The sequence below is a fragment of the Pseudooceanicola pacificus genome (assembly GCF_009789075.1).
Lineage (GTDB): Bacteria > Pseudomonadota > Alphaproteobacteria > Rhodobacterales > Rhodobacteraceae > Pseudooceanicola > Pseudooceanicola pacificus.
The window spans coordinates 1-81,760 of sequence record NZ_WNXQ01000014.1 but is presented as its reverse complement, the minus strand read 5'-3'; the positions used below and the strand labels follow the sequence as shown (position 1 = coordinate 81,760).

Sequence of the window (81,760 nt, the reverse complement as noted above, 5' to 3'; positions counted from 1 at the left end):
GCAAAGCCGGCCAGGGCTGCGATATCTGAGGTCTCCGCCCTGTCAGGCTTTGCTCCCCTCTGTGCCCAGGTGGGACATTTCTACTTTGCAGACCGGGTGACATTTCTACTTGGTTGCAACAATGAAATTCCCCTATTTTCAATAGGTTTCGCCCTCTACCACCTCCCTGTGGGCGAACCTCTGGCGGCACCGACGCGGTCGGTGTCGCCCCTTTTTAACGAGCCAGGAATAAGTTCAACCGAGATCAGATCACGGGAACGTCCCAGCCGAATAGGACTGAAGAACCGAAGCAGAAAAGGCGGACACGAACCGGTGAGCATCGAAAAGGAAGAAGCGGTTCCGGTCGCGCGGCTTGTTGACGGTCGCAGTGATCGAACCGTTGGTTGGGTCTATCGCTGGAATACGTCAGAACTGTCCATCCTCTGGCTCGATCCCAAACGTACGGCACACCATATCGATCCCCCGTTAAGCCGGAACACGATTGCGAATGCAAAGACTGTCACCACCGATGAGGTTACTGACCTTTTGGAGGAGCTGTCGCTCAGGGGCTCAGCCGATCTGCTTTAGCATCAAGGCGCTCCAAGACAGTTACAAAAATTCGAATTTGACCGCTCGACGATAGTATATTATCGTAATCCTCAGATTCTGCATCACAGTCAATCGAGCTCTTGGATATGCGCAATTTCCTTCGTTATTTTTTTCTCGCTGTCGTCGCGGGAACGGCCTCGCTGAGCGGAGGTGGAAACAGCGCGTCGGCGCAGACCTACCCGATCGATTGCGCCATCCTGCTCTGCCTCTCCGGCGGCTGGCCGGCATCAGAGCCCTGTTCGCGGGCACGTGCAGAGTTCATACGACGGATCACGCCATGGCCTGTCGAGCCTCCCCTCCAGATCTGGCGTTGCCCCATGGGGGCCTCCTTCGAACCTGTAGACGACCCCGGTCGCACTCGGCGTGTCATTGACATCCTCTTCTCCAACGCTTCTACCCTGCCCCAGAACCTCGCGGAATCTGACCCCGAAAAAGCTGGCGCCCTCTTGCCTGCCGTCGTGCGGTCGAAAGGCGTCGAGCCACTACCTCACCCTGACGGGTTTGCGTTACATCTGATCCAGGACCGAGCCGACATCGACATCAGTGGACCGGAGTTCAACTTCATCCGCTCGATCCGTGTCTTCGATGTTCGGTATGCGCGCCAACACGAATCCCGCGACAGCGATTGCAGCCGTTTCGAAACAGTCCTTCTCGGTTCCTATGGAATCCAGGGCGATTTTTACTGGTCTCGTTCGTCCGTCGCCGCGTTGCCCGAGGCGCATGTCGGCTTGGAACGTTGGGGCGATCATTGCCCCTCCATCTATCACCGCTCGGTGTTCGTCGACTGGCGAGACTATGAGGGCAATTACGGGTTCGAGCAGGTGAACTACTAAGACGTTGTCCTCTGCACCAAACCTGCATTAGAGACCGTGGATCGCAGCGTCCCATAACAATCCGCTGTTATCATTGCCCTTCGGTCCCACCGAGGCTTGATTTCGTCATACCATCCGAGGCGACAGCCCTTCGCCTCGTCTTAAATCCGGTGATCGAGTTCCGTCGCCGCCTCGGCCGCTGCCAGTAGCGTAACCGCATCGATCTGCAGAGCACGCGCGAGTACGATCAACTCAACTACGTCGACCCTACGCTCTCCGCTCTCCAGACGAGCGACGAAGGACTGGTGGCATCTGAGACGTAAAGCGAGCTCGGCCTGCGTTAAGCCAGCCGCCTTCCGCGCCGCAATCAAAGCGTCGCGAAGTGCCTCATGTCCCGAACTCCTGATCGTTTTCGCCACGTGTCACAAACCTCTTGTGACAGGGCTAATCTACTTTATAGATTATCTAAAAAGTGGATAGTGGGCGTTTACATGATGATAGAGACTCCGAACTGCACGCCGCCGATACGGCCAGATTTCACAAGACGGCGGCCCTTCGAAAAGGTCGCGGCCAATTCACTCGTCCATCAATTCCAGGAAGCGTCCGTAGTCCTGGCTCACCTCGCGCGCCTCTTCGAACGCCCGCGCGCGCTCAACCTCAAGGCACCGAAAGTAGCTCTGGATGTCCCGCATGTAGATCTCAAAGTCGCTGCGGATGAGATCGACATAGTCCCGCGCGGCTTGAGAATCGCTTGGCACGAACGGCCTGGGCGGCGGCAAACAGGACGCGGCGGAGACTTCGCCTGCCAGGCACGCGACCAGAAGTATAGCTTGTGCCATGATCGACACGCACAACCTGAAGGCGTCCAAGCCCCTTATTTTCTTGATCAAATGCATGGGAACCGTCTATTCGTCAATTGAGCAACAATCCGCTTGTCGCATCAAAAGTTTATCTTGTGCGCCAATACTATATCATCGTATGCCTGGACTTCAACACCTGAAGCCTGGTCATTCGCCCTATTGGAGAACGTGATCCGGGTGATGGACCTAGAAAAAGAAGCCCCGAATGTGGTCACCGAACCCAGATTCCGCGATCTGGTCGCCAGCGGCTATCGCGTCGAAGTTGTCTGCAAGGAAGACGCCTTCAAGAAAGGCCCCAACTGGCATGGGGTCTGGATCATGCGCGCTGTCAGCGACGATGGGATCGAGAAACTTCTGGTCACGGCCCGGACCCGAACCTCGCGCAACGACATCAAGATCCGCGAGATCAAGACCGTCACCGGGGTCATCTCCTTCCTGCAAGGGATCGGTTTCTCGCACGCCGACGTGCCTCTGGAAGAGGGCAAGCGGACGGTTCACAAACTCTCCAGCGAAGAGATGGCTGCCAGCCGGGCTTAGCGCCCTTTTCCTTTCCTACCTGGGCCTCCCGGCATCGGCAGACATGGTCCTGGTGATGGCGGGGGACGGTTCTCTTTCGCCGTCGCGCGCCCAGGAGCGGTTCGCGCGCAACTACAATGACGGGGTTGGCGTTGGCTCGGCTTCGGACGGTTTGCGCATCTTGGGCGAGGAGCGCCGCACTGAGCGACGTGAAGGGGTGCGCGTCGCGGCGATGATCCCTCGCGCGCTCACACCACGCCCGGATATCCTCGCCGCGATCGAGGAGACCGGACTGCGCTATGCGAGCCACCCTGGGCTCCGTGCAGCCGATATCACCGTCACGGACTGGCTCCACCTCTATCGCGCCAATATCGAGATCGAGAGTGCGTACAATCCGCACGCCGTCTCCCATGTCGGGGCGGTCGGGCTCGGGCAGTTGATGCCCGATACAGCCCGCGCTCTTGCCGTCGACCCCCATGATTGGAAACAGAACCTCGACGGCTCCGCGCGTTACCTCGCCCTGATGTTGGCCGAGTTTGGCGACGCGCGACTCGCGCTCGCCGCCTACAATGCCGGACCCGACGCCGTGCGCGAGCATTCCGGCATTCCACCGTTTCGAGAAACCCAAAACCACGTCCAGCGGGTGCTGGCCGTCTTCAACCGGCTGGAAGGAGCGTCCCCATGAAGCCATTGACGAAATCCCTGATCACCCTTGCCGCTCTCCTCATCGTTGCGGCAGAACCGGCCCTGGCCCAGAGCATCGACCTCTCACCGATTCAGAGCTTGCTTCAGGGCATCGTGGACGCGCTGACCGGACCGCTTGGAGTCGTCATCGCCACCCTCGCGGTCCTCGGCGTGTTCCTCAGCTGGTTCTTCAACATCATCGATCTGCGCCAAGCCCTCTGGGTGCTGGTGGGCATCGCGGGTGTTGCGGCCGCGCCGACCATCGTTGCCGCCGTCTTCGGGTCGTGAGAGGAGGCGAACGTGGCCGAACGATCGCCGCTCTTTCTGGGCCTCGTACGCCCGCCCAAGCTCCTCGGCCTGCCGATCATGTATGCCATGGTCTGGCTCTTCGGCTCTGTGCTGCTCTTCGTCTGGGTGCAGCACCTGGTTGTCCTGGGCATCACGGCGGTGCTCTATCCGGTTCTCTGGAAAGCGGCTGACTGGGATCCGCGTTTCATCGACGTGATGATGACGGCGGTGCAGGAGACGCCGCCGACGCGGAACCGGTCCATCCACGGGGGCGATAGCTATGCGCCATAGTGAAGCCCTGGACGAGACCGTCGATGAACGCACCCTCATGCCGGCCTGGTATGCCCGCGAGAAACGCCTCGCGCACATGCTGCCCTATGTCAGCCTCGTCGATGATCAGACAGTCCGCACCCGGGTCAACGAACTCTTCCAATGCATCCGCCTGAGCGGGGTGAACAGCTACACCACGGACGACGCCTATCTCGACAAGGTGACGGCGCTCTTTGCCCGGATCATCGCGCAGCTGGGCCCCGAGTTCAGCTACTACGTGCACAAGGTCTCGAAGTCGATCACGCCGGACCTGCTCCCGGTCAAGGGGGACGGCTTCGCTCACGCCGTGGATGATGCCTGGCGCGCAAAGCTGGCCTCGGCAGGTCTCCGGGACAAGACCCTCACACTCACAATCATCCACCGCCCGACGCCCAGTAGTTTTCTTGGTTTCGTGAACCGTTCCGCACCGGAACGCTTTAAGGCGGAGACCGCGAAACGGATCAGGCGCCTCAACGAGGCGGTCGGGGTCTTCACCTCCGGCCTGGCGGAACTCAAGCCCCGCATCCTTTCAGCAGCTTCTGGCGAGTTGGTTGGATTCCTCGGCGCGCTCAACACGGGCCGCGAGTTGCCGCTTTACCCCGCCAACCGCTACGGGTTTCTGGCTTACAACATTGCCAACACTCGCGTGACGTTTCTCGAAGATCACTTCGAGCTTTCCAATGGCGTTGTCGGCCATCGCTTCGGCAAGAGCTTCACCATCGGCGAATATGCCGAAGGAACGACCTGCACGATGTTCGACATGCTGAACCTGCCGGTCGACATGATCGTCACGCATTCCTTCACGCCGATCAATTCAAACCTGATGGCGGGCCGGATCAAACGCCAGAAGCGTCAAATGCAGGCCTCTCAGGATGCCGCTCTTTCGCTCCTCGAGGCGCTCGACATCGCGCACGACGATCTTGAGGCCAAACGCCAAAGCTTCGGTGAGCACCACATGGTCGTGACGGTCTTCAGTGACAGTCTTGACGAGTTGCAGTCCCTCGGAGCCGAGATCGTGAACGCCGCGGCCGCCGAGGGCGTGAAGATGATCGGCGAGCGGATGGCCGCGAAATCTCACTACTTCAGCCAGCATCCGGGCAACCAGCCAAAACGGGTCCGCGCCAGTGCCGTCACCAACCGCAACTTTGCGGACTTCGCAGCACTTCACCGGACGCAACTCGGCAAGGAAAAACACCAGCTTCCCTGGGGCCAGGAGATTACACTCTTCCCGACCCCGGAGCAGAGCGCCTACCGGTTCTCCTACCACGAGCAGGGCAGCCCCGAGACGGAGCCCACCAGCGGCCACACCCTCATTCTAGGCCGCCCCGGTTCCGGCAAGTCCGTCCTCTCGGCCTTCCTCATGACGCAAGCCCGGCGGGTCGGCGCGCGCATCTTCGTTTTCGACTACCGGCTCGGGATGGAAATGGCCGTCCGCGCCAATGGCGGGCGCTACGCCTCGATCAAGGCGGGACAGGCGACCGGCCTCAACCCGCTCTGGACCGAGATCGATGAGCGCGGCACGGCCTGGCTTTCGGATTGGCTCGCCTCCTTGCTCTACCGCTCCGACAAGCCCCTGACCCCGGCGCAAACGAACCGCATCAAGGAGGTGGTCCGCCAGAACTCCACAGCCACCAACCCGGCCTTGCGGAACTGGAAGGACTTCGCCTCGCTCTTTGTCTCGACCGACGACAATGGCGATCTTCACCAGCGGCTTCTCGAATGGACCGAGGATGGGCGATACGGCTGGATTTTCGGCCAAAGCCTGGAGGACACTTTCTCGCTTGATGGCGACGTCGTGGGGTTCGACCTGACCGGCATTCTCGACAGCGAAAGCGAGAAGGAGCGCATGGCGGTGCTCTCCTATCTTTTCCGCCGGATTGAGCGAGAGATCGAGGACCGGCGTCCCACCATCATCGTGATCGACGAGGCATGGAAGGCGCTCGACAACCCATACTTTGCCGAACGGCTCTCGAACTGGCTGGTGACCGCCCGGAAACAGAACACGGTCGCGGTGATGATGACGCAATATGCGAGCCAGCTCGAACGCACGCGGACCGGCAAGACCATCGTCGAGGCGGTGCCAACCCAGATCCTGCTCCCCAACATCCGGGCGCACGCCTCGGATTACGCGATGCTGAACCTCTTCGAGAAGGAACTCGACGTGCTCCTGAACACCGGCAGCGACAGCCGCCTCGCGCTCATCCGTGACGACGGTGGCTCGGTGGTGGTCGATGCCGACCTCTCCGCCCTCGGCCCCCTCCTCACCATCCTCGGCGGCATGGAAAAGGGCGAGGCCCTCGTCGGCCCCGACTACCGCGACCGTCCTGATTTCTGGAGGCTCTCATGATCCGACCCCTTATCCTCCTCGCCGCGCTCGGCGTTCTCTCTTCCTGCGCCGAATATCGCGAACCCAAGGCCAACTGTTTCGCTTTCCGCGCCTCGCTCGACCGCGCCGAGCCGGATTGCATTTTCACACCCATCGGAAACCCGGACGACAGCGTTGAGGCCTAGGGTCGCACATATCCTCCTTGCGGCTCTCCTGCCGGCAGCCGCGCTCGGCCAGGGCGTTCCCACCAACGATTCCGGGCTGACGGCCCGCGATATCGTCGAGACGGGCGACCGGGACGCTGACCTCGCCGTCCAGCGTGAGAAACTCACCGTCGAAGAGTTGCTGACCGAGATCGAACGGGAACAGCTCGCCACGCTGCGCGCCATCCTCGACGCGCAGACGAGCTTCGGCGGCCAGGGGCTGCCGGGTATGGTCGCAGACCTCGAGGGCGGCGGCGGCGATCCGGACCGATCCGCAGCGGCGGTCTACGGCTCCGGCGATGTCGATCCCAACCCCGGCGGCGCGGGTATGTTCGGGGATGCGGCAGAAAACATCGAGCAGCTGATCATCCGGGTCGCCCAGGAGACCCACGGGCGGCCCGGGGTCGGGCGGGCCGGTCTTTCCGTCGTGCAATGGCGCGCCCTCCTGCAGGCGCTCATCTGGCAGGAGAGCCGCTTCTCCATCGGCGCACGCTCGCCCGTGGGCGCTTTCGGCCTCACCCAAATCATGCCGGGCACCGCAAGCGATCTCGGGATCAACCCGGAATATTATGACAGCCCCTACCTGCAGGTCGAGGGCGGCGCGCGCTACCTCGCGGCCCAGCTCACCACCTTCGACGGCAACGTCGTCAACGCGCTCGCGGCCTATAACGCCGGGCCTGGCCGTGTGTTCGAATATGGCGGTGTACCGCCCTTCAAGGAGACCCAGCACTACATCAGGGTCATCCCCGAACGCTACAATCTCTACCTCGCGCGGATCGGCGGCATCGAAGCGCTCGGCACGATCGACCCCGCGCTTCTCACCAACGCCAATCTCTCGTTCAGCGGGTTCGGCGCCGCCTTCTACGGCAGCAATTCCCCCGCCGCCATCCGGCAGGCCGCCCTGCGCGTCCAGGACATCGTCACCATGATCGGCGCGACCCAGGACATCCAGGAGAGCATGGCGCTCAACACCTATGCCCGCGCCGAACTGGTCCGGCTGATGGCCGCGCGCATTCGCCTGAAAGCCGCACGGACCCAACCGCTCAGTGCGGCCCAATTGGCCCAGGCCGCGGCCCGCATGGTCGAGAACGAATTCATGGAGTTCACATTGGAGGATCTGGATTGATGGCCCGCAGAATGTTCATTTCAGCACCATTTCGCGCGTTGACCCTGGCCAGCGTCTTGGCGCTTTGCTCGCCTTTCGTGACCAGTGCCCCCGCCCTGGCCCAGGGCGTGCCGGTCGTGGACACCCAGAACATCGCCCAAAACATCCAGCAGCTCCGGCAGATGATCGAGGACGAGATCCTGCAAAACGAGCAACTCGTGCAGCTCCGCGAACAGCTTGCCACGCTCACGGAGCAGCTCGCCGAGCTACAACGAACGTATGAGGCGTTAACGCGTCTCGCAGAGTTGCCCGAGATCATCCGGACACAGATGGAAGACGAACTAAACGGTCTCCTGGACCAGGAGTTCGGCGACATCATCGCCACGATTCAAGCCATCAAGACGGGGGATTTTTCCGGGCTCACCGGATCCGGCGCCGTCGGGATCGAAACCCAGATGGACCGGGTGCTGGCCGATCTCGGCTTCGACGAGGACACGCTCTCGGAAATGGCCCGCAGCGGCAATCCCGGGGCCGTGCGCGTGGCGACACAGGCCACGACCGGCGCGCTGGTCTCGGCCGCGGCCCAGAACAGCTATGAGGATGCCGGGCAGTCGCTCGAACGTGTCGACCGGCTCGTCGGGCTCATCGACGACATGGATGAGCTCAAGGAGAGCGTCGATCTCAACACGCGGGTGACGGCAGAGCTCGCCATCGCGCTCGTCGCCATGTGGCAGCTCGAAGCGATCCAGACCGTAGGAGATGGCACCGGCGGCGTGATCGATGCCGCCACCATCGCCGAAGAACAACGCTTCATGGAGTTCACGCTTCCGGAACTGAGCGCGGATTGAGGACTGATTGTTGGACGAAGAAACCGCCATCATCGAGGAGGAACTGGTCTACGGCGCACTGAGACGGGAACGGCTCTGGCAGCGCCTGGGGCTCATCGGCCTCGGCTTTGGCATCCTGGGCTGCCTCAGCGCGGCCGCCGTGGCCATCCTCGATGTCGATCCGCCCCCAGTTGTTGTGCCTTACGATCCCGCCACCGGCTTCGCCCTCCCCGAAGCCACCGTCGGGGCCACCACCGTCACCGAGAACCGCGCCATTATCGAGGCGGAGGTCTTCCGCTACGTGACGGACCGCGAGGTCTACAACCAGCTCGACAATGACGTGCGCATCCGCAGCGTGTTGCGCCGTTCGGACCGTGCAGCAGGGGCCTCACTGCGCCAGATCTGGAACTCGGCCAATGCAGAGTATCCGCCGTCAGTCTACGGGCCAAATGCACGGCTCGATGTCGAGATTCTCAGCATCAACCTGATCGGCAACAACCGGGCCACGGTGCGGCTTCGCAAGCGCCTGACCTCGATCCAGGGGGTCCAAGCGGGCCTCTTCACCGCGACGCTCCTCTTCGAGTTCCGCCCCGAAGAGAGCCGCTCCATCGACCAGGTCTGGACCAACCCGTTTGGCTTCACGGTCGTCGAATACGCGATCCGCTCGGACAGATTGGAGAACCAGTAAGTGCGCTTCCGGAACAAGAAATCAGGGAACGCCTTGCCAGCGTCCCAAAAGCGCGAGAGGCGCCAGGCTTTTTGCAATGCGAAACACGCCGGACACGCCAAGGCGTTCCTCGCGACCTTTTTGATGGTCTCACTGTTTGCGTCCTACGCGTCAGCCGAGGCGATCCCGCGCGGGGGACCCAACGACCACCGCGTCCGGGTCGCATCCTACCAGGAAGGCCAGGTCTACAGGCTGAACGTTTCCCTGACCCATGTCACGACCATCGAGTTCGGGACAGGCGAGAGCATCCGCTCAATCATCGCCGGCGACACGGAAGGCTTCGAGATCGACGGTGTGCCCGGCGGGCGGGCCTTTGCTATTAAACCCGTTGCCCGCGGCGTCCATACCAACGTGACCGTCTACACCAACAGACGGAGCTATTATTTTAATGTGAACGAGGTCTCGAGCCCGACCTTCTATGTCGTGCAGTTTCGCTACCCCGAGGACAATCGCCGCCCTTCCAACGCCATCGCGCGCGCCGCACCGAACACCAATTACGCGGCCAGCGCACGGACGGAGTTCACGCCGACCCGGGTCTGGGACGACGGCACCTTCACCTATTTCGCCTTCCCGCGGAACGCACCCGTCCCGGCGATCTTCCGGTACACGAACGGGCGCGAGCGCACGGTGAACACAGGCCCGGTCGAAGACGGTGTGATCCGTGTCTCGGGCGTGGGGCGCCAATGGGTGCTGCGTCTGGGCGAGGACGTGGTCTGTATCGAGGCGACGCCGCCCGCGGAGGCCGCCTCATGAGTGACAACAACCCGGATCTCGAACAGCGCCTCGCTGCGCTTGAACAGGGCAACCCGCGCCTCGGACCCGCTCCGAAACGCCGCTCGCCGCTCCTCGCCCTCCTCCTCGCAGGGCTCATCCTTGCGGGCGGCTTGGTCCTCTTGCTATTCTCGGGCCCTGGGGAAGAGGTCGCCCTGCCGACGGCCACCCCGGACGAGTTCCAAACCGAGGGTGACGGGTTCGGAGAGATCGAACTCTTCGTGCCACCGCCCGCCCCGGAACCCGAGATCGTTCTCGTCGAACCAGAACCCAACGCCGAACTTCTGGCGCAGATCGCCGCGCTCCAGGCCCAGATCGAAGAACTGCGCGATGCGCCGGACTCCGACGCCGGGGCGGACAGCGCGGCCGCCGAGGCGATCGATGCGCTGACCGCACGGATCGCCGACCTACAGGACGCCTCCGAGAATGCTCAGGAACAATTCCAGGCCGAACTCGCCGCACGAGATCGAGAGCTGCAACAGCTGCGTATGGACCTGGACCTCGCGCGGTTGGAGGCCAACAAGCCGACGCCCGCCCCGCTCGGACCCACCGACGAAGAGTTGCGCGCCCGCGAAGAAGAGCGGCTGCGGCGCGAGGAAGAGGCGCGACGGCTGGCCGAACTGCAACGCCGGGCCGAGGAGGAGCGTGCCTTCCAGGAACGGCGGATTTCCTCCCCCGTCATCGCCTTCGGCGGAACGGGCGGCGCCAATGCGGGCGAGACAGAACTTACCGAGCGCACCTTCGGCGAGGTGACAGACTTCGTGCTGAACGGCGCGTTGCCGAGCGCCATCACACAAGCCGAAGTCATCGCAAATCCCTCGAACACCGTCATCCAGGGCACGATGATCCAGGCCGTGATGGAGACCGCACTCGACAGCTCGCTCCCTGGGCAGACCCGTGCCATCATCTCAGAAGACGTCTTCAGCTATGACGGCTCACGGCTCCTGATCCCGCGCGGCTCGCGCCTCATCGGACGCTTTCGTTCCGGCATCGAGATCGCGCAGCGCCGGGTCACCATCGCCTGGGACCGGATCATCCTGCCCAACAACCAGACCGTTCAGATCAGTTCCTTCGGCGGCGACGAACTCGGGCGCTCGGGCGTCACCGGTTTCGTGGACACGCGCTTCGACGAGCGTTTCGGCTCTGCCGCACTGATTTCGATTATCTCCGCCGCCCCGAGTGTGGCCGCCGCCCAGGTCGAGGATGAGACCACCGCGGACGTACTTGAAGATGTGGGCGACGACCTGGCCAACGCCACCGACAGTGTGATCGGTGAATATCTCTCCATCGGTCCCGTCATCTACGTCGACCAGGGCGCACGCGTCACCGTCATGGTCGACCGGGATCTGGAGATTTTCTGAGATGACGCTCTCCTACCTCCAGACCTCGCTCGATAAGCTGAAGGACGCCGCCCGCGATGACGTGATCGAGATATGCATCAACCCGGATGGCTCTTGCTGGGGTGAGTTCCAGGGGGATCACTTCATGCGGGCACTGGATCAGCGTCTGACGGTCACGGAGGTGCGCGATCTCGGCAACCAGATCGCCTCCTCAGCCAACACGACTATGAGCAAGGACAAGCCCATCGTCTCGGTCTCGATCACCTATCGGGGCCGCCCCATCCGTGCCCAAGTCGTAACCCCGCCCGCGGTGCTCTCGGGCATGTCGATCTCGCTCCGGTTCTTCTCGAGCCTACCGCTGGACCATATCGAGCTTCGTTTCCTCTATGGCGAAGAGCGCAAGCTCGAGGAACTGCGCCAGGAGAAAAACCGCGCGCTGCGCGAGGTCGTTGCCGCCGGTGACATCTACGCGGCCATCCGCTTCTGCGTCGAGAACAAGCTCAACATGATCGTCTCCGGCGGCACCTCGACCGGTAAGACAGTCGCGGCTCGAAAAATCCTCTCCTACGTTCCCGATGAGGAACGGATCGTCACCATCGAGGAAGCCGCAGAGCTTCTCCCCGCTCAGCCGAACGCGGTGACCCTGATCGCCAACCGCGATGCGGAGTTCCAATCCGCCGACGTGCTTCTAACCGCGACGCTGCGCATGAGGCCCGACCGGATCATCCTCGGAGAGGTGCGCGGCAAGGAGGCCATGACCTTCCTCGAGGCGATCAATACCGGCCATGGCGGTTCGATGACAACCCTCCATGCCGAAACCCCGCAGCTCGCCGTCCAGCGTCTCGCCATCGCCGCGCTCAAGACCGAGATCCCGATGACCTACCAGGACATGGTCCAATACATCGAAAGCTCGATCGACGTGATCATCCAGGCGGGCCGCGAGGACGGCCAACGCGGCATCACCGAATTCTATCTCCCCGGAACCGATCTCAGCGGAGGCATGACCCATGAAGCGGTTTGAATACCAGATCATCACCTATCCGATGGACAAGAAAACCAGCCTGATCGCGATGCAGGACGATCTGAACGCACGTGGGAAAGAAGGCTGGGAAGTCGTATCGGTCAGCTCGTCAGAGTTCGCGCATCTTGGCCACACCGCGTTTCTGAAGCGCGAGATTGCCGAAGGAGCTGGCGCGAAATGAGAAACGCCTTGCTTTGCATCTCGATCACCGTTGTGGGGTTTCCGGCTGCCGCCGAACGCGACTTCGTCCCCTCTCTCGACAGCACGTCGGATGTCTGCATCGATCGGCCCGCTGAGCCTGAGTGGATGCAGAACATCACCGTGCGAGAGGCTTACAGACGTGTCCTGGTGCAAGACATTTACCGTGCTCAGAACCTTGAACGTATCGTCGAAACCGGATCCTGCACCTGCGACACACGCTTCCCGTCCTGGGAAGCGGCGGAAACGGAGTTTCGGGAGCGTTTCAACACAGCCGAACGATGGGAAATGCTGGAGGCCTCGGACACTTACAACCGGCGCGCCAACGCGTTGAGACCTGACGCGATGGCAATCTGCGAAGCCGAGGGCAACTGGTAGCAGATTATGAGCGTCGTCACCTACTTCGTCGAGACCTCCCAGGGCTACCTGGATTCTGCCGCAGAGACGCAGTTCGGCGCGGTGGCGGCGACTGTCGGCACGATGCTGGTTCTCGGAACGACGCTTGTGGTCATTCTGGTCTGCGTCAACATGATCTACCAGTACCGCTCCATGGATGGACGCACTGCGTTCTGGCTCGCGGTGAAAGTCGGCCTCATAGGGGTCTTCGCGACAAATTGGGTGCAATTTAACGCCTTCTCCTCCGCTGTCCTAAACGGCATCGACAGCATCGCCGGATCGCTTGTCGCCTCGGTCGGCGGCGGCACGCCCGGACCGTCGGGGACCTTCGCCGAGGAATTCGACCGGCTGATCGCCGAACTGGGTGAATACCTGAATGCGGCCGGTTCTGAACTGAACTGGATGGCCGGGGCGTTGCTTGACGTTCTTGGCGTACTCCTGCTCTCGATCCTGGGCGGGCTCGCCGCATTCATTCTCGTGGCATCCCGGCTGATGATCGCACTCCTGATAGGCATCGCGCCGGTGATGATCTTCCTCACCCTCTTCGAGGTGACCAAGGACTATTTCGCGCGCTGGCTCTCGGCGCTGATCTCCTTCGCGCTCTATCCGATCGTCGTTGCAGGCGTTTTCGCGACAATCACCGGCGTCAGTTCGGCATTGATCGGCGAGCTCGGCGACCCTGAGGGCGCGTCCAACATCGGGGCCCTCATCCCATTTTTCATGATGGTGCTCATGGCCAAGGGGTTCATCATCGCGACGCCGTTCATTGTCCGCGCGATCTCGGGGAACATCATGATGCCAGCACTATCAGCAGGCCTTGGCGGTACATACGGGTTCGGTCGGGCGCTTGGCGGCAGTCAGCAGGCTTATAATCGGTATCTCATTGGAGGAGCGACTGGCGCTGAATATGCTGCGCTGCGTGCGCGGCAGTTCTTCGGGGTGCAGACAATGCCGCAGAGGCCGGGTGTTAGCCAAACCGTTCCGACGAACCCTGACACTGGTTCGGGCAGTTCAGGCGCGCGAATGCTGGCACAGTTGGCCCGCCTAAGCAGGCTGGGCCGAAGGTAGCATTGACCGTCAAAGGCTTCACCAGCGGGAACATGTTCTTTGCGAGCCTATACCTTTGCCTTCAGCAGAGCTCGCGGCAAACTGCCTGAACGGATTTACCTTGGCACCATCATGCCATGTCCGGGTGAAGTGGAACGGCATCGGCGCCGGTGTTGCTGTCTGGGACGTCTATCCTGTATCCCCTTCTTACATCAAAGCATTCGACGGCAAGCTTCCTTTGGGAAATTGCCGGTAGCGGGCAGTAAATTGCCGCGATGTTCTCGTTGAATTTTTAACTTGTCACTTGACAATTTAAGAGAGTGGAGTATCTAAGGTGCCAAGGAAGAAGCACACATCAAAGGAAATCGAGGCCGTCATCCAGGAGCTCGAAGAGCTGGGATGGGACCTTATTGAGGGCAAGGGGCACGCGTGGAGGATCCTCCGATGCCCGGCCAACGATAAGGATTGCCGCTGTGGCGAGTTTTGTCAGATGTCTGTCTGGTCGACCCCGAAGAATCCACAGCAGTTCGCGAAAAGGATCCGACAGAAGGCTCTGGCCTGCGTGAAGCTTCAGAAGAACGACGAAGGTAATGCCGATGGCTGAAGAATTCGAATTCGAACTGGTCTTTGCGCTCCCCGACGGAGAGCACGATGCGTTTGCGCTCTCTGACGCGGTCTTCGAGGCGGGTTTTGAAGATGCGCTCGTGGGCACCGGTCACGCCGGTCTCCTGGGTGTAGAACTGGAACTTGAAGGGGATGAGGCCGAGAGCGCGATCCTTGAAGCGGCGCGGGCGCTGATCAAGGCGTTGCCGCAGGGCACTGTCCTGCGCGAGGTCCGTCCCGACCTGGTGTCTCTCGCGGATGTCGCCGAGAAGCTCGAGGTGAAGCGACAGGCGCTCCAGCAGCGCAAGATGCCCCTCCCCGTTGCCGGTGGCCTCTACCGCATCGATGAAATGATCGAGGTTCTGATGGAGGCCTCAAAGCCGGCGAAGGGGCAGCGTCGTCCGCGCTTTAACCTGGCTTCCGCCGCGAAGTGGTTTCGTGCGGGCCCCGCGGCCCGCAGGGTGAACGCCCAGTTGACGATGCGTGAGATCGACCCTGCGACGATTGAGCGAGCCCCTCGACCAGAGCGCGACGATCCTGGTTTTCTTCACCCGTGACAATGGTCGATTCCGGGGCGCGGGCACAAGGCGCCATCGCGGCATGCTTTCGTGTCGCCCGCATGGCGGCTTAGCCAAGCCCGAATTTCTCGCCCGCCTCGCTGACTTTTGCTTCCGAACCGGACATCTCCGCCTCCAACCGCTCGAGATCACTTACGGCGTCCTGTACCCGGACGACATCGTCTTCTGTCGCAGCCTCCACCTCCAGATCTGCCTGCCTCCCGAACTCCATCTCCAACTGCCGCTGATCGTCCGCAAGGACTGCGGCACGACCGCGCCGAGGCGCTTGAGCCGGACCGGGCTCAATGGGTGCATTCCCTCCGGTTTCCGTAAGCCCCATCCTGGCCTCGAAATCGCGTTCCGAGAGACCTGACCCACGCGGAGCCGAAGGCATCGCCCGGACACTCAGGGGCAATTCTCCCATCGGAGGGACCGGCCCCTTCGGAAACGGCAGATCCCCCTCCTGCGCCACGTGGATGCCTTTGAAAAACGGATCCTCGTAGTAAACGACCCGCTTCGCCCGGACCGGCATCTGCGCGTCCACGACCACCACGATCTCATCAAGCGGCAGACGTCGCGCCTCATCTTCCGGCAGGAGCGCGACCTCCTCCGTCCGCTCGGACTGGCTGCGGCCCTCGAACGGGTTCTTGCCGACCGCGCGGGAACGTGTGACCACGGTTTTGGTGGTCTTGCCCACGGCCTTGCTCAGCTCCTCGACGGTCTTTTCGTCCGAGGGCGTGAGGTAGAGCTTGATGCCTGCATTGCCCTGCAGCGCCCGCCGCGTGTTCTCGCCGTAGATCTCGTCGATGGCCGGGATGGTCTGGGTGACCACCGCGAGATGCCCGCGATAGGCGCGCAGCACTTCGATGCTCTCGGCCACGATCGGCATCTTTCCGAGCCGGTTGAACTCGTCGAGCATGATCATGACCGGCCAGGGCTCGTCGGCGCCCGGTTCCTTGTCCTGCAGGGCGGAGAGAAGATCAGAGAAGAACAGTCGGATCAACGGCGCCAGCGGTTTCACCATGAGGGGCTGCACGACGAGATAGACGCTGAAGGGTGTCTTGCGGATCGTCCGGAAGTCAAAATCCGATACCGCCGTCGCATCGTCGATCGCCGGGTTCTGCCACTGATCGAGGCCCGAGGTCATCAGGAGCGAGACATAGGAGGTCAGCGTGTCGTTGTTGGTCGAGGCCAGCCGCGTGAATATCAGCCGCGCCGCGGCGTTCTGGACCTCATGGGCGCGCGCGAGATACTCCTTCTGCTTCTGCCCGCCCGAGGCGGCGATGCGGTAGATCTCCCCGAGCGTCGGCCTGCGGCGTTGGAACGCGAGTAGCCCGGCCGCGACGAAGAGATCGATCCCGCCCTTCAGGAGGCCCTGCACGCGGTCGTTGTCGTTCTGAAGGAAGAGCGTGGCCAGGAGCTGCAGCTCCATCTGCTGGCGGGCCGGGTCTTTGAACTCGTAGATGCGCAGGAGCGGATTGTAGCGATGGGTGCGCCGGTCCTCCCAATCCGTGGGCGCGAACCGGAACACCTCGTCGCCCTGTGCCGCCCGGTGGCGGGCCGAGGCCTCGAAGCATTCGCCCTTCACGTCCAGCACGACCGCCGATCCCTGCCAGGTCAGCAGGTTCGGGATGACGAAGCCGGTGGTCTTGCCGCGCCCGGTCGGTGCCACGATGAGCGCGTGTGGGAAGGTCCGGGAGCAGAGAAAGGGCGCGCGGGAACCGGGCTTGCCCAACTTGCCGATCACGAAACCTGTGCCGGGCGCGCCGAAGAAGCCGTTCCGCTTCATCTCGCGGCGGGTCTGCCAATGGGTGTAGCCGAAGCGGGTGAGGGCCGAGCCCGACATCGCCAGGCTCATCATGAGGCCCGCCAGCCCGGCCCCGCCCATGATCAGGTTGATCAGGCGAAAATCATCGGGGCGGGCGGCACCGATCGCCCGGTAGTTCTGCGCGATGTAGAAGAAATCGATCTCGGCCTGGAAACCCAGGTCCCGGAACGTCACGACAGCCGAGGCGATGACGTAGCCGATCGCGATGGCGACGAGTGTGACCAGCACCACGCCGAGGGCGAGGCGGCCTTTCCCCATCCCTCCCATCAGTGGGTCTCCCCGCGCTCGGTCTCACCATCGACAAGATCGGCGCGGTGGATTTCGAACTCGCGGTCGGCGATCTCCTCGACCACGGCGCGGGTCGCCTCGCTGTTGGCGGTGGCCGGATCCGTCTGCAGGTAGGTCTTGGCGGCGTAGAGCCGGTCGAGACGGTCTTCGATCTGGGTCTTCAGCACGTCGACATCACCGTCCCGCAGCCGGTCGATCTGCGCCGCGTCCAGCTCGCGCTCGACCGCGGCGCGATAGGCCAGTCGCTGACCGTCATCCTGGAACGGCCCATGCAGATTGCCGGCCCGTTCATGGTCGACGACCCGCCGGATGTCCGGATCGGCAATCGGCGCGCCCTCGACAGCGTCCCCCTCGCGCACGTCCGAAAGCCGCCCGTCGCGCAGGTCGAGCGCCACCTCCTGCAATTCGTTTTCGCGGCGAACCTGGGCGATGGCCTCGGTGTCACGCAGTTCGGTGACGGCCGCATAGGTCGCGCCAAGCCCGCGGGCAAGATGCGACGGCATGTCGGGATAGCGCGCGCGGAACGCGTCCGTGACGGCCTCCGCAACGGGGGTCCGCGCGTCGCGACCCTCCATGATCCGGTCGACTTCGCGGGTGATCTCGCGGGCCCGATCCTCGTCGGTGATGTGCTCCCGGTAGGGTACGGACCGGTCGATCACGTCACCGGGGCGCGCGAGGAGTTCCGGATGCGCATCGAGGTAGCTGCGTTGCTCTTCTTCGATACGCCGCTCCGCGCGGGAGACGATCTCCGACTCCCGCGCCTCGATCTGGTCTTCGGTCAGACCTTCCGAACGCATGTCCTGGCGGATGGCGCGCTCCATGTCCTCAGTGGCGTCCCGATGATAATGGACCCTCTCCGTCACGGTGCGATCTTCCACGACACCGTCCTCACGCAAGACCCCTGCCCGCTCCAGCGCGACGCCGAGCTGGACATGGGCCCGGTTGAGGGTCTCGCGCGCCGTCTCCAGATCCGCGCGGCGCTCGAGGTTGAGACCGTCCCTCTCGGCCACCCGCGCCAGATCGTCAGCGATCCATTGCCGCTCGAGCGCCGCGTTCTGCGCGCCCGTCTCCATCCGCGCGACCACCACGGACGAACTGATCCCGGTTCCGCGCAGCGCGGTGTCGACATGCGCCCGCACCTCGGGGTCGCGCAACCGGTCGAGCCGGGCCGCATCGATATTGGTCTCGGAATAGATCCCGCCGTCGGACGGCTTCTCGGTCAGTGTCACGGAGCGCAGCCCCAAGGGCTGCATATGCGCGAGCCGCGACTGGATCTCGTTGAGGCTGCGCTCGAGCCTCGGCCGTTCGGCCTCCGGCTTCGCATCAATCATGCCCTGCACGCGCGCGACCTGATCGGCATAGCGGGTCCTCAGGTCGTCGAACGATTGCTCCTCAGCCATGTAGACCCCTCCTTCCGATGTGAGTTTGCCGCCCTTCGCCAGCAGTTCTCCGGACCGGAACAGGGCATCGGCGATATCTTCGCGGTTGTCCGCGGAGGCCTCGGCTGCGAGCGAGTGATAGATGATCCGTGTATTGGCGATCTCTTCGAGAGCGCGATCCAAGTCTGCCCCGACCCGTGGCCGTGGTTCCGCGGCCCGCCCCTCAACCTTGGCCGCATAGACCTCGCGGGTGCGCGGCGGGTAGTGCACGACACCTCGGTCGAGCCGCCGCGTGGCCTCCAGACGCACGCCGAATTTCTCGGCCTCCTCGACCATGGCGAGGCGGAAGTCGTCATAGTTGAACCTGTGATCGCGACCCAGGAAGAAGAACTCGCCCTCCTGGGACCGGCGGTTCAATACTATATGCGCGTGGGGATGATCGCGATCCTCATGCACTGCGATGATGTAGTCGAAATGCCCCTCGTCGGACTGAAAGAACCGCTCCGCGACATTGGCGGTGATGTCGCGCACGTCCTCGCCCCGGGTGCCGATCGGGTAGGACATGAGCATATGCGTCGTCTGCCCGAGCTTGGGCTTGAACCCCGCGCTCCAGCGCTTGGCGAACCGCTCCGTCAGGTCCTTGATCTCGGATGCCTCGAGCTTCGTCTTCCCGTCCAGGAAGCCGCTGCTGTCCACGAGATGCGAGGACTTCGTCGTCAGGTAATCGAGCTGGTTCATCAGCTGCGATTTGGTATGCGTGCCCCCGCCCCGGATCGCCTTGAAGACCGCTGCACGGTGACCGGCGGCGGCCCGCACGAGCTGCCTCTGCCGGGACGCCTGCAGCCCCTGCATCGAGCCCCGAATGCGGCTCCAACCGTCCCGGAAGATTTCACCGGTGACGTCATGGACGGCATCATTCAGCCGCATGGGCAAACTCCCTCAGAGCGGCAGTGGCGGCGAGCTGCATGGCATCCCGACGACGGCGCAGCAGCAGATCGATCTCGTCAGCGGAATCAAGGATGAACCGCGCCAGACCACGCATCTGCGCGAGGCGCAATTCGGACAACTCTGCGTTCGGTGCGGAGCCTTCCCCCTGCCCCGCCCGGCTGGCTTTCATCATCTGCTTGGCGACCTGTACGACGCCGTTACCGACCTCGTGCAGGGAGGCCCGGTAACGTGCCATCTCAGCCGCCAGCTGCGCGTCCGGAACGAAGGTTCCCCCCGCCGCCTGGATCAGCCGCCGGACCCCCTCCGTGCGGGTCTCGATCCCCGCCGCGGCCAGGACCTCATCCAGCGCACTAAGCTCTTCGGGGGTCAGTTTCACGGTCACGGCGGCCGTGGCCACGGCCGCATCCTTCTGGCGATCTTCGTCCGCCTTCAACGTGTACTGGATGGCCCGCGGCGTGACCCCGAACCGCTCCGCGAGCTCAGACGTCCCCACACCTTCTCCGGCCTCACGGATAATCTCCGCCCGCTCCGTCTGTGTCAGTCTCCTGGTCCGGCTCATACGAAGAAAGCCCCCCTATTTCCTGCCACCTTCATTCAAGGTCGCCCTCATCATACGAAACTACATGTTGCGGTCAATACAATATTATTGTAGATTGCCCCCAGGCGACCTTGAATTCCGCTTCAAGCCGAGCACCGCAGGTGCGAGGCCCGGCCCGAAGGGCCCAGCAACACCGACCATCTCCAACCGCACCTCGGCCACCTGTTGTCATGCCCGCGCCCGAGGGTCTGGCCGAACACGGACCCGTGTTCGGACGGAAGCGAGGGGCGGCGCATCTCTTCACCGACGGGGCTGACGGACAGGGTCAAGGGCGGCCAGATTTGGCTTGGCCCAAATCTCTGCCGGAAAAACCGGCGGGCTTCAGCCCGACTGTTATTCCGGATGGCCCCCTTGAGGCTGGCCGGCAGACCTGTTCCAGGCGATCTCTGAAATCCCCCGTCAGGACCGTGCACGGTCCTGACACCTTATCGGGGACACCGGCCGAAAGCAGGGGTCCCCGGTCTTGGCGCAGCCTTCCCTGAGACAGGGAAAGGGCCGCCTCTAGGGCGGCCCATCCTCCTGGGAGGATTACTCCTGCGGTTCCTTGGAGCTCGGCGGGAACATCACCAGCTCCTGGACCGCGACGGGGAAGTCGAGCTTGAGGCTGAAGAACTCCGAGCCGTCCCCGTTGCGGGTGTTGCGGAACATCGCGCCGACGCGCTGGAAGCGGGTGCGCTCCTGACCTTCGTTGTCGGTGAACTTGACGGGAACGGTGGCGACGTAGTGGTTGGTCATTTGGGTCTCTCCTTTTTGCGATGGGGATCACCCGGCACGGGGGGCAAGGGAGGTCCGCAAACACAAATGCGGAGGGTCCGCGCGCCCCGCGCGTGGAAACCGTATTTGTGTTTGCCGGAGCGTGAGCGGAGGGCACGGACCGCCCGACCCCGTGCGATCCACATCTATGAGCAAAGAGGGGAGACCCGGATGTGCACCCCGCCCCTCAGCCGTTTTCGGTCCTGTCGAGTTATGTCAGACATGACCATGTCCGCGCCGCTCTCATCCAACGCGGCGGCGGGATGGTTCGCCCAAGCCCGATCGGCACGACCGCGATCGTCTGCCTCAAACTCGACTTCCCCGTCGCAGTCTCGCGATCCGGGGAGGTGATGCATCCGCGGGCCTGGCAGCAGCGTTGCCCGCCCGGACGGGTCGCCGCCATCGGGCGGCGCAGTCGATGCGCTGCGCCCGCCCCAGCGATCTGCACCCGCACGGCCGGATCGCGGGGTTTCAGGCGCGCATGAGGGCAACCCCGCCGGCAGGGGCCCGTCTTGACCGAACCAGTCACGGATCATCGTGTGATCAGACCGCAGTATTTTGTCCAGTTGGAAGGGCGAGCTGTCCAGCCGGGCCTCGGTTTGGCGGGGCTGACGAGATCATCTTATCGACTTGTTGCTCGACACTCATTTTGCGTCCAACTCGCCGAACTTTTCCAAATCGATGATCCGTTCGGGCGGAGTGGCGACCCGTTGCATCATGCAACAGTCAGTTCGCAGCTTGGCAATATCGAAGCTGGGGTTCGCTACCTTGAATGCCCAGCTGTTCAGGAAGACGCGTGCAATCCCAGGAATTTCGCCCATGCCGGTGATGTCAGAATAGCTGAAGTGCGGATGAGCACCTCGCACGAGTTCTTCGCCACCAATGCGGACATGTACGATGATGGGAACGGTTTCCGAGTGGAGCAGGTGAAGGCCCGATTGATCGCCGAACAACCGCTGCACGACATGCTGATCAAACTCAGAGCCGTGACTCAAATAGTGGTCGAAACCATTCGCGAGACCCGATCGAGATAGACTGAAATGAACTTGTCCTTCCCGTCGGCCTTGCTTGTTTTTCGGGCCGACATCTTCAAGTACCTCGGCAAGTTGGTGTTCTAGATGATGCCACTGAGGATGGGTCTTGAGAATTTCTGTGAGTCTTTGCCTGCGGTCTGCGGCCACCAATGGACGCAGACCAAGTTGCTGCACAGATAGGATTTCGTCCGGCAGCAAACGTGTACCATGGAAGACGCAGAATTCATGTGCTTGCAGCCAATCGTAAATCGCGTCTGACGCCGTTTCGATGTCCGTATGCCGAACCACGGCGTCGCCCGCATCCTCGATGAATTCAAAATTCGATGAAGCGAGGGTTTCGATCGCTTCCTTGCCTACCAGATCAACTGCCAGTTCGCGGAAAGACCCCTCCCAGGTCTCAAACTGATCGTAGTAAATAGTCATTTCTCTGGGGACCTGTGACAGTTGCCAACTGGCTTACCCGTCTAGCGTCTCAGGGGAATCTTGCAAACGGTGTCATCGGCGAAAAGCTGCATCTAGTGAGTTCGATACGTCCGCTTGGTCGCATTTAGAGGCCGACGTGAAAACGACAAAAGGGCCGCCCAAAGGCGACCCTCTCTCATTCACGCGTCTGCCGACTTCTTCGCCGGATCGGCGACCCGCATGACGGTGAGCCCCTTCGCCTCGGCCTTCTGCCCGAGGTTCAGCGCGACCCCGTTGCCACCGAAGAGCACAACTCCCGTCGCAGCAAACTTGTCGTCCAGCATCTCATCGTTGCATTTGAAGGGTGCCGCCCGCCCATGCGCGGACCAGCGCGGATCGAAGCGCGCCTGCGCGACGCCGCGCGCCCGAGCCCACCGGGCGGCGATCATCTCGGCCCCGTGCTTGCCACCCTTATGGCAGAGGAAGATCTCCTGGTTGCGGTTCTGCCGGATGCGTTCGCGAACCTTGTCGAGTGTCGAGAAGATGACGTCGATATCGGTCCAGTCGGTCGCCCCCGACACGATCAGGGGAACCCCCTCGACCTTCGACTTCGCGGCCGTTTCGCGATCATGCTGTTCCAGCAACTGCCGGGCCTCGAAGACCGCTCCGGTCTCCTGAGCGCGAGCGCTGGCGCGCGATCCCGCGGCCGGGATGAAGGCATGGCCGGTCTCGACCTCGTAGCATTCCGCCGCCGCCTCGCTCATCACCTCGATGGCCGCGACAATCTCGCGGACCTGCAGGAAGCGGGCCTGCGCCTCTTCGAGCGCGGTCTCGGCGATCTCCGATCCGTCGTGGGATTTTGCCAGGGCGCCGATCTTGTCGGCGGTGCGGTCGAGCTCCTTGCCGAGAGCGATCTTGCGGCGCTGCAGGATTGTGGCGAGCCCGTGCGCGAGCGGTTCGATCTCGGTCTCGAGACCGGTGCCGCGCAGCTGGCCGAGCAGGGCCTCGAAAGTCTCGCGGACGACGCTGTCGGTCAGGATGTGATCCTCGGGGATGGGCAGCTCCGCGTCTTTCTCCGTCAGGCCGAAAAGTTCGATGGTCTCGTAGGCGTTCGCGTTCTCGTAAGTCATGTTGGTGTCTCCAGATGTTCGGGGAACCACCACGGGAGTGTGGTGGCATGGCCGTACGTCTGGTTCACCGAATCTGTCCGGGTCAGGGACGGCGAAGCCGCCGGCGTGCCGGGCGCAAAAGTTTTCCGGGCGCATCGCCCACCACGGGCGCGTCATCGAAAACTGGACCGCCCTTTCGACCCGCGCCGCCTTCGCCGAAAAGTTTTGCGATCCTTGACGCGGGCTGATTTGGGGGCCATCCGGAGGATATGCTTCCGCACTCATGTGTGTGTTGTTGACGGTAGGTTTGCCCGACGCGAGCAGGCAAAGGGCGCGACCGGACGCGGGAGACGGATGGAGCGGCGGGATCGTTTTGCCCCGCAAAACAGACCGGAGCGCAATCCGGCGGAGCGGCCGGGGCGCGGCCTGCTCGCGAGACGGGCAAACCGGGATGCCAAGTGCTGCGCCGCGGTGAGGCCGCATGGCCGAATGCGCGACGGACCGCAGGGCCGTTCTCGCCTGCGACACGCGAAGCCGAGCGGGGGAGGCCGTCAGGCAGTGGGCGCTTCGGGCCAATTAATGCGATAAGGGTCTGAGAGTGTTACGCCCGGAAGAATGTGAACCCACCTGCAGAGGAGGCGGAAGTTGAAATATCTGATCCCGATCGTCGTGATCCTGCTGACATCACCAGCCATCGCGCAGGTGCAGATCCGGGACGCCGACACCATCGTCGTCTCCGGCACACCTGTGCGTCTGAATGGCGTCGATGCTCCCGAGCTCCGAACGCGGGCGGGCCGGGATGCCCGGCGCTGGATGGTGAACTACCTCGATGGCCGTTCGATAGAATGCGAGCTCAACGGCGAGCGGACCCATGACCGATGGGTGGGCATTTGTTACGCCGATGGTGAGGACATAGGCGCCGCGCTGATCGCGGCCGGTCACGCGCTCGATTGTCGGAGATATTCCGGAGGTCGGTATGCCCATCTGGAGACGCCGGCGGCGCGGTCGCGGATCAGGCGGGCGAGATACTGCTAGCGATACGACTGCCAGGGAGCTGCGCGACGTTCAGTGCGCGAATTTAATCCGACAACATCCCTGCCGCCCGCATGCTGAAGGCGTTCTTCTCCCGCCCGAAGCCGACGATGATGTGATCGTGGACCACGATCTCCATCACCTTGCAGGCCTCCACGATCTTGCGGGTGAGCTCGATGTCGGTCTGGCTCGGATGCGGATCGCCGGAGGGGTGGTTGTGGCAGAGGATGAGGGCAGAGGCATCGAGAACGAGGGCGGCGCGGAGCACCTCGCTGACATAGACCGGGACGTGATCGATGCTGCCGCGAGTCATGACCCTGTCGCGGATCAGCCTGTTCTTCCGGTCCAGAAGCAGCACCCGAAACACCTCGACCCGTTCATGAACGGCGTTCAGAGCCAGGTAGTCGGTCAGCATGGTCCAGGACTGCAGTGCGGAGGTCGAGCGGGCATGCCTGCGCAGGATGATGCGGGCGGCGTCGATGGTCGCGATCTCGGCTTCGGAGAAACCGGATGCGCCTCGTTCGGCGATCTTTTTGGGATCGTGCTGTATCATGTCGTTTCCAATCTTTTGAGAGGATCGCGGCCAGCGCCGCTCAGTTCATGCCTGCGATGACGAGGCCGGATTTCATGGTGGGGCGGCCACAGGCCTCGCAGAAGCCGGCGCGCTGGTCGGGTTCGAGATCGGCGGTGTGGTCGCAATCGGGTGCCATGCAGATCGCGGGCACGATGCTGCCCTGCGCATAGTCCTCCAGGAAGTCCACGACCTCTGCGTAGCCTTCGGCCTCGGCGAGCGTGACCAGCTTGGGATGGGTGAGATTGAACATGCGTCTAGTCCTACTGATGAGGTGATACGAAAAGAGGGGAGCCGCGTCACTGCGGCTCCCCTCGCGGGACCTGCCTCTTGGGGACAGGAGGCGCGGGCCGGTCGGAGACAGGACCGGCACCACCCCGTCAGGCCGTTTTGGGAGGAGGATCAGGCCTGCACGGGCGAAAGCGCCCCGGTTGCCCGGGGCGCCAGTTCTGTAGCAGTCGCTGCCTGTCAGCCGACCAGGGCGAGCCCGGCGTTGTCCGACCGGTCCTGGCCTGCACTCTCGACGAAGGGAATGATCGAGAAGGTCTGGCCGCCGCGCTGCTCCTCGTTCTGCACGGCGTTCACCCGCAGATCGCCATCGGGCGTGTTGATGAGGAGCGAGACATAGTCGTTGCCGGTCCGGTTGCTCTTCGCCATCCAGGCCGAGCCGACGCGGATCGGGTGGCCCTTGGGCGAGCTGACCTCGATCCGGTAGTCGGGATGGGTCTCCTCGGTCTTGAACTCGTTCTCGATGAGCATGAAGTCGAGGTCAAACATCATGTTGGCGATGTAACCGGCAAAGGCGTTGTCTGCATCCATCGCCGTCAACTCGCCCGAGATCGAACCGGACTTCATCGCACCGTTCGAGACCAGCGGGATGATCTCGAATTCACCGGTCATCGCTTCGCGTGCTTCCTTGGTCTGCACGGCGTTGACCCGGAAGGGCCCGAGGCCGACATCGATCTGCATCGAGATGTAATGGTTACCGGTGGTGTTGCCGGTCTCGTTCCAGGCCGTGCCGATGCGCACCTTGCGGCCCGACTTGTTCACCGCCGTCACATCATAGTCCGGGCTTCGCTCGGACATCTTCGTCCGAGTCTCGAGCTGGATGGCGATGTCAAACCGGGTCGAATGGATCATGCCGGAATAGGCGGTGGCTGCGGTTTCGGCATTCTTGGTCAGGGTTCCTGCGAACATAGGTCTTCTCCTTGGGTTTGCCGCTGCCCGGCACTTGGCCAGAGCACGCGGGATTGCTTTTCGACCCCTCATGGGATCGCAAAACCACAAAGCCCTCTTTCCTTTCTCTCCTGCCCGTCAGCCCGGCCCGGCGGTAGACGAGGTGTCCGACGTCGCCCCGCGCACCACCCTCCCCTGCGCTGTCGCGCCATCATGGCCCGGCTCCGATATGAAGAAGTCGGCCTCGGCTCCGTTCAGCCTACGGCCGCTCCGGTCGGTCAACCCGATCGTGCTGCCGTTCGGCACAAAGGTTATGAGGTATTGGCCAAGGCCGTCCCGATGCACCCGATACCCCTCATTCGCCCAGTGGACGGATTTGCCGGCATCCACGGCGAGCTTTATCTCCGCGACGTTCATCCGGATCTCCATTTCAGTATTGGTGTTGGAAACAAGAGAGGCCCGATCCGTGGATCGGGCCTCTGTGCAACCGCGATTGACCTACCAGTCGAAGACCTCGAGATAGGGGGCTGGCGGGACGTCTCGATCGAAGAGGACGTAGTCACACCCGGCATCCATCGCCAACGCCATGACCGCCTTGAAGGCGTCGCAGTCGACGCCTTCCGGCATGTCGGCGAGGGTTACAGGGACGGAGAACAGCCAGCCATACTCATTCTGCATGCTCGGCGATTTGGCAAAGAGCCCGTTCTCGATAGCCTGGACGGTTTATTCAGGCAGATGTGCGGTGCTGCAATCGTAGAACCTGCGAACGTTGCGCATCATGATCCCCTCGCCTCCATCCAGTCCTTGAGGCCGAGGATCGTCTTGCCCCCAGCCACCTCGGCCAGCCATTTCGTGCGCGGATCGCCGACGGGCTCATGCGCTTGCCGGTCGATCTGCCCGTTGGCCATCCAGGGCTCGGGCTGGATCCGTCCGAGCCAGTCGGCGAGGCTCGGAATGCGGCCCTGACAGTCTTCGCGGACATGCTGCTCGCCGATCCAGCGGATGGGAATCTCGCGCCCCGCCCCGTTGGTGAGGGAGAGCCCGAAGACACGTTCGGCCTCGAAGATGCCTTGCGTGTGTTATCTGGACAGTCAATTTGTCTCTTTTTGAAAACTTCCTGCCGTCATTGGGGTTTTCCCGAGTGGCATCGGTGAGACAGTTCAGAGAAACGCGCGAAAGTTGGTGATGCCCTGAGGGGCGGCATATCATGGCGGTGTTCAGACGCCGTCAATTCTCTGCAGAGAAAGGGATATGCCACATGTCGAAGACTACCATTGCCACGCTTCCTGATCCATCCGGATTTTCCCTGGACCCTTTGACCGGTGTCATCCGGGAAGGGGCGCGCAAGCTGATCGAACAAGCGATCGAGGCGGAACTGGCCGCGCTGATGGCGGGGTTCGCCGAGGACAAGCTCGAGGATGGTCGCGCCAGGTTGGTCCGGCATGGACACCTGCCGGAGCGCGAAGTGCTGACCGGTGTTGGTCCGGTGCCGGTGAAGGTGCCTCGGGTTCGAGATCGCAGCACCGGCACGGACAAGATCACGTTCACGCCCAGCATCCTGCCGCGCTACTTGCGCAAGGCGAGATCGATCGAGGAACTGCTGCCGTGGCTTTACCTCAAGGGCGTCTCGACAGGCGATTTCAGCGAAGCCCTTGCCGCTCTGCTCGGTCCGAACGCCAAGGGCTTGTCGGCCAAGACGATCACCCGCCTCAAGGCGGATTGGTGGGCCGAGTATCAGGCCTGGGAAAAACGCGATCTCAGCGCCCGGCGCTTTCTCTACATCTGGGCCGACGGGGTCTACTTCAAACCCAGGATGTCTGAGTAAAAGCAATGCGTTCTGGTGATTGTCGGGGCTGACGAATATGGCCGCAAGGAGTTGCTGGCGATGACCGATGGCTTCCGCGAAAGCACCGAGAGCTGGCGCGAAGTGCTGCTCGATCTCAAGCGCCGCGGCCTGAAGCAAGACCCCAAGCTGGCTGTTGGCGATGGCGCCCTGGGCTTCTGGACGGCGCTGCGGGAGGTGTTCGCCACGACCCGCGAACAGCGCTGCTGGGTCCACAAGACCATGAATGTGCTGAACGCGATGCCGAAATCCCTGCAGTCAAAGGCCAAGGCGCATCTGCACGACATCTGGCAGGCCGAAACCCGCACCGAGGCGAACGCCGCTTTCGATTTCTTCGTCGAGACCTACGGCGTGAAGTGGGACAAGGCGGTCGCCAAGCTGGTCAAGGACCGCGATGTACTGCTGTCCTTCTACGACTACCCGGCTGAACACTGGAAACACATCCGGACGTCGAACCCGATCGAAAGCACCTTCGCCACGGTCCGGCACCGCACCAAGAGGACCAAGGGGTGTCTGAGCCGGAAGACCGGGCTGGCAATGGCTTTCAAGCTGATGATGTCGGCGCAGAGCAAATGGCGCAAACTCGACGGCCGAAACCGCCTCCCCCAGATCATCGAAGGGGTTGAGTTCCGCGACGGCCTCCGCCAACTTCAAACCGCCGCCTGATCACGCGTCACCAACTTCTGCGCATATCTCGACAGTTCATGGGGGCTCCCTCTCTTCTCATCCCTGTTTCACCCCCACCCAGCTCACCTCTTCCTCTCCCTAATCGCGAGCTCAGGTGCCGCCCTAGGACGGCGGCCTGAACGGCAGGACTTTCGGGTCAGCCCGCGCGATCTGCTCTTCAAGAACCGCGATCAGGCGGCGTTGTTCTTCACCCTCGAGCGCGAGGATCTGGATTTGTTGCGCCAGTGTTTTGACGGTCGCGCGCAGCTCTGCCAGCTCGCCGCCGCGTGCAGCCCGCAGTTCGGCTTCGAGTTCGCGGATACGGGCCTTCAGTCCCGCGACCGATCCCGACCGGAACCGCGCCTCCGCCGCACGGAATTCGCCGAGAACGGCAGTGGCACGGTTGGCCGTTGCGCGGCTGACACCAGCCTCGCGCGCGAGATTGGCGATGGTGAGGCGCCCGTCGGTATGGACGGAAGTCCCCTCGAGCAGCCGCTTCATGGCGGCGCGCAAGGCACCTTCGGTCGCCTGACTGACAGGCGGTGTCATGCCTTCGGGTCCACCAGATGCGCGATCAGTCGGCGCTTTCGATCATTGTCCTGCGTGATTGCGACCTTCTGAAACGCCGACAGGGTGTTGCCTTGAAGGAGACGCTCCCCCTCCTTGATCGAAGCCCGCCAAGGCGCAACATGGCGCGTGGTCAGACAGGAATTGGGGCAACGGTCCGGGCTGCAGCGCGAAATCACCGGGGCCACCGGCTTGTCGTCGGGTCGCAGGCAGAGGGCGTTGGTGGGATCGAAGAAGCAATCGTTCAGAAATCCGACATGCAACTTCTTTCCAAGATGCGCCAGCATCGTTCGCAGGCGTTTCTGATCGAGGATGCGCCCAGGCAGATCACCGAGGGTATCCCGGATGTGGGAGAACTCCTGCTTGAGACGGGACGATGCCGGGCCGCCGGGCTCGTCACCGTGCAGGTAGGCCTCATAATAGGCGACCACATCGTCCAATTGGCCAAGCGCCCGTTCCTGCTCGACCGCCCGGCGAAAATCTCCGTGCGGCGCGCCGGCATAGCCCTCGAACATCGCCACGGAGGCATGTTTGTACTGGATCTTTCCGGCAATCACGCCGAAAGGGCGGTTCGCGATGTACCATGCGATGGTGCGCCGGAACTGCCGGGTGGAAAAATGCCAGGGGCGCCCATCGACATGTGGAATTGCGGGCGGGGTGGCGACCTTCGCATCCAGACCGTCGCGGAACATCTTGATGATGGGCGACGCCTGCGCGGCCAGGTAATCCGCCGTCCAGTCCCAAGGCTTCAAGGACACCCAGAGGGATCGAAGATCACGGTCGCCGCGCGCACGACACGACAAGGCTTCCATGGCCTCGACTGCACGGGCGACCGGAGCGATGGTGATCCAGTCGGCGGAAACGCCCGCCGCCTCGCGATGCTTGTAGACGGTGCTGCGCACGCGATAGCGCTCGATCAGGTTGTCGGCACTGCGCTCAATCGAAACGCAGCCCGGCTCCATGTCCTGCAACTCGCTGTCGCGCATTCCCGTCAGGTAGGCACAAACGATGTAACAGGCCGCCTGCAGCATCTGCTCTTCATGCGGTAAGCTGTCCGTGTCGAAACGCTCCCGCCAGGGCAGGCCGGTATCGGGGTCGAGGCTGATCGGGGTATCCATGCCGCCGACCTCGGTTCCCATCTCACCCGCCATCTGGTCCAGCATCCTCACGGTCGCGGTGGAACTACTGAGGTTCCCCGTTTGAGGACAGCCAATCTGAAGGCACATCAGCCTGAAATTATACGCTTTGCCTTCCTTGGTATCGGGGACACCGCGGGTGGTGTTTGGACGGCGCTCCCAGAGTGGCACGCCCCGCCCTTCCGCCCGGCGGGCCTCGAGCCAGGTACGAAGACGGTAGCGAAACCGTTCGTGGCGGGTCTGGCGCGCATCCTCGGCAATAACTTGGGCAGCATGGGCTTCAAGGCGATCCAGTTCTTCGCGCGCCGCAAGGATATCCGGGGCGAAGACATCGACGTATCGCATCGACCAGTGGAGCAACGCGCCGATGACCGGTTCAGGGATCCGCGGCGTGGCGTTCTCTGCGCTCGTCCGGCTCCGGCCGCTGACATTGCTTGCCGTGCGCCCACCCCAAGGCAGGAAGGGAATGCCGCCCCCGGTCACCCATGGCCCGAAATGATGGAGGTCGATGGGGACATCGACATAGAGGCGGATCTGTTGCGATGAACGCGCGCCGTCTGCCCCCAGATGCGCCAGATACGCGTCCAGCATTCGCTGATCGACGCGATCCAGTGCAACGGAGCCTGTGCGATCAAGCAGGAACTCTCCGAAATGGCGCACGAAAAGCAATGTGCCTTTGGCGGTCGAGGGGCCGCAAGAGCCCCGGTAGCTGCGCAGCGGCGCCTGAAGTCGGGCGAGCATGTATTCCTTCGCGAGCCGCCGAAACGCGGGGTCCGCAATGGCACCGAAATCCACACGAAACGTGGCGGGCCGCGCGTTGGCGCGAAACATAGCTGGACTGAGATCCCACACATCGTCGCCGAAGCGGGACAACGTCGAGTGCTCCAATCCCGGTCTGAGCGGTCTGCCTGCGAGGATGTCGGTGTCGTCGGCATGGATTGCCGATGGCAGCGATCGCCTTGCGGTCGTGATGGCCGGATTTGTTCTCATGCCAGGCCCGCCTCCGGGGGAAGGTAGATCTGTGTCGGCTGACGGGCGGCGAGGGAACGCGCGGCGTCGAGATCGGTCTCGGAGAATTGTGGCAATATCTGCGCGGAGATCCTGTAGTGGACACGCCCGAACTTCGCCTGCCAGTCGGCCTCGCTCAGCACCTTACGCTGGTCCATCACGAAGTCCAGAAACGCCATCAGCGCGGGCAACTTGCGAGTGGTGATGACGCCGTTCCGGCATTCGAGGCAGCCCCAGAACGGCACCGGGCAGGCCTCGCCCGAGGAGACGAACGGGCTGTTGTAGAAGCCGGAACAGCTTGCCAGCCACACATCCTGTTCGCCTGCCAGAAATGCCGGAACATCGGTCGCCATGCCTTCCGGTAAACCTGGCTGCGCCGAAGACGGAGCGGCCAGAATCTCCGCCTCGGCCTCCGGGGTCAACACGGTGGGCGGCAACGCATCCTCGACGGCGTCCATCAGCGCCTGGGCGACGGTGGCTTCATGGATCGGCCGCATTGCCGGAATGTCCCCATAGTGGTTTGCAGCAATCTCAACGGTATGCCCAACCGCGAACCGGCGCAGCTGACCGCCCGTTTTGCGATACCACGCAGCCTTGTGCGTCTTGCGCAAGCGCGAGAGGCAGAGCTTCAACGGCTTCCCGTTATCATCCTGCAACCGGTGATGTTTGACCCAGACCTTTCTGGCCGATTGCATCGGCAGAACGACATCGGTCAGGCGGCCGCGGCAGTAATAGGTGAAAAGCTGTTCGCTCCCGAGATGACCGCGCGCCGTCGCGGTCCACTGAATTGCGAGGCGCAGCAGGCCGCCCGGGGTGCCGGACCCTCCGTCCCGAACCCGCAGCCGCTTCCACTCGGCATGACGGGCGCGGCGCTTGCAATACTCGATCTCGACATAACCGCTGGAAGGGTTCTTGAGACAATCTGCGCGCAAGGTTTTGATCGCCTCGATCTCGAGACCGGTCTCCAGCGACAGCAGAACGAACAGAGCAATCAGATCGCCGAGGAGCAGATGCCGCGTGCCATGCATCCTGTCGCTCAGCCCCTCATTCGAAATCCCCGCATAGTTCCGTGCCCCGTAGAGTTGACGAAAAAGGTCGTTCTTGACGGTAATGAAACCGACACGGTCGATCTCGGCGAAGGCGTCCATCTCCAACCGGTCGATGCGTGTCTCGCACTCTTGAGCAAGCGCCGGACGGAATCGCTGCACGATCGCTGCAACATCGGCACGCGCGGCCGCCTTTAAGGCCACCCGGACACTGTCGCTGTAGGCATCGCGCGGGCGCGGTGGAACACCCGGGCGCGTGCTGACATAGAACAATCGGCGGGAAGCCTCTTCGGAAAGGCGCCCTTGTTCTCCCGCATCCGCCAACCGCAGCAGCATCACCACATCTCCCATCTGGTGGCGGCGATGGTTGGGATGCTGTCCGCGCTCATCCATCCATGCGTCGAAGCCTTCGATGGTAGCAACATCAATCTCGGCAAGCGCCTGTACGGATGAGCCTGTCGCATCGAGATAGCGCCAGAACCGATGGATGGCTTCGGCCAATGACATGGCGGTGCGGACGGTGCCGGCGGGGCCACCGACCTGACACGCCTGCCAGAGTGCCTGCGTGAAGGAACGCGCAAGCGAAGCTCGACCGGGCAAACGCGTCAGGTCCATCATCGCAGTCCGTCCGGCCAAGGTAATCTCGAAACGGCGGGCGGCGATGGCAATGGCGGCGGCGGGGCCGGGATCGGGAAGATTGTCAGGAAAGCTCGCGCGTCGTCCTGGGCGGGGCTGTGAGACGCGGGCTCTGCCGGTCATTGATCGTCCGCCATGAGTTCGTCGGTCCAGCGATCCGCTGCCGCATCGACGAGTTCCTGCGCCTCGGCAAGGCTGTCGAGATAGATGTAGGTGCTGGTGATGTTCGCGTGGCCGAGGAGGTGCTGGAGATGGCGGAGCGGATCGCCGAGCATCTGGCGATAGGCCGCGCCGTGCGCGTCGGTCGGGTTAAAGATTGCGCCCACCTGTTCGCGGATCAGCATCGACAACATGTTGACCGCAAAGGTGTGCCTCAGCTTGTGCGGCGTGACAGTAATATCGAGACCGAAAGCCTGGCACCGCTGGCTTGCCCTGCGAAATGCCACCTCCCAGGTTCCGGACGACACGGGCTGACCGCCTTCCGTGAGCCAGAGCGATGCGTGTTCAGCCATCTCATCCGTCGATCGCAGCATCCGTTGGCGGTCTTGCGGACGGAGCCTGGTCAGCGCGATGCGTCGGCCACTGCCATCGACGGCGTTGCGGCCATCGGATGACAATACGAGCGGGACGGCCGGACGAGGCGGCGCCTTTGCCATGGCAATCCGGCGCTCGATATCGCAATAATCCCCGATGAGCATAAGCACCCGGCGCGGCAAACGAACACGACGAGGGCGCTCGCCCTTGGTAATCGCACTCGGCAGATCGAAAGGAAGTATCCTTGGGCTGTCGGCGGTCAACCGAGGTAGTTCGTCGAAAAGCAGGCAGCCGGCCTCGCCAAGGCGCATCCCCGTGGTAACGAGCAGTTCCGCGAAGACGGCATTCCGCTCGCCATTGCGGCCGCGCCAGGCTGGGTCCTCGGACCCGTCCGGCAGTCTTCCCCTCAGGCCGATATCCCGGAAGGCGAGGTAGCGGCCCATATCGACGAATTGCATGTCATGCGCGCGGACGGCACGCTCCCGGGCTCTGTTGCCCTCGACCACCTTGGGCGCACCCCGCCCATGACCATGCCGAAAAGACAGGTCATATCGAAACGGCGACGAAGCGATCAGCCCTTCTTCGAGTGCCCACCGATACAGTTTGTCGAGCGCCGCGATCGCCCTGTTCCAACTGGATGCCGAAATCTGGAACGGTGCATCCGACAAACGCCGTGCATGGTGAAACGCGACGACATCGTTGTAATCGGCACGCCAAAGCTGCTTGCCACCACGCCGTTCTTCCAGAAACCGCATCCAGACGAAGATGTCATGGGCGTAGGCGCGCAAACTGTGCCGCGAACGCAACCCCATGGTCGGACAGGCGCGAAAGAACTGGTTCACGTCATGCAAGTAGCTTCCGTCCCGATCCAGAAAGAACGGCATACCATCCATCAGGCCGATCCTGCCAGCGGCCTCGGTCAGGGACACGGAAAGATCGACCCGAACGCCTTCGACCGAAACTGGCGCGCGCAGCGCCGACCCGTCGGTGAAATAAAGCTGCACCATCCGTCCTCCAAAGGCGTTCGCGTCCAGCAAACGACGCCCGCGACTCCAATCGCGCTAAAACTGAAACGCCGCCAGCCCCGTCCCTACGGCCCTTTTGATGGAGAGCGGGCCGGGGCTGGCTCATCTCTCAATCCCAAGGCTCCGCATAACCCGCACGATGCACAGGAATAAGACGCTTCCATAGAGTCAGGATAACGTGTGATGGCGCAGAGCACGGTGGGTGAAGATGGCGAGATGCTCCTTTGAGGCATCGAACCAGTCGTGAACGGCCTGATAGTCGGATGGCGTTCCGCCATACTTCCGGGCGGAACTTTCGGCATGATGGAGGGGATGGGCCATGTCACAGGCCCTCATCGAAACTGTGGGAGCATTCAACGTAGCGGTCGGCATGATCGAGGGTGATGCTGTCGGCGATGACATCCCAGGTCAGCGTGCCGTAGCCGCCCTCGTTGTTCTCGAAGCCGGGATGCTGGTGATAGGCGACGGACCAGGCGAAGTCGCCAACCTTCGTGCAGAGTTCGTCAGGGAGCGCAATGCCTGCGGGCTGCACCGTTACGTCTTCGATATTGCCGGAATCGCCGTAGCCTTCGTATTCGGCGGTGACCTCGGTGATGCCGAGGCCTCGCAATTGCGGGAGCAGCTCGTTTCGGGTGGCCTTGTTGGCGGCTTCGCGCTCGGCCTGCCACTTTGCCATCGTCTCGGCAAAGGTGGTCTCGGAGTTGGTCATGGGTCTCGTCCTCTTGTCTGGGATTGGGGAAGGCGCCGAGGGGTCTGGAGACACGCCACGGCGGCGGAACGCGAGGGGGCAAAGCACCCTTCCGCGTTCCCCCGACCCAAGGCCCGCTTTTCCTTTCAGGCGGCGCGATCAGCCCTGGAGGCTGATCCGTCCGCCACGATCCGGCCGAGGATCGCAGCGGTATCGACGCCCTCCCCGTGGGGCACGAAGACCCGAAGCTGGAAGGCGATGATCTCGGTGAAACACCCCAGGGCCTTCAACCCGTCGATCGTGCCCCGGTCGGCCCCGTCGATCTCGAGACGGGCCGCGCCCGCGACCCGGCGGCGGGTGAGCGTGAGGCCGCGTCCCAGATCGACCGGCGCGGTGGATCCGAGCGCGGCCGTCAGCATGTCCCGCGGGGTTTTCGGGGTGCCGACCATGAACCGCGCACGCAGGGCCGCGGCGCCGTCCTCGCTGACGGTCCGGCCGATCATCGCTGTCTGTGCCTCAGGTGTGACGCGGTAGATGCGTTCGTTGCCCGAGGGGATATCCTTCCAGATCGGCAACAGCAGCCCGGTCAGCAGGTATAGCTTCGTCGTGGTCACCTTCGGCAGGCTGTTGGCCTCCTCGTCCCAGAGGCGGCGGAACTCGGGCTTTTCGATCTCTTCCCAGGCGGAGGCCTGGAACTTCCCTTCCTCGACATAGGTGGACCCGCTTGGCCGGGTCACCTTGCGCATGAGCGTGACGATCTCTTCGTCATACATCTGCATCGGACGCGAGGAGATCAGCGCCGCACGTCCCGAGGCACTGTTGATCATTGGCAGCTTGTCGGGGTTCCGGTCCAAAGCTTCTTCTGCGGAGAGGATATGGACGGGGTCCGTCACCTCCAGTCCGATGATCCGTGTCACCGCTCCGGAGCGCGGACAGGTCCAGAGATCCTCGGTCGAGACCTGCTCGATCCTCTCGCCGCGCAATGTCTCGACGCCGAGATCGAGTGTGCCTGCAGCCCGCGCCCGCTCGGTCTGATCGGCAATCCGGCTCATGAACTCGACAAAAAGTGCATTCTGCATGTGGATCGGCAGCGCCAGGACACGGTTGAGGAAGCGCTGGATCGGCGGCAACTCTTCCAGGAGCACGCCGTCCTGGTCGATCAGTCGAAGAGCTGTCCAATCGCTGAACTGTTCGTAGCTCATGGCCGCCGCGCGCCCGGCGGCGAGATCGGCGTAATAGCCTCGCAGCGCACCCCTTGCGATCGGGCTTTCGAGATTGTCCTCCTCGCGGAACATGCCCTGGGAGCCGGTCTCGCGCTGGCCCTTGGTGAGGGCGCCCAGCTGATCAAGCCGTCGGGCGATCGTGGAGGTGAAGCGTTTCTCGCCGTGCACATCCGAGGTGCAGACCCGGAAGAAAGGCGCGCTGACCTGAGCCGAACGATGCGTGCGGCCGAGCCCCTGGATCGCGGCATCGGCCCGCCAACCGGGCTCCAGCAGGTAGTGCCGTCGCCGTTTCTGGTTCTTGGCCGTTTGAGCGGCATGATAGGACCGGCCCGTCCCGCCGGCATCGGAGAAGATCAGGATGTCCTTCTCGCCATCCATGAAGGCCCGGGTTTCAGAAGAATTACTGCTGGCGGACCGCTTCTCGATGAAGAGGGCACCTTCGCTGGCTTTCAGGGGGCGGATGGAGCGCCCTGTCACCTCGGCCACGACCTCATCCCCGAAGGCCCAGAGGATCTGGTCCAGCGCCGAAGGGATCGGCGCCAGGGACATCAGCTCTATCATTGCCTCATCGCGCAAGGCCTCGGCCTCGCGGGAGACAACCAGGGCGCCATTCGCATCCCGCAGCGGCTCCGCGACCATGTTCCCGTCGATCTCCACGATCTTCTGGGCATGGATCGGGAAGGCCTGTTCGAGGTAGGAGAGCACATAATCCCGAGGCGTCAACGCCCCCTCGACCAGCTCGTCTTCGGGGTCCATCGCCTCGAGCCGTCGCTTCAACAGGCTCTCGCCCGTCGAGACCACCTGGATGACGCAGGCAAATCCCTCGGCCAAATCATCTTCAATGGCACGGATGACGGTCGGGGCTTTCATGCCCATCAGAAGGTGGTTGAAGAAGCGCTGCTTGGTGCTCTCGAAGCGGGATTTGGCCGAGGCCTTCGCGGCAGAGGCGTTCGTCTGACCGGAGGCATCATTGACCCCGGTCGCGGTCAGCGCCGCCTCGAGATTATGGTGGATCGTCCGGAATGCCCCGGCATAGGCGTCATAGATCTCGATCTGCGCCGGTGTCAGCGCATGTTCGAGCACGTCATATTCCACACCATCGAAGCTGAGCGCCCGCGCGGTGTAGAATCCGAGCGTTTTGAGGTCGCGCGCCACGACTTCCATCGCGGCAACGCCTCCGGCCTCCATTGCCGAGACAAAGCTCTCCCGGCTCGGGAAGGGATAGTCCGGACCCTGACCCCAGAGTCCGAGGCGGGAGGCATAGGCCAGGTTCTGCACGCTGGTGGCCCCGGTCGCCGAGACATAAAAGACCCGCGCCCGGGGCGTGGCGAGCTGCAGACGCAGCCCGGCGAGACCCTGCTGGGAGGGTTTGACCCCCCTGCCCGCGTCGGACCCCGCGGCGTTCTGCATGGCGTGGGCCTCATCAAAAGCCAGCACGCCGTCGAAACCCTCGCCCATCCAGCCCAGAACCTGGCTCAACCGGGTCGTCCCGCATTTGCCTGCGGACCGGAGTGTCGCGTAGGTCACAAAAAGGATGCCATCGCCCATGGAGATAGGCTGGTCAGGCTTCCATTTGGAGAGCGGCTGGATGTCGGCGGGCGAGCCGCCGAGGTCGGTCCAGTCGCGGACTGCGTCCTCGATGAGCGTGGCGGATTTGGAGATCCAGACCGCCTTGCGCCGACCCGCGAGCCAGTTCGCCAGGATGAGCCCGGCGCATTCGCGGCCCTTGCCGCAGCCGGTGCCGTCGCCGAGGAAGTAACCGAGCCGATAGGCGTACGCCTCTGGATTATCATCGGCGCGGGTCATCCGGGACTGGTCTTCGTCGATCGTGAACCTGCCCGGCAGGTCGCGCCCGTGGGCGTCGTTTGCCATCAGGATGGTCTCGAGCTGGGCCTCGGAAAGATGACCCCCCTCGATCAGATGGCCAGGCAGCCGCAGGTCCGAGGCGGCTTCATTCGACGGAACCGGGGGCGCGACCGAGGCCATGGCAATACTCTCGACGAGCGGCGTGGGATGTTCCTGAGCCCCCGTGATCTCAATCCGCTGCGGGCGGTAGCGAGCGTAGATGTCCGAGACCGGGGTGTTTTCGCGGGGTGTGTCGAGGCAGGTGAAGGCCAGCGGGATGGCGGCATGCGATTTGGGTTTGGCAGACGCCGCTTGGGCGATTGGGCGCTGACGTGCAACAGGGACACCGACCCGGCGCGACCCAGTCCGAAACTGCGCACCGGTTTGGATCGAGGGAGTGGCAGTGCGGGTTGCGGCGATGTCATCGATGATTTGGCGCGCCGCGTCCAGATCGTCGACCATGGCACGGACGATCTCGATCTCCTCCTGCACCTTGTCGAAGACCATGAGCTGGGTTTCCACCGTGGTGCCGAGTTTGCGGTAAACGTGGCCAGGGATCGTGAGCGCTAGGCGCGGCTTTGCGATGGCCGAGGCCCGTGACCAATGGGCCGCGTCCCGTTCCGGCGAAAATCCCATCGGCATGATTGCCACGAGACGCCCGCCCGGCGCGAGGCGCTTAGCCGCGGAGATCAGATGTTTCGCCGCGATGTGCCTGTCCCGCGAGCGATCGACCGAAGAGGCGAAGGGTGGGTTCATCACGATGACACCGGGAAGGTCGGGCACCGTCAGGAGATCATCAATATGTTCCGCGTCGAAGCCGGTCACCTGCGTGTCAATGGTCGCCTCGAGAAGCGCCCTGCGGAAGGGATCGATCTCGTTCAGCATCGGTTTGCCACCCGCGCGCACGGCAAAACCAGCCAGCGCGCCGGTCCCGGCGGAAGGTTCGAGGACGGTTTCGCCGGGGCGAATGGCGGCTGCGCGTATTACCAGTGCCGCAAAGGGCAGCGGCGTCGAGAACTGTTGCAGACGGATTTGCTGCTCGGAGCGCCGGGTCTCCGTCAGGAGCCGTGAGGCGAGCAATCTGGCCGTCGCGAGCACGTCCGAACCGCTGTCCTGCATGATCGTCGTCACCGTGGCGGCCTGCATCAGGTCATAGGCCATGCGCCAGGACCACGCGCCGCCGGCATCGCTGCCACCGAAAGTCTCGCGCATGATCCGAGCGAGCGATGAGCTCTTGAGCGGTTGCTTCTCAATCTCGCTGCCGATCAGGCGAATGGCCTGCAGAAGGTGAGGTTTCGATGGGAAATCGCGTGCGAGTGCCAGGCTTCGGTTGTCCATATCGTCTGTCCTTTGAGTCAGGTTGTGGGTCCGACAGGACAGAAAGCCGCCTCTGCGCTTTCAAACGCGCGGAGGCGGCTCAAGGCCGGACAGATGACGTCGCTGCCGGCGGTCAGGACCCCTTCCCGGCGAAAAATTCGGCCAGAACCGGACTCGCCGCACTCTTCGCCGAGCTGAGGAGTTCGGACCCGGCGAGCGAGGCTTTCGACAGACGCACGAGGTCGCCTGTCTCCTCGATGCGGTAGCAGCGACGCTTTTGCCCTCCGCGCCGGTAATGGGTGGCGGTCACGATCTGGCAGGTGCTGCCATCGGTCAGCGTTACCGGTGAGGCCAGTTTGATCTTGTCACCCTCGTCGTAGTCCGGGATTGCCGCCCAATCGCGGCAGCGCTGACGCCAAGCATGGGCATAGCTGTCGGGATCCTTCAACTCGGAGAGCAACACCAGAAGGCTGAGCGGCGCGCGGGACTCGACCGGGCCGACGCTCTCCTCCATGTCCTTGTAGCCCCAGCAGCCCTCGTCATAGCGGGTGAGGAAGACGGCGCCGAAGGTGATCGACCCGTCGGCATCGGTCACGTAGGTTCTGTCTTCAACCGGCCCGCCATCGATGTTGGTGAGCCTCAAAGCTGCATACCAGGTCGAGCCGACCTTGCAGGCCTTGAGCAACAATGTCTTGCGGGTATCCGTCTCGAAGGTGCAGAGCCGGGCGATTTCTGCCTTCTCCTCCGCGTAGGTTTTGACGCGGCGGTCGGTGTAGAAGAGCCAACCCACTATGCCGCCCTCCGGTCATCGATTTCGATGAGCGCATCGAGCGGCACGCGGTAAGGCAGCATATCGTCGAAATCCTCGCAATTGCCGCTATTCTGCACGAGGGCGTGGGTGTCGGTGGCGTCCTTCAGGATCACCCGGAACGTCCCGCCGAGACCGGAGGGCACGTCGTAGGTGCCGCCGATCAGGTAGTCAGCGGCGCGGCGCAGGAAAACGCAGATCGTGTGGCCATCGGTTGCCAGCCGGATAGTGTCGTGACCGCGGTCGATCAGCATCTGCACGTCATCGAGAATGTCGGTGTAGAACTGGCCCGTCAAATCGCGAAACGCCGCCTGCCGCGCCGCCATCCAATCCGGATCGCGGAACGGGTTGATGCCCTTGGCGAAGGCATATGTGGGATCGGCGCGTTCGGTGGTGACGATCCGCGTGGTCGAACCGTCGATGCCATTGGAGCGCAGATGCACACCAGTGCCGACGATCAGGATCAGGGCGGGTTTGCCCACCGGCCCGTTCCAGTTGGGAAGGAAGGTGGAGCAGCCGCGCGCATGCGCGATCTGCGCCGCGACGCTCGCGGCAGTGAAGCTAAGAAGGGACATGGGATTTACCTGTAAGATGGAGGGAAGGGTGCGACCCGCGCCGGACATGCCGAGCGGGCCGCCTGCTCGATCAGGCCGCTTTGGCGACCCCGGTTGCGTCTACGGGTGTCTCGGACTCGCCAGCATCAACCGGCTCGACACCTGCCGTCTGCATCATCGGAGGACACCAGGCCGCGACCGCCGCGCGCTGCGCCTCCGTCAGCGTGGCGAAAGGCTCCGCAAAGAGCTTTTCGCAGAATTCGACGACTTGCTTCTTGGTCGAAGAGGCCAATGTCACCGCCTCTTGTGCGAGCCCCAGCTCCTCGCCGAGAATCTTCAGAAGCCAGGCCTTCTTGAAGCGGTTGAAAAGCGCCGCATTCGGCGTCCAATGCGCCCGTATGTCCGGCATGATCTCGACTTCGAAGTCATGCATCAAGCTGTCGCGCTGCCTGTCCCGTGCGAAACAGGATTGCGTGGTCGCGGCCGTAGCGTAGGCGACGAGTTTCGCCTTCTCGCCCGCGTCAAGGGCCCGGAAGAGCGCAAACTGGTCGGCAGGGGACTTCGCGTCATCGGCCCAGGAGAGGTTGAGCGCGTCATGCGCTGCCGCCACCTGTTCGAGCGATGTGCCGTCGATCTCGTCCATCTTCGCGTGGGTGCGATACTCCTGTCGCGCGTCGACCTTGATCGCCTGGGTGACGCCCAAACCGCTGGTAAGCACATCCGTAACCAGCTTGAAGAGCGTGAGATCAAGCGTCGCCTCCGGGTGCTTGGCCATGGCCGCGCCGAGCGCCATTGCCCGTTCGGTCTTGAGATCCTCGGTGAGCGAGGCGGGATAGGTGATCTCATCGCCGTCTGCGGCGCCCTTGTCACTCGGTGCGCCGGTGCCTTTGCCAGACCGCTCTGTCTTGTCTTCAGGGCGCACCATCCCGACATGCAGGGAGATCTTGCCATGCGACCAGGACGCGATCACGCCGGAGCTGGCAAGATCCTCGGTGCTATAGGCCTCCCGGAGGTCCCGCGCCTCGGCTTCCAGCGCGTCCACGCGTTCGTAGAGTTCATTGTACGCCTCGTCCTCGAGTTCTTCGTTCTCCATCTCGTGTTCGAGTTTCTCAAGCTCGGCGGTGATCTCGTCGACGCGCCTCGAACCCTTCTCGTCGGGCTCGACCGGACCCGGATAGACCCGACCATAATCCGCCATGGCGGCATAGTCGTACTGAATGACCGCGTCGGCCCAGGCAAAGCCGATCTCTGCCCGAGCCTCTTCGGCGGCGGCGGCGAGTTTTTCCAGCAGGATCGTTTCGACCAGCGCGGAATCCTCGAGCACGGAATGCTCGTCCAGCAGATCGGCCGCGATGGCACCGCCGCGCGCCTCGTAGTCTTTACGCACGAAGGCCCCGATATCGTCGCTGACCTGGACACCGCGGGACTTCAGCGCGTTCCGCACGGTGTAGGCCTGGACATGGTTGTCCTCCTTGGTGAGCGCCTCGAAGACCTCGCGTTGCACCTCCTGGCTGGGATGATCGGCGAAAGCCTTCATCGTATCGAGCGTGATCGATTTGGCGCGGGCCGCGGCGCGGATGTCGGGATGGATGAGCCCATAGCGCAGACGGCCTTTGACAGCGGCGACCGTGGTACCGAAGGTCTTGGCGATGGTTTCCGGCGTCTGACCATCGACCTCCATCATCCGGGCGAAGGCCTCGAACTCGTCGATCGCGTTCATCGGGGCCTGGGTGATGTTTTCGGCGAGCGAGAGCGCGGTGGTCACATCACAATCTTCGGAGACCAGTCGGCAATCGATCTTCGTGCTGTTGGTGAAGCCCTTGGCGGCCTTGTCCGCAGCAAGTTCCAGCAGGGCCGCGTGTCGACGGCCACCGGCGAGCACCCCGAACTTGCCGTCGATCTTCTGGACGAGCAGCGGTTGCAGGAGGCCCAATACGGCGATGCTGGCCTTGAGATGCGCGATATTCTCGGAGGCGTAGGTCTCGGGGGAATTGGTCCGTACGTTTGCGGGATGGGCGACAAGATCGCCGATGGCGACGGTGGTGGGTTTGAACGACTGAGTCATGGCATGTCCTTCTCGACGTGATTGAGAGGGCCGCGAGTTTCCGTGCGACCGATCCCCGGATCCGGGAACCAACAGGACAAGAGGCCCACTTTCCCTTTCGGAGGGTCAGCGGGCCTGTCGGTGATGTAAGGTTGGGGTGCGGCCTGCCCTACCAGTCGCGCGCCATCATGATGGTAAGAACGCGCATGGTGGTTTCTGGATTGTCGGGAGCCTCGGCGCCGTAGCGGAAGTCGGAACCGGCCTCGTAGAGGTCAATTTTCCAGAACACAGTCTCGCCGCGGATCGTCACCGCCCCGAAATCGTGCCAGCCGTCAGGGTCATTGTCGGGCTCGAATGTATCGAACGCACCGGTGGCCTTCACGGCTTCCGTCACGAAACCATCGCCGGCCTCGATCAGGGACTGGGTCACGACGAGGCGGCCCTGGATCGCCTGATCCGGGGCGATGCCCAGACAGGCAAACCTGCGGAAGGCATCGTTATGGGCGGCGATGACGGTGGCGTTCGGTCGGGGATACTCTGCGGGTTCGGCATGGCTCATGGGGCTGTCCTTTCGGGATGTGTTGAAACCACCAGACCCAAAGCCAGCTTTTCCTTTCACACGCCCTACCAGCCCGGACAGCCTCGGACGTCATGCGGCCTGTTCCCCCTGCCCCGCCTCCGACACGGCGACGAGATAGTCGCAGGCGCGCTGCGCGTCCGCCGCATGTTTGAAGATCGCCCGCTTGTCTGAGCGGAGCACCCGGACCCAGTTGCTGAGATAGGCCGCATTCAGCTCCAGCGTATGCGCCGAAAACCCCAGCTTCTGACCCAAAAACACCGTACAGAGCTCGGCCACAATCTCTTCGCGGGCATATGCCGTGTTCCCGAACCGAGCGTCGCCATAGCTTCGGTTCAACCGATGCCGGGGTTTCGTCCAGTGACCCAGCTCATGACCCCAGACGGCGTAGAAATTCCGCGGGTTCTCGAAGAGCTCGATCGGGGGCATGTAAATCTTGTCGAGGTTCGGGACGTAACATGTTTCGCGACCAGAGAAGCTCACATTGGCACCGATTGCCTCGAAGAAGCTCTGCATATGCGGGATCGGTGCGCGTTCGGGGTGAACTTCCGGTTCGGCCGCAGCGGGATGGAAGCGAGGGTCCAACCCCTCGATCTGATCGGCGTTAAAGACGCGATAGGATTTCATGAAGGGGATGGTTTTTGGGTCTTCGGTTTCCGCCTCCCCGCCGTGGGCGCCTTCGGCCTGTTCGCGCTCGGCCGTTCCGTAATAGACGACCACCGACGATTTCGAGCCCTTTATGACTTTCGCATCGAGCTCATTCGCCTGCCTCAACGTCATCCAGTAGGGCGAGGAGAATCCGGCCATCAAGGTGCGCATGGTCAGCAAGAAGTTGTTGACGCCCTGATAGGGTTCGCCGTTCTGGCGGAGCGGCACAGAACTGCCGCCGACCGTCCAGGGCTTGCGCCAGGGCAACACGCCCCGGTCGATGATCTTAATGAGTTCGTTGGTGATCGACGCCGCGGCGTCGAACTTTGGCTTGCTGGATTTGGCCATGATGATCTCCGATGTCTGGTAAGTGTGCAGACCCGGAGGTACCGTCAGGAAAACACCCTTGGAGGGGACGGCAGGGTCCGTCCAGAACCCTGCCAGACCCCCATTCCGTGACTCTGGATCCGGCAAAACCCAAAGCTTGCTTTTACTTTTTTCATATCACTGACACGAAGTGCCTTTCGGCATCAGTCCAGCGGAAGCCCAGAAATCGCGCCAAGCTGACCCTAAGATCCTTGAGCAAGACACCGAATTCGCTCATTTAGTGATCCCCACGTGCCTCGGTAGCTCAGCGGTTAGAGTTGACCGCTCATAACGGTTAGGTCGCAGGTTCGAATCCTGCCCGAGGCACCACGCGGACATGGTGGAATGGTAGACACCGGAGACTTAAAATCTCCTGCTCAATCGAGCGTGTGGTCTTGCCCCCGTTTCGCCGGACACTCAGGCAGTTGCGGTTTGAGCTGCGATGAACTCGCGGGGCGAGCGCATCTTCAGCCCTGAGTGCGGGTGGTTATCGTTGTAGTCCTCGAACCACCCGGCGATCAATCCGAGCACTGTAGCGGCATCCGGGAGCGGCGTCACATGGACGTAGTCCCGCTTCAGCGTCTTCACGAAGGCTTCCGAGATGCCATTGCTCTGCGGGCTCTTCACCGGCGTGAAGCAAGGCTTCAGGCCGAGCTGACGAGCGAAGATGCGTGTCTCCTTCGCGATGTATGGCGAGCCATTGTCGCTCAGCATTTCGACCGGATGATGTGCCCTGTAGGTTCCAAACCGCCGCTCGACCGCCTCCAGCATCATGTCGCGGATGTCCGAGCCACTGATGCCAGCGTTCACCACGGCTCGCCAGGAGATGATCTCCCGGTCGTGCGCGTCGATGATGAAGGCGCCACGAACCACGTCGCCGTTCCAGCAGGTGAACTCGAAGCCGTCCGAGCACCAGCGGATGTTCGAGCGCATCGTGACCACCTTGCCCTCGTGGGTCAGGTCCGGCCGCTCTGTGTATCTGCGAGCCAGCAGGAGATTGTGCGCCTGCATGATGCGGTAGACTCGCTTATGGTTGATGGGCGGGGCGCCGTTCGCCCGGAGCTGCCGGTTCAGGAGCGCCGTGATGCGGCGGTAGCCGTAGGTTGGGCGCGCCGCGACCAGCGCGGTGACCAGCGGCAGAACCGCCGCGTCTTGCGCTTTATGGTAGCGCCGACGCGGCTTCGTGCTCCCGGTCATCCGGGCATGGAGGTTGGAACGGGAGACGCCCAAAGTCTCTGCCACCACCTTCACCGGAAACCGTCCTTCGGCTGCGACTTCGCAAGCCACATCCGTTTTTTTGAGCGCGTTTTGTCCAGAGCCTCCTTGAGGATCTCGACCTCGAGCGTCTTGCGCCCGAGCTGCCGCTCCAGCTCGCGGATGCGATCCTCCATCTGGCGAACGGCCCGATTGCTGGTCACGTCATCATCTTCGGACACGGCAACGGCTCCCCCATCCAGCATCAGGCGACGCCAACGATACAGCAGGTTCGGAGCAACGCCATTGCGGCGCGCCACGACCGAGATGCTGGCGCCGTCCTCCAGGGTCTCCTCGACGATCCGCATCTTCTCGGCAGCGGACCAGCGGCGCCGACGGCCGCCATCGGTGATGATCTCGTAGTCAGACATAAGCACGTGCTTAGGCATATGCCTAAGCCTCCATGGTTATGCCCAAGTGTCCGGGCGAAACGGGGGCCAGTTCAGCGTGCGAGTTCGAGTCCCGCTGTCCGCACCATTTCATAGGCCTAACGCCTTCAGCGACTGGAAGCCGGTTTGGTTCCTTGCAAGTCGAGTGGTGGACACATGCACCCATAGACAAGTGAATAACCGCGCTAGAAGACAAAGGAGAACCCATATCCAAAGTCGAGGACGAATGAAGATTGGTATATTGGCATGGGGTTCTCTCCAGTGGGACCCACGAACTCTTCAGATCAGTGGCGATTTCTTGTCTGGCGGACCGAACTTGCCGATAGAATTTTCCCGCATCTAGGGCAGACCCGGACCGATCCGACGACAAAACCTAAACAGAACGAGCTGAAGTACGCGGACACCAAGGGGAGCAGGCCAGCGCCTTTGGGACCACAAATTGTGGCCTGCAGGGACGGATCGTCCTCATATGCATCCTTGCCGAGGTCGACGTTGAAGCCGTGGTCGCGTTTGGGTGCCGTATCGTAGTCGGCAACAGTCTTCTTGAATGGCGCGACGCCGGTCAGAGAAGGACCAGAAGGCAGGCTAGGGTCAGGTGACACACACCTTTATGACCCAGCACTATCCGGTTGAACGACGCGAGGCAGACCCTACAACTCGGTCTGCGGACGACTCCGGGCCACGCGTCGGGAGCATCCGCATGTTCTCAGAAACCAACCGGGATTGCCATGATCCGCCACATCGTCTTCTTCACCGCCATCAACAACGACAATATCGAATCCATCAGAAAAGGGCTCCAGATGCTCACCGGCATCCCTTATGCCCAGCACCTCGAAATCTCGCTCAATCGGAAGTCAGATCCGAACAGCAAGGAAATCGACGTCGTCGTCTATGGCGAATTCGCCAATGATGCGGCTCTGGCTGCCTACAAGGCGCACGAAACCTACGCGGAATCGATCCGCCGGGTGAAACCCCTGCGCGAACTGCGCTTCGCGGTGGACTACGATCAGGCCCAGGCCTTCACGGCTCCCGATGGACAGGCCTGAAGCAGCCTATCGCGCGGACGGGCCAAGCATTCTGCTGCGCGATGACCTCGCCGGTACCGAGATGCGGTTCGCCACACCACGCGAGGTGATCCGCGCCGACCATCTGGACGAAGTCCAGGCCGCGCTCGACCGAATGGAACGCACACGTGCGGCAGGGAAATGGTGTGCCGGTTACGTGAGCTACGAGGCCGGTTACGCTCTCGAGCCGAAATTGCGTGACATCATGCCCGGAGGCCGCCGCCTGCCGCTCGTGCTCATTGGGGTCTTCAACGCGCCCGAGACTGGATCGGTCGGGACACGGGCAACAGGCAAGGCGACTTTGACGGATGTCCGGCCAGAATGGGCCTTCGAGAATTACAGGTCGCGCTTCGAAAGGGTTCACCGACACCTTCGCACAGGCGATTGCTACCAGGCGAACCTGACTTTCCCGTTCTCCGCGCGATGGTCGGGAGATCCGATAGCGCTGTTCGAAGAAATGACCGCCAGGCAGCCGGTCCGCTATGCTGCCCTGGTCGACTTGGGTGGGCCCATCATCCTCTCACGGTCGCCTGAACTGTTCTTCCAGGTAGACGCGGAAGACTGGATCGAGACACATCCGATGAAAGGCACTATCCGGCGCGGATCGACGCCCGAGGCAGACGCCGCCCTGGCCGAGACCTTGCGACAGGACGGGAAAAACCAAGCCGAGAACCTGATGATCGTCGACCTGTTGCGCAACGATATCTCGCGCATCTGCCAATTGGGCACGCTGCATGTACCCGAGCTGTTCCGGATCGAAAGTTATCCCACAGTGCATCAGATGGTCAGCCGCGTTCGGGCGCGGCTGGCACTGGGGACGACCGTCTCCGATACTTTCACTGCGCTCTTTCCCTGCGGCTCGATCACCGGAGCTCCGAAGATCCGTGCGATGCAGATCCTGCGTGCGCTGGAAAGTCGTCCGCGTGACATCTATTGTGGGGCCATTGGGTTCATCGCTCCGTCCGGCGAGATGCGCTTCAATGTTGCCATTCGCACCCTCACACTGCACGCAGGCGGAGAGGCCGTCTTCAACGTAGGCGGCGGCATCGTGTTCGATTCCGAGGTTCGCTCGGAATACGACGAATGCCTGCTGAAAGCCCGCTTCGCCTCTGGACCGGATTCAAAGACTTGCCCGCGCACCGACATCTGAGCCCATAATCGTATGACGGTGGCTTTCGGTACATGTTAGCGTGCGTCATTGAAATATGACGACCCGCACACTTGCCCTTAGGTAAGCCGGCCCGTAAACACCTCCCAGCCGACACCACCCGCGTGCGGTCGCGCCCTCCGCGTCGACCCGAAATAACCTCAGGAACTCCGCTCTTGCTCGACCAGATCGCGCTGCGCGCCGAACTCGCCGATCACTACGATCTCTCTCCGTCCACCGACATCGCCACGGCACATGCTGACATCTACGCCCGGATGGACCGTGTCGTGACGCCCCCCGACTGGGCGATCTATGCGCCCTATGTCGCGGCGATCAATCAGCTCAAGAAGGATCGCAACGCGGTCATCCTGGCGCATAACTACATGACGCCCGAAATCTATCACGGCATCGCGGACGTGGTCGGCGACAGCCTTCAGCTGGCGATCGAGGCGACGAAGGTGAAGGCCGACGTGATCGTGCAATGCGGTGTGCATTTCATGGCCGAGACGTCCAAGATCCTAAACCCCGCGAAGACGGTGCTGATCCCCGACATGGAGGCCGGCTGTTCGCTGGCCGAAAGCATCACCGCGGAGGGCATCGCGGAAATGCGCGCTAAATATCCGGGCGCGCCGGTCGTCACCTATGTGAACACCACCGCCGAGGTGAAGGCCGCATCCGACATCTGCTGCACCTCCTCCAACGCGGTGCAGATCGTGCGCGGGATGGACAGCGACACGGTCATCATGACGCCGGACAAATATCTGGCGCAGAACATCGCCAATCTCGTGCCCGAGAAAAACATCGTGTGGTGGGACGGTGCCTGCATCGTGCACGAACAGTACACCGCGCAGGATCTGCGGGATTTCCGCGAATGGAACCCCGGCACAAGGATCATCGCGCATCCCGAATGCCCGCCCGATGTGGTGGTCGAGGCCGATTTTTCCGGTTCGACCAGCGGCATCATCGACTACGTGACGCAGCAGCGGCCGGAAAAGGCGATGCTCGTGACCGAATGTTCGATGGCCTCGAACATCTCGGACGCGCTGCCGGATGTGGATTTCGTGGGCCCCTGCAACATGTGCCCCTACATGAAGAAGATCACGCTGGAAAAGGTGCTGTGGTCGCTGCACACGATGGAAGGCGCGGTCGAGGTCGACCCGGAGATCGCCGACAAGGCCCGCGTTGCCGTTCAGCGCATGATCGATCTGTCCGCAAAAATGGCCGGCTAGGGCGATGACCCCGATCGAAACGCCGATCGAAACGGGCCGCGTGATCATCGTCGGCGCGGGACTGGCGGCGCAATATGCGGCGCTGAAACTGGCCCCGCGTCCGGTGTTGATGATCTCTCCCGAGGCTTTGGGAACGGGCGCGTCCTCGGCCTGGGCGCAGGGCGGCGTGGCGGCGGCGATGGACCCGGCGGACAGCGCCGAGGCTCATGCCCGCGATACCGTCACCGCCGGGGCCGGTACCGTCGATCCGACTGTCGCCACGTCCATCACCGCCGAGGCGCGCGCTCACATCCTTGACCTGACCCGGCTGGGCACGCCCTTCGACCGCACAGCCGACGGATCATATGTTCTGTCGCGCGAGGCGGCGCATAGTTTCGCCCGCGTGGTGCGGGTTCAGGGCGATCAGGCAGGGGCCGAGATCATGCGCGCCCTGACCGTACAGGTGCGCGAGGCCGACCACATCCAGGTGCTCGAAGGCGTGATGGCCACGGGGCTTGAAGTTGCTCAGGGCCGTGTCACCGGCGTGGCCGTCGCCCGCTGCGATACCGGCCAAAGCGCCTGCGTCACCCTGCGCGGCACCGCCGTGTTGCTGGCCGGGGGCGGATCTGGCGGGCTTTATGCCCTCACGACCAATCCGCCGCGCATCCGGGGGCAGGTGATCGGCATGGCCGCCCGCGCCGGTGCCCAGATCGCCGACGCCGAATTCGTCCAGTTCCACCCGACCGCCATGGCCTGCGGGCTGGACCCTGCCCCGCTGGCGACCGAGGCATTGCGCGGCGAAGGGGCCACGCTGATCAACCGACAGGGCGAGCGCTTCATGCTGGACGCCCACCCCGACGCGGAACTGGCCCCGCGCGACATCGTCGCCCGCGCCGTCTATGCCCAGACGCAGGCAGGGCTGGCCCCCGCGCTAGACACCCGCACCGCCCTTGGCGCAAAGATCCTGACAGATTTCCCCGCCGTCGCCGCCGCCTGCCAGCAGGCAGGTCTGGACCCGGTGACACAGGTCATCCCCGTGGCCGCCGCCGCGCATTACCACATGGGCGGCGTGGCGACGGATGCGGAAGGGGCCAGCACCCTGCCCGGCCTCTGGGCCTGTGGAGAGGTCGCCTCGACCGGGTTGCACGGGGCGAACCGTCTGGCCTCGAACGGGCTGCTTGAAGCGCTGGTCTATGGCCGCCGCTGCGCGCTGGCGATTGATGCCACGCTCCCTTCGCCCACGGATGTCGCGCCCGTCACCCTGCCCGACCTTCTGCCGGCGGAAACGCCTGACCCTGCGCTGGTCGCACGGCTGCGGCAGGCGATGACCGATGGCGCGGGCGTGATCCGTACCGCAGATGGCCTGAACCGGACGCTGGCACAGATCGCCGCGATCGAAGCCGCGCAACCCGGCTGCGAGACGCTAAAGAACATGACCGCCACCGCCACCCTGATCGCCGCCGCCGCGCTGATGCGCCGCGAAAGCCGGGGCGCGCATTTCCGGTCGGACTTTCCCCAGCCCGACGGCGCATCCGGCACCCGGTCACTGATGACTCTGAACGACGCGCTGGCGATCCGCGACACCACGACCCGAAAGGAACCGGCATGAGCCCCCGTGCAAAATCGACCCCACTGCCCGACCTGATCCTTGAACCGCTCGTCCGCGCCGCGCTGATGGAGGATCTGGGCACCTATGGCGACATCACCACCCGCACGGTCATCCCTGCCGGCACCACCTATTCCGCACAGCTGAACGCCCGTGAACCCGGGATCGTCTCGGGCCTGCAAATCGCCGCGCTGGCGTTTCGGCTGGTCGATCCGGCGCTGAAAATCACCGCGCACAAGGCCGATGGCGACGTGATCGCGCCGGGCGACCTGCTGATGGAGATCAAAGGCGATGCGGCCTCGATCCTGTCGGGCGAGAGGGTCGCGCTGAACTTTGCCGGACGCATGTCGGGGATCGCAACGCTGACCGCGGCCTTCGTGGCGGAAACGCGCGGCACCGACACCCGCGTGACCTGCACCCGCAAGACCACGCCGGGGTTGCGCATCGTGGAAAAGCAGGCCGTGCTGCATGGCGGCGGGTTGAACCACCGCTTCAGCCTGTCCGACGCGATCCTGATCAAGGACAACCACATCGCCGCCGCCGGCGGCGTCCGCCCGGTGCTGCAGTCGGTCAAGGCACAGGCGTCCCACATGATCCGCTGCGAGATCGAGGTCGACCGGCTGGACCAACTGGCCGAGGTGCTGGACGAGGGCGGCGCAGACGTTGTTCTGCTGGACAACATGGACACGGAAAAGCTTTCGAAGGCGGTGGAAATGACCGCCCGCCAGGTGGTGCTGGAGGCCTCGGGCAACATGAAGCTGGACCGCATCGCCGAGGTCGCGGCGACAGGCGTGGACTATATTTCGTCCGGGGCGCTGACCCATTCGGCGCGGGTGCTGGACTTGGGACTGGACTTCTGAGCCCACAACCCACCACGCACATGTATGACGTTTTCTCATATTCAAACGCAATAATATTACGCTGCGCTTGCGAAATAACGTCGAACCGGGTAACCCCACGGAAGCCTGTCTGAGGAGGACCTACATGAGCCAATCCGCCCCACAACGCAGCCTCACCGCCTCCGACATCCGTGCGCGCAAGGGGGCCGATCCGCTGGTCTGCCTGACCGCCTATACGACCCCCGTGGCACGGCTGGCGGACGCGGACTGCGATCTGGTTCTGGTCGGTGACAGTGTCGGCATGGTGCTGCACGGGCTGCCCTCGACCCTCGGCGTGACGATGGAGATGATGGAGCTGCACGGCCGCGCCGTCGCCCGTGGCCTCAGCCGCGCGCTGATGGTCGTCGACATGCCCTTCGGCAGCTATGAGGAAAGCCCGGCCCAGGCCTTTCGCAATGCCGCCAAACTGATGGCGGAAACCGGGGCCGGCGCTGTCAAGCTGGAAGGCGGCGCGAATATGGAAGAGACGGTCCGCTTTATCGTGGGTCGCGGCATCCCCGTCATGGCCCATATCGGCTTGACGCCACAGGCGGTAAACGCGCTAGGCGGCTATAAGGTGCAGGGACGCGGCGCGGATGCGGACCGGATCCTGGAAGACGCCCATGCGGTGACCCGCGCCGGGGCGTTCTCGGTCGTGCTGGAAAAGGTGCCCGCCGCTCTGGCGGATCAGATCACCGCGGGTATCGACATTCCCACGGTCGGCATCGGGGCCTCTTCAGGCTGTGACGGACAGATCCTGGTGATCGACGACATGCTGGGCCTTTTCGATGCCTTCAAGCCGAAGTTCGTCAAGCGCTATGGCGATCTTGCCAGCGACGCCCGCACCGCCATCCGCACCTACGCCCAGGAGGTCCGCGCCCGCAGCTTCCCGGCCCCCGAACATGTCTTTTCGCAGGAGGAACCAGGCACATGTTGATCATCCGCACCAAGGCCGAGCTGCGCGCCATGACCCAAGACTGGCGCCGCGCCGGAGAGAGCATCGGCGTCGTGCCGACCATGGGCGCGCTGCACGCCGGTCACCTCAGCCTTGTCGACCGCGCCTGCGCCGAAAACGACCGGGTGATCGTGACGCTGTTCGTGAACCCCAAGCAGTTCAACAACCCCGAGGATCTGGCGAAATACCCCAGGACCGAGGACAGCGATGCAGAAAAGCTGACGCCCTATGGCGCGGATATCCTCTATGTGCCCGATGGCGCGCAGATGTACCCCGAAGGCTTCGCCACGACCGTGTCGGTGACCGGCGTCAGCGAAGGCCTGTGTGGCGGGGCGCGGCCGGGGCATTTCGACGGGGTGGCCACGGTGGTGACCAAGCTGTTCCTGCAAACCGACGCCGACCGGGCATATTTCGGGGAAAAGGATTACCAGCAGCTGCAGGTGGTGACCCGCCTGGCCGAGGATCTGGACCTGAAGACCGAGATTGTCGGCTGTCCGACCATTCGCGAGGAAGACGGCCTCGCCATGTCCTCGCGCAACCTCCGGCTCGCCAAAGGGCCACGCGAAATTGCGCCGGTGATCGCCCAGGTCCTGGACGACGCCGCGCGTGTCATCTCCCGCGGCGGACAAGTTGCGCAGGCCCTCGATAATGCCAGGGCGGCGCTGCTCTCTGCAGGGTTCGACACGATCGACTACCTGGAGTTGCGCAGCGATCCCGACCTCAAGCTGATGACCAGGGCAGACCGCCCCGGTCGCCTTTTCCTCGCCGCCTGGCTCGATGGCGTGCGCCTGATCGACAATGTCCCTGTCGCGGGTCTCGCAAGCGTCCCGACTCGCAAAGATCACCCGCTCGAACCGGCCTGACCGGGCCGCCGCCTCTCAGCCCTGTGCCCGCAGCCCGGACCGCGCGAGGGCGGCGATCAGATCCGTCCTGGTGACGATGCCGACGATCCGGCCCTTTTCAAGGATCGGCACCGCATCGACATCACCATCGGCCATCATCGGCAGGAGCACCCCGACCGGAGTCGCCGGTACCGCCCGAGGCCCGGCGACGCTCATGATGTCCTTGGCTCGAACCGGCTGCGTACGATCCTGGTCGATCAGGCGCCGAAACGCCGCGAGATAGCCACGGTCGAGCCGAAGCGCATCCTCGCGCGCTCGGTCGATCAGGTGCATCTGGAAGATCACGCCAAGATAACGCCCCTCGACCCCGGTCACCGGAAGCGATGTGAAGCGATGATGTCTGAACAGGTCCGCAATCTTTGACAGCGGAGTGTCCGGGCCAATGGTCACCAGATCACGCGACATGACGTCGGTCGCCAGAAGCGGACCTGTCCGGTGCGCGGCGGCCTGCAACTCGGCCGCGCCGATCAACCGCGCTAGGTCTTCGACACCCAGATTGAACGACTGGCGATACTGGTCCAGCAGCTCTGTCAGTTCTTCTCGGGACAGCCCGATGCGCTTGGCGGGATCGGGATCTTCGGTGCGGTGGCGATTTGGCTCATCGAACTGGCGGAATGGGTACCTGCGCCCCGTGAGCCGGGCGTAGATCGCAGCACAGACGACCAGCGCGAGGGTGCCCGTGGCGACGGGCGCGATCGCGAACCAGAACCCAAGTCGCTCGACCGCCTCCGGGCTCATCGCCGCTGTCATGGCGACCGCACCCGCCGGGGGATGGATCGCGCGACACAGGATGCCGACCGTAATCGTCAGCCCGACCGCAAGGGCGATCCGCAGGACAGGGTCCGCGATCACGGAACAGACCGCCACACCGACCAGTGCCGCGAGGGTGTTGCCCACCACCGCCGACCACGGCTGCGCCAACGGGCTGTTGGGCACTGCGAACAGCAGGACCGACGTCGCACCGAACGGAGCAATCAGGTAAAGCCCAAGTGTCAGGTCGACCACGGGCGACAACAGGAATACACCCGTCACCCCAAGGCCGATCAGAGCGCCGAGCCCCGCACGAAGGGCCTCGACTGGCGAGGGACGGCCGATGACCGGGCCAAGCGAACGGAACAGGGATTCCATGACTGCTTCCTCGTCTGTTTTGCCCAAAGTTTCAGCAACCGACAGCAGGCGCAAGCACATCCGCCCGGCATTGAACCGGGCGCTCAGCCTGATAAGCTGCCTCTCACCTAGGGGTGTCCCGACAAGGGGCTGAGATATCGCTGGCGATTGCAGCGCGGTGACCCTTTGAACCTGATCCGGATCATGCCGGCGAAGGGACAGGATCGCGCAGACCTCTTGCCCTTGCCGGCCTCAGCATGACGAGGCCGCTTTGCCATATCAATCGACAGACCCACGCCCGATCCCGGCGACCATCGCCGTAGTCGTGCGCGACACCCAGGTGCTTCTCGTGCGTCGCGCCAATCCGCCCGATGCGGGCCTTTGGGGATTTCCCGGCGGCAAGATTGACCAGGGCGAACCCCTGTTCGACGCAGCCATCCGCGAACTGGCCGAGGAGACCGGCGTTTCCGCAGACCCGCTACGGGTGATCACGGCGCTCGACGCCTTTGATCACGACGGCACCGGCACCTTGCGCCGCCATTTCATCCTGATCGCCGTTCTGTTCCGCTGGATCGCCGGGGTTCCGGTTGCCGCAGATGACGCGCTCGAGGCGCGCTGGATCGACCTTGCCGCGCTGACGGATGGCAGCCTCGCGCTCAGCCGCGATGTCGGCGCAGTTGCGGACCAGGCCGTAGCCCTGATGGCGGGGGCACCGACATGATCGCCAACGTCCTGACCATTGCGGGCACGGACCCGTCCGGCGGCGCCGGCATCCAGGCCGACATCAAGACCATGTCGGCGCTCGGCGCTTATTCCTGTTCGGTCGTCACGGCCGTGGTGGCGCAAAACACCTGCGGCGTTCGGTCTTTTCAGGCGCTGTCGCCCGATTTCGTCGCCGCACAGATCGACGCGGTGCTCGAGGACGTGCGCATCGACGCGGTCAAGATCGGGATGATCGCCAACGCGGGCATCGCCGGGGCCGTGGCCGACCGGCTGACGCATCACCGGGCGCGCAACATCGTGCTCGACCCGGTGATGGTGGCGAAAAGCGGCCATGCGCTGCTGGACCCCGAGGCCGTCTCGGCGGTGCGCGAACGGCTTGTCCCGCTGGCTTCGGTCATCACGCCCAACCTGCCCGAGGCCGCCGTCCTGCTGGACCGCCCCGACGACTGGAGCGTCCCCGCCATGCGCGCCGCCCTGCCCGCGCTGATGGCGCTCGGGTCGGACCACGTGCTGCTCAAGGGCGGGCACCTGGAGGGCGAGGACAGCACCGATCTTCTGGCCGGGCCCGAGGGCACCCAGGCCTTCCGCGCGCCGCGCATCACCACGACCAGCGATCACGGCACGGGCTGCACCCTGTCCTCGGCCATTGCGGCGCTGCTGCCGCATCACCCGATGCCCGAGGCCGTGGCCCGCGCCAAGGCCTATCTGCACGCCGCGCTGGCCCAAAGCGATGCGCTGGACGTAGGGCAAGGGCACGGGCCGGTGCATCATTTCCACGCGCTCTGGGCGTCAGACGGTTAGCGCGTCGATCCTGTCCCTGAGGGCGCGGGCGGCGGCCTTGGGGTCGGGCTGGCCGCAGATGGCGGAAACCACGGCGACGCCCTGCGCCCCGGCCTTCAGGACCTGCGCCACGTGCTCGGTCTTCAGCCCGCCGATCGCCACGGCGGGCACCGGGCTGGCCGCAACCTGCGCCGCCAGCCCCTCGAAACCCACAGGCGCCTTGTGATCCAGCTTGGAGGGCGTGGCAAAGACCGGCCCCGCACCGATGTATTCGACCAGCGCCTTATCGACGGCGGCGGCCAGCGCGGGCGTCTCGACCGACAGGCCCAGCACCATCGCCGCACCGATCCGGGCGCGGGCCTCGGTCACGGCCATGTCGCCCTGCCCGATGTGCAGACCGTCCGCACCAATCGCAACGGCGGCCTCCACGTCGTCGTTCACGATCAGCACCGCGCCGGTTCCGGCCAGCGCCGCCTTCAGTGCCCGGCCCGTCTCGATCATCCGCGCGGTGCCTGCCGCCTTGTCGCGCAGTTGCACAACCGTCGCCCCGCCCGCGACGGCAGCGCGGGCGGTTTCGACCATGCCGACCCCGGCGCACAGGCCGGGATCGAGCACGAGGTAAATCGAGAGGTCAGGGCAGCGCCTCACGCGGGCACCGCCGCGTCGTGGATCGCCGCCCGCGACAGCGCCTCGGGCGCAACCGCCGCCAGCGCATCGAGGAACCGTGGCGCAAAACTTCCCGGCCCCGAGGCGCCCTCATCCGCCTTCGCCCCCGCAACGGCGAAATGCGCCAGCGCAGCGACGGCGGCGTCGAAGGCGTCTTCCGCAACCGCAGCATAGGCCCCGCAGAGACAGGTGAGCGAACAGCCAAGCGCGGTGTTCATCGGCATGAAGGGCGAGCCTCCCTCGATCCGCACGACCCGCTCTCCGTCGATCACGTAATCCACCTCGCCCGTCACCGCGACGACCGCGCCGCTGGAGCGCGCCAGCCGACGCGCCCCCTCTTCCGCCGCCGCGACCGGATCACGCCCGTCGACTCCCTGCCCCCGGCTGGCTTCCCCGGCGAGCGACAGGATTTCCGAGGCATTGCCCCGGATGATCGTCGGCCGTTCGGCAACCAGCGCCTGCACAACCTCGCGCCGATAGGACGTCGCCTGACAGGCCACCGGGTCCAGCACTCAGGGCCGCCCCGCGACCTGCGCCCCCCGGATTGCAGCGCGCATTCCGGCGACGAAGGGCGGCGACAGGGTGCCGATATTCACCGTCACTGCCCCCGCGATCCCGGCAAATTCCTCGGCTTCCTCGACGTCGGAAACCATGGCGGGGCTGGCGCCAGCCGCGAGCAGCACGTTTGCGGCGATGTTCATGGCGACGTAGTTGGTGATGCACTGCACCAGCGGCGGCGTGGCCCGCAGCGCGGTCAGAAGGGTTTCGGGGCTCTGGCTCATGCCTTGTCCTCCAGCGGGATATACAGGTCTCCGCCTTCGCGGAACTTCTCGGCCATGCGGGCCATGCCGTCCTTCTGCGCTTCGGCGCGGATGTCGTGGCTGATGCGCATCGAACAGAACTTGGGCCCGCACATCGAACAGAAATGCGCGACCTTGTGGGCTTCCTTGGGCAAGGTCTCGTCATGCATAGAGCGAGCGGTTTCGGGATCGAGCGAGAGGTTGAACTGGTCTTCCCACCTGAACTCGAACCGCGCGCGGCTGAGCGCATCGTCGCGGATCTGCGCCGCCGGATGGCCCTTAGCGAGGTCCGCCGCATGGGCCGCGATCTTGTATGTGATGACACCGACCTTCACGTCGTCGCGGTCGGGCAGCCCGAGGTGTTCCTTGGGCGTCACGTAACACAGCATCGCGGTGCCGAACCAGCCGATCATCGCCGCGCCAATGCCGCTGGTGATATGATCGTATCCCGGCGCAATGTCCGTTGTGAGCGGCCCGAGCGTGTAGAACGGCGCCTCGCCGCAGACCTGCAACTGCTTGTCCATGTTGGCCTTGATCTTGTGCATGGGCACATGGCCCGGCCCCTCGATCATCACCTGGCAATCCCGCGCCCAGGCGATCTGCGTCAGCTCTCCGAGGGTCTCAAGCTCGGCAAATTGCGCCTCGTCATTGGCATCCGCGATGGAACCGGGGCGCAGCCCGTCACCCAAGCTGAACGACACGTCATAGGCGCGCGCGATCTCGCAGATCTCGTCGAAATGCTCGTACAGGAAGCTTTCGCGGTGATGGTGCAGGCACCACTTCGCCATGATCGAGCCCCCGCGCGACACGATCCCCGTCACCCGGTTCACCGTCATCGGGATCATGTGCAGCCGCACACCTGCATGGATGGTGAAGTAATCCACCCCCTGCTCGGCCTGTTCGATCAGAGTGTCGCGGAAGACCTCCCAGCTCAGGTCCTCGGCGATGCCGCCGACCTTTTCCAGCGCCTGGTACAGTGGCACCGTGCCGATCGGGACCGGCGAGTTTCGCAGGATCCAGTCGCGGATGTTGTGGATGTTGCGCCCCGTCGACAGGTCCATGACCGTGTCGGCGCCCCATCTGGTCGCCCAGACCATCTTTTCCACTTCCTCGGCCATCGAGGAAGTCACCGCCGAGTTGCCGATATTGGCGTTGATCTTGACGAGGAAGTTCCGCCCGATCGCCATCGGCTCGGCCTCGGGATGGTTGATGTTCGCGGGGATGATCGCGCGGCCCTTGGCGATCTCGTCACGCACGAATTCCGGCGTGATGAAATCCGGAATTTCCGCACCAAAACTTTCGCCGTCGCGCGCCAATGTCTGTGCATGGGCCTCTGCCTGCGCCTTGCGCCCGAGGTTTTCGCGGATCGCGACGAATTCCATCTCGGGCGTGACGATGCCGGCGCGGGCATAGGCCATCTGGGTCACCGCCCGACCTTGCGTGGCGCGACGCGGCGCGTTGCGGACGGGGAATTCGGGCGTCAGCCGCGCGCCTTCGGCAAAGCCGTTGTCGGCAGGGGTGACATGCCGGCCTGCGTAGGTTTCGGTATCGCCACGGGCCGCAATCCAGCCCTCGCGCAGGCGCGGCAGGCCCCGGTCGATGACGATCGTCGCCTCAGGGTCCGTATAGGGGCCCGAGCTGTCATAGACGGTGACGGGCGGTTCCCCGGCCGTGGGGTGCAGGTCGATCTCGCGCATGGGCACGCGGATATCGGGGTGACGGGTGCCCGCATGCCAGACGCGGCGCGAGGCGGGCAGCGGGCCCGTGGTGACGGTTGGGTTGAGATCTTTCATCGGTCGGAGCCTCCATAGCTCAAAGCGTTGGAGACCCAGTTCCGCGTCGAATGGGATTGCCGGTGTGGGAATAGCCCTCCACGAAAGTGGTCGGGGCCCGCGCGGCCAGTGCACCATCCCTACGCCAGTGTGAACTGGATCAGGTTCATCGGGTCACTGCGCTGCACGGGTGCCAGCAGTATCTCAGCCTCTTGTCGAGACCCCCCGGGTGAGTGCCCGCAGGCTGTTCTGGGCGCGCGCAAATGTCAACGCATGATAAGACGGGCCATTATCGTTACCGCTCCAGCGGATGATTTCGGCGGGGCGATCCATCTGTGCTGAACTGGCTGAACTCAACCAAAGGAGTTCAGCATGTCCCGCTTCGATCATACCGCCATCGTCAATTCGCGCCGCCGTCAGCGCAGCCTCGGCCACCACGCGCTGCGGGCCTATGCCCAGGAACGGGGGCGCTTCTTCAATGTCGTGGACCTGGTGAACAAGCTCGATGCCGAAGCCCGTGCCGACCGACAGGGGCGCACAGCAGACCTGCTCTGCCGCCTCGACTTCCTGATACTCGACGAGCTCGGCTATCTCCCCTTCGCGCAAACTGGCGGCCAGCTGCTGTTCCATCTCATCAGCCGGCTCTACGAGCGCACCTCGATCATCGTGACGACCAATCTCGACTTCGGGGAATGGCCTTCGGTCTTCGGCGACGCGAAGATGACCACTGCGCTGCTCGACCGCCTGACCCATCACTGCGACATCGTCGAAACCGGCAACGAGAGCTGGCGCTTCAAGACCCGAGAATGACCGACACTCACGCTCCAAGGGGGTCATTTTTGGACGCCGATAAGGGGTCAAGATTGTGTGCCGATTGACAGATAGCGTGCTCAGCAGGGCAAAGGACTCTAGATGAGAGCCTGCTTGAGAGAGGAACCGGAGTCTTTACTGAGAAGAACGGGCATGATACCCGTTCTCTAGTCAAGATCGGGTATGGTGCCCATTCTCGGGGAGGGTCCCACTGCGATACGTCCCGACACAAGTGGCGTCCGAACTAACTGGCCTTTCGACGGATAAACTTCGCGAGTGGACCAGTAGGCGTGCACTGATACCAGCCGATGTCCGACCAAAGAAGAAGGGTTCCCCTGCCAAATTCACTTGGCAGACGATTCTAGTGTTGAGAATTGCGGTGCTTCTGCGTGAGAGATTCCATCTTGAACTGCAAGCGCACAGAACATTTTTCATCAATTTGCGGTCCGATCTGCGAAAGCGATCCTTCATTACATTGTGGGGACATCGGGTGGCTATGACCCCGGACCAATGGACGATCCTTGATGAGGAAGCCCTGATAGCACAAGATGATGCGCTACTGATCCGCCTTGACCCACACTTGCGCGTACTGCGAACTGGGTTTGCGCTCCCTGATGTCGCCGCAGGCCGCGGACAACTCGACCTCTTTTCTCTGCCGAACCTGCACCGCGCTGAAGGCTCGAAAGCACCAGCCAAAGCAGCTGAGTCTGACCAGAGGCGTTCTGCATGAGGGCTGGCGGAAATCTGCCAAAGTCGATTTGGCAAACCCCTTTGTTAAACTTGTTTGTTCCTGTTATGTTCTCGCTTGGCGAGACTTTAGATGAGCAATAGCTATGAGCGCGGAATCGATGCAGAATTGGCTGGAGAGGCTCGGCTACAATGCTGAACCTGCCGTCTTGCATCGTCGCGGCGATGACGTTCCCGAAACTCATCCATATGCACTTGAACTCAAGACCCTCCTGAGACCGGAAGGTCCAATACGTGCTCACGCGGTCTTTGACGTGGAGGGGGTGCCTACCGTCGTGTTCGTAGGAGAAGATGGAGATCCTCTTTCGTCTCAAGCGCTCGACGAAATCCGCAAACGTGTTTGGAATCAAAATCTTGCTACTATAGTCATTGAAATCAAAGGCGACACAGCCCTAGCTGTGCCTGCCCGAAAGCTGCGTAACGCAGGCCAACAGCTTATCCTTGATGACGCCCGACCGGACGGTCCTTTCTCTGCGCTCGACATAGCCTCTGCCAATGTCTCCCGGCGCGTTCCCAACTGGTTTGATGTAAAGGCGCGAGTCGACCGAAAGTTGCTCGCGAACCTCTCCGTTGTCGTCTCACAGCTTGCCGATCAGGGCCTCTCGGGAGCATCGAAGGATCACGATCGCCGTCATCTGGCCGAGCTGCTTATGGGCCAGATTCTGTTCGTCTCCTATTTGGAACATCGCGAGATAGTCGGCGCCACTTACCGCGATCGCCGCCAAGTCTCTCAACTCCATCATCTGATCGCCGAGAAAGATCGGGCTGGACTCAGAACACTGATTGACGCGCTTCGATCGGATTTCAATGGCGACTTCATGGGAGATGATCGCCACGATCCCTGGACCAAACTTACGGATGACGGCTTTAACCTGATCAATCGCTTTCTACAGCGCACTGATATGCGAACCGGCCAAGGTGATTTTTGGAACTACGATTTCAGCTATATTCCGGTCGAGTTACTTTCTGGTCTCTACGAGTCTTTCTTATCGGATGAACAGCAGGCTAAGGACGGCGCGTATTACACGCCACGTCACCTTGCTATGCTCGCGGTCGACCAGGCGTTCACGAATTCATCCGACCCACTCTCTGAAACGATTTTTGACGGTGCATGCGGCTCCGGCATACTCCTGACCACGGCCTATCGTCGGCTGATCGCGCTGTCAGAAGCACGCGAAGGGCGTCAACTGAGTTTCCGCGAACGCGCAGACCTGCTCCGAGGCCGTATTTTTGGCGGCGACATCAATTTTATGGCCTGCCGTGTCACAGCGTTCAGTCTCTATTTGTCGCTCCTGGAAGGCCTAAATCCTGCCGACATCATGGAAGCGCAGGAACGAGAGGGGACGAAACTGCCGTCATTGAACGGCTCAAACCTTACCTATGGTGAGGACGCAGCAGACTTTTTCCGCGATGATCATGCTTTCAGCGGTAAGCGCTTCTCGCTCATTATCTCGAATCCGCCATGGGCCGAACCTGAAGGCTCCTCTAAGACGAGCGCAGACGCTTGGGCAGAACGTGCCGAAGCTCCATTTGTGCGCCGCCAGATAGCCGGCGCGTATGCGTTGCGCGCGATAGACTTTCTGCAGGCGGGGGGGCAAATCTGTCTCATCTTGCCAATTGGGCAGTTTCTCGGACCGTCCAGTACGGGGTTCGTTTCGCATCTGCTAGAACAGTATCAGCCGTCACGATTGATCAATTTTGGTGATCTCCAGGGACTTCTTTTCCCCACTGCAGAGAATACCTGTCATGTCTTCCTTGGCATTGTACGGCCAGAACGGCTTCCGAGCAGAATCCCCTTCGATGAGAATTTCGAATACTGCGTGCCTAAAGCAGATATGAGTCTTGCTCTTGGTCGGCTGACAATGCAGTCCGCCGACAAACATCATCTTCAAACGCGCTCAGTGGCGGAAGACCCCCAACTCCTCGTGACTATGATGTGGGGCGATGCAAACGACCTTTCAATTTGGGCGCGTCTGTCCGCACACGGCACATTTTCTGATTTCTGGCGCGGACCTCACGAATATCGTCGCTGGATATACCGAAAGGGGATCCATCTAAACGACAGGAGTCGCGAGCCGGTCAACGCCGGACCGCTCCGCGACAAGCCGTTTATACCGATAGCTGCGCTGAGCGCTGGTTCACCTGTCTTGCACTCAGACTTACTTACATCGTGGCCAAAGGGCCAGGACACTGTTGTCGGTCTAAACGAGTCGGTGCTGAGTGTATTCGATGGCCCGCGCGTCTTGTTCCCGGATGGGTTTTCTAGGGAGCAGTTAAATGTCCGAGCGGTCTACTATGATGGACCCGCAGCTTTTACCCACAGCATCGGCGTGATCTCCGGACCGAAGGAGGACGCTGAACTTCTCAGCTTCGTTGCCGTATATCTACGCTCAAGTCTTGCGCGCTACTTCCTGATGATGCGTGGCTGGAAGATGCTGTGCGAACGCAATGGTGTTCACCTCAAGGACGTCGAGACGTTTCCGTTCTTTATGCCGGAGAATGCTCCCGACGGGGCAGTTGCAGCCGAAGCGCTGTCGAGCGTCTCTCGCCATGTGTCCGAAATCACCGAACTCCCTGAACTTGAACAAAGCGCGCGCTATGAAGAATTGAGGCCAAAGCTGGATCGGGCAGTGTTTTCCTATTTTGGCCTTGGCTCCGAGGAGCAGAAGCTTGTCCGTGAAACAGTCGATGTTTTCATGCCGTCCATCCGGCCACGTGGTTTCAAGAGCCTCGACACACCAGCACAGCACACTGCTCAGCGCAGTGACTTCAAGACTTACGCTCGTGCACTTGCAACATCACTTACGGATTGGCGAGCCAAAACGCATGGCAAGGGACGCTTCCACGTCGATGTGGTAACCAGCGATCCTAGGCGAGCTGGTCCATCTGGAATCGTTCGCATATCATACAAGGAGAAGCCTACCTCGGCGCCCGTCGTGGAGACGCAAGTAAGCGATGCGCTTGTCCTGCAAACACTCGAGCAATTGCGCATTTCAGGTCTGAAAGCCATTCCTCTAGGAGATTCCCTGACGCTGGTCCCGGATGCCCATATCTGGATCGATCAATCGCTTTACCTCGTGCGACCGCTTACCAAACGCAACTGGACCATACGGCAAGCACTCCGTGATGCTGAACAAATTGTAAGAACGGTACAAGCCCGCGCTGCATCCGGAAAACGGGGAGTGTCCGCGTGACAGCAGCCGACGATTGGTTTGCGGCATTCCCCATTCAGCCAGCGACCGAAGCCGTTGAAGCGCTTTGCCAAGCATGGACCGAGTTGGCTGAACGGCCACGGCCTGACTTCAACCCCAAAACTAATGAAGCAGCGCTAACGAAGCGACTTAAGGTCTACATAGAAAATTACACAGCACGCGAGCGTGGCCTACTCGGCATGTGGGCAGCTGAGGATATCATTGGCGAGATAGATCCTGCGACGGGCGCAATGATCGAAGAACGCCGAACCGATATTGTCTATGGCTGGAACGACTCCACCCAGGATCTAAAGTTCGTCTTCGAGTTTAAGCGCCTAGGAAGGCAGAAACGACACCGAGACCACTATCTACGCGAAAATGGCTTGGCTCGTTTTGTCACTGGAATTTATAGTCGGCGTCAAGCAGTTGCTGCCATGGTTGGTGTTCTTCTTGATCCCGAGCCGGATGTAGTTCCCCCCATTCGGGAAATGCTGAGTCAGGAAGAAATGGTCGCCGAACTCAAGCTCCGGCCTGCTGCGGACGGCTTAGCCGTTATCCAACCATCCGCTTTGTTTAGCGCCGCCGACTTCGACACAGAGCATGAGAGAGACCCCACCTTGGCGCCCTCTCACGGCCACATACGTGTTGCCCATTTCTTTCTGCCGTTCGGGTATCCGACGACGACGAAAAAGCCGAAAGGTCCAAAAGTATAACAACAAGGGACCGAGGATGAGGAGCGGGCCGGCGGTAATGGACATTTTGTAGGCTTCGTGCTACATAATCAGTAAATCTGTAGCGCGAAGGCTTCAAATTATGCCGACTCCACACCATCCCTCTGTTGCCGTGCGACGCACGCTCCGCAAGTTGGGGTCAGACATCCGCGACGCACGACGTCGACGCAAACTGCCCATGGCGGTCGTGGCAGAACGCGCCTTCACGTCCCGCTCGACCCTTCAGAAGATCGAGGCGGGCGACTCGAACGTCGGAATCGGGATTTACGCCTCTGTTCTGCAAGCTCTCGGCCTGCTGGATGGCCTTGGCGGCATCGCTGACATCAGCCGTGATGAAATAGGTCAGTCTCTCGCAAGCGCAAACCTACCCCGACGGGTTCACCTCAAAAACAAGTCAGGGCGGTCCTCCCGTGAGTGATATAGAAGTTCATATCGATCTTCATGGACAAACCCGACCGATCGGGATCGCCCACGCCAACCTAGTTCGCGGGAGCGAATCCGTTGTGTTCGAATATATCGAGGGCTGGCTCAATGACCCTGAGCGCTTCTCAATCGAGCCCGCCCTCGCATTGACACGCGGCGGCTTTGCACCACCGCAAGGCCAAGCCATTTTCGGATCACTCGGTGACTCAGCCCCGGATACCTGGGGGCGTCGCTTGATGCAGCGTGCGGAGCGTCGACTCGCTGACCGCGAAGGCAGACAGGTCCACACACTTACGGAAACCAATTACTTGCTCGGCGTAGCTGATGAGACCCGCCTAGGTGCACTGCGCTTTCGACGCGTGGGCGCAGAAGAGTTCCAAGCTCCCATTCGGGCGGGCGTTCCAGCCGTCATCGAACTCGGCCGCTTGCTACAGGTCACCGAACGCATCCTACGAGACGAGGAGACCGATGAGGACCTGCAACTAATCTTTGCGCCAGGATCTTCACTCGGAGGCGCGCGCCCTAAGGCGTCGATCATCGACCAACATGGTCATCTGTCCATCGCGAAGTTTCCGAAAGAAACGGATGAATACAGCATGGAGACCTGGGAGGAGATCGCGCTTCGGCTTGCCGAACGTGCCGGGATCAACACCCCCAGTCACGAACTCGTCGAGGTCGCCGGTAAGGCCGTGCTCCTTTCGAGGCGTTTTGACAGGGAGGGCAACAAACGAATTCCGTTCCTTTCCGCCATGTCTATGACCGGTTCGAGAGATGGGGAACGCGGTAGTTACCCTGAGATCGTCGACGCTTTGGGAGGGCAAGGCGCGCAGGCAAAGACGGATGCCGCTGAGCTCTACAGGCGCGTTGCTTTCAGTGTTCTGATCTCGAACGTGGACGACCATCTCCGTAATCATGGGTTCCTATGGGCGGGAAGGGAGGGCTGGACACTCTCGCCAGCTTACGACTTGAATCCAACGCCAGTCGATCTCAAGGCCCGCGTCCTGACGACCAATATCGACCTCGATGAAGGTACGTGTTCGGTCGAGCTGCTCGAAGGTGCTTCAGAATATTTTGGCCTCGGGATTAAAGCTGCACGCCTGATTATCAAGGAAGTAGCTGCAGCGACTTCTACTTGGCGGGAAACGGCAAAAGAACTCGGCGCGCGCCCTGCCGAGATCAATCGGATGGCTAGCGCTTTTGAACATGATGATCAAAACAAGGCCCTCAAGCTCTGAAGGGGAGGAGCCAACCAATGCAGCTCGATACAATTGCCATAAAGAATTTCCATTGTTTCGGACCTGATGGCGTCTCCATTGAACTGGCAGACCCCGTCACCGCATTGATCGGCGCTAACGGGTCCGGGAAAACCGCCGTCTTCCAAGCTCTCAGCCGAATGTTCGGCATCGGCAGTGGGAATCGGACGCTTGAGAAGACGGACTTTCATCTCCCTTCAGAAGCTGACGATCTGGAAAGCGAGACCGAGCTACAGATAGAGGCGATCTTTTCCTTCCCAGAGCTGGACGAAGACGATGCAGGGGCCGCAGTCGCAGAATTTTGGACCCAGATGTCGGCAAGTGACCCTGACGAGCCCCTCAAGGCACGTATTCTCCTGAAGGCAGTTTGGATTGACGATGGGACTCCGGATGGTGTGGTGGAATCCAGTCTTCGTTGGGTGCCACGTATGGATGACGACTATACTTGGGAATCCTGCAAGCCGGTAACTGCTGCGCAGCGCTCAGCCATTCAAGTCGTCTATGTACCCGCCAATCGAGGCTCAATCACTCAGGTCAAGGCGCTACTGCGGGGGCGTCTTTGGCGCGCCGCCCGGTGGTCCGACGAGCTGAAAGAGACGGCCGAAGATCACGCAGATACCCTTCAGGATGCATTCCAGAAGGAAGCGCCCGTAGATTTCATTAGCGAACGCCTCGTCGAGCGTTGGCATCAGGTCAATGAAGCGGGAACCCAGTCCACGCCAATTCTCAAGCTCACGGAAGATCGCTTCGACGCGATCATGCGCAATACGGACGTCAAGTTCTCACCAGATGCGGCAGGGGCGGACCGCAGCCTTGATCGGTTGAGTGACGGTCAAAAGTCATTGTTTCAAATCGCTCTCACTGCGGCCACGCTAGAGATTGAACAGGATGCGCTCGCGCTGCCCGACAAGAAATCTCCGTTCGAACCCACTCAACTCAAACATGTGCCCCTGACGCTGTTGTTGATCGAGGAGCCGGAAAACTCCCTTTCGCCGTTCTTCCTGTCTCGCATCATGGATCTTTGTGAGGACGTCGCGGAGATGGACACCGCGCAAGTCATGCTCTCGAGTCATAGTGCGTCGATCCTGTCGCGCATAAGGCCGGAAAATCTGCGATACTGTCGCCTCGACCCCAAGATCGACAGCAGCACAATCAAAGCGCTCGCCCTTCCGTCCGCGACTGATGAGGCGGGGAAATATGTTCGCCAAGCAGTGCAGGCCTATCCTGAACTCTATTTTGCAAAGCTCGTCGTGCTCGGCGAAGGCGACTCCGAACAGATCGTACTGCCGCGCCTTGCAGCAGCCCAAGGCCTTCATCTCGATAAAGCCTTCTGCCCGGTCGTTCCGCTCGGAGGGCGTCATGTTGAGCATCTGTGGAAATTGCTCAGAGAGCTTTCTATTCCGCACGTTACGCTTCTCGATCTGGACTACGGGCGTCAGCACGGTGGTGCTGCGTCCATTCGTAACATCGTCAAGAAGTTGGAGGCGTTTGGAGTCGCCTTTGACGATTGCAAACATATCGCCGCGGGGAAAATAGCCTTGAACGACATTGATTCCCTTACCGATGACGATATCGACATTGAATACGACCCAAAGGCCGCCAAAACGCTTGGCACCTACTGGCTTGAGACGCTCCGTGAACTCGACGTCTTCTTCTCAGAACCGATCGACATCGACTTCTCGATGCTCTGCATCTTCGAAGAAGCTTACATGCAGGCATCACCTGGAGGCCATGGACCGAGCGATAAGGTCGAATCCGTCGCAAAGCGGAAAAAGACGACGCTGAAAAAGACCGGGAAGCCGGAGTATTACGATGACGGCTGGGATAAGTTCTTTCGATGGTACCCCTATTTGTTTCTTTCGAAGAGCAAGCCTGCCGCACACCTCACAGCGATGAATCGCATCAAGAGAAAGGATCTCAAATCGCCGCCCGAAGAGCTCGACGCGTTGCTCAAACGGATCAAGCGATACCTAGGGTGAACCATGGTAATCCGTCGACCTGATCAATGGATGCCAAAGGGTGTCGCGTCGCTGGAACCAGCTGCGCTCCGTGCGATCGACGAGAACGGTCACAACCTTTGTGTGGTCGCGAGTGCTGGCGCAGGCAAAACCGAGTTTCTTGCACAGAAAGCGGACTATCTCCTATCGACAGGGCTCTGCCGAGCACCGCAGAGAATTCTCGCCATTAGTTTTAAGAGTGATGCCGCGAAAAATCTCAAGGATCGCGTTAGAGCGCGTTGTGATCCCGCTTTGTCGAGTCGTTTTGACTCTCTGACTTTCGACGCCTTCTCCAAAGGCCTGATAGACCGGTTCGGGCCGCTCGTCCCGCCGCCCTACACGCCATCGCCCAACTATGAGATTGTTTTCCCCGCGTTTCGTGACTGGGACGATTTTCTCGCACGCCACGGCTATCGCCATCTATCAGGCAAGATTCTTGAAAAAGCAGTCGCTCGGTGCAGGCTGCCTATCGCCGAACTCAAGCTGAAAAACCCTGAGTGGAAAGATGTTTTGGAGCGCTTCTGGCGCGAATATTATAGGGATGAGACCGCTACGCAGCTCACATTTCCCATGATCAACAGGCTCACCAATTACGTGCTTTCGAGCGACCCACGGCTGATTGCCGGGTTGCGAGCAACCTATCCCTTCGTGTTTCTCGACGAGTTTCAGGACACAACTTATGGACAATATGATCTGCTCAAGCAGCTATTCCTCGACAGCGAATCGCGTGTCACCGCTGTTGGAGACAGCAAACAACGTATCATGGTCTGGGCTGGGGCCATGCCGGATGCCTTCACCACGTTCGCGTCAGATTTCCACGCAAAACGGGAAACGCTGCTTTCTAATTGGCGCTCCCATCCCGAACTTGTGGAGATTCAGCATGCGATCGCGCTAACGCTCGAGCGGAGCTCTGCAAAACCCGACGCCAAACGAATTAAAGACGTCGACGGTGATGTATGCGCGATCTGGGATTATGCAGATCGGGCCTCGGAATGCGAAGGAGTCGCGCAGTGGATCGCAGACGCCGTGAGCGCTGGAGAGATGGCTCCTGAGGATTGTGCTATCCTTATCCGCTTCAGGCCCGACAAGCTTGAGACGGAGTTAGGCCCCGCACTAGCTTCAGTTGGTTTGCGACTGCGCAACATTGCTCGTATGCCTAAAGGTGCCAAGATTGCGATTCAGGATATCCTCACAGAGGATCTGACCGTCTGTCTTATGGCCATGATCCGTGTCAGCGCATTCCCCAAAGCCCCCGATGACTGGCACGTTCTTGTCGATCGTCTTTCCACTATGTGGGGCATCGATCCGAACGATGAAGCCGAACAGGATGCCTTGCAGGACGACCTGGGCACGAAAGTCGCTGAGGTCAGGTCTTATTTGGCCGGGAATTCACCCTCCGGCGCATCTTGTGCGGAACTGACTCAATCGATCCTGGACTTTATCGGCGAAACCGAATTGCGCGCCACGGTGCCATCCTATCATCGGGATAAAGACTATCTTCGTGCGCTTGATGGCTTTCTCCTATTGCTTCAGGAGTCGGCGGAAGACCGAGATGATTGGGTGGAGGTTGTGAATAGCTTCGACGGTATCGATCAGGTCCCGCTCATGAGTATTCACAAAAGCAAGGGCCTGGAGTTTCATACTGTCATATTTTTTGGGCTGGACGAACGGTCGTGGTGGAACTTCGAGCCCGATGATAGTGAGGAAATGCGCGCCTTCTTTGTAGCCTTCACGCGTGCAATGCAACGAGTGTTCTTCACGTCCTGTAGCGGCCGCGGTACGAAGCTCACTTACATTGACGATTTGATCGGTCGCGTCGGCGTAGAGCGGATTCCGGGGCCACCGAGCTAGAGGGGGGCGTCGTCTCACCCAAGCGCTATCCTGCGCAAGATGGTTGCTCAGGCAACGCTTTCTTCCGGGACGTCCGCTGTCTTGATCAGTTCCTTCGCATAGCGCTTGGCCTGAGATATACTCTGCTTGTAGTCATCTGCAGCTAGCGAAAGAGATTCGGGCGAGGTGGCACGGTCGAGATCGTCGCTCGACCAGTCGTCAGAAAGTCGTTTGCTGATGGCGTAGCAGGTGGCCTTCCCAACTCGGAAGGCCATGAATTTGCGAGAAGCCCTAAGTATCGCAGTGCGCACAATTTCCGGCTCGCCGGAGGTCCTTAGCTCAGCATCGAGTTCGACAGCCATACGTTCCACGACAGAGTACAAACCGTTCACGAACAGCGTTTGGGCATCCTTGTAAAAGCGCCCTGCGCGGCCTTTCAGATTCTTCTCCGCGATTTCTTCGGGATCGGTGAGGATCTTGATCTCCGGCACGCGCTCCAACGACTGGGCGGAACGGGAAAGTTTTGCCCCCTCCGGCGCCTTACGCACCTTCTTATGCTTGGCGCGTTGGCTCTTGCTCGGGTCGCGCTTGTCCCCGTTCTCATCGAGCTCGTCGCCCGTTTCCGGGAAATCCGTATCGAGGTCGACGGGATCGGACGTATCGGTGCCCTCAGCAGTATCCTCAGTCGGGGATGCCATCGGGCGACGAGAGGGACTAAGGGTCGCCGTGGGGACACGGAACTCGTCGAGGAGTTTCTGAAGGTCGGTTTGGAGATCATCCAGATTATCGTCGGAGGATGGTGACTCGGAACGAATGACCTCCCTGACCCATTCGGGCATGAGCTCGCGCACATAGGCGTCGAAGTCCTCAGCGACCATCGGCGACCGGTCATCGGGCCAGGTCAGTCCATCACGATACTGATTTGGCATGGCGACATTGTCAGCAAGCTCGATTTCGATGGTGAGGACCTTCGAGCCGAAGGGAATACCGAAGTTCGGGGCTGCCGCCGACCAAGCCTTCTTCGACTTGATGTCATAGCGCTCACCTTTATGCACTAGCGCGGAAAATGTCGTGGAACTCGTTGCCGGATTGGCGAGCGCACTTAGCGAATGGCTGTGCCGCTCATGCTTGGGGTCGTGGATATAGTGTACAGTGACCTCCCCGCCGGGCGCTTCGACCCTTTCATGGTTCGGCAACTCGTCGACCACATCTTCCAGCGTTTTCAATCGACGCGTACGACCTGTCTCGCCTTTGCCGCCGCCTTTGGTCATGGCGACATCGACGCGAACTTCGACTCCCTCTCCAAAACGCGCAAAACGCCGGAAGATCGCCGACGGAATGAAGCTTCGGTCCAGACTTTTCCCTTTACCCAGCGGCTCGGCTACGGTGTCGTGATCTTCGCTTTGACCGAGCAGGACGACTTCCGTCCAGTCGAACGCGGTGTCCTGTCCCGCTTCACGGGCCACATCGGTAACGTCATAGACAGTGTCGGAGCTGCCGTCAGGCAATTCGACAGGAAAGCGGACATAGGTGCCTTCGTCGGCATCGAAGCCGATGGTGACTTCGTTGACGACGCCACTCTTGCACGACCGATAGCGTATCCCTTCGCGCGACATGGTGAGACCTGAGACCTTCGCCCCAATCCCGAAATTGCCATCAAGCGCCATCTCTTTGTTGATCGAAGACGATAGATCGGTCGCTTGCTTCAACTCTCTATCGTCCATGCCCACGCCCGTGTTCCAGAAGGTCAGCTTGCGTACGCCATCAATCGTCGTGGGGTAGATTTCGATACGACGATTCCCCGTTTCCGCCAGAACAGCGCTTTCGTCGGCATTCTTGAAGAACTCGCGAACCAGCGTGCTCACGGGCGCCTGTTCGATCAGCCGGTTTATGAGAAATCGCTTATCGCGAATGTTAAGTGGTTCAGCCTTCATGGATTGCGCCCCCTACAGCTTGAACTTGTCTGCGCCATCGCCCGAAGTCGATCCGAACTTTCGCTCTATCTCGCCTGTCGCATCTCGGAGCGCTTTGATGATCTTCTTCACGTCAGCATCGTTGTATTCGTAAGCCCGGCGGTTCGAGAGGTTGCCAAGTTTCCGAATGGCGTCGAGTGCAGACTGAGTCCGCCCCTCGGCCAGCCGAACAAACTTTTCCCGTTTCTCGCTGTCTTCAGACATCAATCCATCACCGCCTTCTGTATCCTGCGCTGAAATTCAGGTAGTTTCTACACCGCATTGAGTCAATGAATTCTATGAATTTCATACCATATTCTGCAATAATTTGGAGAATTATGCGCCGAATATCGATGCAAATGCGCCGTCTGGACGCCAACATATTGCCAACGACCTTCTTGTTGGGGCGGTGTCGCAACACTGAGATTCTGTGTTCTCGCCGGTGCAAGAGAGAGAGTGAGAGTTCGGCAGCTTTCGCCGTGACGGGTTTGGAGGTCGAGAGAGAGGCTCTCGGCCGGCCCGCCCACAGGATTGACCCATGACCTATGGGATGGAACCGAGGTCGGGCGGATCTTGCGGAAAAAGAAAACCTTACTGGAGCGCGGCCTGCCATTTGAAGACCTGCTTGAAGAGATAGACGCACTCAGGGGTAACGGCGGAGAAATTGAAAAAGCGGCGGACCTCATTCTTGCGACGCGTGTCCGTGGCTCTGTCCACCACGCAGTTCAAATCGAAAACCAACTGGAACTCGAGCAGCTGTTGGTCAGGATACTTCGGGCCGCGGCATTGACCCACGCGTTGCTGAAGCCGGTCGATACCGATTAAGGTTCAGCACTCAGCCCCGCATCCTCCAGCTGCTCCCGATCCGGAAGATCGAGCAGGCTCTCCAACCCGAACGCCACTAGGAACTGTTGTGTCGTAACGTAGGTATAGGGCGACCCTTGCCGGGGCGACCGTGGCCCAGTCCCGATCAGGTCGCGCGCATGCAGCCGTCCGATCACATCACGGCTGATCTCCTTGCCGAAGATGTCTTTGAGACCGTCACGCGTGATCGGCTGGTGATAGGCGATGGCCGCCAGGACCGCGACGTCGAATTCACTCAAGTCCAGCAGTTGGACGCCGACATCTGCCGCCGCCCGGATCGCGGGCGCGTAGATAGCCCGCGTCCGGAACATCCAGCCGCCAGCGACCTGGGCGATCTCGAAGGCCCGCCCCTCCAGATCGGCGGTGAGGTCCTCGACCAGCAGGTCGACCGACGCCCCCTGCCCCACGACCCGCGCGAGGTCTTCGCGCGGGACCGGAGAGGCAGAGGCAAAGAGCACCGCCTCGATCCGGCGCATCCATTCCCGCCAGCGCAGCTCCGGCGGCAGGTCAGTCAACTCGCGATCTAGGTCCGGTTCTGAACGATCCTTTGCCATCGCTACACCCCGTAGAGCCGGAACGTATCACGGCCGGTCAGCTCGCGCACCGCGCCGAGGTCGACCAGCCGGTCGCAGAGCCGCCGCGCGGCGCGATCCGGCAAAGGCAAGGCCGATGGCGCCACGGCATCGCGGGTCAGGAACATCTCGACAGCATTCCCTGCCCCTTTGGCGCGAAGCCTCGGGGCGACTGCCCGCAGATGCGCCGCCCGGCGCGCTAGGTCGGCGGCCTGCCGCACGGCCTCGATCGCCGACGAGATGAGTGCGCGATGACAGGTCAGGCCGAGGTCGTCACCCTGCTTGCGCAGGTCCGCGCGCTTCAGGCCAGCCGCCAGCAGCGGCACGACATGATCCCAACCGAGGCCTTGGGCGAGAGCCGCGTCCGCGAGGATCAGCGCTGCTTCCTCTGCGCGTGGCTCCTCACGCATAACGGCTTCCAGCGCCATCGCGGCACGGGTCACGGGCGCCACTTTCCCCGCATCGAGCCACGTCGCGATCTGGCCCGGCTCGAAGGCTGGCAAGGCTCGGCCCAGAGCCTTGATCGACAGCGGCCGCTGCACCGCGCGACGCCAGGCCAGGCAGGTCTCACCGGCCGGTCCGGGTAGATCGCCGGGACGCAGTAGGTGCACCGCGTCGCGCAGCTCCCCTGCCCTCTCTGGTCGGCCAGAGAACGCGACATAAGCCTCGGCCGCGCGCAGCGCGAGACGATCCCGCAACAAGGCTTGGGGCACCTCCGCGTGTCCCAGCACAAGATGCAGGTGGTTCAGCGCGGCGCCCGACAAAAACGCAACATCTTCAAGGGTTTCAGCGCCTGCAGAGGTGACCCAAGAGGGCATCTGAGGTAGCATGTTTGGGTCGCTGATGTGATCCGGCCGGGCAAAAGTCATGCCTGAAGCCTACATCAGCACGGCGCTTTCCGCCAGAAAATTGCGATCAAACCGCCCCACCCTGCAGCGCCCCATTATGTCCAATAAGTTAATTATCGGACATGAAAAGATATGCTCCGCGACATGTCAGAAGATCACGAGAAATCGAGCTCAGAAGCACCAATCGGGTCTTCGTCCAGCGAGGACAACGAGAGAGATTGCTCTGACGTCGAGGATTTGACCCGCCTCCACTTTGGGATCGGTTCACACCCCGTCGATCAGGATGTCCATGGCGCGCTTCAAAGCGTCGCGGTGATCGGCCAGAGATCCAACTTGGTCCCGAAGCTCCGCGCCCGGCACCGCGGCCAGTTCCTGAACCCGCACGATCAACGTCGTCCCTTCAAAAGCGACAGCGGGCGTGAGACCCGGAAAGGCCACATACCGGCTTGCCTCGCGCAATGGCGCCACGATACGAGAGGCGTCAATGCCGATCAGATCGGTTTGCAAATCAACGACAAGTTGGCCACCCTTGAGGCGATACAGATCGAACTGTGCCATACCAAGTGGTCCTCAGAAACTGCGGAAGGCCGCGAGGGGCAAACCTTCCTTGGCGATCTCTTCGGCATAGGTGTCGATTGCGGGTTGGTTCGCCTCTCGCCAAAGGCGGTTGCGTTCCACCTTGGCGGCTTTGATGATCGCCGCCTCGGCCAGCCGCGACATGTTGAGGCCAAGCGCCCGCGCCGATTCCGCGACATCGGCGTCGAGGGTCAGATTGACTTTCACGCGGCCCACAGAGACCTCCCGGAGAATGCGTATGGATGAGGAGTATAAGTCAGGTGCAAGTCCCGATCAAGACAAGAGCGACCGGATCACACTCCCCGCCTCTGTGGCCAGTTCCGGCACACTTGACCGCCTCGTCGACACGGCCCGCGACTATGCGCGCTCCGCGGCCTCGGAGAACACACTCAAGGCCTATGCGAAGGATTGGGAACATTTCGCGCGCTGGTGCCGGATGAAGGGCACCGAGCCGCTGCCGCCCTCCCCCGAGATGATCGGACTGTATCTCGCGGATCTGGCGTCCGGGTCGGGCCCCTCCCCTGCCCTATCGGTCTCGACCATCGACCGGCGCCTGTCGGGTCTCGCCTGGAACTACGCGCAGCGAGACCTCACCCTCGATCGCAAGAACCGCCACATCGCCACCGTTCTGGCGGGGATCAAGCGCAAGCATGCGCGCCCACCGGTGCAAAAGGAGGCGATCCTGGCCGAGGACATCCTCGCGATGGTGGCCACCCTGCCCTTCGATTTGCGAGGCTTGCGGGATCGGGCAATCCTGCTTCTGGGCTATGCCGGAGGTCTGCGCCGCTCGGAAATCGTCAGCCTCGACGTCCACAAAGACGACACACCAGATTCTGGCGGTTGGATTGAGCTCTTCGACATGGGCGCCCTCCTGACCCTCAATGCCAAGACCGGTTGGCGCGAGGTCGAGATCGGCCGCGGCTCGAGGGATCAGACTTGCCCCGTGCATGCTCTGGAACAGTGGTTGCACTTCGCAAAGATCGACTTCGGCCCTGTCTTCGTCGGCACATCTCGCGATGGCAAACGTGCTTCGGAAACGCGGCTGAACGACAAACATGTGGCCCGCCTGATCAAGCGCACGGTCCTGGATTCCAGCATAAGATCCGAGCGGCCCGAGAAAGAGCGCCTGGCGCTGTTCTCAGGTCACTCGCTGCGCGCCGGCCTCGCCAGTTCAGCCGAAGTGGATGAACGCTATGTCCAGAAACAGCTCGGTCACGCCTCCGCCGAAATGACCCGCCGCTACCAACGCCGCCGCGACCGGTTCCGGGTGAACCTTACCAAAGCCGCCGGCCTCTGACCCCCAGCCCCATCACGCGGCCTGCCCGCTGAGCCTGCCATAGAAGCTACGCTCGAGGTGCAACTCCCCTGCCCCTGCTTTCTCGACCATGCCGCGCAGATATCCGCCCGGCGAGGAAACTTCTCCCGCGCTGTGCTTCTCGAAGACAAGGGCAAACGCTGCCGTTGCCACCTGAGTGCCCATTCGGTCTTGCGCCACGTTCCAGGCATGTTCCGAGATCCCGATCATTGGCCTGAGTTGCCCCGCAACCCGGTGCAAATCGCCCCAATCCTTCAGGAACCCGCCCATATTGCGGGCCCAAGATGCAAACTCCGGACAGGCTTGCATGATGGTTGGCAGATCCAGCGCCGTGCGCTTCTTGCGCACCTCGACAACCCAGTCTTCCAGCTCCCTATCAACTTGATCTTCGGGCTGGGCATTGGGCACCACGGCCGCCGCTTCCTCTTTTTCTGAGGAATTACGTATTACAGGATTAAGTTGGTTTGTAATTAGTATATGGGGGTCGGAAATGACCTCCCTGGGGTTCATTTCTTGAGTTTTCTCAGAAACTTGTTCCTTAGTTTGCTGCATATTTTCCACAGGCTCAACCGCCTGAATTGCCTTGAGATAGGCGGCTTCAACACGCTCCTGAAGCTCCTTGAACCAGGTCAGCAGCCGTGCCAGTTGATCTGAGGCTTCATGGCGGCGCGGAAGCCGATCCAGAAGCTCATCAAAGAGGCCCGTGAACTGTGTCCAGGGCCCGCGCAACGCGCTGCTGACTGCGGCTTCGATTCGTGCGCGGATCATCCGGCGGGCGACCGTGATTTGACGCTTCAGACGCTGGCAGAGCTCGCGTTCGGCCTGCAACTCGGCATGAAGCTCCTCGAACTCAAGGGCGCGAGCCGAAAGCGGCGACAGATCGAAGCCATAGGCCTCGACGATGCGGCCATTGGCGTCTCTGCGGCCCCACCGCTTGCCATTGGGGCTGTCCTGGAAGGAAATCACACCGAGCTCGGCCAGTCGCCGCGCATGGCGCTTGAGAGCAGAGAGCGAAAACCCGGTCTGCTCCATCAGATAGGCGTTCGACGCCCAGACGATCGGGCGCTGCCCCTTTTCCCAGTCCTGGGCCTGGGTGAATGCCCCGAGCGTGTCGAGGAGCATCATGTCTCCGGCCTTGAGGCCGATGTAGGCCCCTACCCGCTTCACGGCCACGAAGGCCTGCGTTTTGGGAATGGCTACCTGTTCACCGGCTTGGGCAAGCTGCTCTGCGATGCCAAGACCCGGTGTCGGCTTGCGCCAACCTGTATGTTTCATGCCTGTTTCTCACCTCCAGTTATGTGGAGGCAAAAGAAAGCCGTTCGCCGAAGTGGCGTTCTTGTTGACAGTGATTCGCGGGAGAGATATCTTCTAAGCGACCAAACTTTTCAGATTAGCTCTCAGGCCACGCTGCTTGGGGGCTTTTCTTTTGCCTAGATCATTGTTCTGACTGCTCCTCTTTCGTCGCGAGGAATTCACTGTACAGCTGATCGAGTCGGCCCGAGAGAAAGTCCCCGAACTCGGTCGAGTCTTGCGCCGTGAGTGAAATGCTGAATGCCTTTCCGGATCGGCCGATGACGCCTTTGATGCGGCCTTTGCCGGCGGTCCAAGTACGTTTCTTGGGCGTGGCACGCGTTTTTCGGCTTTTCGGCGCCCTGCCCGCTTCTGCTAGCTTGCTGTGCAGGAACTCGAAGCGTGCATCGCTATCGAGACCCTGAAAACCGTCGAACTCCAAAGCTCCTTTGAGGATCTTCTCATTCTTGGGCTCCGAGGCCAACTTCTTGAAATCCTCCCAACGATCACGCCCGATCTGCTTGGCTGGGCCAATCTGTTCGATGACGTTCCGCGGGACGTTCTGCGCCACTGAAAGCATGCGCGAAAGCAAAGTACCGTCAATGGTCAGGGCGGACTGGATCACGTCCTTTGCTTGCCCCATATCCAAAAGGCTCTTCGCAAATAGGGCCTTCTCAATAAATGAGAGATCTGCGCGCGCAGTGTTCTCCTGCCCTTGAGCAAGAATGTGGGCCACGTCGTCCATCGGCTTTACAACTGCGCGAACCTTACGGCCGAGCGCCGATGCAACTCGCACACGGCGATGCCCGAAGACGATCATGTAGCGACCATCTGCTTCTGGATGCGGTCGAAGCAATACCGGTGTGTCCTGGCGACCGGCCGCGATCGATGCTTTCAGTTCGTTGAACGCAATATCGTCATCACTAAGCCGATCCGAGACGAATGACACATCGATCAATTGCGGATCGATCTCGACAATGGTCTCGCCTTCAAGAAGACGCTTCGAGTTCTCCGCAAGGCTATCAATCGAAACCTTCATCGATTTCGATGCACCGCGCATTGCGTATCCAGAGCGACCGGAATCCTTGGGCTGCTCCGGCGAGCCGGCCATGACGCTCTTCAGGAGGTCTTTGCGCGCCATCAAGCCATCTCCTTTTCGTCAGAATCCAACCTACGCGCTGCGCGCATTTCGACAGTTGCACGGCTGTCAAAACTGGCTCTCTGCACGGCTGTCAAAACCTCATTCATTCACGCCCCCAAGCCTTGTGGATCAGTTCGGCGATCGCGTCGTTCACATCATTCAAAGAAGTCACTGCGCGGTCGTAAGTAGTCCGCACGAACTGAGACCGCTCAATTTCGTAAAGCGTCTGTTTGGTGATCCCAGCGTCGGAGATCGCCGTAGATTTTAGCACAGGAGCCGACAGCATCTGATTTGGAAACATCGCCTGGAGGAACCCAACCATCTGCTTCTGGGGGCCGTCCGTTGGTTCAAATCGCGTTACAAGGTAACGGAACCACTTCAGGCGCATGTTCGCTCCAGCGTCACGGATCGTCTTCATGATCCCGCCCAGCATCAGGAGAAATTGGCTCATCGACATGACGTCCAGCATCTGAGGATGGACCGTCACAATGACCGAGGAAGAAGCCGTGAGAGCAGTGAGTGTGAGGTAGCCCAGCTGAGGAGGGCAATCGATCACAACCACGTCATAGCGGTCATCAACCTCGCTAAGCGCCTTCGATATACGAGTGAAGAAGGTACGGCCCTCATGGGGATCGCTACTCGTCAAAGCAACAGGGGTATCGTATTCGTACTCTTGAAGCTCGAGACTTGCCGGAACGATATCTAGGTTGGGAAAATTTGTTGGCCGGATCACCTCTGTGATCGGCTTGCGCTCGTCATCATACCGAAGTGTCTCGTAGAGCGAAGGCACGTTGTCGAGTTCAGGCTGAATGCCGTGCAAAGCTGTGAGCGACGCTTGAGGGTCCAAGTCGATCGCAAGAACTCGATGCCCTTTCAACGCCAAGTGCTGCGCGAGGTGAGCGGCGGTAGTGGTCTTTCCCGAGCCCCCTTTGAAGTTCACGACAGACACGACGTGCAGTTCTTCGCCAGGTTGCCGATAGGGGACATAACGGCGTTTTCCGGGGCGGCCATGCTTGTCGAGATAAGCTCTCAGTTCCAGCATCTGCTCGGCCGAGTAGCTGCGCCTCCCGGACGACGATGTTTCAGGTTCAGGACCTTTGCCTTCGAGATGAAGCTTCTTAATGGTCGACTGCGTCACGCCGAGATAGTAGGCAACCTCGGCCAATGAAAACTGACGTAGACCTTTTTGAGCGTCGGGAGGATACTGTTCCTGACGCAACATATTGAGGCGGTCGGAAATCAACTCTCCTTGCTGTAGGATGATCTCGTCGAAGGATTGATCCTTCGTATCAGCCGTAAAAGACCGTTCTCGCATCTGCCTGCCCTCTAAATATCGCTTTTTCGGCGATTTCGCTCTTTAAACTGTCATCTACACAGAAAAATGAGTCTTAACAACGATTTTCACCCGATGGCTCGAACTCCACCGAGACACCTGCTGGCTTAGATGTTCCGACAAATTGTAGTGATCGCGGAAGATGGCCGCCCAATATATGGGAACTTCTTCGACATCAGCAGATCAGAAGTTGACCTAAACTTCGCGTCTCTCCCGTCGCAATTATTTGCTTTTATTGCCTTTTCTATCTTTGCACGGCTGTCAAAACGGAACCAACTCGAGGCATAGACGCGCCTGTGCAAGCCCGGAAAACCAAGACAAGGAAGCAGTATGTGTCAGCACGAACTTGGATCCGATCTGCAATCATTTACTTCGGCCAAGCGTATCGACCAGGGTACTCTAAAACATAAGCAAGTCTTACCAGAGGGAAGATAAACAGCGGGAATCGGCTGGGTAGCCCCAGCCGATTCTATGCTTCACGCTGCGTCTTTGGGACCCCAGGGGATGACGGCCTGCAGGGACAGATCGTCCTGGTTCGCGGCCTTGCCGAGGTTGGCGTTGAAGCCGTGGTCGCGGATGGTCAGCGTGAAGTAGTCGGCGCTGGTCTCCTTGTTCTGCTTCTTCCAGATGCCGCCGCACTAAACCAGCTTGCCGCGCGGGGAGCGGCCGAGGACGCGGTGCGCGGGGGCTGAGCTACCCCCCGAAATTCGGACACTGACATAAGCTATGATTTGCAGTCTGCTGATCTTCGACGAGAAGGAGATCAGAGATGTCGAAACGGAAGCAGCATGCGCCTGAGTTCAAGGCGA

Annotated in this window: 75 protein-coding genes, 1 tRNA gene, 6 pseudogenes and 2 riboswitches; of the genes and pseudogenes, 40 read left to right on the top strand and 42 right to left on the bottom strand. The window is 61.8% G+C overall.

Translation table 11 applies throughout. The annotated features are described in order from the left end of the window. Together GLS40_RS18055 and GLS40_RS17125 are read left to right on the top strand one after the other, a co-directional pair. Positions 1-567, top strand: a pseudogene (locus GLS40_RS18055) (hypothetical protein); the annotation flags it as partial. Between the two features lie 107 nt (positions 568-674). Beyond that, positions 675-1,421, top strand: coding sequence for a hypothetical protein (locus GLS40_RS17125; protein ID WP_043753590.1), 747 nt, complete (start codon positions 675-677; stop codon positions 1,419-1,421). Positions 1,422-1,561: 140 nt separating this feature from the next. Here the strand turns inward: GLS40_RS17125 and GLS40_RS17120 are convergent, their stop codons facing one another. After that, a complete protein-coding gene (locus GLS40_RS17120) occupies positions 1,562-1,819 on the bottom strand; it encodes a helix-turn-helix domain-containing protein (RefSeq protein WP_043753586.1) in 258 nt (85 codons plus the stop codon). 156 nt (positions 1,820-1,975) lie between these two features. Then, the gene (locus GLS40_RS17115; RefSeq protein ID WP_202076281.1) at positions 1,976-2,239 is read right to left on the bottom strand and encodes a hypothetical protein; all 264 of its coding nucleotides are present in this window, start codon (positions 2,237-2,239) and stop codon (positions 1,976-1,978) included. A 201-nt stretch (positions 2,240-2,440) separates the two neighbouring features. Between GLS40_RS17115 and GLS40_RS17110 the strand changes: the two genes are divergently transcribed. The 17 genes from GLS40_RS17110 to GLS40_RS17035 all read left to right on the top strand — a co-directional run bounded on the left by GLS40_RS17110 (position 2,441) and on the right by GLS40_RS17035 (position 15,178). After that, entirely contained in the window at positions 2,441-2,797 is a 357-nt protein-coding gene (locus GLS40_RS17110; RefSeq protein WP_028093938.1) for a hypothetical protein, read from the top strand. Positions 2,798-2,840: 43 nt separating this feature from the next. Next, positions 2,841-3,461 carry a lytic transglycosylase domain-containing protein gene (locus tag GLS40_RS17105; protein ID WP_028093939.1) on the top strand — a complete coding sequence of 207 codons (621 nt, stop codon included), beginning with the start codon at positions 2,841-2,843 and terminating at the stop codon, positions 3,459-3,461. Next, complete coding sequence (locus GLS40_RS17100) at positions 3,458-3,748, top strand: TrbC/VirB2 family protein (protein WP_009803468.1); 291 nt, start codon at positions 3,458-3,460, stop codon at positions 3,746-3,748. The genes GLS40_RS17105 and GLS40_RS17100 overlap by 4 nt, the downstream gene beginning before the upstream one ends. Before the next feature lie 12 nt (positions 3,749-3,760). Further along, positions 3,761-4,039, top strand: coding sequence for a type IV secretion system protein VirB3 (locus GLS40_RS17095; RefSeq protein ID WP_043753579.1), 279 nt, complete (start codon positions 3,761-3,763; stop codon positions 4,037-4,039). Next, the gene (locus tag GLS40_RS17090) at positions 4,029-6,404 is read left to right on the top strand and encodes a VirB4 family type IV secretion/conjugal transfer ATPase (RefSeq protein WP_043753576.1); all 2,376 of its coding nucleotides are present in this window, start codon (positions 4,029-4,031) and stop codon (positions 6,402-6,404) included. Before GLS40_RS17095 ends, GLS40_RS17090 begins: the two co-directional genes overlap by 11 nt. Then, the gene (locus tag GLS40_RS17900; RefSeq protein WP_185959040.1) at positions 6,401-6,568 is read left to right on the top strand and encodes a hypothetical protein; all 168 of its coding nucleotides are present in this window, start codon (positions 6,401-6,403) and stop codon (positions 6,566-6,568) included. The genes GLS40_RS17090 and GLS40_RS17900 overlap by 4 nt, the downstream gene beginning before the upstream one ends. Before the next feature lie 10 nt (positions 6,569-6,578). Then, positions 6,579-7,712 (top strand): lytic transglycosylase domain-containing protein, encoded by a 1,134-nt coding sequence (locus GLS40_RS17085; protein WP_373284075.1) that lies wholly within the window; start codon positions 6,579-6,581, stop codon positions 7,710-7,712. Next, complete coding sequence (locus tag GLS40_RS17080; protein WP_229737738.1) at positions 7,712-8,539, top strand: type IV secretion system protein; 828 nt, start codon at positions 7,712-7,714, stop codon at positions 8,537-8,539. Before GLS40_RS17085 ends, GLS40_RS17080 begins: the two co-directional genes overlap by 1 nt. Before the next feature lie 10 nt (positions 8,540-8,549). After that, on the top strand, positions 8,550-9,206 hold the full coding sequence (locus tag GLS40_RS17075; protein ID WP_121066915.1) for a virB8 family protein: 657 nt from the start codon (positions 8,550-8,552) through the stop codon (positions 9,204-9,206). A gap of 123 nt (positions 9,207-9,329) precedes the next feature. Next, positions 9,330-9,998: a TrbG/VirB9 family P-type conjugative transfer protein gene (locus GLS40_RS17070; protein WP_035366665.1), complete on the top strand. Its 669-nt coding sequence runs from the start codon at positions 9,330-9,332 to the stop codon at positions 9,996-9,998. Further along, positions 9,995-11,377 carry a TrbI/VirB10 family protein gene (locus GLS40_RS17065; RefSeq protein WP_048534145.1) on the top strand — a complete coding sequence of 461 codons (1,383 nt, stop codon included), beginning with the start codon at positions 9,995-9,997 and terminating at the stop codon, positions 11,375-11,377. The genes GLS40_RS17070 and GLS40_RS17065 overlap by 4 nt, the downstream gene beginning before the upstream one ends. A gap of 1 nt (position 11,378) precedes the next feature. After that, positions 11,379-12,377 carry an ATPase, T2SS/T4P/T4SS family gene (locus GLS40_RS17060; RefSeq protein ID WP_028093947.1) on the top strand — a complete coding sequence of 333 codons (999 nt, stop codon included), beginning with the start codon at positions 11,379-11,381 and terminating at the stop codon, positions 12,375-12,377. Next, entirely contained in the window at positions 12,364-12,558 is a 195-nt protein-coding gene (locus tag GLS40_RS17055) for a DUF4177 domain-containing protein (protein WP_028093948.1), read from the top strand. Before GLS40_RS17060 ends, GLS40_RS17055 begins: the two co-directional genes overlap by 14 nt. Then, positions 12,555-12,953 (top strand): hypothetical protein, encoded by a 399-nt coding sequence (locus tag GLS40_RS17050; RefSeq protein WP_028093949.1) that lies wholly within the window; start codon positions 12,555-12,557, stop codon positions 12,951-12,953. The genes GLS40_RS17055 and GLS40_RS17050 overlap by 4 nt, the downstream gene beginning before the upstream one ends. 6 nt (positions 12,954-12,959) lie before the next feature. After that, positions 12,960-14,039 carry a type IV secretion system protein gene (locus GLS40_RS17045; RefSeq protein WP_028093950.1) on the top strand — a complete coding sequence of 360 codons (1,080 nt, stop codon included), beginning with the start codon at positions 12,960-12,962 and terminating at the stop codon, positions 14,037-14,039. Between the two features lie 313 nt (positions 14,040-14,352). Next, on the top strand, positions 14,353-14,622 hold the full coding sequence (locus tag GLS40_RS17040; RefSeq protein WP_043753569.1) for a hypothetical protein: 270 nt from the start codon (positions 14,353-14,355) through the stop codon (positions 14,620-14,622). Further along, positions 14,615-15,178: a hypothetical protein gene (locus tag GLS40_RS17035; RefSeq protein ID WP_048534205.1), complete on the top strand. Its 564-nt coding sequence runs from the start codon at positions 14,615-14,617 to the stop codon at positions 15,176-15,178. The genes GLS40_RS17040 and GLS40_RS17035 overlap by 8 nt, the downstream gene beginning before the upstream one ends. 70 nt (positions 15,179-15,248) lie before the next feature. On the opposite strand, the gene GLS40_RS17030 is transcribed toward GLS40_RS17035, so the two are convergent. From GLS40_RS17030 to GLS40_RS17005, 6 genes are all read right to left on the bottom strand, one after another. Continuing rightward, positions 15,249-17,264 (bottom strand): type IV secretory system conjugative DNA transfer family protein, encoded by a 2,016-nt coding sequence (locus GLS40_RS17030; protein WP_160383830.1) that lies wholly within the window; start codon positions 17,262-17,264, stop codon positions 15,249-15,251. A gap of 8 nt (positions 17,265-17,272) precedes the next feature. Next, positions 17,273-19,600: a relaxase/mobilization nuclease domain-containing protein gene (locus GLS40_RS17025; protein WP_043753564.1), complete on the bottom strand. Its 2,328-nt coding sequence runs from the start codon at positions 19,598-19,600 to the stop codon at positions 17,273-17,275. Beyond that, complete coding sequence (locus GLS40_RS17020; protein WP_043753561.1) at positions 19,587-20,180, bottom strand: hypothetical protein; 594 nt, start codon at positions 20,178-20,180, stop codon at positions 19,587-19,589. The genes GLS40_RS17025 and GLS40_RS17020 overlap by 14 nt, the downstream gene beginning before the upstream one ends. Positions 20,181-20,747: 567 nt before the next feature. Continuing rightward, complete coding sequence (locus GLS40_RS17015; RefSeq protein WP_028093953.1) at positions 20,748-20,954, bottom strand: hypothetical protein; 207 nt, start codon at positions 20,952-20,954, stop codon at positions 20,748-20,750. Positions 20,955-21,616: 662 nt separating this feature from the next. Beyond that, entirely contained in the window at positions 21,617-22,429 is an 813-nt protein-coding gene (locus GLS40_RS17010; RefSeq protein WP_048534143.1) for a hypothetical protein, read from the bottom strand. Positions 22,430-22,608: 179 nt separating this feature from the next. After that, positions 22,609-23,538 carry a DUF2493 domain-containing protein gene (locus tag GLS40_RS17005; RefSeq protein WP_043755221.1) on the bottom strand — a complete coding sequence of 310 codons (930 nt, stop codon included), beginning with the start codon at positions 23,536-23,538 and terminating at the stop codon, positions 22,609-22,611. Between the two features lie 624 nt (positions 23,539-24,162). Between GLS40_RS17005 and GLS40_RS17000 the strand changes: the two genes are divergently transcribed. Beyond that, positions 24,163-24,552, top strand: a complete 390-nt coding sequence (locus tag GLS40_RS17000) for a thermonuclease family protein (protein WP_043755224.1) — start codon at positions 24,163-24,165, stop codon at positions 24,550-24,552. 43 nt (positions 24,553-24,595) lie between these two features. Here GLS40_RS17000 and GLS40_RS16995 read toward each other — a convergent pair whose 3' ends face one another. From GLS40_RS16995 to GLS40_RS18295, 7 genes and pseudogenes are all read right to left on the bottom strand, one after another. Next, positions 24,596-25,102, bottom strand: a complete 507-nt coding sequence (locus GLS40_RS16995) for a JAB domain-containing protein (protein WP_081979737.1) — start codon at positions 25,100-25,102, stop codon at positions 24,596-24,598. 40 nt (positions 25,103-25,142) lie between these two features. Then, entirely contained in the window at positions 25,143-25,373 is a 231-nt protein-coding gene (locus GLS40_RS16990; RefSeq protein WP_043755226.1) for a hypothetical protein, read from the bottom strand. 215 nt (positions 25,374-25,588) lie between these two features. Next, positions 25,589-26,317, bottom strand: a complete 729-nt coding sequence (locus tag GLS40_RS16985; protein ID WP_048534142.1) for a DUF736 family protein — start codon at positions 26,315-26,317, stop codon at positions 25,589-25,591. 117 nt (positions 26,318-26,434) lie between these two features. After that, positions 26,435-26,713 carry a hypothetical protein gene (locus GLS40_RS16980; RefSeq protein ID WP_048534140.1) on the bottom strand — a complete coding sequence of 93 codons (279 nt, stop codon included), beginning with the start codon at positions 26,711-26,713 and terminating at the stop codon, positions 26,435-26,437. Positions 26,714-26,794: 81 nt separating this feature from the next. After that, positions 26,795-26,974, bottom strand: a complete 180-nt coding sequence (locus tag GLS40_RS16975; RefSeq protein WP_043754053.1) for a DUF5983 family protein — start codon at positions 26,972-26,974, stop codon at positions 26,795-26,797. 98 nt (positions 26,975-27,072) lie between these two features. Then, positions 27,073-27,204 (bottom strand): hypothetical protein, encoded by a 132-nt coding sequence (locus GLS40_RS18300; protein WP_456238986.1) that lies wholly within the window; start codon positions 27,202-27,204, stop codon positions 27,073-27,075. Positions 27,205-27,213: 9 nt separating this feature from the next. Next, positions 27,214-27,363, bottom strand: a pseudogene (locus GLS40_RS18295) (DUF6915 family protein); the annotation flags it as partial. A gap of 191 nt (positions 27,364-27,554) precedes the next feature. On the opposite strand from GLS40_RS18295, the pseudogene GLS40_RS16965 reads away from it, so the two are divergent. Then, positions 27,555-28,805: pseudogene (locus GLS40_RS16965) on the top strand (IS256 family transposase). A gap of 123 nt (positions 28,806-28,928) precedes the next feature. Here GLS40_RS16965 and GLS40_RS16960 read toward each other — a convergent pair. The 12 genes from GLS40_RS16960 to GLS40_RS16910 all read right to left on the bottom strand — a co-directional run bounded on the left by GLS40_RS16960 (position 28,929) and on the right by GLS40_RS16910 (position 44,809). Then, entirely contained in the window at positions 28,929-29,354 is a 426-nt protein-coding gene (locus tag GLS40_RS16960; protein ID WP_048534137.1) for a hypothetical protein, read from the bottom strand. After that, positions 29,351-31,498, bottom strand: coding sequence for a site-specific integrase (locus tag GLS40_RS16955; RefSeq protein ID WP_235905971.1), 2,148 nt, complete (start codon positions 31,496-31,498; stop codon positions 29,351-29,353). Before GLS40_RS16955 ends, GLS40_RS16960 begins: the two co-directional genes overlap by 4 nt. Then, a complete protein-coding gene (locus tag GLS40_RS16950) occupies positions 31,495-33,321 on the bottom strand; it encodes a hypothetical protein (RefSeq protein ID WP_048534134.1) in 1,827 nt (608 codons plus the stop codon). Before GLS40_RS16950 ends, GLS40_RS16955 begins: the two co-directional genes overlap by 4 nt. Continuing rightward, positions 33,318-34,739 carry a tyrosine-type recombinase/integrase gene (locus GLS40_RS16945; RefSeq protein ID WP_160383828.1) on the bottom strand — a complete coding sequence of 474 codons (1,422 nt, stop codon included), beginning with the start codon at positions 34,737-34,739 and terminating at the stop codon, positions 33,318-33,320. Before GLS40_RS16945 ends, GLS40_RS16950 begins: the two co-directional genes overlap by 4 nt. Positions 34,740-34,925: 186 nt before the next feature. Next, complete coding sequence (locus tag GLS40_RS18275; protein ID WP_408003732.1) at positions 34,926-35,078, bottom strand: DUF6915 family protein; 153 nt, start codon at positions 35,076-35,078, stop codon at positions 34,926-34,928. 1 nt (position 35,079) lies between these two features. Next, complete coding sequence (locus GLS40_RS16940) at positions 35,080-35,466, bottom strand: DUF6878 family protein (protein WP_009803668.1); 387 nt, start codon at positions 35,464-35,466, stop codon at positions 35,080-35,082. Between the two features lie 125 nt (positions 35,467-35,591). Next, positions 35,592-39,851: a strawberry notch-like NTP hydrolase domain-containing protein gene (locus GLS40_RS16935; RefSeq protein ID WP_160383827.1), complete on the bottom strand. Its 4,260-nt coding sequence runs from the start codon at positions 39,849-39,851 to the stop codon at positions 35,592-35,594. A 112-nt stretch (positions 39,852-39,963) separates the two neighbouring features. Then, positions 39,964-40,620, bottom strand: a complete 657-nt coding sequence (locus GLS40_RS16930) for a DUF6927 domain-containing protein (protein WP_043754045.1) — start codon at positions 40,618-40,620, stop codon at positions 39,964-39,966. Continuing rightward, positions 40,620-41,213, bottom strand: a complete 594-nt coding sequence (locus GLS40_RS16925; RefSeq protein ID WP_043754043.1) for a hypothetical protein — start codon at positions 41,211-41,213, stop codon at positions 40,620-40,622. Before GLS40_RS16925 ends, GLS40_RS16930 begins: the two co-directional genes overlap by 1 nt. A gap of 70 nt (positions 41,214-41,283) precedes the next feature. Beyond that, the gene (locus GLS40_RS16920) at positions 41,284-43,257 is read right to left on the bottom strand and encodes a ParB/RepB/Spo0J family partition protein (RefSeq protein WP_043754041.1); all 1,974 of its coding nucleotides are present in this window, start codon (positions 43,255-43,257) and stop codon (positions 41,284-41,286) included. A 148-nt stretch (positions 43,258-43,405) separates the two neighbouring features. Continuing rightward, complete coding sequence (locus GLS40_RS16915) at positions 43,406-43,795, bottom strand: DUF3768 domain-containing protein (RefSeq protein WP_043754039.1); 390 nt, start codon at positions 43,793-43,795, stop codon at positions 43,406-43,408. Positions 43,796-43,885: 90 nt separating this feature from the next. Beyond that, on the bottom strand, positions 43,886-44,809 hold the full coding sequence (locus GLS40_RS16910) for an ArdC family protein (RefSeq protein ID WP_160383826.1): 924 nt from the start codon (positions 44,807-44,809) through the stop codon (positions 43,886-43,888). Positions 44,810-45,081: 272 nt separating this feature from the next. On the opposite strand from GLS40_RS16910, the gene GLS40_RS16905 reads away from it, so the two are divergent. Next, positions 45,082-45,157: transfer RNA gene (locus GLS40_RS16905), tRNA-Ile, on the top strand. 87 nt (positions 45,158-45,244) lie between these two features. On the opposite strand, the gene GLS40_RS16900 is transcribed toward GLS40_RS16905, so the two are convergent. After that, a protein-coding gene (locus GLS40_RS16900; RefSeq protein ID WP_160383825.1) for an IS3 family transposase occupies positions 45,245-46,470 on the bottom strand; the annotation gives its coding sequence in 2 pieces (ribosomal slippage) (positions 45,245-46,128 and positions 46,128-46,470; 1,227 coding nt in all). 728 nt (positions 46,471-47,198) lie between these two features. On the opposite strand from GLS40_RS16900, the gene GLS40_RS16895 reads away from it, so the two are divergent. The 7 genes from GLS40_RS16895 to panC all read left to right on the top strand — a co-directional run bounded on the left by GLS40_RS16895 (position 47,199) and on the right by panC (position 54,191). After that, a complete protein-coding gene (locus tag GLS40_RS16895; RefSeq protein ID WP_043754029.1) occupies positions 47,199-47,516 on the top strand; it encodes a Dabb family protein in 318 nt (105 codons plus the stop codon). Continuing rightward, positions 47,503-48,684 (top strand): aminodeoxychorismate synthase component I, encoded by a 1,182-nt coding sequence (locus GLS40_RS16890; protein ID WP_156127932.1) that lies wholly within the window; start codon positions 47,503-47,505, stop codon positions 48,682-48,684. Before GLS40_RS16895 ends, GLS40_RS16890 begins: the two co-directional genes overlap by 14 nt. Positions 48,685-48,857: 173 nt before the next feature. Next, positions 48,858-49,910, top strand: coding sequence for a quinolinate synthase NadA (gene nadA / locus GLS40_RS16885; RefSeq protein WP_160383824.1), 1,053 nt, complete (start codon positions 48,858-48,860; stop codon positions 49,908-49,910). 4 nt (positions 49,911-49,914) lie between these two features. After that, the gene (locus GLS40_RS16880; RefSeq protein ID WP_160383823.1) at positions 49,915-51,498 is read left to right on the top strand and encodes an L-aspartate oxidase; all 1,584 of its coding nucleotides are present in this window, start codon (positions 49,915-49,917) and stop codon (positions 51,496-51,498) included. Beyond that, entirely contained in the window at positions 51,495-52,355 is an 861-nt protein-coding gene (gene nadC / locus GLS40_RS16875; RefSeq protein WP_160383822.1) for a carboxylating nicotinate-nucleotide diphosphorylase, read from the top strand. The genes GLS40_RS16880 and nadC overlap by 4 nt, the downstream gene beginning before the upstream one ends. 124 nt (positions 52,356-52,479) lie before the next feature. Then, complete coding sequence (panB, locus tag GLS40_RS16870) at positions 52,480-53,310, top strand: 3-methyl-2-oxobutanoate hydroxymethyltransferase (protein ID WP_160383821.1); 831 nt, start codon at positions 52,480-52,482, stop codon at positions 53,308-53,310. Next, positions 53,304-54,191 (top strand): pantoate--beta-alanine ligase, encoded by an 888-nt coding sequence (panC, locus tag GLS40_RS16865; protein ID WP_160383820.1) that lies wholly within the window; start codon positions 53,304-53,306, stop codon positions 54,189-54,191. The genes panB and panC overlap by 7 nt, the downstream gene beginning before the upstream one ends. Before the next feature lie 15 nt (positions 54,192-54,206). Here the strand turns inward: panC and GLS40_RS16860 are convergent, their stop codons facing one another. Further along, complete coding sequence (locus GLS40_RS16860; RefSeq protein ID WP_043754018.1) at positions 54,207-55,358, bottom strand: HPP family protein; 1,152 nt, start codon at positions 55,356-55,358, stop codon at positions 54,207-54,209. Positions 55,359-55,457: 99 nt separating this feature from the next. Continuing rightward, positions 55,458-55,574: riboswitch (TPP riboswitch) on the top strand. Positions 55,575-55,608: 34 nt separating this feature from the next. On the opposite strand from GLS40_RS16860, the gene GLS40_RS16855 reads away from it, so the two are divergent. Continuing rightward, positions 55,609-56,058, top strand: a complete 450-nt coding sequence (locus tag GLS40_RS16855) for an NUDIX hydrolase (protein WP_160383819.1) — start codon at positions 55,609-55,611, stop codon at positions 56,056-56,058. After that, entirely contained in the window at positions 56,055-56,861 is an 807-nt protein-coding gene (gene thiD, locus GLS40_RS16850; protein ID WP_048534113.1) for a bifunctional hydroxymethylpyrimidine kinase/phosphomethylpyrimidine kinase, read from the top strand. The genes GLS40_RS16855 and thiD overlap by 4 nt, the downstream gene beginning before the upstream one ends. Here thiD and thiE read toward each other — a convergent pair. The 3 genes and pseudogenes from thiE to thiC all read right to left on the bottom strand — a co-directional run bounded on the left by thiE (position 56,850) and on the right by thiC (position 60,099). Further along, positions 56,850-57,488, bottom strand: a complete 639-nt coding sequence (gene thiE, locus GLS40_RS16845; RefSeq protein WP_048534111.1) for a thiamine phosphate synthase — start codon at positions 57,486-57,488, stop codon at positions 56,850-56,852. The genes thiD and thiE overlap by 12 nt on opposite strands. After that, positions 57,485-58,288: pseudogene (gene thiM, locus GLS40_RS16840) on the bottom strand (hydroxyethylthiazole kinase). The gene thiE and the pseudogene thiM overlap by 4 nt, the downstream one beginning before the upstream one ends. Then, positions 58,285-60,099: a phosphomethylpyrimidine synthase ThiC gene (gene thiC / locus GLS40_RS16835; protein ID WP_160383818.1), complete on the bottom strand. Its 1,815-nt coding sequence runs from the start codon at positions 60,097-60,099 to the stop codon at positions 58,285-58,287. Before thiC ends, thiM begins: the two are co-directional and overlap by 4 nt. 98 nt (positions 60,100-60,197) lie before the next feature. Next, a riboswitch (TPP riboswitch) is annotated at positions 60,198-60,316 on the bottom strand. Positions 60,317-60,501: 185 nt separating this feature from the next. Here thiC and istB point away from each other — a divergent pair. The 7 genes and pseudogenes from istB to GLS40_RS16800 form a co-directional block, all read left to right on the top strand. Next, positions 60,502-60,888: pseudogene (gene istB, locus GLS40_RS16830) on the top strand (IS21-like element ISPkr1 family helper ATPase IstB); the annotation flags it as partial. 833 nt (positions 60,889-61,721) lie between these two features. After that, a complete protein-coding gene (locus tag GLS40_RS16825) occupies positions 61,722-64,829 on the top strand; it encodes an N-6 DNA methylase (RefSeq protein ID WP_160383817.1) in 3,108 nt (1,035 codons plus the stop codon). Next, positions 64,826-65,539, top strand: coding sequence for a Fis family transcriptional regulator (locus GLS40_RS16820; RefSeq protein ID WP_160383816.1), 714 nt, complete (start codon positions 64,826-64,828; stop codon positions 65,537-65,539). Before GLS40_RS16825 ends, GLS40_RS16820 begins: the two co-directional genes overlap by 4 nt. Positions 65,540-65,639: 100 nt before the next feature. Then, complete coding sequence (locus GLS40_RS16815) at positions 65,640-65,975, top strand: helix-turn-helix domain-containing protein (RefSeq protein WP_065818596.1); 336 nt, start codon at positions 65,640-65,642, stop codon at positions 65,973-65,975. Continuing rightward, the gene (locus GLS40_RS16810) at positions 65,968-67,215 is read left to right on the top strand and encodes a type II toxin-antitoxin system HipA family toxin (RefSeq protein WP_160383815.1); all 1,248 of its coding nucleotides are present in this window, start codon (positions 65,968-65,970) and stop codon (positions 67,213-67,215) included. The genes GLS40_RS16815 and GLS40_RS16810 overlap by 8 nt, the downstream gene beginning before the upstream one ends. 17 nt (positions 67,216-67,232) lie before the next feature. Then, complete coding sequence (locus GLS40_RS16805; protein ID WP_160383814.1) at positions 67,233-69,212, top strand: ATP-dependent nuclease; 1,980 nt, start codon at positions 67,233-67,235, stop codon at positions 69,210-69,212. A gap of 30 nt (positions 69,213-69,242) precedes the next feature. Next, positions 69,243-71,081, top strand: coding sequence for a UvrD-helicase domain-containing protein (locus tag GLS40_RS16800; RefSeq protein WP_160383813.1), 1,839 nt, complete (start codon positions 69,243-69,245; stop codon positions 71,079-71,081). A gap of 47 nt (positions 71,082-71,128) precedes the next feature. Here the strand turns inward: GLS40_RS16800 and GLS40_RS16795 are convergent, their stop codons facing one another. Then, positions 71,129-72,994 carry a hypothetical protein gene (locus GLS40_RS16795; protein ID WP_160383812.1) on the bottom strand — a complete coding sequence of 622 codons (1,866 nt, stop codon included), beginning with the start codon at positions 72,992-72,994 and terminating at the stop codon, positions 71,129-71,131. A 12-nt stretch (positions 72,995-73,006) separates the two neighbouring features. After that, positions 73,007-73,237: a hypothetical protein gene (locus GLS40_RS16790; RefSeq protein ID WP_065382766.1), complete on the bottom strand. Its 231-nt coding sequence runs from the start codon at positions 73,235-73,237 to the stop codon at positions 73,007-73,009. A 348-nt stretch (positions 73,238-73,585) separates the two neighbouring features. Between GLS40_RS16790 and GLS40_RS16785 the strand changes: the two genes are divergently transcribed. Then, the gene (locus GLS40_RS16785) at positions 73,586-73,837 is read left to right on the top strand and encodes a hypothetical protein (RefSeq protein ID WP_160383811.1); all 252 of its coding nucleotides are present in this window, start codon (positions 73,586-73,588) and stop codon (positions 73,835-73,837) included. Here the strand turns inward: GLS40_RS16785 and scpB are convergent. The 4 genes from scpB to GLS40_RS16765 all read right to left on the bottom strand — a co-directional run bounded on the left by scpB (position 73,834) and on the right by GLS40_RS16765 (position 76,088). Further along, positions 73,834-74,430 carry an SMC-Scp complex subunit ScpB gene (scpB, locus tag GLS40_RS16780; RefSeq protein ID WP_160383810.1) on the bottom strand — a complete coding sequence of 199 codons (597 nt, stop codon included), beginning with the start codon at positions 74,428-74,430 and terminating at the stop codon, positions 73,834-73,836. The genes GLS40_RS16785 and scpB overlap by 4 nt on opposite strands. A gap of 2 nt (positions 74,431-74,432) precedes the next feature. Next, positions 74,433-75,317 (bottom strand): DUF1403 family protein, encoded by an 885-nt coding sequence (locus GLS40_RS16775; RefSeq protein ID WP_160383809.1) that lies wholly within the window; start codon positions 75,315-75,317, stop codon positions 74,433-74,435. Between the two features lie 243 nt (positions 75,318-75,560). After that, entirely contained in the window at positions 75,561-75,854 is a 294-nt protein-coding gene (locus GLS40_RS16770) for a CcdB family protein (RefSeq protein ID WP_043755182.1), read from the bottom strand. Positions 75,855-75,866: 12 nt separating this feature from the next. Further along, positions 75,867-76,088 carry a type II toxin-antitoxin system CcdA family antitoxin gene (locus tag GLS40_RS16765; RefSeq protein WP_043755186.1) on the bottom strand — a complete coding sequence of 74 codons (222 nt, stop codon included), beginning with the start codon at positions 76,086-76,088 and terminating at the stop codon, positions 75,867-75,869. Between the two features lie 22 nt (positions 76,089-76,110). Between GLS40_RS16765 and GLS40_RS16760 the strand changes: the two genes are divergently transcribed. Beyond that, positions 76,111-77,169 (top strand): tyrosine-type recombinase/integrase, encoded by a 1,059-nt coding sequence (locus GLS40_RS16760; RefSeq protein ID WP_156127954.1) that lies wholly within the window; start codon positions 76,111-76,113, stop codon positions 77,167-77,169. A gap of 12 nt (positions 77,170-77,181) precedes the next feature. Here the strand turns inward: GLS40_RS16760 and repC are convergent, their stop codons facing one another. The 4 genes and pseudogenes from repC to GLS40_RS18245 all read right to left on the bottom strand — a co-directional run. Next, positions 77,182-78,462, bottom strand: a complete 1,281-nt coding sequence (repC, locus tag GLS40_RS16755; protein WP_043755188.1) for a plasmid replication protein RepC — start codon at positions 78,460-78,462, stop codon at positions 77,182-77,184. A 160-nt stretch (positions 78,463-78,622) separates the two neighbouring features. Then, positions 78,623-79,618, bottom strand: a complete 996-nt coding sequence (gene repB, locus GLS40_RS16750) for a plasmid partitioning protein RepB (RefSeq protein WP_043755191.1) — start codon at positions 79,616-79,618, stop codon at positions 78,623-78,625. Between the two features lie 103 nt (positions 79,619-79,721). Then, positions 79,722-80,933, bottom strand: coding sequence for a plasmid partitioning protein RepA (gene repA / locus GLS40_RS16745; RefSeq protein WP_043755193.1), 1,212 nt, complete (start codon positions 80,931-80,933; stop codon positions 79,722-79,724). A 494-nt stretch (positions 80,934-81,427) separates the two neighbouring features. Continuing rightward, positions 81,428-81,640: pseudogene (locus GLS40_RS18245) on the bottom strand (hypothetical protein); the annotation flags it as partial. Between the last annotated feature and the right edge of the window lie 120 nt (positions 81,641-81,760).

Excerpts from the sequence above, each read along its gene's own strand:
- GLS40_RS16775 (WP_160383809.1), bottom strand. The coding sequence starts at position 75,317 with ATGACTTTTGCCCGGCCGGATCACATCAGCGACCCAAACATGCTACCT.
- GLS40_RS16985 (WP_048534142.1), bottom strand. The coding sequence starts at position 26,317 with ATGTTCGCAGGAACCCTGACCAAGAATGCCGAAACCGCAGCCACCGCC.
- GLS40_RS17080 (WP_229737738.1), top strand. The coding sequence starts at position 7,712 with ATGGCCCGCAGAATGTTCATTTCAGCACCATTTCGCGCGTTGACCCTG.
- GLS40_RS17070 (WP_035366665.1), top strand. The coding sequence starts at position 9,330 with ATGGTCTCACTGTTTGCGTCCTACGCGTCAGCCGAGGCGATCCCGCGC.
- GLS40_RS16760 (WP_156127954.1), top strand. The coding sequence starts at position 76,111 with ATGGATGAGGAGTATAAGTCAGGTGCAAGTCCCGATCAAGACAAGAGC.
- GLS40_RS16805 (WP_160383814.1), top strand. The coding sequence starts at position 67,233 with ATGCAGCTCGATACAATTGCCATAAAGAATTTCCATTGTTTCGGACCT.
- GLS40_RS16890 (WP_156127932.1), top strand. The coding sequence starts at position 47,503 with ATGGACAGGCCTGAAGCAGCCTATCGCGCGGACGGGCCAAGCATTCTG.
- GLS40_RS17055 (WP_028093948.1), top strand. The coding sequence starts at position 12,364 with ATGAAGCGGTTTGAATACCAGATCATCACCTATCCGATGGACAAGAAA.
- GLS40_RS17900 (WP_185959040.1), top strand. The coding sequence starts at position 6,401 with ATGATCCGACCCCTTATCCTCCTCGCCGCGCTCGGCGTTCTCTCTTCC.
- GLS40_RS16880 (WP_160383823.1), top strand. The coding sequence starts at position 49,915 with ATGACCCCGATCGAAACGCCGATCGAAACGGGCCGCGTGATCATCGTC.
- GLS40_RS16860 (WP_043754018.1), bottom strand. The coding sequence starts at position 55,358 with ATGGAATCCCTGTTCCGTTCGCTTGGCCCGGTCATCGGCCGTCCCTCG.
- GLS40_RS16815 (WP_065818596.1), top strand. The coding sequence starts at position 65,640 with ATGCCGACTCCACACCATCCCTCTGTTGCCGTGCGACGCACGCTCCGC.
- GLS40_RS16950 (WP_048534134.1), bottom strand. The coding sequence starts at position 33,321 with ATGACCGGCAGAGCCCGCGTCTCACAGCCCCGCCCAGGACGACGCGCG.
- GLS40_RS16940 (WP_009803668.1), bottom strand. The coding sequence starts at position 35,466 with ATGACCAACTCCGAGACCACCTTTGCCGAGACGATGGCAAAGTGGCAG.
- GLS40_RS16990 (WP_043755226.1), bottom strand. The coding sequence starts at position 25,373 with ATGTTCAATCTCACCCATCCCAAGCTGGTCACGCTCGCCGAGGCCGAA.
- GLS40_RS16795 (WP_160383812.1), bottom strand. The coding sequence starts at position 72,994 with ATGAAGGCTGAACCACTTAACATTCGCGATAAGCGATTTCTCATAAAC.
- GLS40_RS17050 (WP_028093949.1), top strand. The coding sequence starts at position 12,555 with ATGAGAAACGCCTTGCTTTGCATCTCGATCACCGTTGTGGGGTTTCCG.
- GLS40_RS17110 (WP_028093938.1), top strand. The coding sequence starts at position 2,441 with ATGGACCTAGAAAAAGAAGCCCCGAATGTGGTCACCGAACCCAGATTC.
- thiD (WP_048534113.1), top strand. The coding sequence starts at position 56,055 with ATGATCGCCAACGTCCTGACCATTGCGGGCACGGACCCGTCCGGCGGC.
- GLS40_RS17045 (WP_028093950.1), top strand. The coding sequence starts at position 12,960 with ATGAGCGTCGTCACCTACTTCGTCGAGACCTCCCAGGGCTACCTGGAT.
- GLS40_RS18275 (WP_408003732.1), bottom strand. The coding sequence starts at position 35,078 with ATGGCCCATCCCCTCCATCATGCCGAAAGTTCCGCCCGGAAGTATGGC.
- GLS40_RS16935 (WP_160383827.1), bottom strand. The coding sequence starts at position 39,851 with ATGGACAACCGAAGCCTGGCACTCGCACGCGATTTCCCATCGAAACCT.
- GLS40_RS16955 (WP_235905971.1), bottom strand. The coding sequence starts at position 31,498 with ATGAGAACAAATCCGGCCATCACGACCGCAAGGCGATCGCTGCCATCG.
- GLS40_RS16895 (WP_043754029.1), top strand. The coding sequence starts at position 47,199 with ATGATCCGCCACATCGTCTTCTTCACCGCCATCAACAACGACAATATC.
- GLS40_RS17105 (WP_028093939.1), top strand. The coding sequence starts at position 2,841 with ATGGTCCTGGTGATGGCGGGGGACGGTTCTCTTTCGCCGTCGCGCGCC.
- GLS40_RS16920 (WP_043754041.1), bottom strand. The coding sequence starts at position 43,257 with ATGACTCAGTCGTTCAAACCCACCACCGTCGCCATCGGCGATCTTGTC.
- GLS40_RS17090 (WP_043753576.1), top strand. The coding sequence starts at position 4,029 with ATGCGCCATAGTGAAGCCCTGGACGAGACCGTCGATGAACGCACCCTC.
- GLS40_RS17060 (WP_028093947.1), top strand. The coding sequence starts at position 11,379 with ATGACGCTCTCCTACCTCCAGACCTCGCTCGATAAGCTGAAGGACGCC.
- GLS40_RS17125 (WP_043753590.1), top strand. The coding sequence starts at position 675 with ATGCGCAATTTCCTTCGTTATTTTTTTCTCGCTGTCGTCGCGGGAACG.
- GLS40_RS16945 (WP_160383828.1), bottom strand. The coding sequence starts at position 34,739 with ATGGTGCAGCTTTATTTCACCGACGGGTCGGCGCTGCGCGCGCCAGTT.
- GLS40_RS16800 (WP_160383813.1), top strand. The coding sequence starts at position 69,243 with ATGCCAAAGGGTGTCGCGTCGCTGGAACCAGCTGCGCTCCGTGCGATC.
- GLS40_RS16980 (WP_048534140.1), bottom strand. The coding sequence starts at position 26,713 with ATGAACGTCGCGGAGATAAAGCTCGCCGTGGATGCCGGCAAATCCGTC.
- GLS40_RS17015 (WP_028093953.1), bottom strand. The coding sequence starts at position 20,954 with ATGACCAACCACTACGTCGCCACCGTTCCCGTCAAGTTCACCGACAAC.
- GLS40_RS16925 (WP_043754043.1), bottom strand. The coding sequence starts at position 41,213 with ATGTCCCTTCTTAGCTTCACTGCCGCGAGCGTCGCGGCGCAGATCGCG.
- repB (WP_043755191.1), bottom strand. The coding sequence starts at position 79,618 with ATGGCGCGCAAAGACCTCCTGAAGAGCGTCATGGCCGGCTCGCCGGAG.
- repC (WP_043755188.1), bottom strand. The coding sequence starts at position 78,462 with ATGAAACATACAGGTTGGCGCAAGCCGACACCGGGTCTTGGCATCGCA.
- GLS40_RS16825 (WP_160383817.1), top strand. The coding sequence starts at position 61,722 with ATGAGCGCGGAATCGATGCAGAATTGGCTGGAGAGGCTCGGCTACAAT.
- GLS40_RS16910 (WP_160383826.1), bottom strand. The coding sequence starts at position 44,809 with ATGGCCAAATCCAGCAAGCCAAAGTTCGACGCCGCGGCGTCGATCACC.
- GLS40_RS16915 (WP_043754039.1), bottom strand. The coding sequence starts at position 43,795 with ATGAGCCATGCCGAACCCGCAGAGTATCCCCGACCGAACGCCACCGTC.
- GLS40_RS16975 (WP_043754053.1), bottom strand. The coding sequence starts at position 26,974 with ATGCAGAATGAGTATGGCTGGCTGTTCTCCGTCCCTGTAACCCTCGCC.
- thiC (WP_160383818.1), bottom strand. The coding sequence starts at position 60,099 with ATGAAAGATCTCAACCCAACCGTCACCACGGGCCCGCTGCCCGCCTCG.
- GLS40_RS17030 (WP_160383830.1), bottom strand. The coding sequence starts at position 17,264 with ATGGGGAAAGGCCGCCTCGCCCTCGGCGTGGTGCTGGTCACACTCGTC.
- scpB (WP_160383810.1), bottom strand. The coding sequence starts at position 74,430 with ATGGCAAAGGATCGTTCAGAACCGGACCTAGATCGCGAGTTGACTGAC.
- GLS40_RS17100 (WP_009803468.1), top strand. The coding sequence starts at position 3,458 with ATGAAGCCATTGACGAAATCCCTGATCACCCTTGCCGCTCTCCTCATC.
- repA (WP_043755193.1), bottom strand. The coding sequence starts at position 80,933 with ATGCGAGAACGGTCTTTTACGGCTGATACGAAGGATCAATCCTTCGAC.
- GLS40_RS17035 (WP_048534205.1), top strand. The coding sequence starts at position 14,615 with ATGGCTGAAGAATTCGAATTCGAACTGGTCTTTGCGCTCCCCGACGGA.
- nadC (WP_160383822.1), top strand. The coding sequence starts at position 51,495 with ATGAGCCCCCGTGCAAAATCGACCCCACTGCCCGACCTGATCCTTGAA.
- GLS40_RS16960 (WP_048534137.1), bottom strand. The coding sequence starts at position 29,354 with ATGACACCGCCTGTCAGTCAGGCGACCGAAGGTGCCTTGCGCGCCGCC.
- GLS40_RS17005 (WP_043755221.1), bottom strand. The coding sequence starts at position 23,538 with ATGACTTACGAGAACGCGAACGCCTACGAGACCATCGAACTTTTCGGC.
- GLS40_RS18300 (WP_456238986.1), bottom strand. The coding sequence starts at position 27,204 with ATGGCCAACGGGCAGATCGACCGGCAAGCGCATGAGCCCGTCGGCGAT.
- GLS40_RS17010 (WP_048534143.1), bottom strand. The coding sequence starts at position 22,429 with ATGACTATTTACTACGATCAGTTTGAGACCTGGGAGGGGTCTTTCCGC.
- GLS40_RS17065 (WP_048534145.1), top strand. The coding sequence starts at position 9,995 with ATGAGTGACAACAACCCGGATCTCGAACAGCGCCTCGCTGCGCTTGAA.
- GLS40_RS17115 (WP_202076281.1), bottom strand. The coding sequence starts at position 2,239 with ATGGCACAAGCTATACTTCTGGTCGCGTGCCTGGCAGGCGAAGTCTCC.
- GLS40_RS16790 (WP_065382766.1), bottom strand. The coding sequence starts at position 73,237 with ATGTCTGAAGACAGCGAGAAACGGGAAAAGTTTGTTCGGCTGGCCGAG.
- GLS40_RS16770 (WP_043755182.1), bottom strand. The coding sequence starts at position 75,854 with ATGGCACAGTTCGATCTGTATCGCCTCAAGGGTGGCCAACTTGTCGTT.
- GLS40_RS16995 (WP_081979737.1), bottom strand. The coding sequence starts at position 25,102 with ATGATACAGCACGATCCCAAAAAGATCGCCGAACGAGGCGCATCCGGT.
- GLS40_RS17025 (WP_043753564.1), bottom strand. The coding sequence starts at position 19,600 with ATGCGGCTGAATGATGCCGTCCATGACGTCACCGGTGAAATCTTCCGG.
- panB (WP_160383821.1), top strand. The coding sequence starts at position 52,480 with ATGAGCCAATCCGCCCCACAACGCAGCCTCACCGCCTCCGACATCCGT.
- panC (WP_160383820.1), top strand. The coding sequence starts at position 53,304 with ATGTTGATCATCCGCACCAAGGCCGAGCTGCGCGCCATGACCCAAGAC.
- GLS40_RS17020 (WP_043753561.1), bottom strand. The coding sequence starts at position 20,180 with ATGAGCCGGACCAGGAGACTGACACAGACGGAGCGGGCGGAGATTATC.